Consider the following 110802-nt stretch of genomic DNA (forward strand, 5'->3'; position numbering starts at 1 on the left):
GCGCCTACTCCCACTACAGCACCGAGATCAGCGGTCAGTTCGTCCACTTCCTGCACCTGCGCTCCGTCCGTCCCGACGCGCGTCCGGTGCTGCTCACCCACGCCTGGCCGAGTGGCGTGATGGACGTGCTCGACGCGGCCGGCCGGTTGGAGGCGACGGGCAACTATCACCTGGTGATCCCGTCGATCGCCTGGACAGCTCTGGCCGGGCCTCCCGGTGGGTCACCGAGTGGACGCAGCGCGGCCGGCTGGGACGACCTGATGAGTCGACTCGGGTACGACGAGTACCAGGTCGGCGACGATCGGCACGGCATCGACGCGACCCCGGCGTACACGGAAGTCACCGAGGCGAAGGCCGAGCAACGAGGACTCGATGCGGCCGAGCTCGCCGAGGTGCGCTGGTTCAACGAGAGCCTGACCGCCTTCAATGAGGGCCGGCAGGTCTCGGCTCTGGTGCTCAGTACGGCGCTCCTGGCCTGGAACGCCCAGCTGGTCAACCTCGACGTCGACCGCGACGCGCTGCTGACCGGCCTCACCCTCGCCTGGTTCGCCTCGCAGCTACCGACTGAGTAGCGGATCAGGCGCCGAGCAGACGAGCGCCGTTGTGCCAGCAGACGGCGCGGAGCCAGTCGTCGCCAAGCTCCAGGCGCTCCAGCGATTCCAGCTGGACGGCGTACTCGTACGGGATGTTCGGGAAGTCCGAGCCGAGCACGATCCGGTCCTGGAGCGCCGCCAGTCGCGGCAGTAGGGACGGGTCGAGGGGCATCATCGCCTCCACGAACGGCGTGAACGCCATCGTGGTGTCGAGGTGCGCGTTGGGATAGGTCTCGGCCAGCGCGAGGTGTTCGGCGTACTCCGGCATGCCCAGGTGAGCGATCACCGCGGTCAGCCGAGGGTGTCTCCGCAGTACCTCGCCGAACGGCCCGGGGCCGGTGTGGCGGCCGGGGATCGGCCCCGATCCGCAGTGCGCGACCACCGGTACGCCGGCCTCCGCCAGCTGGCCCCAGACCGCGTCGAGCTCGTCGTCGCGAGGGTCGTAGTCACCGACCTGGACATGCACCTTGAAGATCCGGGTGCCCAGCTCCAGAGCCTCTTTCACGTACTGCGAGGCGCCCGGTTCCGGGTAGAACGTGCCGCTCGGGACGCAGCCAGGCGTCGCTGCGGCGAAGTCGCGGGCCCACTGGTTCAGCCAGGCGGCCATATCCGGCTTGTGCGGATAGACGAGGGCCGGGAACCGCCGTACGCCGAGTGCGCGCAGCGTCTCCAGTCGCTCGGCCACGGGCGTTCGGTAGGTCACCGGCCAGGGCGTGCCGTAGTGCTTCTCGGCCTGGTCGAAGTATCGCCAGACCGCGTCCATCACCCCGTCCGGCAGGAAGTGGACGTGTACATCCATCAGACCGTCCAGCCCGAGCCGCTGCCACCACCCAGGGACCTCTTCGTCTCGCACCCACGCCATGTTAGTGCGCCGTACTTGCAATACATACGTAACTACGTACTATCCACAGTGTGGAAGAAGCTGTGGATAACCGGCTCGCGGAGCTGGAACGGCGGATCGCCGCGCTGGAATCCGGCGCTTCCACCCGCCGTCGTCCACAGGCCGCGGGCTTTCCGCAGACCGACGACTCCGCACCGGTCGGACGCGCTCTACTTGCCTCGAACGGGGTCGAGCCAGCCGTGCTCGACGCGGACTGGACGGAGTGGGCCGGGGCGCTCGCGGCGCTCGGGAACCCGGTGCGACTGACGCTGCTGCAGCAGATCCTGCGCGGAACCAGCACAGTCAATGCGCTCAGTGAGGTCCAGGGTCTTGGCACGAGCGGGCAGATCTACCACCATCTGCGTCAGCTGACTGCGGAAGGCTGGCTGCACACTCCCAGCCGCGGCGTCTTCGCCGTACCCCCGCCTCGCGTGGTCGCGCTGATGACGATCTTGGCGGCTCTGGAGGGGCGAGCATGAAACTCATCGCCGTACTGCTGGCGATAGCGCTGACGGCCGGTGGCTGGCTGGTCCGGCCGCGAGGTCTGGACCTGGATGCGGCCCGGACCGGTGACGACAAACTGCAGGCGTTCATCGACCAGAACTATGAGGGCCCCGGGCACCGATTGGCCGTCGCGGTGATCGGGGACAACTCGATGGTGTTCGCCGGGCGGGGCGCGAACGAGCACGGCCGCTTCGAGGTCGGTTCCATCAGCAAGGCCATGACCGGTCTGTTGCTGGCAGATTCGGTACGCCGTGGCGAGGTGCGGCTGGATCAGCAAGTCGGCTCGCTACTGCCCCTGGACGGCACCGACGTCGCCAACGCCACCCTCGAGGAGCTCGCGACCCACAGCTCGGGTCTGCCCAACACCTCACACAAGCCACTCGTCGTCGCGCGATCGTTCCTCGCCAGTTGGTCCGCAAGCAATCCCTACCCGTACGACGTCAACCAGCTGCTCGGCCAAGCCCGGGCCGCTGGCACCGGCGGTCGAGGCAAACCGGCGTACTCGAATCTCGGCGGTGCGCTGCTCGGTCAGGCTCTCGCCAGCAAGGCCGGCAAGAGCTACCCGGATCTGCTGACCGAACGAGTGCTCACGCCACTGCAGATGAATGAGACCCGGGTCGCCGTCGACCAGGCCGATGCCGCTCCGGACGGTTACAGCTCAGGCGGGCGGAAGGAAGCGCCGTGGGTGCAGGACGGGTACGGGCCGGCCGGCGGCGTCGTGTCCACATCGGGCGATATGGCGCTGATGCTGCAGTCGTTGCTGCGAGGCACCGGCGTCGAGGCGCTGGCGGCCCGGCGGGGCTTCGAGGACGGTGACAGGATCGGGCTGTTCTGGATCACCAGCCCGTTGCCCGGTACGGATCACTCGATGGTGTGGCATGACGGCGGCACCGGCGGCTATCGCGCGTTCGTCGGCGTCGACCTGGAGCGGAAGCGAGCCGTGGTGGTGCTGTCCGATGTAGCTGCCTCCGTCAACGACTTCGGCGCCAAGCTACTGGCGGCGCAGTCGTGAGGACGATCATCGTGCTGGTCCTGGCGATCGGCTATCCGTTGCTCGTCCTCTGGCAGCTCAACGGCCGCAAGCTCCGGGACCGGCTGGACGTCGTCGTGGTCTTCGCGGTCGGATTCCTCTTCCTGCTCTTCGCCCGGACGACCGTCGACTGGCAGGCGGTGCCGCCGTGGCTGTGGCTGATCGGGCTGCTACTGCTGGCGACAAGCGTCGTACGGGCCGGCTGGGCCTGGCCTGACCTGCAGTGGACGAACTCGCGACGAGGCGGACGGCGCGCGACCTCGGCGGCGATCCAGTTGGTGATCGCCACCGCACTCATCGTTGTCCTACTTTGACTTTGATTGGTCCGAGACCCACAGGCCGGTGAGGCCGCGGAAATGGGCGAGGAACTTCTCCTGCTCGTGGGCCGGGTAGGTGGCGGCGACCGTCTCGCGCAGGATGCGGTCGAAGTCGTCGCCGCGGACCCAGTCGACGAGTCGCTCGTCGAAGTCGGGGAGGTTCTCGGCGCACCACTCCTGGTAGCGGGCGGTGTCGAAGTACTCGTCGGCCAGCGCGAGGTAGGCCTCGATCTTCGCGTCGTAGTCGAGCGAGTCGTCGTCGGCGATCGCGAAGTACCGCTCGGTGTGCAGGTCGACCTTGGTCCGCCGGCCGGTCGCGAGCGAGAACATCGACCACTTCACCAGCGCGCTGATCGCCCACGGGAAGTAGTAGTGCAGCGAGGTGATCGCCACGTCCGGGCAGGCGTTCGCGTAGTCGATCGGGTGCACCGAGTCGCCGCTGACCAGCATCTCGCAGGAGTTGAACTCCCAGCCGAAGAACGCGTTCACGATCCGGCTGATCGCGACCGCCTGGTGGCCGGCCGACGGGCTGAGGAAGTCATGGGAGACGGCGTACCGGGTGTGCATCGGCTCGTCCGGCTGGAAGTCCATCACCATCGTCTCGGCGCCGATCGACAGCGCCCGGGCGAACTTCTCGTACTCGACCGTGGCCTGCAGGTGCATCAGCATCTCGCCGGACTCGTCGTAGGCCTTGTGCAGGTCCTCGCGGTTGTTGATCCGCGAGACGCCGCGCCAGCCGCCACCGTCGAACGGCTTCATGTACATCGGGTAGCCGAGGTCGTCCGCGATCGCGTCCAGGTCGAACGACTTGTTGTACTTCGCCGACGTGTACGCCCAGCGCACGTTGTCGACCGGGTTCTTGTACGGCACCAGCACGGTCCGCGGGATCTTCAGGCCGAGCCGGAGCATCGCGCAGTACGCGCTGTGCTTCTCCATCGCCTGGAAGGTGAACGGCGAGTTCAGCAGGTAGGTGCCGTTCATCAGTGCGGCCTTCTTCAGCCACTCGCGCGGGTGGTAGTACCAGTACGCGAGCCGGTCGATCACCAGCTCGACCCGGACCGGATCGTTGAGGTCGAACGGCTCGATCGTCAGCCGCTCGGTGCTGAACTCGTGGGTCGTGCCGCTGTCGGTGACCGGGCCGACCTGTCGCAGCAGCCCCTCGAAGGCCTGCGGCCAGTCCTCCTCGGCGCCGAGCAACAACCCGATCAAGTGCTGAGAGCGGTCAGCCACGGTGAACTCCTAACAAGCAGGGAAAGGAAGGGAAGGGAAGGAAGGAAGGAAGGCGAAGAGGGCGGCCGACAGACGATGGGGGCGGCCAACAGGCGATGGGGGGCGGCTAGCAGAATCGTGGCAGGTGGTGGGCTATCTGCTTGCGCCACCAGGGCCAGTCGTGGGCTACGTCGTGGCCCCACAGGTCCAGCTCGTGGGGGATGCCTTTGGAAGCCAGTACCGCGCTGGTCGCGCGCGCCGACGGCAGGGAGCCGGTCGGGTTGGTTTCCCAGTCGCCCTGGCCGACCGTGAGCACCAGGAACACCCGGTTGCGCAACCAGTCGAGGTGCTCACCGTCCAGGTTGGGCAGGTAGTCCGCCGGGTTGTTGAAGTACAGCGCGTCGCCGCGCTCGCCCCACGGGTGCCAGCTGGACGCGTCGTAGTTGCCGGACTGGCAGATCGCGATCGGGAACAGATCGGCCCGCTTCAGCGCGAAGTTGAGCGCATGGAAGGCGCCAAGGCTGCACCCGGTCGTGATGATGTCCCCCGCGCCCGGAGTATCGCCGCCGATCGCAGGCACCACCTTGTCGAGGATCCATGACTCGTACAGCCCATGGCGGCGAGCCCGCTCCTCCAGCGGCAGACTGCGGTCGGACCAACTGACGTGGTCGTACGAATCAACGCAGTACAGCTTGATCCGGCCGGCCTCGATCAGGTCCGCGACCGCTTCCACCATGCCGTTGCTCTCGTAGTCCCAGGCACGGCCCTGTTCGCTCGGGAACACCAGCACCGGTCGCCCGTAGTGCCCGTACCGGATCAGCGTGCCCGGCCGGTCCAGCCCCGGTGCCTCCAGTTCGACCTGCTCGCGTTCCATGCGGCCTCACTCTCTCGCGATCCGGTCAGGTCAGGTCAGGTCAGGTCAGGATCCAGTACTTGGCGCCTTTTCGGTAACCCTTCCATGTCATGAGCTTCGCTGCTCGGCGACCGCGCGTCCGGCCACCGGTCCGAGTACAGCGACGAACACGGCGAGCACTGAGACACCGCTGAGGGCCACCGGCAACGACCACGCGCTGGAGGCGGCACCTACCGCAGCCGGGCCGAGCAGGAAGCCCAGGTAGGCGATGGTGGTAACGGTGGAGATTGCGCCTGCACGTCGCTCGGGTCCCGCCCAAGCGCCGGCCATGCCGATGATGGTCGGCGCGCAGACCGACGTACCAAGTCCGGCTATCCCGATCCCGACCAGGGCCAGCCAAGCCTGACCGGCCGTAGCGGCTACGACCGTGCCGACGGCGGCCACGGCTCCTCCGACGACCAGTAGCTGAACAGGATGGAATCGCTTGAGCAGAGCGTTGCCACCGATCCGCCCAGTGGCTGCAGCTGCGGCAAAGACAGCTGCAGCGCTGGAGGCGAGTGCAGGAGCGGCGTGCAGTGACGTGTCGAGGTGTACAGCGCCCCAGCTCTGCCAGGCGTTCTCCACTACGTAGGCCAGCGCGCAGAGGCCGCCGAAGACCAGCAAAGCGGGCTCCAGCCTGCGTGGCGCCTTCTCCTCGACGACTCGCGGGGCTGAGTTCCGTGAGCCGGGTGCGAGGACAACTACGACGACCAAGGCGATCAGGACGAAGACACCGCCGAGTACTGGCAGCGCACCGGCGCCGGCCGCGCGTAGACCCGCAGTACCGAGGCTTGCTACGACTACGGCGATCGAGAACAGCCCGTGGGCCAGGTTCATCAGCGGCTTGCCGGTAGTCGCCTCGGCCGTGGAGCCGGTCGCGTTGATAGCTACGTCGGTTGCGCCAGAAGTGGCACCCAGCAGGAACAGTGTCGCACCGAGAGTGACGGCCGAGTTGGCCAGGGCAGGCAGCACTCCGCACAGGCCGAAAAGCAGGACGACAGCGGGCAGCACGACGCCGCCGTACCGATCGATCAGGTAGCCGGTGAACCGCATCGAGACGAGCGCACCGAGACCGACCATGAGCAAAGCGGCTCCCAACTGGCCGTCACTGACCTGCGCCTCCGCCTTGACCGCGGGAAGGCTCGCACCCCACGCACCCCAGAACAGACCGAAGGCACCGAACCCGGCAAGTGTTTTGATCACTCAGTTCCAGGTGCGCTGCAGGAGTTCGGTCAGGGTCGGGTCGAAGACATCGCGCCAGGCGGTGAAGTTGTGCATGTCGGGTGTCTCGTTGAAGTCGACGTCCAGGCCGAGTTCGGTTAGGTGGGCGGCCATCACGCGGTTGTTGTGCACGTTCTCCTCGGGTGTCCCGGCCGTCATCCCGAGCGCCGGGCGAGTCGGGGCCGCGGTTGCCTCGAGCACCTGGTTCACGAATCCGGTGACCTCGGCGTAGTACTCGAACTTGGATTCCTGCGGGTCGGTGCTGAGGGTGAAGAACGACGCCGACTGCAGGAAGAGCCCGTCGAACGTGCCCGGGTGGTGCCACTCGGCGTACAGGGCAGCCAGCCCGCCGAGGCTCGCGCCCATCAGTACGGGCAGCTTGCTCTTGTACTGCGAGGCGATAGCGGGCAGCACGTGGCCGGTCAGGGCTTCGGCGTACTGCGGGTTCGCGGCGTACCAGAGGTTTCGCGAAGTCGGCCGGATCAGCGCCAACCGGAACGGCGGCAAGGTGCCATCAGCAACCATCGCTCCGGCGTAGTGCGTCAGCCCAGCGTACGCGGCGAACTCCGGCCCGTCGTGAGACAGCAGCAACGGCAGCTCGAATCCTGGCGCGATACCCGCCGGAGCCCAGACCTGTACGTCGACCGGTCCTACCGGCGTCGTCTCGACCGCCAGCAGAGTCAGGTCGGCCGCGATCGGCTCGATAGCGATCCAGCGCGGCTCGACGTACCCGGGCAGCGGTAGCCAGGAGTGTTCGCCGAACGCCCCGCCGACCACCCGCGGGTTGGTCGGATCCGTCCGCATCCCGAGGTCCGCGACATCGAACAAGTACTCCATCCGGTGCACCGAGGGCCGCGCGAGCCGCAGCTCCCAGCCGTAGTCCACCGGCTTGAACTCCAGCAGCTCGGCAGCGATCCCGAGCTCCTCCCAGAGCCGTACTCCGGGCAGCGCGTGCTCGGGGTCCGCGAGGCGGAACACCACCTCAGCCCCCTCGACCGCACTCAGCACCGCTGTTTCAGACATCCGCCCACGGTACGACGTCACCCCCATCTCTCCACAAACCGCCCGGCACCTAACTTGTGCGTGGCGCGCCGGATGGGTCCGGCGGCGCCACGGTGGTACGCGGTAGACGCTATCCGCAGTGCTGGCTCTTCTCGTCCGAGGTGCTGAGGCGCCCCCCACAATGCTTTGCCGGAACTGTTCCGGCAAACGCCCGGCAGACTGACGGAAATCAACTGCCGCACCTGGGGATGTAAGGTCGCCGCGATCCGTCTGTGAGGTGCGGAACTGTTTGCGCAAAGGGAGGTCGGTTGCAGTGGTCGATCTGGTGGATATCCGCGCCGCGACCGAAGGATTGCCGCGAAGTTATGAGGTCGTAGTGCGTGACCGGATCAAGTTCCGGGTCGGCCGGATCGTCTATCTCGCGTTGTCCCGGGACGAAACCCAGCTGGGAATCGGTTTCCCGAAGGAGGAGCGGGAGGCCGCCCTCGCGGCGTACCCGGACAAGTTCCTCCCACCGAGCAAGGCCGACGAGCGCTACCAGTGGATCGAGGTCGACCTCGCCGCGATCGACGAGACAGAACTCCGCGAACTCATCCTCGACGCCTGGCGCATGTGCGTCCCGAAGAAGGTCGCCGCCGAGTACTTCGGCGAGTGAAGGCCCCCCGCTTCGCGCCTCCTCCGTCGGCCACTCGCCCCACAACGGCTGGGGAGCCCGGGGGTCCTACTACGGGCTCTCCAGCGCGCCGGGTCCGCCACCCGCACGCCGCCGCCCCTCACCCGCACGCCGCTCCTAATGGGGGTTGGCGAGTCGCCTTCGGGCAGACTCGGGACTGGTAAGCCGCGAGCGGATGAGCACTGGCCGCACTCCGTCGCGGCTGATCCGACGGCGGACGCACCTCGTTCGGCCGCGGCTGGCCGCGTGTACACCCAGCCAGGCAATGGGCAGACCAGCTTTGGCTGATCGGGCTGAACTAGACAGTGGGTCTCGCTCAAGCCACGCGTCGTCGGGGAACTTCGGCATGCACTGGCTGGCGGTTGAAGTGAGCCCGCCCCGGACTCCGTTCGGCCGGTCCCCGTCCCGGACTCCGCTCCCGCCCCGGACTCCGTTCGGCCGGTGCCCGTCCCGCGGTCCGCTCCCGCCCCGGACTCCGTTCGGCCGGTGCCCGTCCCGCGGTCCGCTCCCGCCCCGGACTCCGTTCGGCCGGTCCCCGTCCCGCGGTCCGCTCCCGCCCCGGACTCCGTTCGGCCGGTCCCCGTCCCGCGGTCCGCTCCCGCCCCGGACTCCGTTCGGCTAGGTGCGCTTCGCCGTGTGCTCCCGCACCCAGTCCGCCTAGGTGTGCTTCGCCGTTGGCTTAGGCCGGGACGAAGGCATCCCAGGATCTTGGAGGTCAAGCTGTGGGTACGCAACTACGCCGATCCCGCGGGGAGGTGTGACCCGCCCGGGTCCGCGCCGGCCCTTGGCGAGACCGGCCCGGGTCCGCGCCGGCCTTGGCGAGACCGGCCTCTTGGTCCGGGGTGCCCCGACCGATCGGCCCCGATTCGGCGTCTTTGAGCACCGGTTGTGCAGTCCCCCGCGGTGGCCGTGCTCATCTGGTGCACAAGGGCCCCGGTTTCGCGGTGTGTCAGGTGCTACCGATTGAACGCTGCTGAGGCTGCTCGACGAGGGCGGGTTCGGGAAGTCGAACTGCCGGGTTCTTCGTCCGCTACCGGACTTATCGCGCGCTATCGGCAGAACATCGCGTCAGCGGACCCGATCCCGGGCTCACCCGCACCCCGGGGAACCAGGTGGCGGCGAACCATGTGGGCAGAGCGCCAACCAGCGCCCGACGCAGGAGCCGCGTGGGGGGCCTTTATCAGCCGGCGACGAAGGAGCGACGTACTGGGCCGGGCAGTCGAAGCGGGATCGACGTACGAGCTGGAGCCCTACGTAACCATTCCGGGGCTAAGGGCAACAATATGACGGGTTGTCATCCCTGGGGATGAGGCGAGGTACTTCCAGGGGCGACCTGCGTCACTCCGGAACCGTTCCTCGGGAGGATGGGTGGGGCGGTTTCGCGAGGCAGGCTTGGAATATGACCGGGGACTTCTTGCCACAACGCCGTCAGGCGTCAATTCTTACTCAGCTGTTGACCGTCGTAGTGCTCATCGCCGTAGCCGCAGGTGCGATCTACCTGCTGACCTAACCCTCCCAGCTCACGTCGGCCTCGCCCGGGCGGACCACTCCGGCCTCGTAGGCGACCACCACTGCCTGGACCCGGCTGGAGAGTCCGAGCTTCGAGAGCACATTGCTGACGTGGGTCTTCACCGTCGTCTCGCTGACGAACAGCTTCGCCGCCAGATCACGGTTCGACAGCCCGCGCGCCATCCAGACGAGGATCTCCCGCTCGCGATCACTCAACTGCCCAAGCGCCCCGGCCCACCTCGCGTCGGGTGCAGCAGGAGCCGGCTCGTCGCCACCCACCCGCCGCTCGAGCTCGACGCACCGCTCCAGCAGCACCCGCGTGGACGCCGGATCCACCAGCGAATCACCCCGATGCACCGCCCGTACGGCGGAAACCAGCAGATCCGGATCCGTGTCCTTCAACAGGAACCCAGAAGCCCCGGCCCGTACTGCGCTCAGCACATACGCCTCGTCATCGAACGTCGTCAGCACCAGTACGGCGGGCCGGTTGCGCCCGGACTCCTTGCTCGCCCGAGTGATCCGCTCGGTCGCGACCAGCCCGTCCATCACCGGCATCCGGATGTCCATCAGTACGACGTCCGGGTCGTACTGCTCAATCATCCGGATCGCCTCCTCGCCGTCGCCGGCCCTGCGCGACCGTGGTCAGGTCCGGTTCGTGATCGAGGATCATCGCCAGTCCCATCCGGATCACGCCCTGGTCGTCGGCGACCAGTACCCGGATCTGTTCCGTCACCTCTGCGGCGGCAACCATGCCTGCACTCTCCATCCACCCAGTGGTCCGGCGGCCACGGCGAGGGTGCCGCCGACCGCGTGTGCTCGTTCGCGCATCCCGATCAATCCGTTGCCCCGCCCGCTCTCGCTCCGCCGGGCGGTCTCCAGTGCGTTCACCGGCGGTGGGCCGCCGCTGCCGTTGTCGTCGATGGTCAGTAGATCGCCCTGCGGCCCGCTCTGCCAGCTGACCTGGGCGGCGGTCGCCTTCGCATGCACCATCACGTTGGTGAGCGCCTCCTGAATGATCCGTACTGCGGTGAGGTCGATCGCCGTCGCTAGTTGCCGGCGCGGCGGCAGATTCATCGTCACCTCGACGCCGACCGCCTTCAGCCGATCGCCCATCCGGGCCACGTCCGACAGGTCCGGCACCGGCGACGTCTCGGCGCCGCTGCTGGAGGACGCGGTGTTCAGCACCCGGACGGTCTCCCGCATCGCGGTCAAAGCTTCCTTGCCGCTGGCAATGATCCAGCGGACCGCCTCGCGCAGCGCTTCGGGGTTACGATCCGCCACCCGGTCGGCGGCCTGAGCCCGGATCACCACCGCGCTCATGTGGTGCGAAACCACATCGTGCAGATCCCGCGCGATCCTGGTCCGCTCCGCGGCCGCGGCGCGTTCGGCCTCGATCGTCCGGAGCCTGACCAGGGCGGCGTTGCGCTGCTCGAGAACCCGCATCGTCTTCCGGCGGCGCAACGCGTTCGCGCCGAGCAGCACCATGCCGCAGATCAGCGCCTCGGCGAAGACGAACAGAGAAACGTCTATATAGCCGTACAGACTGGGAATGTCGGTCGGCAGGTTCGCATACCGAGTGCCGTACCGCGTGATGTCCGGCCGGTTGCTCAGCACGATCGCGACGACGGCCGGCAAGCAGATCATCAGGGCGAACAGACTGCCCATCGTGAAGAACAGAGTGGTGAACCGGCGTACGCCGCTCGCCGCAGCCAGATAGCCGACCACCAACAGCGGCACGAGATGCAGCTCGGACTGCAGCGCCGCGTCGCTGATCGCGGGCGCGCGGAAGATGTCGAGCCCGATCTGCTCCGCCAGCCCGGTCTCGGCCGCGGCGTACAGGAGTGGGTAGAAGACGGAGACGAAGAAGAGCGTGATCCGGGGGATCCTCCGGACCAGCGCCACGGTCAGCACCAGGAAGATCCCGGTGACCACGGAGACACTCGGGTTCTTCGGCCGTAACCCGCTGCTGTTGATCAGGGCAAGGCCGGAGAACCAGCCGATGGCAATGACCGCCGCGAGCAGCAGATCCTGCTGCACGGACGGCAACCGCCGCCAGAAGTTCAACACCCAACTGCCTCTCGACGGCTACCTCGATGCACCTACTTGCTCAGAGTAGTCGCGGGTGACAATCTTCGGCTCCTGCGCCCGTACGGCTGACTTCTCCAACTTTCGGAGGACAACGGGCGTCCGACCCCATACCCAGGTCCGACTTAAGGCTGTCCAGGACAGTCCCTGGGGCCGATGTGGCGACCGTGCTGAACCGAGAGGCTGTACCCCATGACCAACGAGCTGCCGCCGCGCCGTCCGACCTCGACGCGAGCCCGGTCGCTGTCTGTGACTGGGGCGGTCGTCGCGGTGCTCGCGGTGGGCTCGCTGCTGATCTGGCACTCCCAGCTGGGCAACCTGCTCGATCTGAACTCGGCCGCGGACAAGCAGCCGGTCGTCGCAGGATCCGGTGCTTCCGGCCGGACACCGCCGATGGAGACGAGCGCGACGCTGCCACCGACCGCGGCCCCCACCAAGCCGCCCAAGCCGAAACCGACCAAGAAGCCCAGCCCGGGGCCGACCAAGCCGACGAAGACCACCGGCCCGGCGTACGACGAGGAGAGCGATCTCGGGCTGACCTCGAAGCTGAGGTCACGCCTGCGCAAGGCGACGGCCGCGGCGAAGGCGGACGGGATCACCATCAGCATCACCTCGGGCCGGCGCAGCGTCGCCAAGCAGAACGCGTTGCTGAAGGCGGCGATCGTGAGATACGGCTCCTACCGGGAGGCGATCCGCTGGGTGCTTCCGCCGGAGAAGTCCGCGCACGTCAAGGGCAAGGCGGTCGACATCGGCCCGCGGCCCGCGATGGCCTGGCTGGAGAAGAACGGCTGGCGCTACGGACTCTGCCGCCGCTACGACAACGAGCCCTGGCACTTCGAGGCACTCACTTCGCCGGGCGGCCGATGCCCCGCCCTCCAAGTAAGCGGCGCAGGCCCCGCCGAAGCCGGCTAACCCACTTCCACACCTCCAAGCAATCCCACGACCAACGCAGCAACGCACCGCCGTACGACATCCCGCCGCACCGCACCGACTTACCGATCAAGACCGCAGACGCCAGCTACGAATCAGGAGCGCAAGCTGATGACGACATATGCCCCAGTGATCACCCGTGGATCCACCCGGTCGCGCCGGCCCGTAGTACCGGCGTTGTGGCGGCAGGTCGTCCGCGGTGCAGCTCTCGACCACACCGTCTCGAGGGGAGACGATCGAGTCGTGCACCCGGGAGTGATCGAGCCCGACCGGTCGGCGTACACGCAGCTGGAGATCTACGAAGGCCTGCTGCGCGCATTCGACCGGCGGACCGAGGTGCTCGAAGCGATCGCGGCGGCGCCCGACCGGGAGTCCGCCGTACGGGATCTGCGCGAGCTGCTCGATGTCACGCACCTGCAGGCGTCGGCAATCCTCGACACCCAGCTGCACCGCTTCGTCGCCGGCTCCCGCGACCGGATCGCGCTCCGCGCCGCCGAACTCCGCACCGCGCTAATCCGCTGACCTCCGGTCCGTCTTTTGCAGGGGCCGGATCCCTCCCGGACCAGGTATCCCGACCGACAAAGCTGGAAGGAGGATGTGCCACCAGGGACGGCCGGCCCGGCAGAGGTCAAGGCTGAGGGGCTCCAACCCTCTACCAGGCCGGCCGTCAAACTGACCTCGTACTACGTAGGCCCACGCAGCTCCTGCGTCGCCGCTCCCAGCCGCCCTGCTCCGCCGCTCCCAGCCGCCCTGCTTCGCCGCTCCCAGCCGCCCTGCTCCGCCGCTCCCAGCCGCCCTGCTCCGCCGCTCTCACCCGCCCTGCTCCGCCGCTTCTACGTCGCGGCTCGTGCGAGTGTGCAGGTTGTGTCTGGCTGATGTTCAGGCGAGGTGGTATCGAGGAAGCGGTGGGCGAGCCCGCGCTGGTCGGGTGGTGGGGAACTCAGCCGTTCAAGAGGTCCAGTAGGGCTTCCGCGTAGGCCTGTTCTGCGTCGGGGGCTGAGTAGGTGGCGTCTGTGGTTCGGACCGCGTAGCCATCCGGCACTGCCTCCAGGTGGCGGAAGCGGGGGCCTAGTAGGGCTCGTAGTTGTTCTTCGCGGGGGAGCCAGATCACCTCGCGCTGTTCGATGCTGTCGATTGCCCATTCGGTGGTGCCGTTGAAGCCGATAACCTTGCCGCCGGGGTAGTCGTGGACCTCGACCGTCATGTCGCTGACCACGAACACGTCGTCGTCCATGTCCCGGTCCGGTACTACGAACCGGTCGCCGGCGCCGGGGACCCAGAGCGCGCCGGCCTTGCGTAAGCGCTTCGCCTGCTCAACGGTGATCACACTTCTATCCTCCCCACCCGCTTCAAGTCCTGCATCAATCGGCGAGTTCGGCCCGGGTTGCCAGGGTGGCGGTGAGGGCGATCAGGACGGCGATCGCGGCGATCGTGCCGGCGAGCGCGTTGCCGGAGCCGTGGAGGGGACCGGTGAGCGACAGGAACACCGTGCCGATCAAGGCAGCGCCGACCGCGAGTGACGCCTGCTGGATCGTCACCATCAGGCCGCTCCCGAGACCCGCGAACTCACCCGGTACGCCGGAAAGCACCACCCGGAACATCACCGGGATCTGCGAGCCGGTGCCGAAGCCGCACAGCGCCATCCCGGGCAGCAGCATGGGCGGTGTGAGGTGTTCCCAATCACGCCACCGCCGCCAAGCTCCCCCTACTGGCCCGCCAACCAACCCCGGCCCTCTGAAAGACCTTCACCCCGCGATCGTCCGCCAGTACTGGTTCTTGTTCTTGTCCCGTACGACGTAACCGAGCTTGCCGATCTCGTCGCGGAGTTCTCGCAGGTCGGCTTTGCCCTTGTCGCCTTCGTCGAACGCCTTCGACCGCGCCCGCAGTACGGCGTTGACCGCCGGCGGCAGCTCGGGATCGTCCTCGACCCAGCGGCGGAACCTGTCCCGATGTGGATCGCCCGACTCCGACCAGCGATAACCGTGGGCCCGGAATGCCGCCGGGATCTGCTTCGCCTCGGACTTCAGCTGATCGTGCCGTTCGCGGGCCAGCTCCCGCGACGACGGATCCTGTACGACGATCTCGCGGCCGTCCATGAACACGACGGTCACCTGGTCGCGCCGTACCTGCAGGGCTTTCTGGTTCTTCAGGAACTCGATACCGCTGTTCGAGATCGTCACCTTGAGGGTGTCCTCCAGCGCGATCGCGGCGAGCAGGACCCCCACGACCAGGCCGGCCGCGGTACAGAGCAGGACGACCCACCAGCTGTCCCACTTCGAGATCAGCTCGAGTGGTCCCTGCAGCGGGACCCATCTCCGGTCGGCCGCCCAGTCGGCGATCCGGGGCAGGAAGTACCCGAGCGCCGCGCCGGTCAGCGGCAGCCCGCCGAACAGCACCAGCTTGTCGGACTTCGAGTGCCCGATCACGGTCGCGGTGTCCATACTCATCGCTGCTTCCTCCTTGCCTGTACGCCCCGTTCGGCGAACGTAACAGCGCCGGAGCGGCCGATCAGCGGTTGCGGCCGAGTGCGATACCGAAGTCGGTGCGGCAGCCGCCGAAAGAGACCAAAGTTGCTGCTGGCACGATGCGGAGGAGACGACAACGGCGGAGGATTGATGGCTGACGGCATCTGGTTGCGGTTCCTGTCCGGCCCGGAGATCGACTCGCTCGGGTTGACCCGGACGGAGCTCGTCGACGCGGTCGAGGAGGCGGTCCGCGACCACGGCGAGGGCCAGACGAGCTTCGAACCGCGGGTCCACCTGCAGCCCGACAACGGCGGTATCGGGCATTTCAACATCCTGCGCGGCCACTTGAACCGGCTCGGCGACCATGGCGTCAGCGGGGTGAAGGTGGTCGGCGACTTCGTCCCGAACTACCAGCTCGGGCTGCCGAGCGAGCTGGCGATGGCGACCCTGTTCGACCCGACCACCGGCATCCCGCTGGCGATCCTCGACGCGACCATGATCACCGCGGCCCGGACCGGCGCGATGACCACGGTCGGCGCCCGGCACCTGGCTCGCCGGGACAGCAAGATTCTCGGCCACGCGGGATCCCGCGGTACGGCGTGGTGGAACATCACCATGCTCGACGACCTGTTCGACCTCGACGAGATCCGGGTGACGTCACGCCGGCCGGAATCGCGGGAGAAGTTCGCGGCCGAGCTCTCCGCCGAGCTGTCCACGCCGGTCCGGGTGGTCGCCACCGCCGAGGAGGCGTTCGACGGCGCCGACGTGATCGTCGAAGCGACCCGGCTGACCGAGCCGGAACCCTTGCTGCGAACGGCTGCCGTCAAGCCCGGCGCCTTCGTGGTTCCGTACGGCACGGTCAGCGCGGTCGAGCTGGACCTGCTCGACGTGATGGACAAGGTCGTCGTGGACGACTGGCGCGAGTCGCAGTCCGGCCGATTCGGCGCGCTCCGCCGGCACGTCGACACCGGCCGGCTGTCACCGCAGACCCTGTACGCCGAACTCGGGCAGATCGTGTCCGGACAGAAGCCCGGCCGCGAGAACGATGCCGAGCGCAACCTCTTCTGGCATCGCGGACTGTCCTTGCTGGACGTGGCGATCGCGCACCTGATCCTGCGCCGGGCGGAGTCCGCCGAGGTCGGCACGATGCTCAGATTCCACTGACATGCTGATCGACAAGCCAGCAGACGTGGTACTCGACCGAGTTCCGCTCGAGCTTTCGCCGGACCTGATCGAGCGGCTGAGAACCACCCGGTACGCCGTACTGTCGGCCTTGCGCGGCGGTGATCCCGTTTACGGGGTCAACACCGGGATGGGGGCCATGAGCAAGGTCCGGTTGAGTGAGCCGGAACAGTCCGTGCATCAGCGAAACCTCTTGCTGGGACGGGCTGTCGGCGGTCCGCCCTGGCTGTCCCGCGATGAGGCGCGAGCGGTTGTCGTTGCCCGCCTGCGCACCTTCCTCAATGGTGACGCCGGCGTCTCGGCCGAGCTCTGTCTCCAGCTTGTCGAACTCCTGAACAGTGAGGTCATTCCGGCGATCCCGCTCGAAGGCGCTGGTTCCGCGGGGGAGATCATCCCGCTGGCGCATGCCTTCGGGCCGTTGGTGGGGATCGGCTCCGTGCTCACGGCAGACGGGACAGTCTCAGCCCCGCCCACCTCCTTCCAGCTCGGCCCGAAGGAGGGAATCGCTTTGCTGGCAGGGATTCCGGGCGCTACCGGCCGAGCATGGTTGCAGGTCTCGCGGGCCAGGACATTGCTGGACTATCAGCGATTGACGGCCGCCGCCGGGATCGCCGTGATCGGCGCCAGCCGAGATCCTTACAGTCCTCTGTGCGGAAGGGGAGATGAGGTCCTCAATGCCGAGCTCGCCAGGCTGCTGGAGCTCGCCGGTGCGGAGGACGAACCGCGGTCATTGCAGGCGCCGGTGTCTTTCCGCGTAGCCGGGCACGCGATCGCCAACGTCGAGCGGGCCGTAGTCCGCCTGGCGGAGGCTGTCGAGCGAGCATTCACCGGCGTGACCGACTCACCGGCGTTCCTGGACGGGGAGTTCGTCGGCACGGCCGGATTCCACGGTATCGACCTGGCCGCCCACTGCGATCAACTGGTGGCTGCGCTCACACATTCGGCTGAGGTGTCGGCCGCGCGACTTCACCGCCTGCTTGACCCCGCGGTGACCGGCCTGCCGGCCCAGTTGGCCCACGAGCCCGGTCCGCAAGCGGGACTGGTCGCGGTACACAAGAAGGCCGTCGCGTTGGTGCACGAGCTGCGCCGTCTCGCGTTGCCATCGGCAATCGGCTCGATCGAGACCTCCAATGGTCAGGAAGATGTCCAGTCGTTCTCGTGGGAGGCCGCCGGCGGGCTGGCCGATGCGGTTCGGCTGGCGCGTGACGTGCTGGCGTGCGAAGTACTGGCGGTGTTTCAGGCGTTCGCGTTGGCGAAGCGGCCGATTCCACCTGCGTTACAAGAGTTTCTCGGTTCCGTGGCGGCTGTCGTGCCACCGATCGAGGCTGACCGTACCTTCGGCGTGGATCTCCAGCGGATAGCTGAAAACTTGAGCTGATCACGCGGTGTTTTCTGGATCGTCACTGCGAGTACACGGCGATGGAGACAGTTGCCGACGACAAGCAGAACGGGGATGACCACTGATGAGTACCGCGCAGGAGCTGGAACGGGCCTCTGGTGCTGTTCAATCGGGTTGTTCCCGGACTCTCGACTCCGTCGATCTCGGTGATCGGCTTCGACGACATCTCACTCGACCGGGTCGCGCATACGAACCTCACGACGGTGGCTGTGTCGCGGGACGAGCTTGGCCGTCGGGCGGGGGAGATCTTGGAGCAGTTGCTGGTGCACGGGTACGAGGCCGGGCCGGTCTATCTGCCGATGCAGTTGCGCGTCCGGGATACCAGCGCCGCTCCTCGCTGATCCGCGGGCGGAGATACTGGCGGTATGTATGTTCCCTCGCATTTCGCGGCCGATGACATAGTCGTGCAGGAGCTGCTGACCAATCACGGCGCGGCCAACCTCATCACCTCCACCGCTGACGGCATGCTGGCGACCCTGCTGCCGCTGATCTACGACGCGGAGGCGGGTGCGTTGCTGGGTCACGTCGCGCGGAACAATCCGCAGTGGAAGACGGCGGCCCTCGGTGAAGCGCTCGCGATCGTGGCCGGCCCGGATGCGTACGTCACGCCGAACTCGTACCCCTCGAAGGCCGAACACGGGCGAGCTGTCCCGACCTGGAACTACGTCACCGCTCACGTCTACGGCGACCTGGTCATCCACGACGACACCGCCTGGCTGGACTCCCTGGTCCGCCGCCTCACGACCAAACACGAGTCCGCGCAGCCGGCCCCGTGGTCAGTGGACGACGCGCCCGCCGCCTACGTCGCCGGTCAACTCCGCGCCATCGTCGGCCTCGAACTCCGCATCACCCGCATCGAAGCCAAAGCCAAGCTCTCCCAGAACCGCTCCGCCGCCGACATCACCGGCGTGATCACCACGCTGGAATCCCACGGCCCCAACCCCACTGCCACGGCCATGCGCCGAACCAGCAACCTTTGAGCTACTTCTCAGGGGTGGTTGGGGTCCTGGGACCAGTTGTCCGGGTCGCAGACCTCTGCGGGCCAGTTGTGCTGGCGGCAGTACTCGGCGAAGAGTTCCTGGCGCGTCGAGGGGCGTGCGGACGGTGTGCTGGTTGTCCTGGTGGGCCTGGGGGTGGTCTTCGTCGGCTTCGGGTCGCGACTCTCGGCGGTTTCCGTCTTCTTCGTCCGCGCCTTCGTCGGCTTGGTCGACGGGGTCAGCGTGGTCTTCTCCGCACTCGGCGGGTTCGACGGGACGGTGGTCGGGGCCGTCGGCGTGGGGGTCAACGTAGGGCTCGGCGTGCTGTCGTCGGCCACTTGCGCGGCCTGGACCGCCGGCGGCTTCCCGTCGAAGACGCCGAGCGTGGAAACCATCCAGACGCCCATCACCAGGAACAGCGCGACCGCGCCGGCGCCGGCGAACACGAGTCGCCGCGAAGGTCCGGCGTACCGGCCGACCGGTCCGCGGATGGGGTGGCCCTTGCCGTCGACCCAGAACTTCCAGTCGTCGGGCGCCGGCGGCCACTCGGGATCCGGACGCCAGGTCTTCGGCGGCATCCAGCTCCGTCGCGGCGGCGTGGGCCAGTTAGGCGGTACCACGAACCGCTTCACGAATCCTCCACGCTTGCCGACGAAACCCGACCCAGGCTAATCGATCGCCAAGGTCTCGAACACTCTGGCCAGGGAAGTCCCGAGCTGACCCGGGCAGCAATCCCTGACACAGCCCTAACGAGCCCCACCCGAGAAAGCTACTTCCCCCGCTCGCCAACCGGCGTGTCGTCGGCACGCGCACCATCACATGCCCTACGGCAACCGCACTCCGTGCAGCGCCGTCAGACGATGTTTTGTTCGGCTCGGGGATTGGCGGATCGGAAGCGGGTGGCGGCCAGGGGAGAGACGTCCACGAAGGGGGTTCTGCCGAGGTAGAGGTCGCGGATGATCTCGCCGATCGCGGGACCCTGGAGGAAACCGTGGCCGGAAAAGCCTGTGGCGTAAAGGAATCGGCTGACGTCCGGCGCCTCGCCGATCAGGGCGTTGTGGTCGGGCGTGTTTTCGTAGAGGCCGGCCCAGCCACTGGCGAGGCCGACGTCCAGCAGAGAAGGCGCACGGTGTTCCATCGCCGCGGTGAGTCGTGGCAGCCAGTCCTCCGTCCGGTCCAGGTGAAAGCCCGGCTCTTCCTCGGGATCGGACATGCCGACCAGCAGGCCAGGTCCTTCGGAGTGGAAGTAGAACGTGCTGCTGAAGTCGATCGTCATCGGCAGGCCGGCCGGCAGTCGAGGAATCGGCTCGGTGACGACGATCTGCCGCCGGAGCGGAGTCACCGGCAGATCGACGCCGACCATCGCGCCGATCCCGGCCGACCAGGCGCCCGCGACGCAGATCACCGTCGAGGCGCGGATGGTGCCGCGAGTGGTCCGGACCGCCGTAATGTTGTTGCCCTGGGCATCGATGTCGGTGACGGCGCAGCCGGTGATCAGTGTTGCGCCGAGCCGGCGGGCGGCGGTGGCATATCCGAGGACGACGGATTCCGGCGTACAGTGCCCGTCGGCCGGCGAGAAGCAGGCGCCGAGGAGACCCTCGGGGGAGATGATCGGCGCCAGCTCGGCTGCCTCGTCGGGGGAGATCATCCGCGTCGGCTGACCGGCCGCGTTCTGCAACCGGGTGCTTTCCTCGAAGAGCGCGATCTGATCCGCGGTGGAGAGCAGGAACAGGTAGCCGACCCGGTGCAGGTCGATCTCCTGCCCCGGCCGCTCGCCGAAGCGGGCGAATGCCTCCAGACTGCGAGCACCGAGGGCGATGTTCAGCTCGTCGGAGAAATTCGCCCGTACTCCGCCGGCGGCCTTCGAGGTCGAGCCGGAGCCGAGTTCGCGCTGCTCGAGGAGAACAACCCGCCGTACGCCGGCCTCGGCCAGGTGGAACGCGATGCTGGTCCCCATCACCCCGCCGCCGACGATCACCACGTCGGCGGCGTCCGGAAGCGAAGGCCGGCCTGGTCGGGCCGGCCCCGCGTCGACGGCGACCATCAGTCAGGGAGCAGGAAGTCGTAGTCGGCCTCGACGGTGATCGTGTCCATCTGGGCCTTCTGGAGCTTGCCGGAGTAGTCCCAGTTCAGCGACTGCCAGCGGGTGAACTGGTCGAGCACCCAGATGCCGCTCTGCCGGGACCCGTTGCCCGACTTGCCGTTGCCGCCGAACGGCAGATGCGCTTCGGCGCCCGAGGTCGAGTTGTTGACACTCACCATCCCGGCCGAGATGCCCTGCGCGAACCGGAACGCCTTGTTCGGGTCGGTGGTGTAGATCGAACTCGACAGCCCATACCCGGGTTTGTTGCCCAGAGCAATCGCTTCGTCCAGGGTCGAGTACGTCGTGATGCCGACGATCGGCCCGAAGGTCTCGTTCAGGAACAGCTCGTCGTCCGACCGCACGCCGTCCACGATCACCGGGTGGTAGAACAGCCCGACCGAAGGATCTCCGACAAACCCCGCTCGCGGGTTGTCCGTGCCGACTCGGCCGGTCGACCCGATCACCTGGTGGTGCGCCGCGATCCAGCCCAGCGACTTCTCGAAGCCGGCCGCGAACTTCTCGTCCAGCAGCGGCCCGAACAGCACGTCCTCGCGAGGATCGCCCATCGCGGCTTCACGCACCGCAGTACTGAATCGCTCGACGAACGAGTCGTGGACCGACTCGTGCACGATCACCGTTCCCAGCGACGTGCACCGCTGGCCCGCAGTACCGAAGCCGGAGAACAATGCGCCTTCGACGGCGAGGTCGAGGTCGGCGTCCTCGGTGATCACCATCGGGTTCTTGCCGCCGAGTTCGAGGCAAGGCGTCTGCAGGTGGCGGCCGCAGAGCTCGCCGATCCGGCTGCCGACCTCGCTCGAACCGGTGAAGCCGACCTTGTCGATCGTCCCGGCGGCGAGCGCCTGCTCGAGCCCGGCGAAGGTGTCGGCGCCATCGGCGTACACGAGGTTGAACACCCCCGCCGGTACGCCGGCGTGGGCGAAGATCTCGTAGAACGCGTTCGAGACGACCGCGGAGTACTCCGCCGGCTTCCAGACCACGGTGTTGCCGCAGAGCAAGGCCGGGACGATGTACCAGGACGGCACCGCGACCGGGAAGTTGCCGGCCGAGATCACCGCGACCGCGCCGACCGGGCGGCGGAAGGTGAACAGCTGCTTGTCCGGCATCTCCGACGGGACGGTCTGCCCGTACAGGCGGCGCCCTTCGCCGATGAAGAAGTCGCAGGTGTCGATGATCTCCTGCACCTCGCCCAGCGACTCCGCGAGCGGCTTGCCGATCTCACGGGTGACCAGGGCGGCCAGGCGGGCCTTGTTCGCGGTCATCAGGCGGCCGACGTTCGCGATCACCTGACCGCGCTGCGGGGCGGGCAGGGCGGCCCATCCGTACTGCGCTGCCTTGGCCGCGGCCGCTGCCCGGGTGAACACGTCGGCGCCGGCCGAGCCGATGGTGCCGACCACGTCGGCGGTGTTCGCCGGGTTGGTGGACGGGGTGGTCCGGACCGGGTCGGGGACCCGTTCTCCGGCGACGACGGACAGGATGACGGACGACACGGGTGGGTCCTCTCGATCAGGGCGTTCGGGTCCGCCCAGCCTCCGTCACCGGCCCGGTCGTTGCCAACCCCCGCCGCCGGCGAATCGCTTGCGTCCGAACAACTGAGGGTTCTGCCCCACGGTGATTCGGACGCAAGGCGCGGGGGTACTGGGGTTCATCGTGGGTGGGCGTGTGAGCATTTGAGAGTGAGTGGTTCCCGGTTGAGCGATGAAGAGATCCAGGCGATGACGCCGTCCGAGCGGCGCGAGCTGGTCCAGCGGCTGGCTCTGACGCCGCGAGGACCGATCCTGAACCCGCAGACCATGCAGCGGATCCGGAAGTGGCGACTTGTACTGATCCTGCTCGCGGTGGCGGTGCTGATCCCGTGGACGGTTTACCTGGGAAACACGCTTCCGGATCATTACGTGGCGCGGAACTGGGTGGCGACCTGGGTGGGCTTCGACAGCCTGCTGCTGGCGATGCTGGTGGCGACGGCGATCGCTGGTTGGCGGCGGCGTCAACTGCTGTTCCCGTTCGCCTTCGCGACCGGTGTCCTGCTGATCTGTGACGCCTGGTTCGACGTGATGACGAGTCAGCGGGGCGACGACCTGCTGCAGGCGATCCTCAGCGCGGCATTTCTGGAACTACCGCTCGCGTTCGTGCTGATCGCCGGCCCGTTGAGGCTGATGCGGTACGTCGCGATCCGGCACGGTCTGATCGACCCTGACGTCAGGATGTGGCGGGTTCCGATCCCGATGCCCGAGCTCTGGCCCGATCGCAACCCGCAGGTGGTCGATCAGGATTCAGGCTTGTGATTGCATTCACAAGCCTCTAGACTCGGGTCAAGGAGCCATGTCGCGAGACACGGGAGGTCCCACCCATGACCGAGCGCAAGCCGCCCTCGATGAAGATGAACGACTGGGTCGAGGCGCAGATCAAGCAGGCCCAGAAGCAGGGCGAGTTCGACGATCTCGCCGGCGCCGGGAAGCCGATCCCGAAGCTCGCCGACGCGCACGACTCCGACTGGTGGGTCAAGGACTTCATCCGCCGGGAGAAGATCGACGCGGAGGTCCTGCTGCCACCGACGATGCTGCTGCGCAAGGAGAAGGCGCGGATCCGCGAGCACGTCCACAAGATGCGGACCGAGACCGAGGTCCGCGACTACCTGGAGGATCTGAACCAGCGGATCCTGGTCCAGGTGCGCGACGCCACCGGCCCGGTCATCCCCGTCGGCCGGACGGACGAGGACGAGGTACTGCGCGACTGGCGCGAGGACCGGGAAGCCCGCAAGACGGCCGGCCCAGAGCCCACTCCCGAGCGTGAGGCCGCACAGAAACGCAGCTTCTGGCAGCGTCTCTTCAGCTGATCGCCGCAAGGAGTTCTCGGGCAGCGGCCTCGATGGTCTCCTCGCTGAGCAGTACCTGACGGGCCGCGTCGCCCAGCGGCACGAACGAGTCTTCGCTGGTGACCCGGGCCAGCCTCCCGGCGTACCCGGAGTCGATCAGCGCGGCCAGCACACCCTCGGACACGCCACCCGATCGGCGGGTCTCGTCCGCGACCAGCACGCTTCCGGTAGCAGTTGCCTCCCGCAACAAATCCTCGATCGGCAACGGTGCGAGCCAGCGCAGATCAAGGACCCGTACGCCGGGCAGTCGCGCGGCCACGCGCAGGCTCATCGGTACGCCGTTGCCGAACGTGACGATGGTGAGCCGATCCCCGTCGCCGTACGTCCGGGCTCTCCCGATCGGCACATACGCGGTCGGGTACTCGGCCAGCCATCGTTCGTCGCCGCCGGTGATCAGATCCCGGCGGTGGTAAAGCGCGATCGGTTCGAGGAAGACGCAGACCGTGCCGTCGCTGCGAGCCGCCGCCGCGCAGGTGTGCAACATGGCCGCCGCGTCATCCGGACGGGACGGCGACGCGATCACGATCCCCGGGATGTCCCGTAGTACGCCGATCGCGTCGTCGTTGTGGAAGTGGCCGCCGAACCCCTTCTGATAGCCGTAGCCCGCGATCCGCAGCACCATCGGGTTGCTGTACTGCCCCTGCGAGAAAAACTTCAGCGACGCCGCTTCACCCCGCAACTGGTCCTCCGCGTTGTGCAGGTAGGCGAGGTACTGCACCTCAGGGATCGGCAGCAGCCCGGACACGCCTGCTCCGAGTGCCAGCCCGAGGATCGACTGCTCGTCCAGCAAGGTGTCGAACACGCGGGCCGCGCCGAACGCCTTCTGCAGCCCGCGGGTGACGCCGTACACCCCGCCCTTGCGGCCGACGTCCTCGCCGAAGACCATCGCCTCCGGGTACGACGCGAGGATGTCCGTCAGGGCCCGGTTGATCGACTGACTCAGCGTGAGTGGGCCGCGCTGTTCGACGTGGTGTCCTGGCAGCGCCTTCGCGACGACCGTGGCATCCGGAAAGTGCAGCGGTGCGGCGACAGCCTCGGCCGACTCGAGTTGCGGCAGACCGGCGACCTCGCGCGCGATCTGCATCACCTCGGACCGCTTGTTCTCGTACAGCTCGATCACGTCGTCCGGAGTGCGGCCCGTGCCCAGCAGCAGCCGGGCCGTTCCGAGCAACGGATCCAGCTCCTCCTCGGCCAGCAACTCGGCCGGGTTCCGATAGGCGGCTTCCACGTCCGAACCGGCATGACCCATCAGGCGGACGGTGCGGAGCCGGAGGAACGCGGGCCGGTGGTTCCGGCGTACGAAGGTGACCGCTTCGGTCGCCATCGTCAGGGTGGCGGCGAGATCGGTGCCGTCGGCATCGAAGTACCGGAGGCCGGGGCGTTGCCCGTAAGCCTGTTTGATCCAGCCTTCCGGGGTACGCACGCTGATCCCGATCCCGTTGTCCTCGCAGACCAGCAGCAGCGGCATCGGCAGACCCTGGTACGACGCGTGCAGAGCCGCGTTGATCGCGCCGGTGGCGGTGGAGTGGTTCGCCGAGGCGTCGCCGAAGCTGGTCACCACGATCGAGTCCGCGGGCCACGGCGACGGTACGCCGAGTTTGGCGGCGCGTGCGATCGAGAAGGCGACGCCCATCGCGCGGGGCAGGTGCGACGCGATCGTCGAGGTCTGCGGGATGATCGCGAGCTCGTGCCGGCCGAACACCTTGTGCCGGCCGCCCGAGATCGGCTCGGTGGTCGCCGCGGCGACGCCGAGAAGGATGTCGCGAATGCCGTCTGTTACACCGTGCTGGGCTGCTCTGGCGAGGTAGAACGCTCCGGATCGGTAGTGCAGCAGGGCCGGATCCGTGGGCTTCAGCGCAGCGGCGACGGCGGCGTTGCCCTCGTGCCCGGCCGACCCGATCGTGTAGAACCCGAGCCCCTTGGACTGCAACCAGCGCGCGGCCAGATCGGCATGCCGGCTACCGAGTTGCGCGTCGTACAGACCACGCAGTACGTCGGCGGGATGATCGCAAGTCGCAGGTTTGAGCGCCGCGACCCGCTCGGCGAACAACTCGTCGACCTGGCTCACTTGTCACAACCGCTCATCGCCATGCCGACGAGCCTAAGACCACCGTGGCCGCGTTGGTATGCCGGTCAGTCGACGGGTGGGGTGAAGTGGATCGCAGCCGACGCGGTGGTGCCGGCCCAGGTAATGGGGCTGCGGTGGGTTTCCCGCCAGCCGGCGCGGTTGTAGAGCGCGATCGCGGCGTGGCAGTTGTCCGCGACCTCGAGTGAGAGGGCCAGATCGTGCTCTGCTGCGACGGTTACGCAGTGGTCGAGGAGGCGGCGGCCCAGTCCGGCGCCGGTTTCGGCAGGGTCGACGAAGAGGCGCTCGACCAGTGCTTCACCCGGTTCTCCGCGGGTGACCACGACATGTCCTGTCACCCGGTCGTCGGTGCTGATCACCCAGCAGCCGAGCGCGTTCGGCGGGGTCAGCCAGTCGCGGGGATCGGCCGGCCAGTTGACCGGATAGGCGGCCTTGTCATGGACCGTGCGCAGGAACTCGATGCAGCGGTCGAGGTCTGCGTCGGTCCTGGGTCTGATCTGTGGCATTGGTCCACCCTCGCACGAGGCTCGAGTGGTTCGTGGATCCGCTCGGGGAAGGGCAGCTGGGCGGGGCGCGTGGACGGGAACCGGCGGGGGTGGTTGTTCGTTCTTGTGGTGTCGAGGGCCGCGTGGGGTGGCAGTTTTCGCGGCGAGGGGCGAGGCTACCCAACAGGGTGTCCCTTCACAACGGATGAGCGAGTCAGGCGCGATGGACGTTTCCCCCAGGGTTCAGCGGTTGGCGATCGCTGCGGGCGTGGGGATCGGCACGGCCGGGCTGCTGGCGGGAGTGCTGCTGCTCGGCCCGCTCGCGGCTTCCCTCCTGCTCGTCGTGGTGTTCGCGCTGATCTGGCCGCTGGCGGCGGTGATCCGGCATGTCGCGGACGACGCGCCCTTCCAGTCGCCTGTCCTGGTCGCTTCCTGCGCGGCCGGGGCCGTGCTGTGTGTTCCCGGGGTGGTTCGCCTGCTGGCGTGGGGAGCCATCGGGCTGGCGATCGCGCTGGTCGCCGCGGCGGTCGGGATCGTGTTCGACCTGGTGGTGCCGCACGGGCGACGAACGAAGCGGCGGCACCGACCGGCGTACAAGGCGCTGTCGGAGCTGAGCCGGACCACCCGGGTCGAGGACGAGCGGTTGATCGCCTCGCTCCAGTGCCCGCTGAGCATCGAGGAACTCTGCGGGGTCTGGTGCGAGACGGCCACCACGCTGGCGGAAGGCGCCGGCGCCCGGGACAGGCAGGCGGTCGCGGAGGTGCGCCGGATCTGCCTGGACGAGTTCGAACGCCGCAACCCGGCCGGCTTCAACCGCTGGATCGCAGCCGGTGCCCCCGCCAACCCCGGCAACTACCTCCTGCCCGAGCCCGAAACCGGCAACTAGTGCCCCGTGTCGGAGACCGGCGCTAGCTGAGCAGAGGCACCGCGCTCGGCGCGTTCGACTCGACCCGGCTCGCCACCTGGCGGATGCTGATCGACGACAGCCGCTGGCTCAGCCGAGAAGGAGTTTGGTCACGGCTTCGGCGGTCGACTCGGCCGAGGCCGGGTTCTGGCCGGTGACGAGTCGGCCGTCGGTGACGACCTTCGGAGCGAAGTCCGGTCCCGGGTGGTGCTTGGCGCCGCGCTTGGTGAGTTCGTCGGCGAGCAGGAACGGCACGACGTCGGTCAGTCCGACCGCGGCCTCTTCGGCGTTGGTGAACCCAGCAACGTCCTTGCCGTCGATCAGGTAGCTGCCATCGGAGAGCTTCAACTCGATCAGCGCGGAAGGGCCATGGCAAACAGCAGCGACCACGCCGCCACCTTCGTAGACAGTGGCGGCCAGCTGAGCCAGGTCCGTGGCGCCTGGGAAGTCCCACATCGTGCCGTGCCCACCGGCATAGAAGATCGCGTCGTAGTCGGCGGCCTTCAGGTCAGTCGCGGTAGGCGTGTTCTTCAAGTCCAGCGCCGCGAAGAACTCCTGCTGTACGGCGTTCTCCTCGTCGCGGCCGTCGACCGGCGGTTCACCACCGGCGACGGAAACAACGTCGACCTCGAAGCCGGCGGCGCGGAAGACGCTCCACGGTTCGGCGGCCTCGGAGGCATAGAAGCCGGTCCGGCGCCCGGTGTCGCCGAGGTCGGAGTGGCTGGTCAGGGCAATCAGTACGCGTGTCATGTCCCCATCATGGACAGACCGACCCATCGGAAACCAATAGCAATATGTCGACGAAGCCATAAGATTCCCGATATGAGCGTCTCGCTGGACCTGCTCCGCAGCTTCCTCGCCGTGCATCGGTCCGGATCCATCACGGCCGGCGCGGAAACCCTCGGGTTGTCCCAGCCGACCGTGACCGCGCATCTCAAGTCCTTGGAGGCGGCGCTCGACCGGCCGCTGTTCGTACGGCAAGCCCGCGGCGTGCACCCCACGGCGGCCGGCGACGAGTTGGCCCGCCGGATCGCCGAGCCGATCGACGCCTTGCATGGCCTGGTCGTCGACGAGGTGGACGATCCCGTCGCGGCCACGGTCCACCTGGGCGGGCCGTCGGACTTCCTGTCCGACCAGGTGCTGCCGGCGTTGGCCGATCGCCTCGCCGCCGGGCTCCAGGTGCGAACCAGGTTCGGATTGCCGGAAGAGTTGCTCGACGGGCTGGTGAGCCGGACGCTGGATGTGGTGGTCAGCTCGATCCGGCCGCGGCGGGCCGGCGTACGGATCACTCCCTTGTACGACGAGTTGTTCGCGCTGGTCGCCGCGCCGCAATGGTCTCCGGGCAAGCCTGTGACTTCACCCGAGCCGCTGCGGAAGATCCCGTTGGTCGCGTACGCCGAGGAGGCGCCGATCATCCGGCGCTATTGGCGCAGCGTGTTCGGTGTACGGCTGACCCGGACGGCGGACCTCGTCGTACCGGATCTGCGCGGCGTACTGGCCGCAGTACGGGCGGGTGCGGGCGCGAGCGTGCTGCCGACGTACTTGTGCGATCAGGCGCTGGCCGTCGGCGAACTTGTGCTGTTGGCCGAGCCTGAGTTGCCACCGTTGAACACCCTGTACGTCGCGACGCGATCGGACGCCGGCCCGAGAGGCCCGGCCGCATCAGTACGCGACGAGCTGCTCCGAGCCTTCAGGCAGCCTTCTTCTTAGCGGCTGTCTTCTTGGCGGTCGCCTTCTTCGCCGGGGCCTTCTTGGCAGCCGCCTTCTTGGCGGTCGCCTTCTTTGCCGTCTTCTTGGCCGGGCCAGCTTCCTTGGCGGCGGTCTTCTTGGCCGTCGCCTTCTTCGCAGCGGTCTTCTTCGTGCCGCCTCCGGCGCGGCGGGAGCGGGCGGCCTCGACGCTGGCGCGGAGAGCGGAGACGAGATCGGTCGACCGGGTCGCCTCGGGCTCCTCCTCGTTGTAGACGACCTCTTCGCCCTTGTGCTTGGTCGCGACGAGCTTCTTCACCCGCTCGGTGTAGGAGTCCTTGAACTCCGCCGGCCGCCACGGACCGCTCATCGCCTCGATCAGGTCGGCCGCCAGCTTGAGCTGCTTACCCGCACCGGACTTGGCCGGGAGCGCGCCCAGCTCGTCGGCCGGATCCCGGATCTCGTCGATGAAGAACATCGTCTCCAGCACCAGCACCTTGCCGTCGGCCCGGATCGCAGCCAGGTACTCCTTGCTGCGCATCACGAACGACGCGATGCCGGCCCGGTTGGTCTTCGCCAGCGCGTCCCGCAGCAGCGCGTACGACGAGTTGTTCTCGCTGTCCTTCGGCGCCAGGTAGTAGCTCTTCTGGAAGTGGATCGGATCGATCTCGTCCAGGTCCACGAAGGTCGAGATCTCCAGCGAGCGGGACTTGCCGGGCGCGATGTCGGCGAGTTCCTCCTGCTCGACGATCACGTACTCGCCGCCGCCGACGTCATGCCCCTTGACGATCTTGTCGTAGTCGACCTCGCGGCCGGTCCGTTCGTTCACCCGCTTGTACCGGATCCGGTCCGAGGTGCCGCGCTGGAACTGGTGGAAGTCGAGCTCGTGCTCCTCGGTCGCGCTGTACAGCCCGACCGGTACCGAGACCAGCCCGAAGGTGATGTATCCACTCCAGATCGCCCGAGCCATGACCCAACCCTTCCCGTACTCCGGTCCGCCTGGCCCTGATCGCCAGCCTCCACGTTGTCCGCCCGGCCGGTACCCAGGTCAGAGCCGGTTGTACCGCTTCCTGGCCTCGCGGCTCTCCTTCTGCGCGTCACGAGCGCTCTTCCGCGCCTCGTCCAGCTCCTCGCCGATCCGGTGGACCGCCTCCTGGGCATCGGCCAGCGCTTCGCGAGCCGCGTCCAGCCGGCCGGCGAGATCGGTGACCGACTCCTCGGCGGACTCCGCGGCGGCTACCGCCTCCTCGAGTTCCTTCTTGGCCGCGGCCTTCTCGGCGGCCTCGCGCTCCTCTTCCTCGCGCTCGGCCCGCTCCCGCTTCGCCTTCTGGGCAGTGGATTCCCCGGTGTCATCCGCGGGCTGCTTCGCTTCGGCGGCCTTCGTCCGGCGGTCCTCGGCCCGTTTGCGGCGCTCGTCGGTCAACGGCGTCACGTTGGACGGCTCGCCGCTCTCGTCGACGACACCGAACCCGACGTGCCGCAACGCGCTGCTCAACCGGCCATCACGAACCGCTTCACCGGCCGCCGGATCGACCAGGGCGGCGTCGAGGGTTTCGCGCAGCTTCTGCCCGACATCCGCGCTGATCTTCTGGCCTTCGCGTTCCGACAGCCCGGCCGCCGACTTCGACAGTTGGTCGAGCAGTTTGTGCCGTCGAGGGGTCAATTCGCGGAGGCGCTCGCCGTCGAGGTCCGCCGTCGCCTGCCGGAACTCGTCACCGAGCGCGAGCAGGTCGTCGATGTCGTCGGGAAGCTCGCGAGCGACCAGATTGGCGAGCCACGCGGCGACGGTCGGCTTGCGTAAGGCCTTCAGCCGGGTCGAGCCGAGCTGATCGCCGGCCGCCTTCAGCTCCTTGGCCAGCTCGTTGCGAGTAGCAATGAAGTCGGCCGAGGGCGCGGCGTACAACCGGCTCGCCGCTTCTTCGAAGTCCACCATGCCGACGCTACAGGAGCCTACCGGTCGCAGGACCAGAGCCCGAGGGCTTGTAATCGTTTACGTAAGCGATTACAAAGAGCTTGATCAGTCAGCTTCCCCTGCCTGGAGCCGTGCAGAATGCGAACGAATCTTCCCGTCCTGGCCGCGACCGCGGCCGCCGCCCTGGTCGTCAACCTGCTGATCCCGTCAGCCGGACCCCCTGCGGCCAGCACTGCGAAAGCCGAGGCAGGCGTGATCACCGAAGCCGCCGTCCGTTCCGCCACCCTCGGCGAGGACATTAAGTACAACGTCTATCTGCCTGGCGGCTACCAAACGTCGTCCCAGCGCTACCCCGTGATCTACCTCCTGCACGGTCGAGGCGACTCGATGAGCGCCTGGACCCAGCTAAAGGGTCGCCTGGACGACCTGATCGCGACCGGCGAGATCCCGCCCACGATCGCGGTGATGCCGGACGCGCCCTGGAGCGATCGGGCGAGCTACTACGTCGACTCGGCGTACAAGGGCGAGGATCCCGGCCGTCCGGTCGAGACGGCGCTGATCCACGATCTGGTCCCGCACGTCGACGCGGCGTACCGGACGATCGCCGATCGCACCGGCCGTGCGATCGCGGGGTACTCGATGGGAGGCTCCGGCGCACTGCGGTATTCGATGGTGCACGCGGACCTGTTCGGCGCCGCGATCGTGCTCAGCCCAGCGGTCTACTCACCGCTTCCGCCGGCCGGCTCCAGCGCCCGCGAATTCGGTGCCTACGGCAAGGGAAAGGCCGCGTTCTCCGAGGCGGTGTACCGGAGGCTGAACTATCCGGCCGCGTTCGAAGCCTTTGCCGGCAAGGGACTCCAGTCGCACCTGTTCATCGCGGTCGGCGACGACGAGTACAAGAACCCGGAGCCGAAGGACTACCAGCACGATCTGGACTTCGAGGCGCACGTGGTGTTCAACCAGGCCGTCCGGGTGCCGAACCTGACGAGCGAGTTCCGGGTGGTCGACGGTGGTCACGACTGGGACGTCTGGGGTCCCACCTTCGTCGAGGGCGCGAAGTACATCTTCCAGTTCATCGGCAAGCCGCCCGCGACGCCGATGAAGGCGGCGCTGTCGGGGACGGCAGGCGAGGATCGGGCCGGTGGGATCGCGGTCGATCCGGCCGGCAACACCTACGAGGCGATCGCCGCCGAGGGATCGATCGACGGTCAGCCGTACGCCGGGGGCAAGGACGTCGCACTCACGAAGTACGGGCCGGACGGCACCAAGCTGTGGTCGCGCGAGCTGGGCACGAGCGGAACCGAGCGCGCGTACGGCGTCGCGCTCGATCCGCAAGGCCGCCCGGTGGTCACGGGCTATACGACGGGCGACCTGGACGGAAATCACCCCGGCAACCCCTCCGACGATGCCTTCGCCACCCGGTACGACGGGAACGGCAATCGCGAGTGGATCACCCAGTTCGGCACCACGGCGGCGGACCGTAGCTACTCGGTGGCGACGGATTCAGCCGGCGGGACCTATCTGGGCGGCTACACGAAAGGCAATCTCGGCGGCACCAATCTGGGCGACAAGGACGCGTTCGTCGCCAAGCTGGACGGCGATGGGAAGCAGGTCTGGTTGCGTCAGGTCGGCAGCGCCGCTGAGGAGAAGGGGATGGCCGTCGTTGCCGGCGGCGAGTCGGTCTACCTGGGTGGGATGACCGCGGGTGCCCTCGGCGAGCCGCTCGGCGGACTCGATGGATTCGTCGCCCGCTACGACCAGGCCGGTACGGCGAATTGGCTGAAGCAACTCGGCACCACCGAGGCGGACGAGGTCTGGGCGCTGGCCGCGGACGGTTCCGGCGGCGCCTTCCTGACCGGCTACACCGCAGGCGACTTCGCCGCGCCTCTCGCGGGGGACAAGGACCTGGTCGTGGCCAGGGTCGACTCGACCGGAGTCGTTGTCTGGAAGGACCAACTCGGTACTGCAGGCAACGACAAGGGCGCGGCCATCACTCCGGACGGAGCCGGTGGAGTCTTCGTCGCCGGCTTCACCGACGGCCAATTGCAGACCGGCCTCGGCAAGTTCGACGTGGTACTGGCTCGCTATGCGCAGGATCAGAGTCGCACCTGGGTTCGCCAGTTCGGCACCACCGAGGACGATGGTGCGGATGCGTTCGCCGAAGCCAACCTTTTCGTCGCCGGACGCGCCGGTACGGCGTACCTCTCGGGTCTGACCGCGGGTGATACCAGCACGCAGCCCCGGTTGGGCAACGGCGACGTCTTCCACACGACCTTCGACGCGGAAGGCTCGGGGCACTAGGTGGGGCGGGGGATGCCCCGGGTGAGTTCGGCGCGGAGGCGGTCGAGGATGGTGCGGAGCAGCCGGGAGACCTGCATCTGGCTGACGCCGAGTTCGTTGCCGATCTCCTCCTGGGTGAAGCCGGAGCAGAACCGGAGTTCGAGGATGCGCCGGTCGCGATCGCCGAGCCCATCGACCGCGGGCGCCAGCGTGTGCACGTTCTCGACCAGCTCGTAACCGTCTTCGGCTGCCGGTACTGCCTCGAGCAAGCTCGTCCCGTTCTCCATCCCGCTCGGTGCATCGAGCGACAGCGTGTTGAAGCAGCCACGAACAGAACTCGCTTCGGCGACCTCCGTGGCGGCCGTTCCGAGCGCCTCGGCGGTCTCCTGATTCGTCGGGAGATGACCGAGCCGCTGCGTCAGTTCGGGCTCGGCCGCGGCGATGTTGCCCTGCATCTCCTGGACCCGCCGCGGCGGACGGACGACCCACGCGCAATCGCGGAAGTACCGCTTCAGCTCGCCCCGGATCGTCGGTATGGCGTACGCGAGGAAGGCGGTCGCCTCGTCGAGCCGGTAACCATTGGCAGCCTTCACCAGCCCGAGGTAGGCCACTTGCTCGAGGTCGTCGGCATCGACGCCCTTACGGCGATATCGGGACGCCATCGAGCGCGCTACCGGGGCATTCAGGACGACCACCTCGTCCAGCAGTTCCTGATGCCGCGGATCGGGCACCCGTTCGGCCTCGGCCAACAGCTCCTGGGTGGTGTCGGCAATCAGCTGCTTCGAGTCGTCGTCGGCGTGGACAGGTGCGATGGTCACGGTGAGAAACCTCGTCGTGGTCGTCCTGCGGTCAGTGGCATCACGGCTGAACCACTTCCCTCCACCAGACCAAACCCAGGCCGCCGAATCAACCCTAGGAGTGTTGCAACCGTTTGAATGTGCTGTGAGGAGGGTCACGGGACCGGCCGGTTGAAGTAAAAAAATCGGCACCGTTTGTGCTCGGTGGAGGGCGGGCACCTGAATGGCCAGAGAACACGGGGAAGTCAGTCGCCGGACCCTTGCCGGTCCGGCGCGTCGAGAAAGGAAACGACCATGGGCTTAGTGCTCTGGATCATCGCGGCAATCCTCGTCATCTCGGGGATCGTCTCCCTCGTCCGCGGCCAGGTTTTGATGGGTGCCGCCCTCATCGTCGTCGGGCTACTGGTCGGCCCTGGTGGCGTCAGCATCTTCACCTGACCTGAACGACTGAAGAGTGGGTGGTGACCGGATCCGGTCACCACCCACTCCCACGTCCGGGCCCTGCGGGCCTCGATTCAGCCAGGGCGGCGGAAGACCTTGAGAGCGGTGGCCATCCGGAGTTCTTCGAGTTCCTCGATCTGGGCGGCGGCATCCTTCAGCAAGGCGTCGAACTCGGCGACGACGAACCGTTCTTCGTCCTCGGCGAGCTTCCGCAGCACCCGCCAGCCGGCGGCCTTCCCCTCGACCGCGATCCGCAGCATCTCCAGTTCGGCCACGTCGCTGAGCGGCGAACGCCGGATCAGCTCGCCGTTCGGCTTGAACCGGCCGAGCTTCTCGGCCACCCAGGCGCCGGCGTTCTTCACCGGATCCGGCTTGGACCCGACCGCGGCGAGGAACCGTTCGAGCGCGACGCGTTCGGCGTCGACCTGCTCGATGATCCTGGTGAGTGCCGTCCGGGTGACCGGATCGCTCTGCTGATCGGCCGCCCGCCGGAACAACTCGATCCCCGCCGACGAGCCGGCGTAGTGGTCCTGCAGATAAGTCCCGAGCCGTCCTTCGTCGATCATCCGTCGCTCCCGCGCGCTGGTCGGTCCCCAGGATTCCCCGGTACCCCATCATCGGCCGCCCAGACCCGATCGACAGAGAAAAGCTGACGGAAGATGTCAGGGTTCGCCGGTTGACTGACGGCGTACCGGCGTACCGGATCGGTGGCTGCGAGGTGGAGGTTCGGAATGACGGAGTGTTGTGCGGTGGTCGATCTGCGGCAGTACACGTTGCGGCCGGGGCGGCGGGACGCCCTGATCGAGGTCTTCGACGAGGCGTTCGTCGAGGGGCAGGAGGCCGAGGGGATGCATATCTGCGGCCAGTTCCGGGATCTCGACGATCCGGACCGGTTCGTCTGGTTGCGGGGGTTCACCGACCTGCCGGCTCGTGCCAAGGCGCTCAACGGGTTCTACTACGGCCCGGTCTGGAAAGCGCGCGGCGGCGAGGCGAACGCCACCATGCTCGACTCGGACAACGCCCTGCTGCTGAAGCCGATCGAACTCGGCTCCGCCTTCCCCGCTCTCGACGCACCCAGGCCCCCGATCGGCGCGACCGAGATCCCCACCTCTGTGATCGCCGGAGCCGTCTACCACCGCAGTACGGCGGACGACGGCTTCGTGGAGTTCTTCGCCGACCAGGTGGCGCCGGCGTTGACCGGATCCGGCGCAGCCCTCACCGCGACCTTCGAGACCCTCGCAGTGGAGAACAACTTCCCCGTACTACCGCTCCGCGACGAGACCGTCTTCGTCTGGCTCGCGACGTTCCCCAGCGACAGCGCCTACGCCGAACACCGCCGCCAGTTGGCCGGATCGCGCGCCTGGCAGACCAAACTCCTTCCCGAACTCACCTGCCGCAGCACCGCCCCCACCCAACTTCTGCACCTCCGCCCCACCGCCCGCTCCCAGCTCCGCTGACGGGCCGAAGTTAATTCAGTTGCGGTGGGTGGGGTGCGGACCGCATTCTGAGGCGACTGAGCAGCTACGACTGCTGCCTGGACTAAGGAGGGTTGACGAATGGCCATCACTGCGCTGCGGCATGCCCGCGTCAGCCTCACTTCTTTCTCCGGGAGCACATCTGATGTCGTCCGACGTCTTTCGCACCAACCCCGAACTAACTGAGCAGAACCACACCGACCGGGAGTTCGCCGACCTCGACTCCCGCTGGGCCGCACTCACCGCCGACGACTCCGAACCGGATGTCGCCGACGCGTTCGTCTTCCGGTTCTCCGAAGTCGACGAACAGCTCGGCCCGGACCAACGCTGGTCGACCTGGCTGGATGTCGAGCGCGGTTCTCGCGGCCCCGATTCGCCGACGCAGCCACGACCCGACTGGGTCGTGACGGAACAGGCGGCGATCGATACCGAGCTCGGCATCCTCAAAACCGGCAAGGAAGCCGACGTCTTTCTGGTCGAACGGGCCGTTCAGGCCATCGGCGCCAGCCCCGCCAAACGGTCGCTGCTGGCCGCCAAACGGTACCGCTCGGAGGAACACCGGTCGTTCCACCGAAGTACGTCGTACGTCGAAGGCCGGCGCACTCGCAACAGCCGTGACACCCGCGCGATGGCGAAGAAGAGCGCGCACGGCCGGAGCGTCGCCGCCGGCCAATGGGCGTACGCCGAATGGGATGCGCTCAACCGGCTCTGGAAAGCCGGCGTCCCGGTGCCCTACCCGGTCCAGGTCGACGGCATCGAACTGCTGATGGAGTTCATCGACGACGGTGAGGGCGGTGCCGCGCCACGCCTTGCCCAGGTGCGACCGTCGAAGGCACTGCTCGACCAGTACTTCGAACAGCTCCGCGACGGGATGCGTGAACTCGCCCGGGCCGGCCTGGCGCACGGCGACCTCTCGCCGTACAACGTGCTGGCGCAGGGCGATCGCATCGTGATGATCGATCTCCCGCAGGTGGTCGACATCGTCGGCAACCCCAAGGGGATGGACTTCCTGCTCCGCGACTGCCACAACATGGCCACCTGGTTCACCAACCGCGGCCTGGAGATCGACGAGCAGGAGCTCTTCGCGGATCTACTGACCATGGTGTTCTGAGGGCGTCGAACGGCGCCGGTCAGGTGCCGAAGGGCTGGTCGAAGGGGTCAGGACACCGCCTTCGCGGCCGCGCGGCCGGCTGTGCGGCCGGTGAAGAGGCAGTTGCCGACGAAGGTTCCTTCGAGCGAGCGGTAGCCGTGGCTGCCGCCGCCGCCGAAGCCGGCGACCTCACCGGCCGCGTAGACGCCCGGCAACGGGGTGCCGTCGGCCCGCAGTACGCGGGAGTCCAGATCGGTCTGCAGGCCGCCGAGGGACTTGCGGGTAAGGATGTTCAGCTTCACCGCGATCAGCGGGCCCGCCTTCGGGTCGAGGATCTTGTGCGGGCTCGCGACCCGGATCAGCTTGTCGCCGCGATAGTTCCGGGCGCCACGGAGCGCGGTGATCTGCAGGTCCTTGGTGAAGGTGTTGTCCATCTCCCGGTCCCGGGCGACGATCTGCCGTTCCAGGTCGGTCAGGTCGATCAGCTTGTCAACGGTCAGCTCGTTCATCCCGCGGACCAGGTCGGCCAGGTTGTCGCGGACGACGAAGTCGGCGCCCTTTTCCATGAAGGCGCGGACGGGCGCGGTGGCGCCGCCGCGAGCCCGGCCGAGGACGGCCTTGATGTCCTTGCCGGTCAGGTCGGGATTCTGCTCCTGACCCGACAGCGCGAACTCCTTCTCGATGATCTTCTGGGTCAGCACGAACCAGCTGTAGTCGTAGCCGGTGGTCATGATGTGCTCGAGCGTGCCGAGGGTGTCGAAGCCGGGGAACAGCGGCACCGGCAGTCGCTTGCCGGTGGCATCGAACCACAGCGACGACGGGCCGGGCAGGATCCGGATGCCGTGCATCGGCCAGATCGGGTCCCAGTTCCGGATGCCCTCGACGTAGTGCCACATCCGGTCGCGGTTCACGTACCGGCCGCCGGCCGCCTCGGTGATGCCGAGCATCCGGCCGTCCACGTGCGCCGGTACACCGGAGATCATGTGCTCCGGTGGCTTCCCCATCCGGGCCGGCCACTGCGCGCGGACCAGGTCGTGGTTGCCGCCGATCCCGCCGGAGGTGACGATCACCGCCTGCGCGGTGAGAGCGAAGTCCTCGACCTCGGTGCGGGAGCTCGCGACGCCACGAGCCACATCGCTCGGCTCCAGCACCTTCCCGCCGACGCCGTCGACGACGCCGGCCGTCACGGTCAGCTCGTCGACGCGGTGCCGGAACCTGAACTCCACCAGGCCTTTCGCCACCGCCTCACGGACGCGGCGCTCGAACGGCTCGACCAAACCCGGCCCGGTGCCCCAGGTGATGTGGAACCGCGGCACCGAGTTGCCGTGCCCATCGGCGTTGTAGCCGCCGCGCTCGGCCCAGCCGACCACCGGGAAGAATCTGACCCCCTGCCCATGCAGCCAGGGGCGCTTCTCGCCGGCCGCGAAGTCGACGTACGCCTCGGCCCACTGCCGGGCCCACTTGTCCTCATCGTCCAGCCGGTCGAAGCCGGCCGAGCCGAGCCAGTCCTGCAGGGCCAGGTCGCGGGAGTCCTTGATGCCGAGCCGGCGCTGTTCGGGTGAGTCGACGAACATCAGCCCGCCGAACGACCAGAAGGCCTGGCCGCCGAGTGACGCCTCCGGTTCCTGGTCGAGCAACAACACCTTCTTGCCCGCATCGGCCAGTTCGGCGGTGGCGGCCAGCCCGGCCAGCCCCGCTCCGACGACGATCACATCAGCGTCCATCTGTTTCCCCTCGCCGCTCGTGGTCGTCCATGTATATCGGACGACGCCCAACCCTGGACTAAGACTGCGCGAAGTTGCGAGAATCGACGCTGTGACGATCCTTTCTGCGCAAGATCTGGTTCTGCCCGCGGCGGCGTTCGGAGCGGAGAACCCGTTGCCGCCGATCCAGCGGAAGGCCGGCCGGGGTCGGCTCGACAACCACGCCGACCTGCCCGCCGAGATGCGGCAGAACCTGGAGTACGGCCAGCTCGGCTACTCGTTGCCGTGTCTCACCCAGGACAACTACGACCGGAGCCTGGTGGACCGGCCGATCCCGACCCTCGTTCTGGAGAACGACCACCTGCGCGCCACCGTCCTGCCGTCGCTCGGCGGACGGCTCTACTCGCTCGTCCACCAGGCGAGCGGCCAAGAGTTGCTCTACCGCAACCCGGTGCTCCAGCCGGCCAACCTCGCCCTCCGCGACGCCTGGTTCGCCGGCGGTGTCGAGTGGAATCTCGGCAGCACCGGCCACTGGACCGGCACCTGCTCGCCGATGCACGCCGCCCGGGTCGAGGGCCCGGACGGCAGCCCGATCCTGCGCCTGTGGGAGTGGGAACGCAGCCGGAACCTCGTCACCCAACTCGACTTCTGGCTCCCGGACGACTCCGAGTTCCTGTACGTCGGGGCGCGGATCCAGAATCCGTCGACCGATCCGGCCCCGGTGTACTGGTGGTCGAACATCGCCGTCGAGCAGGCGCCGGACACCCGGGTCCTGGTGCCCGCGAACCAGGCGTGGCAGCACGGCTACGGCAACCGGCTCGACCTGGTGGACCTACCGGTGCAGGACGAGGTCGACCTCAGCTACCCGATGCGGCATCGGCGGGCGATCGACTTCTTCTTCGAACCCCTGCCGGAGCAGCAGCCGTGGATCGCGGCACTCGATGCTGATGGCAACGGGTTGGTGCAGACCTCGACCGAGCGGCTGCCCGGCCGGAAGATGTTCGTCTGGGGTGAGAGCCGGGGCGGTCACCGCTGGCAGGAGTGGCTCTCGCCCGGCAAGCAGAATGATGGGTACTGCGAGATCCAGGCCGGTCTGGCCAAGACCCAGCTCGAACACCTGAAGTTGCCTGAAGCAACGGAATGGCACTGGCTGGAGGCGTATGGTCGCCTCGACGTCGATCCGGCCGTCGCGCACGCCGAGGAATGGGAGGTGGCGCGGACGGGTGTCGCCGCCACCTTGAAGTCATTGCTCAGTGCAACCGATTTGGCCGGGCGCGAGAAGGATTGGCTGACGGTCGCGGACTCGGCGCCAGGCGAGACCTTGTCGGCCGGCTCGGGATGGGGAGCGCTCGAGCTACGGCGTACGGGCTGGAAGGTCTCGACCGGTACGCCGTTCGGCGACGCCACCATGAGCGATCGGGAACGCGCCTGGTTGCCCGTACTCGAAGGACGAATGCCGGCGAGTGCGGCGGCGCCGGATGGGACCTTGGTGGGCTGGCGTGAGCTGCTCGAAGCGGTCGAGGACGACAACTGGTTGAGTTGGTATCACCGCGGAGTCGCCCGCTGGTACGCCGGCGACGAGCCCGGCGCGATCGAGGCCTGGCACAGATCCCGGACAAGCCAGGACAACCCGTGGGCACTGCGCAACCTGGCGATCGCCACCGGAGACGAGTCGTACTACGAACGCGCGGTGGAACTCAGTTCGCCGCAGCGGGCAGAGTTGCTGGCCGAGGCGATGAACGCCTTCCTTGCCAGCGGTGGAACCGCGCAGGCGCAGCGGGTCTTCGAGCAGGCCGGTCATTTGGCATCGGATCCCAGGATCCGTCATGCCAAGGTTCGATTGCTCCTGCAGTCCGGTGATCCGGAAGGGGCGGAAAGCTTGCTGGACGAGGGGATCGAACTGCCCGGCCTGCGGGAGGGCGAGAACGATCTGGCCGGCCTCTGGCGGGAGATTCAGGAGCAGCTCGGTAAGGATCGAACCGTTCCCACGCAGTACGAATTCAGCATGCTGGGTGACCGGGGGGAGACCGGTTCCTAACGGTTTGGGTTTCGACTGGAAATCTTTTGTCAGAACGTGGGAACCGGCGCATTCTTGGAGGCGTCAGAACCGTTGTGCGGGAAGGCCGCAGCTGTATCGACAAAGACGACCGCCAATGCGGGCGGCGCGTCGGGGGTAGGTGCCATGTTGACTATCGTTGTATTCGGAGGGTTCGGCCTGGTGCTGCTGGTCGCAGCATGCATCGTGGCAGACGTGGTCGCGGGTGGGAGACGTCGCGATCAGGGTGAGGAGAAGACGGCGGGGTTGGTGGTCCGGGTTCGGGGACCGATCCGCGGTCAATTGGTGGGCGGTGCTCCGGCGGAGTACGTCGAGGTCACCGTCGAGTACTACACGCGGCATGGCGAAGGCCCGTTCGAGGTCCTGCGCAAGCTGCCGGTGAACAGCAGGGTCGTCTACGCCAAGAACGACCGCGTGATCGTCAGCTACGACGTACGGGCGCCCCGCCGGGCCCGGGTCACGGGCCGGGTCAGCCATTGGCCGCAGTCCGGTCCGCGGCCATCAACGCCGGTCGCCTGACCGAAGAATTCATCAGCCTGGGGCGATCCCAGGAGCCGGGTCCGGACCGGTGCACCCGAACCCTCGCCTCAGTGGCGGGGGCCTTTTAGTTATTCCCGCTCCAGCCCGATCGCGGCTTCGAGCGGCGCGGCGGCGAGAGCGCCGCCGCGGCCGGGCCGGTCAGGTCTGCCGTACTACGGCAGGTGTGGCTCCAGGAGCCGATGCAGCGCCGGGCGCCCCTGCGACAGCACGTACTCCGCGGCTTCGGCCGGCAGCCGGTCGGCCAGATGGGCCAGCGCCTCGCCCATCGCGATCGTCAGGGTCACCGCGAGCCGGAACTCGCGACCGTCCCGGGCTCCGAACCGCAGAGTCAGCAACTCCGCGAACTCGCCTGCGTGCTGGTCGTCGAACTCGCCGGGGGTCGCCTCCAGGTCTGGATCGCCCAGCCCGCTCAGCACGACCGCACGGAAGCCGGGGTCGTTGCGGTGCATCTCCCGGAAGGTGTCCAGGGTGACATCGACGGCCTGTCGCCAGTCCTCGACGACGGCCAGCCGCCCCCGGACCGCCTCGGTGTAGCGGTGCTGGTTGCGGCGCTCGATGGCCTGGATCAGGGTCCGCTTGTCCGGGAAGTACCGGTAGACGCTGCCGACCGCGATCTCGGCGCGCTTGGCGATGGTGCTGGTGGAGGCCGCGTCGTAGCCGCGCTCGACCACCTCCGCGCAGGCGGCGTCCAGGATCCGCTCGACCTGACGGTTGGCGCGGTCCTGGGTGGGGGTCCGGCGCAGCGGATAGGCCGCGTCGGCGGCGGACCCGTGTTCGGCACCGGTTGACGTGGTGACCATGGGCTCATTGTGCCTCGCGAAAGCGACAACGTTGCCAAAACCCACAGTCATGTCATCAATCTGTGTGACTGATATCCAGTTCAGTGCGGCCGTTGGTTCGTGCCATGACAGCTTTCGGTCAGCCCGATGACACCGGACTGGACGAGACTCATGCTCAGATCGACACCGCCAGGTCCTTCAGAGGAGATCCAATGCAGATCGGCAACAAGATGGTCGCGGGCGTCGCGTCCCTGACCGTCGCCCTGGGAGGTCTGGCCGGCTCGGCCCTGACCCCCGCCAAGCAGACGCCCAGCACGGACAACCTCCGCACCGCGGGCAACTCCGGACTGCGGATGAACCAGATCCAGCAGGTCGGTTCGCACAACTCCTACCATCGTGAGCTGAGCCCGGCGGAGCAGGCCGTGCAGAAGCAGCTGAACCCGGGGTCGGTGGACCTGTGGTACTCGCATGCCCCGATCCAGCAGCAGTTGGAGGACCAGCGCGTCCGGACGCTGGAGCTCGACCTGTTCCCGGACCCGGCCGGAGGTCTCTACACCTACCCGCTGATCCGCAAGCTGACCGGCCAGGGCCCGCTGACCGATCCGGCGCTGGCGCAGCCCGGGATCAAGGTCATGCACGTCCCGGACTTCGACTACAACACCAACTGCCGGACCTTCGTGATCTGCCTGCAGCAGGTCAAGGCCTGGACGGACCAGCACCCCAACGCAGCGCCGATCTCGATCAACCTCGAGCTGAAGCAGTCCGACCCGCAGGTGGTCGCGGCCGGTGGCGTTAAGGCACCGCCGTGGGACCTCACCAACCTGAACAGCGTCGACACCGAGATCCGGTCGGTCTTCCCCGCCAAGCAGCTGCTGACGCCGGACAACGTCCGCAAGCCCGGCCTGACGCTGGAGCAGTCGGTCCTGACGAAGGGCTGGCCGTCGCTCAACAGCGCCAAGGGCAAGGTGATGTTCTACTTCGACAACGGTGGCGAGGGTGAGATCCGGGACCTGTACCGCGAGGGCAAGCCGAACCTGGAAGGCCGGGCCGTCTTCACCCGTGGCCCCGAGGGCCAGCCGGATGCCGCGATCACCGAGGTGAACGACCCGCGGGGTGCGAACCAGGCCGAGATCCAGCGACTGGTGAAGAAGGGCTACCTGATCCGGACCCGGTCGGACGAGCCGCTGGCGACGATCCGGGACAAGGACTTCAGCCGGGTCGGCATCGCGCTGGCCAGCGGTGCGCAGTACGTCACCACGGACTTCCCGGTGGCAGGAATGGCGTCGCGGTACGACAGCGACTTCGTGGCTCAGCTGCCTGGGCACGTCGCCGTACGATGCAACCCGGTGACGGCATCGACCAAGGTGCCGGCCGGTATTTCGGAGGGATGATCGCGACATGTCGGAGCACGTGGTCGATGTCAGCTGGACCCGCGGTGAGCACGAGTTCACCTACGACACCTACAGCCGCGACCACGAGTGGCGCTTCGACGGCGGGATCACCGTGCCCGGGTCCGCCAATCCGGCGTACCTGGGCAGCCCGGGACCGGTCGACCCCGAGGAGGCGTTCGTGGCGGCGCTGTCGTCCTGCCACATGCTCACCTTCCTCTCGATCGCGGCCAAGAAGCGGCTGGTGGTCGACTCGTACGACGATCACGCGGTCGGCGTGATGGCGAAGAACGCGGCCGGCAAGCTGGCGATCACCCAGGTGACCCTGCACCCGAAGATCACCTTCGCCGGGCCGACGCCGGATGCCGGGACGCTGGAGCGGATCCACCATCTGTCCCACGAGGAGTGCTTCATCGCGAACTCGGTGACCACCGAGGTCACGGTCGCCGGCCTTTAGAGCTCTGTCGGCGCTGGACGCCAAAAAACCACCCGCCGGTCGCCCTGAGCCTCGCGCAATCGGCGTCAGGACAACTCGGCGGGTGGTTTTGGGGTGCACCCTCTGTGGTGGGAGCACCGGTGACGGGTGCAGGCGACGCTGCGCACAAGGGCGCCTCTTGCGTCGTGCGACTTCCGTGCGGTCTACCTCGGTGGGGGAGACCGTCCGGGTGCGTCGCCTGCCCGTCCGTCCGGTTAGCGCCTTACTGCTTAGCGGCGGCGTCGTTCCGGTCGTCAGGGGCGGCGTCGGCCGCGGTGGTCTCGCCGGTCTGCCCGGCGGCGAGAACGCTCATCAATCGGTGGATCGTCATGCCAGTGAGACGCACGCGGACCCCGGGTATGACGGAGATCCGGCAAAACTTTTTGGTGTGATCGGTGTCACGCGGTGCAAACCCGGCCGTTGGTCGCACAGGTGATCGCTCAGGTCTCAAGAATCGCCAGGTGCCCCCCGACGAACACCAGCCGCACGTGCGCGGCCTGCGGGCATTGCGCACCCGGGAACCGCGAGAGCCAAGCGGTCTTCGAGTGCCAAGCCTGCAGACACCAAGCGCATGCCGATACCAACGCCGCAGTCGTAATTCTCGGCCGCGCCCTCAACAGCCTCCCGGCCGCAGGACATGCGGTGCCTGGGCGCAGAGGTCCAGCCCTGGCTGGCAGCGCCAACCAATCAGCTTTATAGCGGCTGAGAATCCCCGGGCTTCAGTCCGGGGAGGATGTCAACTACTTCTCATCCAGCCCGTCGGGCCGGAGCGGGACCAGTTCACGCGCTTCCTCGTACGTCGTACCGGTCAGTTCGAGCAGGTCCACGATGGTCGAGCGGATCTGGCCGAGCACCACCACGGCCGAGAGCCCGGCCGGGGTCGGGAGGTCCGCCGTACGCCGGCCGAGCTCGCCGAGGACGCGGTGCGCGGCCACGTCGGCGGCCGGTTCGAACAGGGACTCCGCGATCAGCCGGGTGCCGTCGGCGAGACGTTCGAGCAGCAGCGGGTACTCCGCCGGCATCTGCTCACCACGCCAGACGGCGACTGCCGCCCGGCGTACGAGGACCCGGATGTTGCGGATCGCCCGGTCCAGCGGGACGACCAGGTCGGCGATCTCCTGGACCCGGCCGCGATGGCGCCGCCGGAACGGGGACATCCGGACCACGGCGACTCCCTCGGCGGCGGCGCTGCGGAGGTCGTCGAGGAGGGATTCGCTGGCTCGGGCGCGGCGCAGTGCGTCCGTGAGGTCGGCCTCGTTGTGGTTGCGGAGCCCGTCGGCCGTCTCGGCCAGGAGCGCGGCCAGCTCGTTCAGTACTGCGGTTGCTTGTTGCCGAGGGCGACGAATCGCCGCGGCGGGTGCGATCGTCGCCGCGGCCAGGGCGACGGCACCGCCGAGCGCCGCATCGAGCCAACGGCTGAACCCGGCGCCGGGATCGGGGAGCAGCGTGGTCACCATCGCCGCCTGGACGCCGGCCTGGGAGACCATCAGGGTGCCCGCGCCGAGGAGGACGGCGACGCTCATCGCGAGCGCGACGACGAAGACGATCTGGGCGATGCCGGTGCCGAACATCTTCACGAACAGGTCGCCGACACCGACCCCGACTGCCACGCCGACCATCACCTCGGCGACGCGGCGCAAACGCTGGCCGAAGCTGAAGCCGAGGCAGACCATCGCGGCTACCGGGGCGAAGAACGGCACTTTGTGGCCGACCAGATAGCGGGCCAGGCCCCACGCGACGCCGGCGGCGAGCGCGCACTGGGCGATGAAGAACGCCCGGTCGCGCCAGCGGTCCACCCGGCGGCGGACCGACGCCCTGGACCGGCGAGCGGCCTGCGGGGCGACGTCGTCGCGCAGTTCACGCAACTGCTCCAGAGTCAGCCTGACCGGATCCATCCCACCATGATGCACGGCCCGCTGCCGCGCTCTGCCTTGATTCAACCCTCGCGGACAGTCAGGGTGGGGGCATGACCGAGAACAACCGTGAGGACTACGGCAGCTACAGCGTCGACGACGAGGATCAGTTGCAGGCAGAGGACACGCTGAACGACCGGGGCGTGGACGATCTGCTGGACGAGGGCTACTCGCCGCCGGAGAAGTGGTCCGCGGGTGAAGGCTTCGGCACCACCGCCGACGAGGCGCTGGAGGGCGAGACGCTCGACCAGCGGATCGCGCAGGAGGAGCCGGACGTCGATCCGTACGCCGAGGAAGGCGAGAACGTCGGCGGTCCCGAGGTCGGTCAGGTCCGATCCGGCCGGCTGGTCGCGCCGGATGAAGGTGCGCACTCCGACGACGAGAAGGACCTGGTCGCCGAGGACGTCGGCTTCGACGGCGCCGCCGCGAGCGCCGAGGAGGCCGCGGTCCACGTGGTCAACGACGACGAGCCCTTCGTGCTCGAAGACGAAGACGAAACCGACCTCGAAGACGTCCGCGACGTGGATCTCGGCGACGTCGGCGACCCGGAGAACTGAAAGAGCCGTCAGTGCGCCGCGCCGGGGGGTTCCGTTGCGGCGCGCTAACGTCCGAAGAACTGGAGGGACGTCACCTCCACTTCTTCGGACATTAGCGGGGAGTGGCGATTAGTTCGCAGCCGCGGGATGGGACCAGGGTTACGTTCCGCGGTGTTGCTTTCTCTGGTTCCGGGCGGAGCGCGTGGACGTTGTAGCGGGTTAGGGCGGCTCGGAGGATCTCGGTGGATTCCAGCAGGGTGAAGCCGGCGCCTATGCAGCGGCGGGTGCCGCCACCGAAGGGGATCCAGGTGCCGGGGGCTGGTGGGTTGTCGCCGAGGAAGCGGTCGGGGTGGAACTCGTTCACTTGCGGGTAGTTCTGCTCGTCGCCTTGCACCAGGCCGATCGCGGCCATCAGGGTGGTGCCGCGCGGTAGGCGGTAGCCGGCTATTTCTGTTGTCTCGGTGAGCCGTCGGCCGACCTGGTAGACGACCGGATGCAACCGCAACGCCTCTTTCGCGATCGCTTCCAGGTAGGCGTCGTTGACGTCGTCAGCCGCCTGTTGTCCGGCCTGCAGCTGGTCAGGTATCCGCGCGAGCTCATGGAACGCCCAGGCCAGCGCCGTCGCTGTCGTCTCGTGCCCGGCCAGCAGCAACGTCACCAGCTGGTCGCGCAGTTCGACGTCCGACCAGGTGCCTGCGGCAAGCAGTTTCGAGAGTACGTCGTTGCGCTCGGCAAGCTCAGGATCGTCCCGCCGGCGCGCGATCTCGTCGTACAGGATCTCGTCGACCTGCTCCTGGGCCCGCAGGAAGGTGCGCCACGGCGGAAATTTCAGCAGGGCGGGATAGAAGCCGCCGAGCATGATGATCGGCCGGACCGAGACCACCTTCTCGACCAGCGGTCGCAGCCGGTCCAGCCGGTCGGAGTCCGTCACCCCGAAGACCACTTGCAGGATCACTTCGAGGGTGAGGTTCCGCATCCGGTCGTGCAGCCGGAAGGACTCTCCGATCGGCCAGGCCTCGACCTCGGCGCGCGCCAGCCGGGCGATCATCTCGGCGTACCCGCGTAGCGCCGCGCCGTTGAAGGCCGGCATCAGCTGGCGGCGCATCCGGACATGGTCGTCATCGTCGACCAGCAACAACGAGTGCTTGCCCATGATCGGCTCGAGCGCGGTGTTCCCCTCACCCGCGTGCACGATCGACGGCGGCGTACTGAAGACCTCGCGGATGTGGTCCGGCCGGCTGAGTACCACGACGACCCGACTGCCCGGCACGAGCCGGACGGTGAAGACATCGCCGTACCGCGCCCGTAGCCGGGGGAAGAACGTCTTACGATGCCCGGCGAACAGGACGGTCTGAGCCAGCGTCGGCAATCGCGATCCCGGCGGGAGCGAACGAGCGGTCTCCCGATCCAGCGTGCGGCTTCCCAGTAACGGCGTGGTCATTGCACCTCCCCGGTCTGCAGCAACGCTACGTCAGCAGCATGAACCCCGAGAGACGAGCGAGTGGCGCCACTGCTGAACAACAGCAGACTGGTGGCGCCCGAGGGCTTAGGAGGCGTCATGTGCAGCCAGGGCGGCTACCAGGCGTGGTAGCTGCTCTGCCTGCGCCGGGTCGAGCCCGGTGAGCTTGTCCACTTGGCGAAGGCGATAGTCCACTGTGTTGGCCTGGACGTGCCGCTCGGCGGCTGTGAGTCGCCTGCTCCGCCCGTGGCTCAGGTAGCACCGCAATGTCTGCAGGAGATCCGGCCGCGCGACCAACGGGTTGACCAACTGCGCCAGTTGGTCACGCGCGGGGCTCGGCCGGGTCAGCTGGTACTCGAGCACCAGATCGTCCAGGCGGTGCACTCCGGCCGGAAGGCGATAGATCCGCACCACCTCCAGCAGCTCCCGCACCAAGGTCACCGCGCCCGGTACCTCGCAGTACGTCGATCTGCGGACGCCGAGCATCGGGCACGACGCCTGCGCGCCGGTAGGAAGCCGGTGGCTCGAAGGCTTGATCCCAAGCTCGATCGCAGCACCGCTCCACCCGAGTGCGGCCGGTATGGCGGCCTTCGGCCGGATCGTCGCTGCCAAGGCGGTGCTCTGATGAAGCTGCGGACTCGTGGGATGTCGTTGCTGGTAGCAACAATGCTCGCCGTGCCTCGGGCCGCCTGCGGATTGTGCACGGACGCCGACTGGACCGACGTACGGCGGAACGCCAAAGCGGGCTGAGCCGCCGCGCACCCGCGCGAGTTGACGCGGGTCCGGACAGGAATCGGGGACCTCGGACAGGAAATAACTTGTCCGAGGTCCCCGGTTCCTGGGTGAAGCCCCCTTCTTGGGGGTTTGTCAGGCGCGCGTGAAGCGCAGGGTGAGGATCTGGAACGGGCGGAGGTCCAGCGAGACCGCGCCGTCGACGAGCTCCCGCTCGGCCAGGGTGCGCTCGAGCAGGTCGACCTCGGTCACCGAGGCGGCCTTGAAGCCCGGCGTGACGGCCGCACGCGACCGGCCGCCGGACGACTCGTACAGCCGGACGACGACGTCACCGGACTGGTCGTCGGCCAGCTTGACGGCCTCGACGATCACGTTGCCGTTGTCCACGGCAACGATCGGGTCGGTCCCGGCCGCGCCGCTGACGACGCGCTCCGGCAGGTTGATCCGGTACCCCTCCTCGATCGCCTCGGGGATGCCGGCGCCGACCACCAGTGCGTGGTTGACGACGTGCAAGCCCTGGTCGGTCTGCGGATCGGGGAAGCGCGGCGCCCGGATCAGCGACGTACGGATCGTCGTCGTGGTACCACCGTCCTCGCGGGCGGTCCGGTTGACGTCGTGTCCGTACGTCGAGTCGTTCACCACCGCGACGCCGTAGCCGGGCTCGCCGACGTGCACCCAGCGATGCGCCGCGATCTCGAACTTCGCCGCGTCCCACGAGGTGTTCTGGTGGGTCGGCCGGAAGATGTGCCCGAACTGGGTCTCCGACGCCGACCGGTCGGCGTGTACGTCGACCGGGAAGGCTGCCTTGAGGAACTTCTCCGACTCGTGCCAGTCCATCGCGGTCTCGATGTCGACCCGCTTGGTGCCCGGCCGCAGCCGGAGCGTCTGGGTGACGCTCGACCGGTTGAAGGACCGCTTCACCACGACTGTGGCGACGCCCTCCTCGATCGAGAAGTCGACGGTGTCGACCTCGGTGACATCGCGGACGTTGTTCTTGTAGAACGAGTCGACGTCCCAGGCATCCCACTGGTTCGGGGTGTCCACGTGTAGCTGGAGCAGGTTCGCGGTGCTGCCGGGCGCGATCACCTCGCGCTTGGCGGCCACGTCGTACAGGCTCGTGATCAGGCCGCGTTCGTCGACGGTGACCCGGATCAGGCCGTTGTCGAGCACCTGGCCGTCGATCGTCGCCGCCTGACCCGCGCCGGTGGTGATCCCGGCGCCGAGACCGGCAACGCCTTCGCGGCTGTGCGGAGCCGCGTTGAAGACGATCTGATCCGATCCTTCACCGGCCAGCGCCTGCTGGGCCTTGGCGATGATCGCTTCGAGCTCCCCGGCCAGCCGCGCGTACGTCGCCTCGGCCTCGCGGTGCACCCACGCGATCGAGCTGCCCGGCAGGATGTCGTGGAACTGGTTCAGCAGGACCTCTTTCCAGATCCGGTCCAGCTCGTCGTACGGGTAGCTGTCGAGCTTGCCGGCCACCACGGGCCGCCGCCGACCACAGCTCGGCCTCGCGGAGCAGGTGCTCGCTGCGCCGGTTGCCCTGCTTGGTCTTCGCCTGCGAGGTGTACGTCGCGCGGTGGATCTCCAGGTAGAGCTCGCCCGACCAGACCGGGGCGTTCGGGTACTCCTCCTGCGCGGCGCTGAAGAAGTCGGTCGGCGACTCGATCGTCACCCGCGGGGAGGACTCCAGGTTGGCGACCCGGCGGGCGGTCGCGATGAACTCACGGGTGGGGCCGCCACCGCCGTCGCCGTAGCCGAACGGGACCAGCGAGCGGGTCGCCGAGCCGTTCTCGGCGAAGTTGCGCTGTGCGTGCGCGAGCTCGCGGCCGGACAGGTCGGAGTTGTAGGTGTCGATCGGCGGGAAGTGGGTGAACACCTGGGTCCCGTCGAGGCCCTCCCACAGGAAGGTGTGGTGCGGGAACTTGTTCTTCTGGTTCCAGGAGATCTTCTGGGTCAGGAACCACTTCGAGCCGGACAGCTTCACCAGTTGCGGCAGCGCGGCGGTGTAGCCGAACGAGTCCGGCAGCCAGACCTCCTGGGTGTCGATGCCGTACTCGTCCAGGAAGAATCGCTTGCCGTGCACGAACTGCCTGGCAAGCGCCTCGCCGCCGGGCAGGTTGGTGTCGGACTCGACCCACATGCCACCGACCGGCACGATGGTGCCCTCTGCAACGGCCTTCTTCAGCCGCTCCCAGACCTCGGGGTAGTTGTCCTTCACCCACGCGTGCTGCTGCGCCTGCGAGAAGGCGAAGACGAGCTCCGGGTACTCCTCGGCCAGGGTGGCGACGTTGGAGATCGTGCGGGCCACCTTGCGGCGGGTCTCGCGCAGCGGCCAGAGCCACGCCGAGTCGATGTGCGCGTGGCCGACAGCGGAGAGCTGGTGAGCACTCGCGTGCGCAGGACGACTCAGTACGTCGGTGAGCTCGGCGCGCGCGTCCGTCGCAGTACCGGCGACGTCTTCGTAGTCCAGTACGTCGAGGGCCTTGCTCAGCGCGCGGAGGATCTCGCGGCTGCGAGGCTCCTGCGGCGCCAGTTCCTTCTGCAGGCCGTTCAGCGCCTCGAGGTCGAGGATGAGGTCCCACACCTCGGCGTTGAAGACAGCCAGGTCGGCGCGGGTCAGCTCGTAGATCGGCTTGCCACCCGGCTCCGGCTTGCTGCCGAGGTCGGCGGAGATCGGCGCGAACGCGTTCCAGCCCAGTACCTCGGGGTTGGCGGCCGCCTCGACGTAGAACTCGATGCTGTCGCCGGCCGAGGCCGCGGAACCGTCAGGGCCCAGGATGGACAGCGGCGCGTAGGTCTGGCGCGGGTGCAGGCCCTTCAGCGGGACGCCCTTGGTGGTGTGCACCAGGCCCTCCGCGGAGAAGCCCGGGCCGCCGCTGAAGCCCAGGTCGATCACTGCCTCGATCTCGCTGCCGGCCCACTCGGCCGGCACCTGGCCGCTGAAGTGGAACCAGGCGGTGCCCCAGGCCGGACCCCAGGGCAGGCCGATCTCGGCCGGCTCGTAACTGGCCTCGAGCGCCTCGGCGGGTGACACCGGCTCACCAGGTGTGTGCCACACCTTGATGTCCAGCGGGACGGCCGCGCCGTAGATCGCGGGGCGGATCCGCTCCCGCAGGGCGCGCTTGAGCCGCTCCTCGATGAGTTGACGGTCGTCGTGCACGAAATCATCCTCCGATGACGGGGTCTTGCTGATGGGGTTGGGCGCGGCCTCGCGGCCGGTGCGTTGACAACGCTGTCACACTAGACCGGGGCCCGTCCAGACCTGTTCGTTCCAGCACACCGAGTAGTGGGCTCGATGGCAACTCACCCCGCAGCCCTCTAGGTTGTTCCCATGGATCGTCCCCGCCTGCTGAATCGCCGGAGTCTGCTCGGAATGGGAGCTGCGTCGGCGGCGGCCCTGGTGACGCCGGGATGTTCGCGCGGGCGCTCCCAGGAGCCCGCCCCGGCCGGCCCCGCCCGGTTCGCCACCGGTAACCCCGGCGGCGTCTACCAGAAGTACGGCGATGGGCTCGCCAAACTGGTCACCGAGGTGACCGGGGTCTCGATGACCACGATCCCGACCGCGGGGTCGCTGCAGAACCTGAAGATGCTGTCCAACGGCACCGCCGACATCGGCTTCAGCCTGTCTGACTCGGCCCTGGACGCCTGGGAAGGGCAGGACAGCTTCGCGTCCGGCGTACTGCGCTTCACCGCGCTGGCCCGGACCTATGACAACTATGTGCACGTCGTCGTCCCGACGTCCTCGAACATCTTCAAGATCGAGGACCTGAAGAACAAGGACGTCAGCATCGGCCCGATCAATTCCGGGACGAGCGTGATCGCGGCCCGCATCCTCGATGCCGCCAAGGTCAAGGTCCGGCCGTGGCGGTACGACCTCGAGAACGCGGTGGCGCAACTGACGCAGCGGGCGAAGGAGCCGACCAAGAAGGGCGGCATCGACGCGCTGATCTGGAGCGGCGGCCTGCCGACCGACCCGATCGCGAAACTGCAGTCGACGATCGGCTTCCGGCTGGTCGACATCGGCAAGTACGCCGAACAGATCGCACTCAAGCGCTTCGGCGGGTACATCCTGTCGTCCATCCCGCCGTCGATCTACCAACTGTCGAGCTCTGTCCCGACCCTCGCGGTACCGAACTACCTGCTCGCCCGGCGCGGCCTGTCCGATTCGTGGGCCTGGTGGACGCTGAACACCATGTTCCGCCGCCAGACCGACCTGATGGCCTTCCACGAGGAAGCCGGCTCCCTGGACGCCCGCTCCGCCATCGCCACCATGCCGATCCCGCTACACCCAGCAGCAGAACGCTGGTACCGCAACAACCACATCTGAGTACTGCGTGAGGTGCTCCCGCAGGCAGGCTCGTACGTCGCCGCCCAGCGACGGCGAAGGCGAGCTGCGTCGCGGCCCCGTCCGCTCTGGAGCGCAGTCCGGCCGAGGGTGTCCCGACCGACAGGTAGAGCAGCCCTGTACGGCGTACGCGCGATGCCAGCGTGCGCTTGAGTGCACTAGTTGCCGCCCGCCATTTCCTGTCGGCCGGGACGGCCCTCCCACACAAGACCGCGGCGGCGCACCTTCTTAGGTCTGTCGCTACGCAAGGTCACTAGCTCTCGCGGCACCGAGGAGCTGAGAAGGTCGACCCAGGCTTCCTTTCGAAGGCAGCGGGAAGTCTGTGGGCTTCTCCCAAAGGTTCTTATTTTCGGCCCGATTCGGCCCTTCGGAAGGTAGAATTTGGAGGTGAATCCTGAAGGTAGTGCACGTATTCATACTGTTGATCAGCTACTGAGCATTCTCGACCAGGTGGTCGCGGTGAGTGACCGTGGGGATCGGTCGGATCGGTCTGCTGCTGAGTTCTGGACCGAGATGCTGACGAGGCCGGGACACCCGCTGGCAACCCCGCTGCCGGATGAGCCGTTGGTCGATTGGCACGGGCGTGGGCTGCTGGGAGACCTGTCCGGCGCGCGGGTGCTGGACATCGGATGTGGTTCTGGGCGCAACAGTCGATGGTTCGCGGAGCAGGGCGCCACAGTCGACGGCATCGACCTGGCGGCGCCTTTGCTGGAGAGCGTCCAGTCGACGATGCCCGAGTCGGTGACCCTGACGGCACTGGACGTACTACGGGAGCCGCTTCCGACCGGGCCGTTCGATCTGGTCTACGACTCGGGCTGCTTCCATCACATCGCGCCGCACCGGCGGATCACCTATCTCGAGCGGGTACTGCCGGCTGTGCGTCCCGGCGGACGATTCGGCATCGTCGCGTTCGCGGCCGAGCAGATGGAAACCCCGGCTGATGAGCAGATCGTCATGAGCGGCGACTCCGCCGGCGGGATGGCCTTCTCGCTCGACGACCTCGCGACGATCTTCCAGCCGCTGAAGCCGGTCGAACTCCGCCCGGTCCGCGACGACCGCGAAGGCGCCTTCGGCCTCGACTTCCTCAACGCGGCTCTCTTCACTGCCGAGTAACGCGTGCTGGACGGGTGAGTGCCCCGGAGTGGCAGCTGCTGAGTGGGCAAAGCGCGGGGACGGGCGCCTCAGGAGCAGGCCCGGCAGACGGCTCCACGTCGCTTTCACTGAGCGGGCGACGTCAGGAGCCTCGACCCGGGTGGGTGGCAGCTGCGTGGGGGCAGTTCGCAGTACTACATGTCGTAGTCGTCTATCAGCGGGACTCGGACCTCGATTACCAGGCCGCCGCCGATTGGGGGGCGGGCTACGACCCGGCCGCCTACGCGGGCTGCTTCGGAGCGGACGATTGCCAGGCCCAGGCCGGTGCCGGGCATCTCCCGGTGGTGGGCGCTGCGCCAGAAGCGTTCGCCGACCTTCTTGAGGTCGCGGGAGCCGAGGCCGAGGCCGTGGTCGCGGACCGAGAGGACGACCTCGGTGCCATCGCGCAGTACGGAGACCTCGACCGGGGGTGCGCCGTACTTCGAGGCGTTGTCCAGCAGGACGTCGAGGATGTCGTCGACCTCGAGTTCGGGTGCGACGCCGCCGGGGACCATCTCGCCGATGATGAGCTCCAGGTCGTCGGCGGCGTACACGGCCTTCCAGCCGACCAGGCGCTCCTTGACCGCCTGGGCCAGGTCCAGCGCGTCGTCGCTGCCCTCGACGTCTCCTGGGCGGTCCGAGCCGGCCAGCCGCGACAGGCGCTGGACGATCCGGCCGAGGCGGTCGATGTCGCTGAGGGCGAAGCGGGCGGTGGGGGAGAGCCTGGACAGGCCCTCGATGTGGATCCGGGCCGAGGTGAGCGGCGTCCGCAGCTGGTGCGACGCGTCCGCGACGAACTCACGCTCGCGCTGGCGGGCCTGGTGCAGGCTGAGCGCCATCGAGTTGAAGCTGTCCCCGAGGCGGCGGAGTTCGGGTGCACGACCGTCGGTGGCGACCCGGGTGTCGAGGGCGCCACGGGTGACCTGGTGGGTCGCGTTGTCGAGCTGGTCCAGCGGACGCAGTACCCAGCGGGTGACGGGCCGGACGATGCCGATGACGACTGCGCCGATGCTGATCAGGAGTCCACCGAGCAGCAGCAGGAGTCCGCGCTCAACCTGGTCACGAGCCTTGTCGGTGGGCACCCGCAGTACTGCGGCGCCGAGCACGCGGCCGTTGTTCACGACCGGGCGCGCGACGACCATCTCGCCGGTTTGCCACGGCCACAGCGAGGGCGGCTCGGTCGGGAGCCGACCGGCCAGGGTGCTGTCCAGCGCGGAATCCAGGTCGGACTCTGCCACGTCGACCCCGGACCTCGAGGTGGCGATCACCCGGCGATCGACGTCCACGACGAAGACCGGGGTGTTGTAGAGCTCGTGGTACCGCACTGCCAGCTCGCGCAGGCTGGCGATGTCACCGGTCTGCAGTGGCGACTCGGCCATCGTCGCGAACCAGTCCGCGTCGTTGCTGCGGGACAGGAAGAGCGTGCGCGACGCACTGGTCGCGATGTAGTTGGCCAGCGGGACAGCAGCGACGATGGCGAGGACGACCACCATCGGGACGAGGGACTGCAGCAGGCGACGACGCAACGGTCAGTCCGAACCCAGGCGGTAGCCGACGCCGCGGATGGTCTGGACGAGCTCCGGCCGGCCGAGCTTGGCCCGCAGACTGGCCACGTGCACGTCCATGGTCCGAGAGGACGCCTCGAAGACGGACTGCCAGGCATACAGCGCGACCTGCTCACGCGGCACCACCCGGCCGTGGTGGGCGGCCAGCACAGCTAGCACGTCGAACTCCTTGCGGGTCAGGCTGATGGGCTTGTCCGCGACCTGCACCGTCCGGGCCTCGATGTCCACGGTCAGATCGCCGACGGTCACCCGGGGGCGGGGCTGGAGCAGACCGGTACGACGTAGTACAGCATCGATCCGGGCCAACAGCTCGGAGATCGCGAACGGCTTCACCACATAGTCGTCCGCGCCGCTGCGCAGACCCCGGACCCGGTCGGCCGCCTCGCCGCGCGCGGTGACCGCGATCACCGGCACGTCGGAGACCGTACGGATCTGCCGGCACACGTTGATGCCGTCACCGTCGGGAAGCCCGAGGTCGAGCAGAACGAGGTCGCCGGGGTCGGCCGCGAGCGCGTCGGCAGCCGTCCTGACATGGGTCACCATCAGGCCGTAGCGCCGCAGCGCGGGTATCAAGGCATTGGCGATATCGAGATCGTCTTCGACCAGCAGAATCCTGACGGCGCCACTCATGCCGTGATCGTAGGGCAGGAGAGCTTCATGTGTGTCAGATCTTGGTAAAGACGTAATCACGCGACTCCGTGGAGTGGTCGCCGACACTAGCCTTCGGGCACAGGAGGGAACCGGTCGATGACTGTGGGTGTTGGTTCGGGGGGCGGCACTGCCGCGCTCTCCGAGTCCGAGCTAGCCGAGTACGAGCAGGAAAAGCCTGCCCGGCGGCTGCATCCTGCCCTCGACCAGATGATCTCGGTCTGGTGCGCGGTGGTCAGCGTCGGTGTCCTGCTGCAGGTTTTCTTTCCGTTGTCGCAAGGAACCCAGTTTTATTTAGTGATCTTTCTCGCAGCCGTCCTTCCGATCACGTTGTTGTGCTATCGGGGCTGGCATGTGCCGCCGTTCCTGAATCCCTTCAAGGCGCGCAGCAGCGGCAGTGACAACCCCGGTGTCATCGACTGGGTACTGGCCGTGGTCGCGCTGCTGGTCTGCATCTACCCACTGTTCGACTTCGACGGCTACCTCGAACGACGCCAGACCCCGACCTCCCTCGACGTGCTCGCGGGCGCAGTACTGCTCGTACTACTGCTGGAAGCCTGCCGTCGTACTACGGGGTGGGTGCTGCCGGCGTTCAGTCTCCTGTTCATCGCCTACGCGTACTACGGCGGCTACCTGCCCTACACCTGGTCGCTGGCCCATCAGGGCTTCAACTTCGACGCGATCATCGCCCAGTTCACGATGGGCACCGCCGGCTTCTACGGCACACCACTGGGAGTCGCGGCCAGCTACATCGTGCTGTTCACCATCTACGGAGCAGTGCTCGACTACTCCGGCGCAGGCAAGTTCTTCATCGACCTGTCGTTCGCCGCGTTCAAGCGAAGCCGTACTGCGCCCGGCCGTACCGTCACGCTCGCCGGGTTCCTGCTGGGCAGTGTGTCCGGCTCCGGTACTGCGACGGCCCGTCTCGCTGGGCACTGTCTCCTGGCCGATCCTCCGCCGCGCGGGCTACCCGCCTGAGCCCGCCGGCGGAATGCTCGCGGCTGCCGGCATCGGCGCGATCCTGTCGCCGCCGACGCTGGGAGCGGCCGCGTTCATCATCGCGGAGTTCCTGCAGGTCTCGTACCTGACCGTGCTCGGCTATGCCACGATCCCGACGATCCTGTACTACCTGGGCATCCTGCTCGCGATCGAGATCGACGCCCGCAAGCACGGGACGATCAACGCGGAGACGTCCACCCGCTCCGCGCGGAAGCTGTTGCTGCGGTTCAGCTACCACTTCCTCTCGCTGTTCGTGATCATCGGCTTCATGGCGGTGGACGTGCCGCCGTTCAAGGCCGTGGTCTATGCGGTGATCATCCAGTTCGGGTTGTCGTTCCTCGATCGTGAGCATCGGCTGTCGGCCGGGCCGTTGCTCAAAGCGCTTGCCCAGGGCACCCGTTCGGTTCTGCCGGTCGCGGCCACCTGTGCGACGGCCGGTGTGATCGTCGCGGTCACCACCCAGACCGGTCTCGGGCTGAACCTGGCCGAGATCATCGTGGCGGCGGCGAAGGGGCTGACGGACAACCCGACGGTCGTACTGATCCTGACCGTCGTGCTGTCGGCGTTCGCAGTACTGGTGCTCGGACTGGCGGTGCCGGTGACCGCGTCGTTCATCATCGCGGCGGTCATCATCGCGCCGGCGCTGGTGCAGCTCGGCGTGACGCAGCCCGAGGCGTATATGTTCATCTTCTACTACGCGGTGCTCTCCGAGGTCTCGCCGCCGACCGCGCTGGCCGCGGTGGCGACGTCCGCGATCACCGGCGGCAAGACGATGGCGACGATGTGGCAGGCCTGGAAGTACACGCTGCCCGCCTTCCTGGTGCCGTTCGCCTTCGTACTCACCGACAACGGCGCACACCTGCTGGGACAGGGCAGCTTGATCGGGATGGTCTGGACGCTCGCCGTCTCCATGCTCGCCGTTGCTGCCCTGGCCGTGGTGACCGGCGGCTGGATCGCGATCGCCACCGGCTGGGCCGAGCGGCTGCTCTGTGTCCCGGCCGCGCTGCTGCTGCTCTACCTCGCGCCCGTAACCATCGCGGCCGGAATCGGTTTGCTACTTGTTGCCGTCGTCATCAATCTCCTCCGGCGGCAAAAGCTGGCTGGAGCAACGGAAGGATCCGCCACTTCATGAGAATTCGTCGCCTCCCCATCGCCGTGGTCGCGCTGGCCGCAGCCGTCTCACTGGTCGCCTGTGGCGGACAGCGTGAGCCCGAAGGCGGCAAAGCCGGCACCGACGGCGGCCGGCTGACGATTGCCACCGGCAACACCACTGGCGTCTACTACCAACTCGGTGGTGCGCTCGCCTCGGTGATCTCGTCGAAGGTCGAGGGCTACCGGGCGACCGCGAGTGAGACGGGTGCCTCGGTGCAGAACGTCCAGGGCCTGGTGGCGGGCAACTACGACATCGCCTTCTCCCTCGGAGACACCGCGGCCGATGCGGTGAAAGGCCAGTACAGCTTCAAGTCCCCGCAGGACGTGGTAGCGCTGACCCGCCTCTACTCGAACTACACGCAGGTCGCGGTCCGGGCATCGTCGGGAATCGACAAGATCGCCGATCTGAAGGGCAAGCGGGTCTCCACCGGTTCGCCGAACTCCGGCACCGAGGTGATCGCCCGCCGGCTGCTCGAGGCGGCCGGCCTGAACCCGGCCCAGGACGTGACCGCCCAGCGGCTCGGCCTGCCGGAGTCGGTCGATGCGATGAAGAGCGGCTCGATCGACGCGCTGGTCTGGTCCGGCGGGCTGCCGACCGGTGGCATCACCGACCTGACCACCAGCCTGGGCAAGGGCGTCAAACTGATCCCGATCGCGGACCTGCTGCCGGCCCTGCAGAAGACGTACGGCACGATCTATGCCCAAGGCAACATTCCGTCCGCGACCTACAAGCAGCCGGCGGACGTCGCGACCATCGTCGTGCCGAACGTGCTGCTGGTCCGGAAGAACATGTCCGACGAACTCGCGGAGAAGCTCACCAAGACGATCTTCGAGAACAAGGACGCGCTGGTCCAGGTGAACGCGGCGGCCAAGGGCATCACCTTGGAGAACGCCGCCAAGACCGACCCGGTGCCGTTGCACCCCGGCGCGAAGAAGGCGCTCGACGCACTGAAGTAGCCCCCAGATCCGTCCTCCCCCGCACTCCAGGCGCAGCGGGGGAGGGCGCAAGATCCCACCTCCGCACACCAGGCGCAGCGGAGGCGGGAACAAGGCCCACCCTCACAACCAGGCGCAGTGGGGGAGGGGTCAGGCCGGGCCCGTACCGAGCGGAGGCATCCGCACGGACCACGGGCCCGGCCGCCTTTTGCGTTTGGCCGCCTGACGTCCGAACAAGTGAAGGTGACGTCCCTCCGCTTCTTCGGACGTAAGCGCTCGCTACTGAGGCTTCTTGTCCGGGATAAGGGTGCCGCGCAGGTAGTGCGACAGAGCCGAGTCCCGTTTCGGGTGCACGTGGTACTTCGTCGGGATCACGCGTCCCTCCGCGGTGTCCCAGGCCGAGTCGGCCACCCGCCACATCCGGTGCGCCAGGCGGCCCGCCGTCCCGGTGTGTGGGGAGTATGGATGGGCTCGGGTCGGCGCTACCTCTTCGGCACTGAGCAGCTTCTCGGTCAAGGCGGAGACGTGGTCGGTGTCGAGTTCCTCGCCGATCATCCGGCCGCACTCCGCCTCGAGGTGCTCGTGTTCGGCGAGCAACCGGTCGATGACCTGCCAGACGTGCTCCGGATGCAGATGAAGGACCCGGCTGTCGCCGTACTGGCGGGCCTTGAGGAACCGTAGTGAGCGTTCCAGTTGTTTGGCGTTGCCGACGTACGCGGCGACTCTTTCGCGGCCGTCGGGGAGCCGCCGGACGTGCGGGAGGAGCACGTCCTCGGCGGCGGCGAGATGCTGCGCCGCGATGGCGTAGAACCAGTCGGTCTGGTGTCTGCGATCCGGCCTGCTGCCGCCCGGTTGCTGGGCCGGGGCGGCGAGTTCGCGGATCATGCTGTGTTCGTAGGCCAAGGCCTGCTCGAGGGTCGAAGCGGTCAAGGCAACCACCTCCTGGGGGGCTATCTCCCCAGCCTGCGCCTCGGGCTGTGCAGGCGCAATCGCGCCAGCACAGCCCGTAACCGAATCGTCAGATCCCGCCCGATTTCGCGCTCAGGCGAGCCGCACGCTCAGGCGCCGGAGCTCTTCTTCCACAGGTTGATACCGGCCTCGACGGCGTCGGCGTCGATCGCGTCCAGCTCTTCCTGGCTGAACTTCAGGTTCTTCACCGCGGCCAGGTTGTCCTCCAGCTGAGCGACGCTGGAGGCGCCGATCAGGGCGCTGGTGACCCGGTCGTCCCGCAGCGTCCACGCCAGCGCCAGCTGGGCCACGGACTGGCCGCGCTGCCTGGCGATCTCGTTCAGCGCGCGGACGTGCCCGAGGGTCTCCTCGGTCAGCTGGTCGGTGCCGAGCGAGGTGCCCTTGGAGGCCCGGGAACCCTCCGGGATGCCGTCCAGGTAGCGGTCGGTGAGCAGGCCCTGGGCCAGCGGCGAGAAGGCGATCACGCCGACACCCAGTTCACCGACGGCGTCGAGCAGGTCCTCCTCGATCCACCGGTTCAGCATCGAGTACGAGGGCTGGTGGATGAGCAGCGGCGTACCGAGCTCGTCGAGGATCCGGGCCGCCTCGCGGGTCTTCTCCGCGGAGTACGACGAGATTCCGGCGTAAAGGGCCTTGCCGGAGCGGACGGCGGTGTCGAGCGCGCCCATCGTCTCCTCCAGCGGGGTGTCCGGGTCGAACCGGTGGGAGTAGAAGATGTCGACGTAGTCCAGACCCATCCGCTCCAGCGACTGGTCCAGCGAGGCCAGCAGGTACTTCCGCGTGCCGCCGCCCTGGCCGTACGGGCCCGGCCACATGTCGTACCCGGCCTTGCTGGAGATCAGCAGCTCGTCGCGGTACGGCTTGAAGTCGCGGGCGAAGTGGCCGCCGAAGTTGGTCTCGGCCGAGCCGTACGGCGGGCCGTAGTTGTTCGCCAGGTCGAAGTGGGTGACGCCGAGGTCGAAGGCGCGGCGCAGGATGTCGCGCTGGGTGTCGAGCGGCTTGTCGCCGCCGAAGTTGTGCCAGAGGCCCAGCGAGATCGCCGGCAGCTGAAGTCCGCTGCGGCCACTGCGCCGATAGGTCATCTGGTCGTCGTACCGGTCCTGGGCAGCTACGTAGTCAGTCACGAAACAGCAGTCTGCACCATGTCCGCACAAGTCCGCGAACCCTTGTTTTACGGGCAGAACCCAGGTCGATCACAGTCAGAAGGGGCACCGCTTAGTGCGGCGCTTTCAGTGCAGCCGCGACCACGGCTCCGGAGGGTTCGAAGCGAAGAAGCGCAGTACGCCGAGGAGCCGGCTGGCGGGCGGCGCGGTCCAGTGCCGCTGGTCCTGCCGTGGCGGGCCGGTGAGGTTGGACAAGCCCCAGCTGAGGTGGAACCAGAGCGCCGCGGCTTCCAGCTCACCTTGCCCCGGCTTGCTGCGTCCTGCTGTGTAGTACCCGGGTAGTAGGTCGGCCACCTGTTCCAGGCGGAGCTTGGCGAACTCAGCACCGGGTGGGCCCCAAGCGGCGTCGCCCCAGTCGACCAGGGCACAGTACCGGCCTGCATCGTCGACCATGAGGTTCTGTGGAGCCAGGTCTCCGTGCAGGAGGACCTTGGGTGCATCACGGTCGAACCACGTGGCGAGCCGGTCGAACCAGGTGAGTAACCACTTCGCAGTGCCGGCGTCTATGAGTCCAGCGGTTGCTAGGCGGTCGACTGTGGGGCGGGGGTCGCCTGCCTCGTCTACTGGTACTCCGTCGAGTTGCTGGGGCTCGATGTCGTGGAGGAGGCGCACCTGCTGGCCCAGCTCGGGCCAGAGCTTGGTGTTGGCTGATGGGTTGGCGATGAGGTCGGTGGCGTGGACGCGCTCCATCACCAGGTACGGCGCATCGGTGAGTTTTCGGGTGTCGTCGAAGTCGACGATCGCTGGAGTCCGTACGCCGGCGGCTCGGGCTGTCGGGATGACTGCGGCCTCCTTCAGCAGGTCGGGCTCGAACTCCTGGCTGCGCGGGATTCGCAGGAAGAGCCGGTCGCCGATGGCGAAGGCCTGGTTGGCGACACCGCCCGGTACTTCGAGGATCGCGTCGGGGCGTACGCCGTACCGGGCTGCTATCGCTTCGATCTTTGTCATCGCGCTTATCGTGCTGCGGGTTGGTTGCCGAGGTCCACCGAATTCGGGGCCCGGGGATACTGGGCGGTGTGCGCGTCGACTTCGAACCAGGGTCCGTCAGTGGCAGAGAGTTCTATGCGCTCCTGAACTCGGTGGTGGTGCCGCGGCCGATCGCGTGGGTCTCGACGATGTCGGCGGACGGCGTACTGAACCTGGCGCCGCATTCGTTCTTCACCGTGGCGTGCGTGCGGCCGCCGATGGTCCAGTTCACCTCGGTCGGGCGCAAGGACAGCCTGAACAACGTGGAGGCGACCGGAGAGTTCGTGGTCAACTTCGCCTCCGAGCCGCTGTACGAGCAGGTGAACGCGTCGGCGACGGACTTTCCGCCGGAGATCTCCGAGTTCGCCGCGGTCGGTCTGACCACCGAGCCGGCTGCGACTGTCGCCGTACCGCGAGTCACCGAGTCCCCGGTCGCGATCGAGTGCACCCTGCACACCACCCTCGAATTGGGTGATTGCACGGTGGTGATCGGTCAAGTGCGGCACATCGCCATCGATGCTGCGGTGCTCGATGGTGATCATCCCGAAGTCACCCGGCTGCGGCCGTTGGCGCGCCTCGGTAAGGACGAATGGTCCACGATCGGCGAGATCCGCTCCATTTCCAGGATCCGCTACGCGTCCTGGCCGGACCACTTCACGCCGCCCGCTGCTCCCTAGCTCGGGTCAGGTCGCAGGTTGCTCAGTCGGTGCGTTGGTGAGGTCGTCCGGTGGCAAGGTGAGGTGGCCGCGTTTGGCGGCGACCGCGATCCACGGGACCGCGGACAGGCCTCCGATGCCGAGAACGAGCAGCGCCGGTCTGAGGCCCAATGTCGAGCCGAGCAGCCCGCCGGCGAGAGCACCCACCGGTCCAGGTCCCCACTCCACCAGCCGGATCACCGAACCGACGCGGCCGAGCAGTTCGGGCGCTACCTCGTGCTGGAGCATCGTTGACCGCACGATGATGAGGTAGACGACGCCGAGCCCGAGCAGGAGTTGCCCGGCGCCGATCGTGACGATCACCGTGGGGTCAGGTCCCGTCGCGAGCGGGATCAACAGGTTTCCACCCAGCAGGACGGCCGCGACGATCGAGGTCCAGGTCGTTCCGAAGGTTCGGCAAACTCGCGGCGTGATCAACCCGGCCAGGAGCGGCCCGACCGAGCCCATCACGGCGATGACGCCGATCTCGGCCGCGGACAGGCCGAGCTCGCGTACGGCGTACAGGATGTAGAGGGCGATGGTGCCCCAGTGGAAGAAGTCGAACGTGCCCTTGCCCGCGGTGATGGCGAAGACGCCGCGCTGCTGACGGAACGCGGCGAAGCCTTCGCGCAGGGACAGCCCGAACCTCGTCCGGGTGGCCGGCACGGGATCGGGACCGCGGCCGAGCGCCTGGAGAACGGCTGCGACCAGGAATGAGGCGCTGTCGACCGCAACGGCGACGGGAGCTGTCAGCAGTTGGACCAGAACGCCACCGAGGCCGGGGCCGGCGACGGCGGTGATCGAGTCGGTGAGCGCGATGCTGCTGTTCGCCGCGGTCAGTTGGCGGCGGTCGGTGACCAGTACTGGCACATAGGCGTTGTGCGCCAGGCCGTAGGCGAGTGCGAATCCGCCGACCAGGAAGGTGACCACGTAGAGCTGCGGCAGCGTCAAGAGATCGAAGGCGGCGGCGAGCGGGATGCTGGCGATCAGCAGGCCTTGCGCGAGGTTGCACCAGAACAGCATCCGACCGCGCCGGACCCGGTCGACCAGTACGCCGAGGAACAGCACCAGGAGCAGGCTCGGCAACGCCTCCAACGCCGTCAGCACGCCCATCGCCGTCGGTCCGGCAGACAGCGTGAGGACAGCGATGAGTGGGATGGCGAGCTCGCTGACCTGCGTGCCGGCGTTCGAGAGCAACTGAGCGACCCAGAAGAACGCGAACGGCCGGTTCCGCCGCAGCGGAACCGTGGCTGTCACGTCTGAGCGTCCCAACGTCTTGCCTCCTTGGTGCAGAGCCTGACAGCGAAAGTGGTTGAGGGGTAAGGGTTTTCGCCGGGCCGTCCCGCTGCGACGAAGTTCTTTGAGTTTTCCACCCATCCGGGTCTGCTGCTGGTCCGAAGCACCGGCATGACCAAGACGAGACGACTCCGGCTGCTAGCCTCGCTGGGCGGTGCACTCGCCGCAGGTGCAGGACTTGGCCTCGGTGAGTTGACCGCGGCGCTGGCGGGCGGCACGTCGCCTGTCGTCGGGGTCGCGACTCACCTGGTCGACATGGCTCCCGGGCCGGCCAAGGACTGGGCGGTCAAGAACCTCGGTACCGCGGACAAACCGATCCTGATCGGCGTCGTCCTACTCGGCGTGACCGTCTTCGCCTTGCTGGGTGGGGCGATCGGTGCGTGGAAGCCCAAGGTCGCGGTGGTGATGACGGTCCTGCTCGGGCTGCTGGCGATCCTCGCCGCGGCTACCGGACGTACTCTCGCGGCGAACCATTTCGTCCAGGTCCTGCCCGGCATCGTCACGTTGCTGGCGGCAACGGCCGGCATCATCTGGGTGCTTCGCGCACTCAACCTGAACCCCTTCGGTGGCGGTGAGCGCCGGAAGGCCGCCGTCGCCGGAGGCTCCAAGCAACATGCCTCAGGCAACCAACTGGCAACCGGGCGGAACGCCTCAGGCGACCAGCTCACCGATGGACGGGATGCCTCAGGCAACGAGGTGGCCGACGGGCCGGATGCGTCTGCGCCGGCCGGGTTTGATCGGCGGGGATTCCTCGTCACAACGATGGCGTTGGGGGCCGCTGGCGTCGGTGGCCTGGTCGTGTCGCGGGTACTGCCCAATGGCGTCAGTGAGGCGACCCGGACGGGTATCAAGATCCCGGGCCCGGCGAGCCGTGCGGGCGCCGTACCGGCTGGTGTTTCGGCCGATGTCGCGGGGGCCAGCCGTTTCGTCACCCCGAACAAGCAGTTCTATCGGGTCGACACCCTGCTGACCGTCCCGAAGATCGACCCGCGCAACTGGGAGCTTCGCGTGCACGGCATGGTCGACCACGACCTGCGGCTGAGCTTCGCCGACCTGCTCGGCCGGCGGCTGATCGAACGCGACATCACCCTGACCTGCGTCTCCAACGAGGTCGGCGGACCGTACGTCGGCAACGCCCGCTGGATCGGCGTACCGATCGCCGAGATTCTTCGCGAAGCAGGTGTCCAGGCCGGCGCCGACGCGGTTCGCTCCACGAGCGTCGACGGGCTCACCATCGGTACTCCGCTGAAGGCGCTGACCGACGGTCGGGACGCGATCTTCGCGGTCGCGATGAACGGTGAACCGCTGCCGTTCGAGCACGGCTTCCCGGTACGGATGGTGGTGCCCGGCCTGTACGGGTACGTGTCCGCGACCAAGTGGGTCGTCGACATCGAGGTGACCCGGTTCGAGGACTTCAGCGCCTACTGGACCGACCGTGGCTGGTCGGTCGAGGCACCGATCAAGACCTCGTCGCGGATCGACGTACCGAAGGGCTTCGCGCAGGTCAAGGCCGGCCCGGCCGTCGCGGCCGGAGTCGCGTGGGCCCAGCACCGGGGCATCACGAAGGTCGAGGTCCAGGTCGACGACGGCCCTTGGCAGCCGGCCGAGCTCGCGGCCCAGGACACCATCGACACCTGGCGGCAATGGACGTTCCGCTGGAACGCGACGCCGGGCAACCACAAACTCACCGTCCGGGCAACCGATGCCGACGGACAGGTGCAGACCGCCGATCGTGCGGCTCCTCGCCCCAACGGGTCGAGTGGACTGCACAACACGGTGGTGATGGTCGAGTAGACCACCGCAGTACCCCGGCTGCCTGCATCGCGCATCTTGCCGGCAGAAACACCTACTCAGGCAGCCGAAACCGCCGACCTCGGAAGAGGCGCGGCACTTATCGCACCGCAGAATCCATTGAAGGAGAAGGATCGTCATGTCCAAGAACCTTGTTCGCCTCGGCCTCGCCGCCACCACGCTTTCCCTGTTGTTCGTCACCGCTGCTTGTGGCAGCAATGACGACAAGTCGAGCAGCAGCCCGTCGACGACCACGTCGTCCTCGGCGCCGGCCCCGACCGACACCGCGAGTTCCGCCCCGGCCGACAACACCTCCGGACTGGTCGGCCCGGGTTGCGCCGACTACGCGAAGGCGAACCCGTCCGGTGCTGGTTCGGTTGACGGTATGGCTGCCGCTCCGGTTGCCACTGCTGCTTCGGGTAACCCGTTGCTGAAGACGCTGGTCGCGGCTGTGTCGGGCAAGCTGAACCCGAAGGTCGACCTGGTCTCGACGCTGAACGGTGGTGAGTTCACCGTGTTCGCGCCGGTCGACTCCGCGTTCGCCAAGATCGATGCCAAGACGATCGCCACGCTGAAGACCAACGACGCGCTGCTGTCCAAGATCCTGACCTACCACGTCGTCCCGGGTCAGCTGGACGCGACCGCGGTCGTCGGCAAGCACGCCACGGTCGAGAAGCAGGACGTCACCGTCTCCGGTTCGGGCGACAACCTGATGGTCAACAACGCCAAGGTCATCTGCGGTGGCGTGAAGACGGCCAACGCGACCGTCTACCTGATCGACACCGTCCTGATGCCCCCGGCGGCCTGAAACTAACGGCAACTGAACTGCAGTTGCCACTGAACCGACTGGGCGGCGCCACCTCTGCCGGGGCGTCGCCCAGTCGCATGCCCTCACCACGAATTAGTTGACCTGCAGTGATGGTCTGGCGGAGCGGGCGTTGAGGATGGTCAGGCGGAATGGGCGGTGAGGATGGACTGGATCGAGCGGTCGACGTCGGACTCGGTGGTCAGGTGGTTGGAAACCGAGATGCGCATGTAGCGGCGGTTTCGCCAGGTGGTGCCGCCCATCCAGCAGACGCCTTCATCTTGTACGGCGGCGATCACGCGATCGGTCTCGGCATCGGAGCCGAACGACACCAGCACCTGATTGAGGACCACCTCGTTGCCGATCTCGCAGCCGGCCGCCTCGAGTTGCCCGGCGAACCGCCGGGCCAACGCGCAACAACGGTCCACCACCGCGCTCACGCCGTCGCGGCCGAGCTCTTGCAGACCGGCCCAGACAGCCAGACCGCGAGCCCTTCTGGACGACTCCATCGCGTAGTCACCGGGCTCCCGCTCGCCTGAATCCACCATGTAAGAAGCGGTCAACGCGAGCGCCGCGTAGTGGGACTCGGGATGCGCGGTGAACACGAAACCGCTGTCGTACGGCAGGTTGAGCCACTTGTGACCGTCGCACCCCCACGAGTCCGCCAACTCAACCCCCGCCACCTGATCCCGCACCCCAGCACCAACCGCCGCCCACAACCCAAACGCCCCATCCACATGCACCCACCCGGCACGCCTGCCAGCCGCTGCACCACCAGCGTCGGCCGCACTGCCGGTGGTTGCTGCAGCGTCGGCATCTGCTGCGTGTCCGGCAGTCGCCGCGTTGCCGGCGTCGGCCGCAGTGCCGGTGGTTGCTGCAGCGTCGGCATCTGCTGCGTGTCCGGCAGTCGCCGCGCTGCTGGTATCGCCGTCGACAGTTGCCGTGCCGCCGGCACTCGCGAGGTGGGGAGCTGCGGGGATGCTGTGGTGGCGGACTATTTGGCAGGCTTCGGTCAGGGCGTCCGTTGCGCCGGTGTTCACGTTTCCTGCTTGGAGGCAGACGATCAGTGGGTCTTGGTTACCGGCCAACCGGGCTCGCAGGTCGTCGAGGTCGATCACTCCGTTGGCCTTGGTCCGGACGAGTTCCAGCGAGTTCGTGCCGAACCCGAGCAGGCGCAGCGAGCGATCGATCGTGGCGTGCCGTTCGTCGCCCGCCAGGATCCGGACCTTGGGAGCTCCGTTCAGTCCGTTGGCTTCCACGTCCCAACCGACCTGAGCGAGTACGTGATTGCGAGCAGCGGCAAGCGCGACCGTGTTCGCCGCCTGAGCTCCGGTCACGAACCCGGCCGAGGCGTTCGCCGGCAACCCCAGAAGCTCCTTGAGCCAGTCACCAGCTGCCTGTTCGGCGGCGGCTGACGTCGGGGAGAGCGCACTGTTCCAGGCATTCTGATCCCAGCCGGCGGCCAGCATCTCGGCTGCTGTGGCGGCGGGCAGCGCGCCGCCCACGACGAAGCCGAAGTACCGCGGCCCGGTGCTCGACACCAGCCCGCTGTCGGCGATCCGGACGAGCTCGTCGACCACCTCGACAGCCGGTCGCCCGGCGGATCCAAGCGGACGCAGGAAGCCCGCCAGCACCTCCGCGAATCCCTCGCTCGCCCCGACCCGCCGCTCGCCCACCGACTCCCGATAGTCGGCCGCATGATCCGCCGCCCGCCGGAACAGCCCTCGCACCCATGCATTCGTCTCATCCACCCCCCAACTGTGTCACCAGCCGAGCAGCCTCCCGGCCGTGCTCCGGCTTGAACATCAACTGCAGAAGGTGACAGGTGGCCAAGGCCGGTGGTGTGGCGGCGGAGAGGTTGGCGGGGGTGGCGGTTGTTGGCGCCGCGGTTGGGGTGAGGGGGCGCGGCAGCCTTGCGGTGGCGGTGGCGGTGGCGGTGGCGGTGGCGGTGGTTGTTGTTGTTGTTGTTGGTTGGTGTTGTCGTTTGGTGGCGGGGTGGGGCTTAGTCCGGGGATTGTTCTTGGTGGGCGAGGGTTTGGGTTAGGGCGCGGAGGTGGGGGGTTAGGTGGTAGGGGAGGGGGTGGTTGGGGAGGGCGGTGGTGGCGGGGTGCCAGCCGGTGGGGTCTACGAGGTAGACGGTGGGGGTGAGGGGGCCGGGGGAGGTCTCGTAGGCGGTGTGGGTCAGGCGGAGCATCGCGCTGATGGCCGGGAGGATCGAGAGGTCGCGGATTACGTGGATCAGTAGGAGGTGGCGGGTGGGTAGGGCTACCAGGACGCCGTACGGCGGGTTTTCTACTTGGAGGGATTCGCGGAGGACGGTGTCCAGGACCAGGGCTCGAGAGGCGGCCCAGGTGGTGTCGCTGAGGACGGCGAGTTGGACGCCGTCGTGGTCGATGTAGCTGACGCTGTCGGGGAGCAGGTTGAGATTGGCGAGCGCGATGCGGTGCGCTTCGGTCCAGGTCAGGCCGAAGGTCGACGGGTCGAAGTGCAGGGCGAAGGTGCCGTTGTCGTTGCTCGCGGGCACGGCGACGAGGCCGGGCAGGAACTCCGGTAGGTCGGCCGTCCATTTGGCGGGGACGGAGGAAGTGGCTGCCAGCCGTAGGTACAGCTGGCGCTCGGGGTCGGTCGGACCGGCGGGTGGGCGCAGGATGCTCGCCATCAGACTGTCGAAGTGTTCCTCGACCAGTCGCGACCAGCTCTGCCGTGGATGTCCGTTCACCGTTCTCGCCAGATTTCCCAGCCCGAACAGCGCGCCGCCAAGGTGATCCGGCGGGTGTGACGACTCAGGGTCGGGTGGCGGGATGACCGCGAGACTGCCGGTCGAGGCGTCGTAGCTGGTGCTCAGCCCGCGGCCGATCAGGGCGGCGCGGGCCAGGTGGATCAGGTGGTCGGCTTCGGCATCGGTGAGTGGGAAGAGCCCGGGGTGCTCGCGGTCGGAATGGTTGCCTGCGGCCCGTTCGGCTGGGACGTTGTGCTGGGTGGTCATGATGTCCACCTCCTCGACAGAGAAAGTACGAGCGAAGGCACCCGCATCGAGGAGCCAATTCCGGGCCTGTGGACAACGGACGGATATCCTGCGCCAGCCCAGCGGGACGCCTTCCCCACCCCCGCACGCAGGCTCAAGGAGTGGATCCGATGACCGACACGCCGGCCTCCCGGTCGACCGCGGCAACCCGGTTGGCGGTCTCGCACATCACTGCGCAGAACGAGACCAACCTGCTCGGCACCGTGCATGGTGGTGTGGTGATGACACTGGTCGACTCGGTCGCGGGCGTGGTCGCCGCCCGGCACTCAGGTGGTGCGGCCGTGACCGCCTCGATGGACGAGATGGTGTTCGTTGTCCCGGTCCGGGTCGGCGATGTCGTGCACTTCAGCGCGCAGGTCAACTGGACGGGCCGGAGCTCGATGGAGATCGGCGTACGCATCACTGCCGATCGCTGGGACTCAGTCAGCCCACAGGTGCACGTCGCCACGGCGTACCTGGTGTTCGTGGCGGTGGACGAGGAGGGCAAGCCGCGTCAGGTCCCGCAGGTCGTGCCGGAGACCGACGAGGACCGTAGAAGGCTGCGCGAGGCCGAGATCCGCCGCAGTCATCGGCTGGCCCGGCGGCAGGCGATCATCGCTTCGCGGGAGGCTCCGGAGTGAGCCTGTTCGGCGGCATCCGTCGGCGATCCTGCTCGTCGTCCAGCCACTCGGCGTACTGATCTATCCGGCGATGGAGGGTTCGCGCGGCGGTCGCGTGGCCTTTCGAGATCCTGGGCATCGTCGTACTGGCGCTCGCTGTGTTCTCCGTACGGTCGACGCCCGGTCTCACCTGGGTCAGCATCTGCCTGGGGATCCCCGCTGTGATCGTGTCCCTGGTGGACGCGTTCCGCGCGACAGACGTGATCGTGCCGGTCTCCAATGTGCTCCACGCCGCGTCTATTTCTACGCGGCGTACAGGCTGCTCCGCTACATGCTCTCCGACCACGACGTGAGTGCGACGAGCTGTACGCGACCGATGCCACTTTCACCCTGGTGGCCTGGGGTTTCGCCTACCTGTTCGTCTTCGTCCAGGCACTGGTGCCGGGGAGCTTCACCGCGGCGGTCAACCCGGCCACGGACCGGAGCTGGATGGAGCTGCTGGTCCTGAGCTTCACCACGCTGTCCAGCACAAGCCTGAGCGACATCGTCCCGATCACGTCCTGGGGTCGATCGGTAGTGATGATCGAACAGCTCGCCGGTCTCGGCTACGTGGCGATGGTCGTCTCCCGCCTGGTCGGCCTGACCGTCGCCAAGCGCACCTAGCCACGCGGCCAGGTCGCCAGCAGGTCCGCAGCCGCCCGCCCTGCCACCTCAGGCGCGTGCTCCATCGCTGCGACCCGGTAGCTCACCAGCGCTCCCTCGTGCAGCAGCAACAGCCGGTCTGCCAGCTCGCCCGTACTGCGGAAGCCGGCCAAATCGGCCTGTGCCAGGAACTCCGCTCGCATCCACTGCTTCTGCGCCACGATCACCGGCATCGCGGGGTGATCCGGCGCGGCCAGCTCCACGCTCGCATTGATGAATCCGCAGCCGCGACGCGACTCGGCCATCCATTCGGTGAGCGCCGCGAACAGCGCGAGGATCACCTCTTCGGGCGTCCGCGGTGCGCGCTGCAGCAACTGCTCGTCCAGAAACCGATGCCAGATCCGGTTCCGCTCCTCCAAGTACGCCGCGATCAGCTTGTCCTTGGACCCGAAGCGGTCGTACAGGGTCTTCTTGGTCACCTCGGCCGCATCCGCGATCGCGTCCACGCCGACAGTCCGGATGCCGCGCTCGTAGAAGAGCGCCGACGCCGCGGTCAGGATCCGCTCGCCCGCCGGCGTGAGGGATCTCGGCACCAGCTCGCCGCGATCCACGAGCAGCAGCGGTCTCGCCTCGTGAACAACCATACTGACAGTATACCGACCGGTGTGGTTACGTGGCCTGATGACCGCTCAAGCAGTGGAAACGCCCGCCGTACGCCGAAGCGCTCGGCACCAGGCCCTCCCGTTCTTCGCCGGGGCCGGTTTCGTCGTGTTCTGGAGCTGCGGCTTCATCGGAGCGCGCTGGGGGACGGAGTACAGCTCGGCCTTCGATCTGCTCGCGTGGCGCTACCTCGTGGCCGGCAGCATCGCGGCGGTCGTGCTGCTGAGCCGGAGGCGGCGAGTCAGCAAGAAGGACCTGGTCACCCACACAGTGATGGCCTTCTTCAGCCAGTTTGTCTACCTCGGGCTGGTCTTCATCGGGATCGACCACGGCATCACCGCAGGCGTCACTGCGCTCATTGGGTCGTTGCAGCCGATCCTGATAGCCACAGTGGCAGGCCCCCTGCTGGGAGAGCGGGTCAGCGGTCGTCAGTGGATCGGCCTGCTGCTAGGCGTCGCTGGAGTCGGTCTGGTGGTCGCGGACGATCTCACTGCAGGGAACGCGGCGCTGTTCCTGATCCCGGTGGGCGGTCTGCTCGGCCTGGTGGTCGGCACCGTCTTCGAGAGGCATCGCAAGCCCACAGTGGGCCTACTGGACGCCCTCTGCCTCCAGAGCCTCGTCTCGGCCGTCCTCTTCGTAACCGTGACCACAGCGACCGGGCAGCTGACAGTCCCGCACGAGCCTGGCTTCTACGGTGCCGTCCTGTGGCTGGTTGTTCTCGCTACCGGCGGTGGCTGGGGGCTGTATCTGGTCAACCTGCGACTGTCCGGTGCCACCAGGATCAGCAGCCTGATGTACCTAGTGCCGCCCACGACGATGGTGTTCGCCTTCCTGCTCTTCGACGAGACCATCGGTGTGCTGGCAACGCTGGGAATGATCGTCTGCGCGGTAGCGGTCCTGCTGATCCGGTTGAGAGACCAACGCCGCACCGGTTGACGGCCCGCCAGGGCGGCACGAGCCCTGCGATCTGGCTACGCTGCGGTCATGGCGGAACCACGTTGGCTGAACGACAAAGAGCAGCAGGCATGGCGAGCGTTCATCGCGGCGCAGCGCGTGGTCAACGGCCGGATCGAGCAGCAGTTGCAGCGCGATGCCGGCATGCCGCACACGTACTTCGAGATCCTCGTGCGCCTCGCCGAGGCCACCGACGGCCGGCTGCGGATGAGTGAGCTCGCCGTCTCCACGCTGGGCTCGCGGAGCCGCCTGTCGCACGCCGTGAACCGGCTGGAGAAGGTCGGTTGGGTCCGGCGGGAGGGGATCGAGTCGGACCGGCGCGGCCAGGTCGCGATCCTCACTGACGAGGGCCGGCAGAAGCTCAAGGAGACCGCTCCCGGTCATGTCGAGACGGTCCGGCAGGCGGTGTTCGACGCGCTGACCGAGGAGCAGGTCGACCAGTTGAAGGACATCTGCGCAGCCCTGGCCCGACACTCCGGCGGCACGTACGACAGTGCCATCTGGGAGTCACGTTGATCGGACCGGCCTGGAGGCTCACGTCTGCAGCGGTCGTCGGGGCTCTCCTGCTCGTCGGCTGCAGCGACAGCTCACCGACAGCCGGCCCCAGTGCGCCGCCGTCCTCCTCGGTGCCGATCACGCCGATAAGCGAGCCCACCGAGACCCCGAGCCAAACGCCTGGTCAGACCCCAAGCCAAACTCCCAGCCAGACCCCCACCGCACCACCCGCCAGCTGTCTGGACCAGAAGGCGCTGACACTGCACGAGCAGGCGGCCCAGCTGATCATGACCGGCATCAGTGCCAACGGCATGACCTCGGCAGAGCGATCGGTCGCGCGCGACCAGAAGCCAGGCGGTCTCCTGCTCATGGGCAGTGGCGGCAGTCTCGCGCACACCCGCACTGCGACCGCTGCCGCGAGCACGGCCGCCACGGTGAAGGGCATCCGGCCGCTGATCGCAGCGGATCAGGAAGGCGGCCAGATCCAGCGCCTCAAGGGTGCGGGCTTCGACAGGATCCCGGCGGCCACCGTGCAGGGCACCTGGACCGCCGCCAAGCTGACCAGCCGAGCCACCGGCTGGGGTAGCCAGCTCAAGCAAGCGGGCGTCAACCTGGACCTAGCGCCCGTGGCAGACGTCGTACCGGCATCGCAGCGGAGTACGAACGAGCCGATCGGCAAGCTGGACCGGGGGTTCAGCAGCAGCCCGTCCGTAGTCGGGCAGCACGCCGCCGCGTTCGTCCGCGGGATGGCTGCGGCCGGGGTAGCGACCTCGGTCAAGCACTTTCCGGGACTCGGCAGGGTGCGGGGCAACACGGACTTCTCGTCGGGCGTCGTCGACACTGTCACGGTTCGCGGCGACTCGGATCTGGCCGGTTTCGCGGCTGGGATCCGGGCCGGCTCGGAGCTCGTGATGGTGTCGACCGTGACGTACACCAAGATCGACCCGGCCAACCGGGCGGTGTTCTCGCCCACGATCATCCAGGGCATGCTCCGCACCGACCTCCGGTACTCCGGGGTCGTGATCACCGATGACGTAGGTGCGGCCGCCGAGGTCGCGTCGGTGCCGGCCGGCGACCGGGCGACCCGGTTCGTGGCGGCAGGCGGCGACATCGTGATCACCGCGAAGGCTTCCCTGACGTCGGTGATGGTCAACGCGCTGGCCCGGAAAGCCCAACAGGACAAGCAGTTCGCGGCCCTCCTGCAGGCCAGTGTCCGCCGGGTCCTCACGCTCAAGCAGAAGCACGGCCTGGTGAGCTGCAGTTGACCGAGGAACAGCAACAAGAACCGGACTACCGCTTCACGCTGGCCAACGAGCGGACGTATCTGGCCTATCTCCGGACATCGCTCACCTGCTACGCGGGTGGGCTGTCCGCAGTACAGTTCCTGAACCTCGGCGGCGAGAGATGGCCGGGCCGGGTGATCGGGATCGTGCTGGTGGCCACCGGGATCATCACCACCCTTGGTGCGTTCCGCCGCTGGCAGGTCAACCTGAGCGCGATGCGCCTCGGCGCGCGGCTGCCGGTGACCCGGATACCTTTGATGCTGGCGGCAACGATCGCCGTGGTCGGCCTGATCGGGCTGTTGTTCAGCCTGCTGCGATGACCCAGCCGCCGGCCCCGCCGCCACCAGGTGCGCAGCCCCCGGGGCTGCAGCCCGAACGCACCCTGCTCGCCTGGCGGCGGACCTCTCTCGGGCTGGTCGCGAACGGCCTCCTGCTGCTGACCTCAGGCATCGGTACTTCGGACGTGCGGCTCGGCCTGGGCATCGTGGTCACCGTGCTCGCGCTGTCCTGCTGGGCCACGGTGAGTGCGGTCTACCGCCATCTCCGTCACGATCCAGGCGGTCTCGGCTCAGATCGCGTACTGCGGGTCGCGGCCGGCCTGGTGCTGCTGGTTGGCCTGTTCGACCTCTATGCGGTGGTCACACGCTGAATTTGTTTGGTCACGTTCCGGTAGTTCTGAGTCTACGTGTTCATCATCTCGCGGTACCTTGACCAGGCGGATGCGCCGTCAGCAGTCCGTTGCCCCTAGCATGTTCACGGTTTGTCCCTCGTTCACCCGGAGCTTGAAGTGCCGTTACGTCTGCGTCCGAACGACCCGACGTTCTACGACCTTTTCACCGAATCCGCCAATCATCTGGTCGACGGATCCCGCATCCTCGCCGAACTGCTCGGCAGTACGGCCGGATCCGGCCTGTCCGCCAGCCACCAGATCGCCGCTCAGATGAAGGATGCGGAGCACGCGGCGGACGAGACCACCCACGGGATCATCCGCCGGGTCAACTCGACCTTCGTCACCCCGTTCGACCGCGAAGACATCTACCGGCTGGCGTCCGACCTCGACGACGTCATGGACTACATGGAAGAGGCGGTCGACTCCGTCCACCTCTTCAACCTCGAGACGCTGCCGGCCGAGGTGGCCGAGCAGATCGAGGTGCTGCAGCGGATGGCCACGCTGACCGCGCAGACGATGCCCAAGCTGCGCACCATGAAGGATCTGGCGGAGTACTGGATCGAGATCAACCGACTCGAGAACACCGGCGATGCCGTGCACCGCCGGATCATCGCCAAACTGTTCAGCGGCGAGTACGACGCGCTGACGGTGATGAAATTCAAGACCGTGGTCGACCTGCTGGAGGCCGCCATCGACGCCTTCGAGCACGTCGCCAACACGGTCGAACAGATCGCCGTCAAGGAGAGCTGAGCGTGGAGTTCGCGCTCGTCATCGCCGTCATCGTCATCGCGCTGGCCTTCGACTACACCAACGGCTTCCACGACGCCGCCAACGCGATCGCGACCTCGGTCTCGACCCGGGCGCTGACACCACGGGTCGCGCTGCTGATGGCCGCGGTGATGAACTTCCTCGGCGCGTTCCTCGGTACCGAGGTGGCGGACACGGTCGGCAAGGGGATCATCACCGCGCCGGCCGGCAAACACGGCCTGGTGATCGTGATCGCCGCGCTGGTCGGCGCTATCACCTGGAACCTGATCACCTGGTACTTCGGCCTGCCGAGTTCCTCGTCGCACGCGTTGATCGGCGGCCTGGTCGGCGCCGGGCTGGCGTCGAGCAGCGTGGTGCTGTGGCACGGCATCCTCGACAAGGTCGTCATCCCGATGGTGGTGTCGCCGGCGGTCGGATTCCTCGGCGCCTTCGTGCTGATGACCGCAATCCTGTGGATCTTCCGGCGCAGCAACCCCGGCAAGGTGACCCGGGGCTTCCGGCTCGCTCAGTCGCTGTCGGCCGCCGCGATGGCGCTCGGTCACGGGCTGCAGGACGCTCAGAAGACGATGGGCGTGATCTTCCTGGCGCTGCTCACCACCGGGCACGTGCACGCCGGTCAGGGCATCCCGGTCTGGGTCAAGATCTCCGCCGCCACCGCTATCTCGCTCGGCACCTACTCCGGTGGCTGGCGGATCATGCGCACACTCGGCCGGCGCATCATCCACCTGGACCCGGCCCGCGGCTTCGCCTCCGAGGCGGTCGCCGCGACCGTGCTCTACGTGATGGCGATCGGGCTGCACGCGCCCGTCTCGACCACGCACACGATCACCTCCGCGGTGATGGGCGCGGGCGCGACCAAGCGGCTTTCCGCGGTCCGGTGGGGTGTCGCGAAGGGCATCATCACGGCCTGGGTCCTGACCATCCCGGCCGCCGGACTGGTCGCGGCCGGGGTCTACGGGCTGGTCCACCTGATCCTGGAGTGACCGGCCGGCCCCGCCGATTCGCGGTACGGCGGCCGGCAGTTCGCAGTACGGGCAGTTCAGCTTTTGAGTAGTTCATTTCGAATTAGCCCTGGGACCTTAGCGTCGAGAGCGTTCTCCTGACGCCGCCCAGCTCCGGGATGTGATCGTGATGGATCTGTCGTTCCTCGTCGTCGTGGTGATCATCACCGCGCTCGTGTTCGACTTCACCAACGGGTTCCATGACACCGCCAACGCGATGGCGACGTCCATCGTCACCGGCGCGCTGAGACCAAAGGTCGCCGTCGCCTGTCCGCCGTGCTGAACCTGGTCGGCGCGTTCGTGTCCACCGAGGTGGCCAAGACCATCTCCAGCGGCCTGGTCGACGATGCGAAGGTGACCGTGCCGATCATCTTCGGCGGTCTGGTCGGCGCGATCCTGTGGAACCTGCTGACCTGGTACGTCGGGTTGCCGAGCTCCTCGTCGCACGCGCTCTTCGGCGGCCTGATCGGCGCGACCTGGATCGCGGGCCGGCAGCAGCGCCGTGCACTTCGGCACCGTGGTCCAGAAGATCATCGTCCCGGCCGTGGCGGCGCCGATCGTGGCCGGTGTGGTGGCGACGATCGGCACCTACCTGATCTACACGATCACGGCCCGGGCCAGGAAGAAGACGGTCGACGACGGCTTCCGGGTCGGGCAGATCGCCTCCGCCTCGCTGGTCTCGCTCGCGCACGGCACGGGTGACGCGCAGAAGACGATGGGCATCATCACGCTGGTGCTGATCACGTCCGGCAGCCTGGCCTCCGGTTCGCGGCCGCCGCTGTGGGTCATCTTCGCGGCCGGTCTCGCGATCGCCGCCGGTACGTATCTGGGCGGCTGGCGGATCATCCGCACGATGGGCAAGGGGCTGACCGAGATCGAGGCGCCGCAGGGCTTCGCGGCGGAGAGCAGTTCGACCGCCGTACTGCTGGCGTCGTCGCACCTCGGCTTCCCGCTGTCGACCACGCAGGTCTGCTCGGGCAGCATCCTCGGTGCCGGGCTCGGCAAGCGGCTGGCGGAGGTTCGCTGGACGGTCGCCGGGCGGATGGCGCTGGCGTGGCTCTTCACCCTTCCCGCGGCGGCCCTGGTCGGCGCACTGGCCGGGCGGGTCGCCAACTCCGGCAACCTCGGAGTCGTGATCATCGCGATCGCCGCCGTCGCCGCCGGCCTCGCGATCTACACCGCTTCGAGGCGCAAGCCGGTCACCTCCGACAACGTCAACGAATACCCCGGTACGTCGACCCCGACCCCGGCGCCGGCCGCCACCGCAGCCTGAGGAGACGCAGATGCACATCGACTGGAGCGCACTCGCCCAGGTAGCCCTGACCAGCCTGCTTTTCGGAGTAGGCCTCGTCGTACTGTTCGCGGTCGGCATCACTGCGTGGTCGCGACGGGCGATCGCCGTCGAGGCGAAGAAGGGCAGCGCACCGGCGGACACAGCCGTCGCAGGCCTATGCTTCGCCGCCTGCCTCGCAGCAATTGCTTACGGGCTGTACCTGATCATCCCGCAGTTCCACTAACTGTCAGCGGTTCCAGCGGCGGACGGCTTTGGCTATGTCTTTGGTGCGGAGGGTGCTGACGCCTTCTTCCCAGCTGCGGTAGAGGGACTCGCCGAGCAGGGTGGGGTTGAGGAGCGCCTGTGGGCGTACGGCCATCACCCAGGTCGCGGCGGCCGCGTGGCCCTGCTGGAAGAGCAGGTGGTTCGCGGTGGCCTCGATCCGGGCCTTGTCCGGACCGTGCAGGCCGTTCGAAGCCCAGTTCTGGACCAGCACCGGGTCCTTGGCGGTGATCTGCGCCAGATAGGTCAGCGGACCACGCCAGAAGCCACGTTTGCCGATGTTGTCCAGACTCTCCAGCGGGAACCACCCGTTGGAGCACCGGCGCCCGTTCACGGCCGCCTCGAGCTCGCGGGCCTGCTCCGGCCGCAGATCCTGGGTCGCCCAGGCGATGAAGAACCCACCGACGTCCGGGATTTCCTCTTCGACATGTGGCGGGATCGTCAGTCTTCCCGGCTCGAAAAGGTGCAGTTCCTCGTCAAACTCAAACAAAGTGTTCCCCACCCCGATGACCACCGGCCGACGCAGGAGTGGTCGGTCGGTGCCGAGAGGTCCCCCAGATACCTGCTGCGACAACAAAAGGCCTTCGTACTCCGGCCTCGCCGCCTCGTCAAGGTGTGGGGTGGGCTACTTCCTCCGTCGTCGGCTACTTCTTCCGGCGTTCGGCGCGCAGGCGGAGCTCTTCGGCGTCCATCCGGTCGGCCTCTTCCGGGGTCGGCGCGCCCCCGCCGTACGACGCGGGCAGCCACCAGGCGCCCGGCGGCTGCTCGTGGTACTCCCGAATGGTCCGGTCGAGCATCCCCGCCATCGCCTTGTGCAGGTGTTCCGTCGCCTCGGTCGCGTCGTCCGCGCGGGTGACGCTGATCGGTTCGCCGACCGTGATGGAGACCCGCTGGTGCCGGGAGAAGTCGCGCGGGTGGTCCTTGGTCATCATCCGCTGGGTGCCCCACAGGACCATCGGGATGATCGGTACGCCGGCCCGCGGCGGCCATCCGGACGGTGCCGGACTTGAACTCCTTCAGCTCGAACGACCGGCTGATCGTCGCCTCCGGGAAGACTCCGACGATCTCGCCCTCGCCGAGATAGCGCAACGCCTCCCGGTACGACGTGGAGCCGGCGTCGCGGTCCACCGGGATGTGGTGCATCCCACGCATCAGCGGACCGGAGTACCGGTTCCGGAACAGCACTTCCTTGGCCATGAACCGGACCAGCCGCTTGCTCGGCTGCGCGCCGAACCCGCCGATCACGAAGTCCACGTAGCTGATGTGGTTCAGCGCGAGCACCGCGCCGCCGGTCCGCGGCACGTTCTCGGTGCCGGTCATCCGGAACTTCAGATCGAGCACCTTGAAGGCGGTCTTGGCGAGGCCGATCACTGGCGGGTACAGGATGTCGCGCATGCCCTGACGCTACCGGTTCCACCCCAACGCCACACCGTCCCGGCCCTGGGAGTGATGGGCTTCGGACCGCCACGCCATCAATCGACGGCGATCGGCAGCCTGGCAGGCGTCGCGACGGTCGGCACCTCCCGGCCGGACTGCCCATTGATGGCCTGGCGGTCCGGGCGCCACACGCATCCAGTACGCAGTCCGCAACCATTGGTTAGGGTTGCCGATGACAAGTTGATATCGCGGGAGCTCGTGCTGAAGCGGGCTGAGAGGGCGGCTGGACTGCGCACCCCTGACTCCGATCTGGAGCAGGCTGGGCGAACCGGCGCCGCCGACCGCCGAACCTGTCCGGGTAATTCCGGCGTAGGGAGCAAAATCGTGACCTCGATCGACAATTCTGTTCGTCCGACCGTCACCACCGGGCCGATTTCCGGGTCCGAGAAGATCCACCGCGGCGACCTCGGCGTACCGGCCAGGCGGGTGCATCTCACCAATGGGGAGCACTTCGACCTGTACGACACGTCCGGCCCGTACACCGATGAGAAGGCTCGGATCGACGTCCAGACCGGGCTGCCACTGCTGCGGCAGGAGTGGGTCGCCGGCCGGGAGCCGTTGACCCAGTTGGCGCACGCGCGAGCCGGCACCATCACCGAGGAGATGCGCTACGTCGCAGTACGGGAGGGCGTCGATCCCGAGTTCGTCAGGGCCGAGGTGGCTCGCGGCCGGGCGGTGATCCCGGCGAACCGGCAGCATCCCGAGTCCGAGCCGATGATCATCGGGAAGAAGTTCCTGGTGAAGGTGAATGCGAACATCGGCAACTCGGCCGTCAGCAGCTCGATCGAGGAGGAGGTCGAGAAGCTCGTCTGGGCCACCCGGTGGGGCGCCGACACGGTGATGGATCTTTCCACCGGCAAGAACATCCACGCGACCCGCGAGTGGATCCTACGGAACTCGCCGGTGCCGATCGGGACCGTGCCGCTGTACCAGGCGCTGGAGAAGGTGAACGGCGACCCGACCGAGCTGAGCTGGGAGGTCTACCGCGACACGGTGATCGAGCAGTGTGAGCAGGGCGTCGACTACATGACGGTGCACGCCGGAGTGCTGCTTCGGTACGTGCCGTTGACCGCCCAGCGGATCACGGGGATCGTCTCGCGGGGCGGTTCGATCATGGCCGCGTGGTGTCTCGCGCATCACCAGGAATCCTTCCTGTACACGCATTTCGCCGAACTCTGCGAGATCCTGCGCGCGTACGACGTGACGTTCTCGCTCGGCGACGGACTTCGTCCGGGCTGCATCGCGGACGCCAACGACGCGGCCCAGTTCGCCGAGCTGCGGACACTTGGTGAGCTGACCAAGATCGCTTGGGAGCACGACGTGCAGGTGATGATCGAGGGCCCGGGACACGTGCCGATGAACAAGATCGCGGAGAACGTGCGGCTCGAGGAAGAGCTCTGCGGTGAGGCGCCGTTCTACACATTGGGGCCGTTGGCAACGGATATCGCACCGGCGTACGATCACATCACCAGTGCGATCGGCGCGGCTCAGATCGGCTGGCTCGGTACGGCGATGCTCTGCTACGTCACACCCAAGGAACACCTCGGTCTGCCCGATCGCGATGACGTGAAGACCGGCGTGATCACCTACAAGATCGCTGCCCACGCAGCCGACCTGGCCAAGGGGCACCCCGGCGCGCAGGACTGGGACGACACGTTGTCGAAGGCAAGGTTCGAGTTCCGCTGGGAGGACCAGTTCAACTTGTCGCTGGATCCTGACACGGCCCGCTCGTACCACGACCAGACGCTGCCGGCCGAGCCCGCGAAGACCGCGCACTTCTGCTCGATGTGCGGCCCGAAGTTCTGCTCGATGCGGATCACCGCCGACATCCGCAAGTACGCCGAGGAGAAGGGCCTGACCTCCACCGAGGCGATCGAAGCCGGCTTCGCCGAAATGTCGGAGACCTTCAAGACCAACGACTCGCAGGTCTACCTGCGCGTCGTCGACTGACCCCACCGGCTCCCCGCCCCGGGGTGTGCGCCTCCCCGGGGTGGGTCGGCTAGCGGGTTGTTCGCCCGGTAGCGCGAAATAAGTCCGTCAGCGGACGAATAGCCCGTCATCGCGCCGGCCCGACCTCCCGCCCGGCGCGGAACCGGCCCAAATCCATCACCTTGGGCGCTATTCGGTGCCTCACAACCGCCAAAGTCGCCGGTTCCGGGCCTCCAGCCAGGCAGTGGTGTCGGAAGTCGCGGCGGAGACCCTGCTGCTTAAGGCGAACCCCGCGTGAGCTGAGCGTGATCTGCGGGAGGTCGGTGCGGACTGCCTGGCTGGACGTCCGGATCGGACCTGAACCCGGTCGACCCCAGCGGAGAGGACCTGGCTTACCTCTGATGCCGTATATGCCGACCGGGGAACTAACGGGTCGAGTTGTCAGTCGTTTGTTTTCGAGAATGACCGGTCCGGGCGGCAAACGGGGCGAAAAGATCCTGACTCGGAGTGAAGACCTGCGGAGAGTCGGGGCGCGGGATGGGCCGGATTCAGCGGAAAATAGGGGGATCGGTGGGTCCGCGGGGCGATCACGGGGAGTGATCGGGTGAACCGATTCAGGTTTTTTCCTTCACTCTACGTGAATAAGACTGTAGCCTTAATCATGCGCTGGGAAGGAGGTGCAGGGCGGTGGTCTTCGTTCTCACGGTAGATCAGCGAGCCAGCCGAACGACATCGGATGTGGTTCCCGACCTGCTGAACACGCTCAACCGGCGGCCCCGGCGGGTCGGGCTGCTGCGGAAATTCGAGCGGACGGCAGGTGACGAAGTACAGGGCGTGCTGAGCGAGGCCCGCGCGACCATCGACGTGATCGTCCACCTCATCCGGGCCGACCGCTGGTACGTCGGGCTCGGCATCGGCGAAGTGGACGACCCGCTGCCGCGCAGTACGAGGGCGGGCAGCGGTGCCGCGTTCGTGAACGCGCGGGAGGCGGTCACCCGGGCCAAGGCAAGCCCCCACCACATCAACGTGATCGGGACAGACGCGCACCACGCTGAGCAGGTGGAGAGCGTGCTCTGGCTGATGGCTTCCGTACTGCGGCGTCGCAGCGAGCGTGGCTGGGCTGTGGCCGACCTGCTCGGGGAGAGCCTCAGTCGTCGCGAGATCGGTGTGAAGCTGGGGATCAGCCAGTCCGCGGTGACCCAGCGGGCTCAGGCGGCCGGTGTCGTCGAGGAGCAGCGCGGCCGGGTGCTCGCGGCGGAATTGCTCGACCGTGGTGCCGCTGCATGACGGCAGTGGTCCTGTCGCTGGCGGCGGTCGGCTTCATGCTGGCCGTCCTGGCGTGGGTACTCAAGGCCGGATCCACCCTCGAGATCGTCATCAGCGCGGTGATGCTGGCGTGTCTGGTAGCGGTTGGCATCATCCTGCTCGCCGGCGACGGTGTGACGAACTGGCGCGAGGGCTGGTGGAACGTTCTGCTGCTGCTCGCGGGAGGTCTGGCAGTCACCGGTGGCGGCCCATTGACGACCTCTGTGCTGTCTCTGGTCGACCGGGGCAACACCCGCGCACAGTCGACCCAGAAAGCCGGTGAGGTACTGCGTGGTGGCGCTCTGATCGGAGCGCTCGAGCGCGGCGCCATCTACGCGTCGATGGTGGCCGGATTCCCTGAGGGGCTGGCAATCGTGCTGGCGATCAAAGGGCTGGCCCGGTACCCCGAACTGCGGAGTCCGGACCAGCCGGCGTCGGTGACGCCGCAGGCGGTGGCGGAGCGATTCATCATCGGCACCTTCACCAGCGTGCTGTGGTCCGTGGCCTGCGCGGGTCTGGTGCTGTCCCGCTAGAGCAGTTCGGTCAGAGCTTGAGCACGTGGCTGGCGACGATCTTGTCGTGCCAGGTCTGCTTCTTCTCGTCCCACAGCGGCCAGAGCAGGTCCAGGAAGCAGAGGTTGCTGAGGATGATCCCGGACACCTCGCGGCCCAGGCACCTGCCGACGCCGAGCGGCTGTCCGGTGCGCACGGCAACCAGTTTGAGGCCGAGAACCTTTTTGCCGATGCTCTGACCCTTGCGGCCCTGCCGGATGATCCGGTTCCAGATGACCAAGGCGAAGTAGGCCAGGTACGCGACGACCATCACCGTCCGGGCGGAGTCGCTCATCTTCTCCAGGCTGCCGGACATCGCGATCGCGACGACGGCGCCGATCGGGATCGGGATGAGCGCGAACAAGCTGTCGATGATCGACGCCCCGACCCGGGATCCCCAGCCGGCCAGCTGACCGCCACCGAGCGGCGCGAAGCCGTAACCGCCTTGGTGGTAAGGGTTGTAGCCCGGCCGCGTCGGGTTGTAAGGCTGCAAACCCTGATTGCCACCGGGCTGCCCCGGCGGAAACTGCCCCGGCTGTCCTGGGGCGAACTGCCCCGGCTGGCCTGGTTGTCGCGGCGGGTGGTCGTCGGACTGTCCCGGGATCGGTGGTCCTTGGTTCGACATCAGATCTTCACCACAGAGGTATCGAGCGGCGGGCCGTAGTACGGGCTGTCCTGTGGGCCGGTGGGAGGGGTGCTCACGGGACTCCTTTCTGTCGCGCCGAGTATTTCGTACTGCGCGGGAACGCCGGACGCCGTGACCTGGAAGGCCACGGCGTCCGGACTGCGAGCTAGCTGCTACGTCAGAGCTTGATGACGTAGGTGTTGTTGATCTTGTCCGCGAAGGTCTGCTTCTTCTCGTCCCACAGCGGCCACAGGTAGCCGAGGTAACACGGCAGGCCGTCCAGGATGTGCGTCAGTTCGCGCAGGAACGCCTTGCCTGGGCCGACGTTCTGGCCGGTGTCGGCGGTGACGAGCTTCAGGCCGACAGCCTTCTTGCCCCAGCTCTGGCCGGTCTGGCCCTGCTGGATGATCCGGTTGTAGACCCAGACGCCGATGCCGATCAGCCAGAACAGCAGTCCGATGATGCTGCTGCCGCCCCCGCTGCCACCGTTGCTGATCGCGTTACCGATCCCGATCGGGATGCCGTAGATGATCCCGTCGATCAGGAACGCGCCGACCCGGACCGGCCAGGTCGCGAGGTTGCCGCCGACACCGCCGCCGTACCCGTAAGCGCCGTAGGGCTGCGCGCCGTACGGCTGCTGGCCGTACTGGCCCGGCTGCTGCCCATAAGGCTGCTGGCCGTAGCCGCCCGGCTGACCCGGTGCAGCGCCGCCCTGGCCGTACTGACCAGGCTGGCCCGGGTACTGCCCCGGCTGCTGGCCGTACTGGCCCGGCTGCTGCCCATACTGCCCAGGCTGCTCCCCGTACTGCGGCTGACCGGGCTGGCCGGCCTGCTGCCCGTACTGCCCAGGCTGCTGACCGTACTGGTCAGGCTGCCCGTACTGGCCGGGCTGCTGTCCGTACTGCGGAGGCTGGCCGTCTTGGGGAGACTGTCCGTACTGCGGAGGCTGGCCGTCTTGGGGAGACTGTCCGTACTGCCCCGGCTGCTGACCGTACTGACCCGGCTGCGGGGGCGTCTGGTCGGGCTCGCCCGGCTGGTTCGGGTTCTGCGGGTCGAAACCCGGTGGTGGCGTCGGAGTGCTCACGACGGTCCCTTCTTGATGGTTGAGGAGTCACTGCAGGCTAGCGATGTTGCGGCTCACCGGCTACGCACCGCTCCGGAGAGTCCGGATCACGGGCACCGGCTCGGGTTACCGTGGTCTCATGTATCCGGCACACCCTATGCGTCCCGGCGGCCAGCCGGAACCAGGCGCACTGCGGACCGGACCGGAGCCGCTCGACCGCCGCGTCCTCGGCCTGGCAGGCACCCTTGCCGGTGGAGCGGTACTTGCCGGAGTCAACAGCCTCTCCGGCGGCCGGATCGGGCTACCGTGCCCGTTCCACGCGATCACCGGCCTGAACTGCCCGTTCTGCGGCACCACGCGGATGGCGGCGGCTTTCCTGCAAGGAGATCCGGCCCGAGCGTGGTCCTTCAACCCACCCATGGCAGTGGTTCTCCCCGTCGTCGCCTTGCTGGTCGGGTACATGCTGCTGGCATGGACGCTGGAACGCCTAACTCGGTTCCACCTACCTCGCCCTCGTCCTAGCGCGCGCTTGCAACGCGTCGTACCGATGGTCTTTCTGGTCGTCATGGCTTTGTACGGCGTGCTGCGTAACGTCTTCTGAGATACTGCGTCCCCTCGCGCGTGCTCCTGCATCGCCCGCTCCCACCCACCCCGCGTCGCGGCTCCTTCGTCGCCGCTTCCTCAAATGAAGGCCGGCTGGCTCCGCGAGTACGCGGATCGTGTGGGAGCGAGATTTGAGCGTTGCCCCGGGCATCGATCGCTATTTGGGCGACCCAGCAAGCAATCGCTTGTTGGGTAGAGGTTCACGCGTCGCGACGCAAGGAGCGGCGTATGTGGGTAGGGGAGAGCTGCGACGCAGGAGCAGCGCGGGGATTGTCCCGCGCGAGGCAGGTAGACCGATCGCCTTAATCAGCCGCGACGCAGGAGCAGGCGTCCCCCGCGGGGTGGAGCTGCGACGGAGGAGCAGCGTGGGGCTGCTCCTCCGTAGTACCAAGCAGAAACCTCAGCCGAAGCGGCCGGTGATGTAGTCCTCAGTGGCCTTCTCGTTGGGGTTGGAGAAGATCTGCTTGGTCGGCCCCATCTCGATCAGCCGACCGGGCTTGCCGGTGGCGGCGAGGTTGAAGAAGGCGGTCTGGTCGGAGACGCGGGCCGCTTGCTGCATGTTGTGGGTGACGATGACGACGGTAAAGCGGTCCTTGAGCTTCTCGATCAGGTCCTCGATCGCGAGGGTGGAGATCGGGTCGAGGGCCGAGCAGGGCTCGTCCATCAGGATCACCTCGGGCTCGACCGCGATCGCGCGGGCGATGCACAGTCGCTGCTGCTGGCCGCCGGACAGGCCGGAGCCGGGCTTGTCGAGCCGGTCCTTGACCTCGTTCCAGAGGTTCGCGCTCTTGAGTGAGGCCTCGACGACCTCGGTGAGCTTCTTGCGATCCTTGACCCCGTTGAGCTTCAGCCCGGACGCGACGTTGTCGAAGATCGACATGGTCGGGAACGGGTTCGGCCGCTGGAACACCATGCCGACCACGCGACGGACGGCGACCGGGTCGATCCCCGGGGCGTACAGGTCCTGGTCGTCGAGCACGACCTTGCCCTCGACGCGGGCACCAGGGATCACCTCGTGCATCCGGTTCAGGGTGCGCAGGTAAGTGGACTTGCCGCAGCCGGACGGGCCGATGAAGGCCGTGACGGACCGGGGCTCGATCGTCATGGACACGTCTTCGACGGCCTTGAAGTCCCCGTAGTAGACGTTGAGGCCGCTGACCTCGATGCGTTTCGCCATATCGACTCAGAACCTCTCGACTATTTGGACTTGATGGTGCTGAACCGCGCGATGGTGCGGGCCAGGATGTTGAGCAGAAGGACCAGCAGGATCAACGTGAGCGCCGCCGCCCAGACCCGGTCCGCGGCCGGCTGCAGCGCCAGTTCGGTCCGGTCCTGGTTGATCATCGTCGGCAGTGCGCCCATGAACCCGTCGAACGGGTTGAGGTTGATGTTCTTGGAGTAGCCGACCAGGATCAGCAGCGGCGCGGTCTCACCCATCACCCTGGCCAGGCCGAGCATCACGCCGGTGATGATGCCGCCGAACGCGGTCGGGATGACGACCTTGAGGATCGTCTTCCACTTCGGTACGCCGAGCGCGTACGACGCCTCGCGCAGCTCGTCCGGGACGAGTTTGAGCATCTCCTCGGTGGAGCGCAGGACGACCGGCAACATCAGCAGGACCAGCGCCAGCGAGACCGCGAACCCGACCCGGTTGAAGCCGAGCACGGTGATCCAGACGGCGTAGATGAACAGTGCCGCGACGATCGACGGGACACCGGTGAGGATGTCGATGGTGAAGCTGACCACCTTGGCGGCCTTGGTGCCCTTGCCGTACTCGACCAGGTAGACCGCGCCGAGGATGGCGATCGGTACTGCGATCAGCGTCGTCATCAGCGACATGATCAGCGTGCCCATGATCGCGTGGTACGCGCCGCCGCCGACCCGGCGTACGGTCACGCCTCGCTGCGACTGGCTCCACCAGTTCGGGTCGAGCAGCAGGTGGTAGCCCTTGCTCACCACGGTCCACAGGATCCACACCAACGGGACCAGGGCGACCAGGAAACAAAGGATGATCAGCACGGTGGCCAGGGTGTTCCGGAACGCCCTCGCGCCGGACTTGCCGGTCAGATCGAGAGCCTTGCCGTCGTACGCCGGCCGGTTGGCGGCGAGAATGGTGGTCACGGAGTCGCTCCTTCGAGGGCCCGGTCGGAGTCGCCGACCCGGCGGACCTTGCGTGGGCGCTTACCGCCCGGCGTACTGCGCGCGACGATGATCCGCGCGGCCGAGTTGACCAGGAAGGTCACCACGAACAGCACCAGACCGGCCGCGATGTAGGCACCGGTCTTCTCCGGCGAATCGAACTCGGCGGCATTGTTGGCGATCTTCGAGGCGAACGTCTCGCCGCCGGCGAAGATCGACGAGTTCCACGGATCGTTGCCGTTCGGCACCGACAGGATGATTAGTACGGCGATGGTCTCGCCGAGCGCGCGGCCGAGGCCGAGCATCGAGGCGCTGACCACACCGGAGCGCCCGTACGGCAGCACTGCCATCCGGATCATTTCCCAGCGGGTGGCGCCGAGGGCCAGGGCGCCTTCGCGGTGCGTGACCGGGGTCTGAGCGAAGATCTCCCGGCTGATCGCGGTGACCACCGGCAGGATCATGATCGCCAGCACCACCGACGCGGTGAACACGACGCCGAGGTCCTCGCTGGCCGGCTTCTTGAACAGCGGCAGCCAGCCGAGCGCGTCGGCGAGTCTGTCGATCACCGGCCGCAGGATCGGCGCGAAGAACAGGATGCCCCAAAGGCCGTAGATGATCGACGGGACCGCAGCCAGCAGGTCGACCGCGTGCGCGACCGGTGTGGCCAGCCGCTTCGGCGCGTAGTACGTGGTGAACAAGGCGACGCCGACCGCGATCGGGACTGCGATGAGCATCGCGATCACCGAGCTGATCAGCGTCGTGTAGAAGAGCGCCGCGATACCGAACTTCGACTGCGCGCCACCTGGCTCCCAGATCCGGGAGAATAGGAAGCTGCTCTTGTCGTCGGCCAGCGCCGGGATCGCCAGCGCGAGCAGGAAGATACCGACGAAGGCGACGATCAGGACCACCAGCCCGCCGGATCCGCGCGCGAGCCCGGCGAAGAGTCTGTCGCCGAGATGTCCGACCGGCCCCAGGTCGAGTTTCTTCGCCGGTGGACGATCGGTCGGCCGGTCGGGCGGTGCCGTGCCGTATGTACTACTCATGGGTGCTGCTCCAAGCGCCTGAGTCGATGGCTTACGAGGCGAAGCCCCGGCCGCGTGAACCGGCCGAGGCTTGCCTCACGACGTACTGCGGTATTCAGATCAGCTGATCGACTGGATGGCAGCGTCGACCTTGGTCCGCAGCTCCTCCGGGAGCGGCGCGTAGTGCAGGTCGGTCAGCGCACCCTGGCCGTCGGCGCCGGCGAAGTAGGTCAGGAAGCTCTTCACCAGTGCGGTCTTCTCGGCGGTCAGGCCCTTGCTGCAGGCGATCTCGTAGGTGGCCAGGATGATCGGGTAGGTGCCCGCAGCCTTGGTCGTGTAGTCGAGCTTCAGTGACAGGTCGGTGCCGGTACCGGCGGGCTTGGCCGCGGCGAGCGCCTTCGAGGCGGAGTCGGCGGTCAGCTCGACCGGGGCGCCGGAGCCGTTGTCGATCTGCGCGATGCCGAGCTTGTTGTCGACCGCGTAGGACCACTCGACGTAGGTGATCGAGTTCTTGGTGCTCTTGACGCCCTCGGCCACACCGGCCGACTTCTCCTTGCCGGCACCCGTACCGGTCCACTTCTTGGCCGGCTTACCGGTCCAGGCGCCTTCGCCGGCGGCGGCGAGGTACTTGGTGAAGTTCTCGGTGGTGCCGGACTCGTCCGAGCGGAAGAAGACCGAGATCGGAGTCGACGGCAGCTTCGCGCCGGCGTTCAGCTTGGCGATCGCCGGGTCGTTCCAGGTCTTGACGGTGCCCTGGAAGATCTTGGCGGCGGTCGCGCCGTCGAGGACCAGCTTGTCCAGGCCATCGACGTTGTAGGCGATGCTGATCGGGCCGACCACCATCGGCAGGTTCAGCGCCGGGCTGCCCTGGCAGCGCTTGGCCGCGGCGGCCGCCTCGGTCTCGCCACCGTCGGTGGAAACGGTCTTCAGCGCGGAGTCCGAACCGGCGAAATCGACCTGGCCGGCCTTGAACTGCTTGATGCCCGCGCCCGAACCGGTCGCGTTGTAGTTCACCGAGACATCGGCGCATTTCTCGTTGTACTTGGAGATGACTTCTTCGATGGCGTTCTTCTGCGCCGTGGAGCCCTCGGCGTTCAGGGTGCCCTTCGGGCAGTCGCCGCCTCCGGTGGAGGTCGAGGTGGAGCTCGACGGGTTCGAGGAGCCCGACGGCTCCGGGTCACTGCCACAGGCGCTCAGAGCGAGGACGCCGAGGGATGCCACGGCGACGGTGCCGACGCGGAGCAGGCGATTGACGGACACGAGAGTGTTGCCCTTCTGCGGGATTCAGACTTCTTGAACTTCCACAAAAGGTAGGGAGAGCAAGTGACCGGGTGGTCCGTCGCGGGTGAACGACCGGTGAACGGTTCCGGTAGCCCTGACGACGGCTGGCATGCCGCCAAGCGGCTATCAGATGAACTGAGTTAGGAGCGCTAACTCAGTGTCACCTGAAACACTCGTTGGTCACGTTCCGATGTCGAATCAGCGCACGGTCAGCGCCATCGTTCCCGTGGTGATGCCGCCGATGACCAGGCCGTTGAAGGTCGATGACGGTACTACGAAGCGGCACGCGTAGCTGCCGCGCGGAGGCGAAGGGAAGGTGAATTGGCCGGCGCCGTTCCCGACATAGACCCACTTGACCGAGACCCAGGCCTTGCCGTCCCACTTCTGCAACGTGGTCCGGACGTTGTTGGCCGGGCCGAGCCGGATGCTCGCCACCGCCTGCTTGACGCCCGTGGGGCTCGTCGTACTGACGACCTTCGCCGAGTTCAGCTTGTACTTCGTGGTGAAGTTCGCGGTCGGCGTCGCGCCCTCGAAGGCGCTCCCGGTGTCGGTGCCGGCCAAGGCGTCGTTGGAAACCGACGGCGCCAGCACTCGGTACTGGCGGGCGCCGATCGCGATGAAGGAGGCCTGGAAGGCGCCCGTCGCGTCCGGCCAGATGTTGGTGTCGACGGTGGCCCAGGCAGCACTCGAGCTGTTACGCGTCTGCAGCACGAGAGGCTGCGACCTGGGCGACCGGCGGACCGGCACCGGCTGACCTGCAGTACAGGCTCCTGCCGTGAGTACCTCGGCCTTGCCGCGCACGTGGATCAGGTCACCGAACACGGAAGTGGTCGGGAAGGAAATCAGCCCGGCCGTGAACTGGCCGACCTGGTCGGGCCAGTGGTCCCAGCCCATTCCTCGGTCGTCCGGGTCGACACCCGGTAGGGGAGGGAGTGCGCCGGCAGGGTCGTGGTCACCTTCTGTCCGGGGACCGCCGGGAGTTCTTGCCAATCGCAACCAACTGGCGCGCTGACGAGCGGGCGGGAGTTGTAAGGCAACGGAAGGTCAAGCGGGTCCGCGGGGGTGTCGTCCGAGCTCGTGACGATGTTCCAGCTCATCTTGAGCGTGCCGCCGGTGCTGGGCTGGGTTTGCAGGGTCGGCCGTGGCTTACCTGCCGCGCAGGCGCCGGGGCGGACCAGTTCGAGCTTGCCCTTCAGGGTGAGGGTCTGGTTGAAATTGGCGACGGACGGCAGGCTCAACGGCGTGACCGCCTGGCTGTCGATCTCCCAGGTCTCAACGCTGTCGCTGTTGCCCCACTCCTCGTTCGACCGGAAGCGCAGCTGGTGCGGCCGCGGCCGGTTGGCCATCGTCGTCGCGACGGTCGAGCCGGTCAGGTTGCCGACCTGCTGCCAGTCGCAACCGGTCGGGGTACTGACCAGCGGTCCACCCAGATGAGAGATCGGCAGGTCGAGTGGATCCGTCGCGTCGTCAGGGGTGCCGGTGTAGATCCAGGTCAACCCGAGCGTGCCGTCGGTGTTCGGCCGCAGCTCCTGGATGTAGCCGTCGAAGCGCAGGTCCGTGTCGAAGACTGCCGATGAGCCGACCAAGGTGTTCCAGGGCGAGGTGATCGCCCGCACGTCGATCCGGAGGCGCTCGCTGGTCGGGAAGGCGCTGACAGGGATGTCGACGGTCTCTGGCGCGGCCGCGCCGATCGTCACGGTGTGCGCAGGGCTGCCATGCAGCATCACCTGGAGTCGTTCGCCTTGTCGTCGGCGGGTCAGGCCACCCGGACGGCCTTGTGCGTGGCGTCGGCCCAGGCGATGGTGACCACTCCATCGGCGGCATGGGCCGGTACGGCGGTCAGTGTGGCGGCCAGCAGGCTCAGGGACAGTGCTGCGGCGGACTTGCGCATGGTGAGAACCCCCAGGGAGTAAGGCCTGGCGATCACCCCTGTCGCCAGCGTCGGCTGGAACCTAGCGCACGGGTCCGACAAATCGGTAAATGATTGCAGCTTGTTGCAGCGGACCGGCGGACGCGATCAGCTGGAGAAGTCTTCCGGGGCCACGCCGTCGAGGAACTGGCGGAAGCGTTCCAGCTCGGCCTGCTCTTCTTCCGGGGTGGCCACGCCGGCCTCGAGCAGCACCTTCTCGGTGCAGCGGATCGGCGTACCGAGTCTGACGGCTAGGGCAACGGAGTCGCTGGGGCGGGCGGAGACGCGGACGCCGTTGCCGAGCACGAGCTCGGCGTAGAAGACGGCGTCGCGCAGTTCGACGATCTCGACGGCCTCGATGTGGACGCCGAACGCCTCGATCAGGTCCCGCATCAGATCGTGGGTCAGCGGCCGGGACGGGCGCAGGCCCTGTTCCTCGTACGCGATCGCGGTCGCCTCGACCGAACCGATCGAGATCGGCAGGTACCGGTAGCCCTCGGTCTCGCGCAGCATCATCACAGGCGCCCGGTTGGGCGATTCCATCCGGATCCCGATCAGGGTGAGTTCTCGCATCGTCGTCATGGTGCGCCCGAACCTCTCCGTGAGCCGGCGCCCGGTGGGGCGCCCCTAATGCAGCCTCGGTAGGAACATACCCGCAAGGAACTCGGCTGACTCCGGCCACCGCCCCGCCGTCACCGTGTCTTGACGTAAACATGCTGTCACCAGCCGTGGCCGGCGGCAGTCGCTCAGGGCGCGCCGAAGCGTTCGTGGACGATCCGGCCGTCCGCGATCCGGTGGGCCACGACGAATGCGGCGGGTGCGTACTTGCCGACCGGCAAGCTGAGCTCGCGGGCAAGCGCGGGTAGTACGGGCCGGTGCGAACAGATCGCGGTGACCTTGCCGGGCCGCCACGCCTTGTCGCCGAGACCGCGCATCGCGTCCGGATCGGCCTCGTAGCCGCGCTCGGAGATCTCCCGATGTAGGTGGATCTTCTTGCCGATCGCCCCGGCGTACGGCGCGACCGTGGCCGCGCACCGCTCAGCGTCGCTGCTGAGAACCCGATCGACACCGAGAGCAGCCAGTACCGCGACGAGCCGCTCGGCCGTCGACTCTCCTTCCCCGGTCAGCGGCCGATCGGTGTCCTTGCGGTCCCACTCTTTACGCTTCACGGCCTCGGCATGCCGGATCAGCACCAGCGACGAGGTGACTTCGGCGCGGCCGTCGAGCAGATCGAGGATGTCGACGTCACGGGGATAGCTGAGCCTGCTCCGGGCCTTGTCGATGCCGAGCCAGTCGAGCTTGTCGACCTCGTCGTTCGGCTCGAACTCCCGCGCCTTGCCGTCGATCGCGGCAGACCAGTAGTGCACCATCTTCGGCACGGACCCGCCGTTCTTGCGGACCTCGTACCGCTGGATGCCGAGCGACGGGCCGAGGGTCACCCGCTGACCGGTCTCCTCCTCGATCTCGCGGTGCGCGGCCACCAGCACGTGCTCGTCCGGGACCAGCTTCCCCTTCGGGAGGGACCAGTCGTCGTACCGGGGGCGATGCACCAGCAGGACTTGGCGCTCGCCTCGCTGCTCCCGCCAGACGACGCCACCCGCGGCGATCACAGTCGCCGTACTCACAGACACCAACCCTAGGTAGTCGGATCCGTCTGGCGGCGACGGCCACGCGTGAGGATCAGACGTTCTTGCAGGTCGCGGAGTGGTTCGCCGTCCGCTCCGGTCAGCCGGGCCTGCCAGGTGTCGTCGGGCTGCAGCCACCACGACCCCACGGTGTCGTCGAAGCCGAGGTCGAACAGATCGTCCAGCTCGGTGACGTGGTCGGCCTCCTTCAACTGGACGAGCACCTCGACCCGGCGATCCAGGTTGCGGTGCATCAGGTCGGCCGAGCCGATCCAGACCTCCGGTTCGCCGCCGTTCTCGAACCAGAACACCCGGCTGTGCTCGAGGAACCGGCCGAGGACGCTCCGGACCCGGATGTTGTCGGACAAACCGGGGATGCCGGGCCGGATCGTGCAGATGCCCCGGATCCACAGATCCACCGGTACGCCGGCTTGCGACGCGCGGTACAGGGCGTCCGAGAGGGCCTCGTCGACCAGGCTGTTCACCTTGATCCGCACGCGCGCGGGGCGACCCGCGAGGTGGTGCTGGACCTCGCGCTCGATCCGCTCGAGCAGACCACGCCGTACGGACTGTGGTGCGACCAGGAGCCGCCGGTAGCCGCTGCTGCGGCCGAACCCGGACAGGTGGTTGAACAGGTGCGCGATGTCCTCGGTGACCACCTTGTCGCTGGTCAGCAGGCCGAGGTCCTCGTAGAGCCGCGCGGTCTTCGGGTGGTAGTTGCCGGTGCCGATGTGGACGTAGCGGCGAAGACCGTCCGGCTCCTCGCGGACCACCATCGACAGCTTGCAGTGCGTCTTGAGCCCGATCACGCCGTACACGACGTGGCAGCCGGCATGTTCGAGCTGGCGGGCCCATTTGATGTTCGCCTGCTCGTCGAAGCGCGCCTGGATCTCGACCAGCACCAGCACCTGCTTGCCGGCCTCGGCGGCGTCGATCAGCGCGTCCACGATCGGGGAGTCACCCGACGTCCGGTAGAGCGTCTGCTTGATCGCCAGCACGTGCGGGTCGGCCGCGGCCCTGCTCGATGAAGCGCTGCACGCTCGTGGAGAACGAGTCGTACGGGTGGTGCACGAGTACGTCGCGCTGCTTGAGCGCATGGAACAGATCGGCCGGGTTGGAGGTCTCCACCTCGGCCAGGTGCGGGTGGGTCGACGGGACGAATGCCGGGTACATCAGCTCGGCCCGGTCCAGCGCCGCGATCGCGAACAGCCCGCGCAGATCGAGCGGGCCGGGCAGCTTGAACACCTCGGCGTCGGTGACGCCGAGCTCGGAGACCAGCAGCGACAGCACCTGCGGCTCGATCGACTCCTCGACCTCGAGCCGGACCGGCGGCCCGAACTTGCGCCGCAGCAGCTCCTTCTCGAGCGCGGCGAGCAGGTTCTCGGCGTCGTCCTCCTCGACCTCGAGGTCCTCGTTGCGGGTGACCCGGAAGGTGTGGACCTGGGTCACCTCCATGCCCGGGAAGAGCTGGCCCAGGTGAGTGGCGATGACGTCCTCGAGCGGGACGAACCGGTCGTCGGCGACCCGGACGAACCGGGGCAGCAGCGGCGGCACCTTGACCCGGGCGAAGTGCTCGCCACCGGTGTCCGGGTTCCGGACCACCACGGCCAGGTTGAGCGACAGGCCGGAGATGTACGGGAACGGGTGGGAGGGGTCGACGGCCAGCGGAGTCAGCACGGGGAAGACCCGGTCCTTGAAGAACTTCGTCATCCCCTCCCGCTCCGACGTGTCCAGCTCGTCCCAGCGGAGGATCTCGATACCCTGCTCGGTCAGAGCGGGCTGCACCGTCTTCCGCCACGTCTCCGCCTGCCGGTCCATCAGCTCCCGGCTCCGGGTCAGGCTGCGATCGAGTACCTCGCGAGGCATCAGCCCGCTGGCGGCCTTGACCGCCACCCCGGCCGCGATCCGGCGCTTCAGCCCGGCGATCCGGACCATGTAGAACTCGTCCAGGTTGCTGGCGAAGATGGCCAGGAACTTGGCCCGCTCCAGCAGCGGGACGCGCTCGTCCTCGGCCAGCTCGAGCACGCGCTGGTTGAACGCGAGCCAGCTCAGCTCGCGGTCCGAGAACCGGTCCGGTGGGAGATCGCCGGCCTCCGCGATGTCGTACGGGGGCTCGACGTCGTACTCCCGGTTGTGCGACGCCAACAAGTCTCCAGCCACGTGGACCAGCATCCCATCCTTGGGTGAACAGCAGGTTGCCTAGGCGGCGAGCCGGGACTTGTTGCTAGCGTCACTCCTTGTGAACCGACGAGTGGACACCCTGCTGCGAACCGCGCTGGACACGGTGCAGGGCAACGCCCTGAAGCCGGTGACGGTGCTGCCCCGGGCGCTCCGGCACCGCCTGGCCGGGGCTCCGATCCAGATCGACGGCAACGTCCTGGACCCCGATCTCCAGCTCCTGCTCCGGCTGGAGAACTTGTTGCCGTCATCAATGAAATCGGTCGCCGGCGCGCGGACCAACCTGATCAGGATGTCCAAGCTGGTCGCCGGGAACCCGCGTGAACTACAGCGCGTGACCGAACTCACGGTCCGCGGCGCCGATGGTCAGCTCGGCGCCCGCCTCTACGTGCCCCGTACCGCGGGTCGCGGGTTGCTCGTGTTCTTCCACGGCGGCGGGTGGGTTGTCGGCGACTTGGACAGCCACGACGCCTACTGCCGCGACCTGGCTTCGGAGGCCGGCGTACGCGTGTTGTCGGTCGACTACCGGCTCGCGCCGGAGGCGGAGGCGCCGGTCGCGGCCGAGGACGCCATCGCCGCGTTCAGTTGGGCTGTCGAGCACGCCGAAGACCTCGGCGCGGACCCCGCACTGGTGGCCGTCGGTGGAGACAGTGCCGGAGGCAACCTTTCCGCGGTGGTCGCCCAGCAATGCGTACTGCGCGGTCTCCCGTCGCCGGCACTCCAGTTGCTGCTCTACCCGGCCGTCGACCTGGTCGGCCGCCGCCCGAGCCGGGACCTTTTTGGCGAGGGCTTCTTCCTCACCGAGGAGGACATCATCTGGTACCGCGAGCACTACACACCGGACCCGGCCATCCGTCCGAACCCGCTGGTCTCGCCGATCTTCACCAAGGACCTGTCCGGCCTGGCCCCGGCCCACATCGTCACCGCCGGCTTCGACCCGCTCCGCGACGAAGGCAACGAGTACGCCGAACTGCTGGCCGCGGCAGGAGTCCAGGTCACCCACGTCTGCGAACCCGGCATGGTCCACGGCTTCGCCAGCATCCTCGCCCTGGGCGGCGAAACCCGAGCGGCTCAACTCCGCATAGCCACCCGCCTACGCGAAGCCCTCACCTGACCTTCAGCGCTGCGGATCCACCAACACAGGCACAGCCTCCCGCACCAGCAGCCCCGTAGCAGGCCCGGCAATAGCCACAGTCCCCTCCACGTACTGCCACCCGGTGCCGGCCACGCTGTACCGAGCCGCGTAATTCGTAGTGAGCGTCACGCTGACGTCCCCACGCTTCAAATACTTGTGCGTAATCTCTTTGGCCGGATACGCCTTCCCCGGCGAGGTCGTCGTCACCGACTTCCCATCCCCAAAATTCCAGATATAGCTCATCGGCGTAGCCTCAACCACCACCGCAAACCCCAGCAAACTAACGGTATTCACCGACACCTTGCTCTGATCCGTATAAACAATGGTGTCCAGATTGACCAGCGTCCGCGCCTTGGGCTGCACCTTCACTCCAAGCCCCGGGAACAACACATCCTTGTACTCCGCCAAAAGCTGCTCCCACGTAACATCCTGAGGCCGAGGCAACCGCCGAACCACCCCACCCGGCGGCGGCGTAACCCCCGGCCGATCCGGCGTAAACGGCTGACACCTGGTAGGCCCAGGAACAGTCCCATCAGCCCCCACCCGCCCACAAACCCCAATATTCAACCTGAAGTCGTCTCGGGTCAGTGGCCTGGTCAGGTTTTTAGCATCCACGACGGTGGGGATGTGCTTAGCAACCTTGCCGCGCTGAGGCAGTGCCTTCGGGCGGTTGCCGTTGAGCCGGCCATCGACCTTTGTCCTCCCCTTCACCAATATGCCGTCCTTCGTCGGATCGACGCTGACGTCAGGTGGTCTGGGAGTGGTCACAGCCTGCGGAGCGACCTGTTGATCTGCCGGGCGAGAGGCTCCGGCAGGCTGCACCCAGAATGCGCATGCAGCAACCAACAGACTGGCCACCGGCAACGTGCACCAGATCGATGCCCTCATTGCTCGACTTGCTTCATCTCGTACATCACCCAGCTACCGCTCTGAGGTGACAAGGCGAGCTCTCGCGTGTATGTCCTCGCCTTGCTCGTGAACGGAGTGGCCGTCGGCGTCGGACGGCTGACGTATTGGCCCACGCTGACAACGGCTGAGCCGCCGAGACGACCATTCTGGCCGCGGACGAGCTCGGAGACCTCTTTGAGTCGTTCGTGGTAGTCGCCAGTCAGGAGACCATTGGCCGCATTCGACTTCTGCACGAAGTCGGCATATGCCTTGCAATTCTCGCAGCCGGCCTCGCTTGCGCTGAGCAGTCCGGTGCTGTCGCCGGTGTCAGATGCGTAGTTCATTAAATCGCTGTAGTACCTGACAAAGGCCTCGGCGGACGCGAGGGTCAGGCCCGTGGCACCGGAGGGTCGCTCGGGTGGGCTCGTAGGTGCCGGTGTGGACGGTGTCGAGCTAGTGCCGGGGGCCGACGAAGTCGCTGACCTGTCTGGGCGGCCTGCGTCGGGGCTGCCTCCGGTGCAGGCGGTTAGGGCGAGCGTGGCTAGACAGGCCAGGGTTAGGGCGGTGGGCCTGTTGCGGGTAGTCACGGGGGTCACCTCTCCGTAGTCGACCACGATCGTAACTGAGCGTGGGATCGCTAGGGATGGCCAGAGACGCAGGCTGTGGATAAGTGGTTGGGGGCCAGGAGCCGCCCGGCTGGGGGGTGAGTGGCTCGGGCGGCTCCTGGTTAGTGGTGGGACGGAGGTGGGCACGGGTTATGACGCGATGTGAGCAGATGAATCCGGTGTGAGACCGTTCACAGGCGCGAATTGGACGTCCAGGGCGGCGGTTTCGAAGCCGAGTTTTGTGTACAGAGAGTGCGCAGCGGTATTGGTGCCGTCGACGTACAGGACCACCGACGCGAGTCCGCGGTCCTCCTGGAGGTGGCGGACACCCTCCAGCGTCAGCGCCTTGCCGAGGCCCGTGCCCTGGTGCGAAGGAGCGACGCCCACCACGTACACCTCGCCGAACGGCGCCTCGCCCTCGTCGTCGTGGACCTTTGTCCAGTGGAAGCCAGCCAGTTCGCCCGAGGCGTCGTCCACAGCGAGGAAGAAGCCGGCCGGGTCGAACCACGGTTGGTGTAGCCGGTCCGTCAGGTCCGACTGGTCCCAGCCGCCCTGCTCCGGGTGATGCGCGAAGGCCGCCGCGTTCACGGCGAGCCATGCTGCGTCGTCCTCGCCCGGTATGAACGCCCGTACCGAGACCCCAGCCGGCCAGACAGCAGCCGGCAGGGGAGCGCTCGGCCGCCGGAGGAAGTAGAGCTCCCGAGCGACCTCAAGCCCCAGTTGAGCGGCAAGCTCGTCGGATCCGGGGAGCCTCCCATGGGCCCACACGTGAAGCCGCGAACCACCGTGGTCGAGGAGAATCCGAAGCAGCGAAGTACCGAAGCCCTGGCGTCTGTACTGCGGGGAGACCACCAGTTCGGCGGATCCATCCGCCCCTAGCGCCCCGTATCCGGCGAGGTCGGTCGCGCCCGGATCCCCGGCGTACGCGAGGACGTGGACGTCGCCCCGGTGTTCACCGTCCAGGTGGAGCAGTGTCTGTTCGGACAGCGGATTGACGCCGTCGCTCTGTGCGGCCGAACGAGCGAGTTCGGTGACGGCGGCGGCGGTGGCCGAGGGCAACGGGGAGGGTACGGCTTCGAGTGTCACCTGAATACCGTAAAAGGTCCCGGTCAGTTCACTGTCAGGGCCTTGGTGTGCCGCGCCAGGTCGGGTAATTTTCGGGCACCGCACACCAGCGGCGATCGAAACGACGACGGAGAAGACATGGCCTTCACAGGACGAGACAAGAAGTGGCTGAGGGGACCCCGGGCCGTCGGCCTGGTGGCCGCGGGAGCCGCTGTGGTGCTCGGGCTGGCCACGGGGGGAACCGTGACCCAGGCTGCGCCGGCGAAGCCCAAGCCGACGCACACCCAGATTCAGCTGCTCGCGATCAACGACTTCCACGGCAACCTCGCGCCGAACCCGGCGACCAGCTCGAGCGGCAACGTGAACGGCACGCCCGCGGGTGGCGCGGAGTACCTGTCGACCCAGCTGGACCTGCTGCGACGGTCCGCCCGGGCGCAGGGCCAGGACACCGCCACGGTCGCCGCCGGTGACCTGATCGGCGCTTCGCCGCTGCTCTCGGCCGCGTTCCACGACGAGCCGACCATCGAGGCGATGAACGCGATGGGTCTGGATGCCACCTCGGTCGGCAACCACGAGTTCGACGAGGGGTACAAGGAACTTCTGCGGATGCAGAAAGGCGGCTGTCTGAACGACGGCGACGGCCAGAACAACCAGAACTCCTGCCCGGACCACAAGTTCAAGGGCGCGGACTTCAAGTACCTGTCGGCGAACGTGTTCTACGAGAACACCGCGAAGACCCTGTTCGCGCCGTACACGGTGAAGAAGTTCCGTGACGGCCAGAAGGTCGCCTTCATCGGCATGACGCTGGAGAACACCCCGAACATCGTCACCAAGTCCGGCGTCCAGGGCCTGGCCTTCAAGGACGAGGTGGAGACCGCCAACGCGCTGGTGCCGAAGCTGAAGCAGCAGGGCATCGAGGCGATCGTGGTGCTGCTGCACGAGGGCGGTCTGCCGGCCGACCCGAAGGCATTCAACAGCTGCCCGGGCGTCTCCGGTCCGATCCTCGACATCGCCAAGAACCTCGACCCGGCGATCGACGCGATCCTTTCCGGCCATACCCACCAGTCGTACAACTGCTCGTTCCCCGACCCGGCAGGCAAGCCGCGGCTCGTCACCAGCGCGTCCTCGTTCGGCAAGATCGTCACCGAGGTCCGGCTGAGCATCGACAACACCACGCACGACGTGGACCGGCTGAACACGATGGCGAACAACCACATCGTCACCCAGGACGTGCCGAAGGACCCGCGGCTGACCAAGCTCATCAGCGGCTACCAGACGCTGGTCGCGCCGATCGAGTCCAAGGTCATCGGTCACATCACCACCCCGTCGGTGGTGAAGACGCCGGACGACTCGGGTGAGTCCCCGCTGGGCAACCTGATCGCCGACGGGCAACTGGCCGATCCCTCGACCATCACCAACAACAAGACGCCGGTGGTGGCGTTCATGAACCCGGGCGGGATCCGGGCCGACCTCGCCTCGACCGGAGGCGCCGTCACCTACGGCAGCGCGTTCACCGTGCAGCCGTTCAACAACTACCTGGTCTCGATGGACATGACCGGGACCCAGATCAAGGCGCTGCTGGAACAGCAGTTCTCCGGCGTCAACCAGACCGCGAACAAGGTGCTGCAGATCTCCGGCATCACCTACACCTACAGCCCGGCCGCGACGCCGGGTGCCAAGGTGGTCGCGGGCTCGATCAAGATCGCGGGCCAGCCGTTGGTCGACGCGACGACGTACCGGATCGTCACGAACAACTTCCTCTCCGACGGCGGTGACGGCTTCCCGGCCTTCACCACCGCGACGGACAAGTTCTTCGGCGGCCTCGACATCGACGCCTTCGCCAACTACCTCACCGCCCACGACCCGTACACCCCAGGCCCGACCGACCGCATCAGCATCTCCTGACCCGGAACCGGCGTGCGGGTCAGGACTTCCCGACCCGTACGCCGGTACGCCGGTACGCCGACCGTTCGCCCTGCTCCCATCCAGGAGGCCCGGCCTTCCGGCGCCGCCCCCACCACGAGCCCCGGGGGTCGGACCTGCTCTCACCATGTGCACCGTGCGGTCGAACGCCATGTGCACCGTGCGGTCGAACGCTCTCGCCAGGTGCTCCGGGCGATCCGACCCGCTCCACCCGAGCGCCCGGCGGCCTGCCCGCCTCGCGATCAAGGCCCAGTGCGTCGCCGGTTGCAGTCGCCTGCTTCGGCCGCTACCCAGCGCATTCCTTGTGCGCCGGCTGAGTGTTCTGGGCCGATCACGCGCTCGAGCGGTGCACCAAGGCGCGGAATTCCTGCGTCGGTTGCCGGCTCGTGGGCATCCGGTGCGCTTTTCTGGTGGCGGAATGCCTTAGTTGGTTCCCGAAGACGCCCGTACTGCGAGGGCGGGGCGACGCGTGGTCGACTCAGCGCTGCGTTCGGCGGCCTCCCGCCGGTCGATGCCTCAGCGTGCGCGGCGGGCGACTGGGGTTGAGCTAGATCAGGAATCTGAGGATTACGAAGGTCAGGGCGAGGGCGGTGGAGAGGGCTGCCTTTCCGGAGCCGAGGCCGCGGCGGAGGAGGGCGGCGCCGAACACCGCGAAGGTGAGCGGGACCAGCATGATCAGCAGGGTTACGCCCGCCGCGTGGACGCCGACGTGGGCGCGGCCGATCAGGACCAGGCCGAAGATCAGCGCGAACGTGAGACCGAGCCAGGTCGTGGTCTGGATCGGGCCGTCAGCGGTGCGGTCGCCGCGGTGCGATGCGCGGGTCGCGCGGCGGTGCGAAGTCGGAGCAACGTGCGCCATCGGTCACCTTCCGTGAAAAGACCGAATACGCACGGTAGCAGCAAAAACACACCCTGGTCCAAGGTAGTTTCCCCACCCGCTCCGCAACCCCGCCACCCACCGCGCAGGAGCGGCGCTCCCACCCGACGAACCCCGCAGGGGGAGGCGCCGTGACGCGCCTAACGACCGCGCGGGAGCGGAGTTGGCGCCTGAACCACCCGCGCGTAGGCGTTGCTGCAGACCGATTGGACCGTGCGGGAGCGGCGCCGTGACGCCGTGCTTGCCGCGCGGGAGTGGTGCTGATTCCGTGCTTACCTGCGGCAGCGGCGCCGTGACGCCGTGCTTGCCGCGCGGGAGTGGTTCTGATTCCGTGCCGATCGCGCGGTGCTGACGATCGACCGACAGCGCGGAAGTGCTGCTGACGACCTGCCGGAGCGGCGGGGCGGTGCTCGCGCCTACCTGCCGCGTGGAAGCGCCCGCATGCCGTGCTGGTCGTGGCTGTCGCGCGCGAGGGTGGGAACCGTTCGGCACCGCCTGCCGACCGCGGGGGAGCGGTGTTGGCGACCTGCAAATGGCGGCGGGGGTTAGACGGTGGAGTCGGCTGTTTCTCGTTGGGGGGTGGTGGGGGGGATCACGAAGCGGTAGCCGACGTTGCGGACGGTGCCGATGAGCGATTCGTGCTCGGGGCCGAGCTTGGCGCGGAGGCGGCGGACGTGGACGTCGACCGTCCGGGTGCCGCCGAAGTAGTCGTAGCCCCAGACTTCCTGGAGCAGCTGCTCCCGCGTGAACACCCGTCCCGGGTGCTGTGCGAGGAACTTGAACAGCTCGAACTCCTTGTACGTGAGGTCGAGCGCGCGCCCGTTCAACTTCGCCGTGTACGAGGCCTCGTCGATCACCACGTCACCGCTGCGGATCAGCGAGGTGTCGGGGTCCTCGTTGCGGATGGCGGCAAGGCGGCCGATGACGAGCCGGAGCCGGGCCTCGATCTCGGCCGGGCCGGCCGTGTCGAGCAGGACGTCGTCGGCGCCCCAGTCGGCGTTCACCGCGGTCAGACCGCCTTCGGTGACGACCAGGAACAGCGGTACGTCGATGCCGGTGGTGCGGATCAGCCGGGACACCCCTCGGACCGTGACCAGGTCACGGCGGGCGTCCAGCAACACGGCATCCGCGTCGGGGGCGTCCACCAGGGCGGCGACCTCGGAGGGCAGGATCCGGATCTGGTGGGGCAGCAAAGCGAGCGAGGGCAGCACCTCGGTAGAGGCCTGCAGCGCGTTCGTCAGCAGAAGCAACGTGCTCACGCTGTCTCCTTGTGCGGGTCGTCGGGTCCCTGGTGAGAGATCCGGTCCTTTTGCACGTCAGGCCCCAGCGGCGTCATTGCCGGGGGCCCGAGACACACTGGTGGAACAGCAAGCTGACATAATACCGGAAGACTTAACCGATTAGTGAGGCCCTACTCAAATGCCGGAAGTCACCATCAGGTACTTCGCCGCCGCGCGCGCAGCGGCGGGCGAGTCCACGGCGACCGCGCGAGCGAGTTCGGTGAAGGAACTCGTCGGTGCCGTTTCGGCCGACCGGCCCGAGCTGGCCCGCGTCCTCGGGATCTGCAGCTTTATGGTCGACGGCGAGCGGGTCGACCTTGACACACACCTCCACGAAGGCGCCCTCATCGACGCCCTCCCACCCTTCGCCGGCGGCTGACCCCAGCTCTTCCCGGCCGAACTGCACAGCGGCTGTAACGGCCGTTGGTTTCCGGCCTGGCGCCCTGCGGAAGGGCGGCAGGCTCGGGGAGGCGGGTGACATCGCCGATGCGGTGTTGTTCCTCGCGAGTGCGGGGAGTGCGTACGTCACGGACAGATCCTCGATGTCGCCGGTGGCTGAGCGAGGTGGTGTCCGCGCCACCTGTTCTTCCTTACTGTGTTTATCCGTGGACCTGGTCTGGAGGGCTTGGAATGACCGGCAGGGGTTAGTCGTTCGGGCGGCCGCGGAGGCGTTTGGTCTCGCTGCGGCGGCGCTTGTCGTCGGCGCGGCGGCGCATCGCGTTCTTGCTCGGCCGGGTCGGCCGGCGGGGTCGTGGTGGCGCGGCGATCGCTTCGCGGAGGAGGTTCGCCAGCCGGATCCGGGCGGCTTCGCGGTTGCGCCATTGAGAGCGTTGCTCCGAGGCGGCGATGGTCAGTACGCCGTCGACCAGGCGCGAGGCGAGGCGGTCCAGGGCCCGCTCACGGAACACCTCGTTCAGCGCGTTGCTCGTAGCGACGTCGAAGCTGAGCTCGACCCGGCTGTCGGTGGTGTTGACGGACTGGCCACCGGGCCCACTGGAACGCGAGAAGCGCCATTCCAGTTCCGATTCGGGGATCACCACCCCTGCCCGCACCACCAGCCCGCTGTCCATACCCCTATTCAACCGGAAATCGCGTACCGCCAGCACTCATTAACCAGCGCCGCGAGACATCCCTCACGCCGCCAGCCAAAAGCCGTCAGCAGGTTGATAAGTGCCGGCCGTACGGGGGTTAGTTCGCCGTGGCCGTGTTGCCGATGGTCTCCGGAGGCAGGCGACCAGCGAGCGCAGCGTGGAGCATCGACTGGGCGGACCAGGTCATCGTCTCGACGGCGTCGTCGCGGGACAGGCGGGCGATGTCGGTCAGCCAGCTGAGGGCTTCGATGCCGACGGCGGAACGGATCGCGACCGCGAGCCGACGGATCGCCTCGTCGCCGAGCTCGTCCCGAAGCGGCGCCAGGGCTTCTTCGAACCAGCCGATGGCACGTCCCTGTCGCAGCGGTAGTTCTGCCCGCTCGGCAGGATCGGCCTCGAGGGAGAGCCGGAGCATCGTTCGTTGCTGGGCCTCGGTCTCGAGGATCAGGCCCGTGAAGGTCCGGATCGCCAGGGCCAGTCGGCTCGCGACATCCGGCGGTGGATCGGCCGGGAGCATCGAGGTCGCGCCGGTCTCCGGATGGGCGGCGGCGAGCAGTGTGCGCTGGTTGGGGAAGTAGCGATAGGCGGTGGGGCGGGAGATCCCAGCGGCTGCGGCCGCCTCCTCGATGGTTGGTGCCACTCCGGTGGCGACCAGCGCTTTCGCCGCCTGGACCAGGGCGTCCCGGGTCCGCTGCTTCTGCCTGCTCCGGCCGCCGGCCTCGTACGGTGTTGACACAGCGCTGATGATACCGCAGTCTCGTGGTGAGATCAGAGTCTCACGAACTTGGGAGGCGGGGAGAACGATGGCTGTGAGCAAGCTGCGGGCTGCGATCGTCAGGGCGGCCGATGAAGGGGACAAGCGCTGGTTCTTCGGCGGCGGGGCGCATCGCTGGATGGCCACCGCGACGGAGACCGATGGGGCCTATCTGTTGTTCGAGGACGAGATGGAGCTGGGCAAGACGACGCCGCTGCACCTGCATCCGGAGGCCGACGAGTCCATGTACGTCCTGGACGGCCGGATCCTGATGTACCTGGACGGCGAGCAGCGCGAGGTCGGTCAGGGCGGGCTGGTGCTGGTTCCGCGGGGGATGCCGCATGCGTTCCTGGTGGTCTCGGAGACTGCCCGGGTGCTCTGCCTGCTCACCCCTGGCATCGGTCAGGAGTTCTACTGGGGTGCGAGCGAGCCGTTCGATCCGGATCAGCCCGGGGTGGTCGATTTCGGCCGGATCCAGGCCTCCGCGGCGGCCAACGGCGGCATCGAGATCCTCGGTCCGCCGCCGTTCGGGTCCAAGGGATGAACTGCCGGTTGAGCTGAAAGACCACCGACGTACTCTGGATTGTTGTGAGCCCAGGGATCATCGTTCTCGTCTGTGCGGTCGCCATCGGCGTCGGTCTCAGCGTGTTCAAGTCCCGGTTCGACGGACGCTTCCGGGGGACGCACCCGGTGAGGAAGGCAACAGTGCGAGCTGGTTCTGTCCCTGCTGAAGAGGCCGACGACCAGGTCCGGCTGACCGCGGCGGATCTCGGCGTCGAGCTCGGCCGGCGGGCGACGCTGCTGCAGTTCTCGTCCGCGTTCTGCGCGCCCTGCCGCGCGACCCGGCGGACGCTCGCCGAGATCGAGTCGATGGTTGAGGGCGTCCAGCACATCGAGTTGGACGCGGAATCGCATCTCGACCTGGTCCGCCGGCTGGACATCCTCCGTACGCCGACGGTGCTGGTCCTCGACGCGACCGGCGCCATCGTGACCCGCGCCAGCGGCCAACCGCGCAAGCCCGACGTGATCGCCGCCCTCGGCGCAGCAGTCGACCACCAGCCGCACTGACCCCGCATCCGGTTGGTGATTGTTCAGACGACCTCGGAGTAAGCGATGCTGTGCCGGTGAGCTTTCCGCATGGCTGGTACGACGATCCGAAGGACCTGTCCTCGCAGCGGTACTGGGACGGCAACGCGTGGACGGATCATCGCCGCCCGCGCCCGGGGCCGCCGCCGTACCCGGGTGAGTTCGGCCAGGCCCAGCCGGAACAGCAGCACGGGCAATCGCAGCAGCTAGGCCAGCCGCAGCAGGCAGGTCAGCAGCAATACGGCCAGCCGCAGGGTGCCCCGCAGTACGGGCAGCAGTTCGGGCAGTCTCAGCAGGGCCAGCCGCAATACGGACAGCCGCAATACGGGCAGCAGCAGTACGGGCAGCAGGGGTTCGGGTATGGGCCGCGGGTGCCGGCGACGCCGGACGGCGTGCCGTTGTCGGGCTGGTGGAAGCGGGTCGGCGCGCGGATCCTGGACGGGCTCATCGTGCTCGTCGTGAGCCTGCCGCTCACCGGCTACTTCTGGTACCACTACATGAAGGCCGCGCTCGACTACGAGAGCGACCTGTTCGACCAGGCGCGGGCGGGCCAGTCGCCGAAGTTCAACACGACGCTGCCGTGGGACGTCTACAAGTGGATCCTGCCGGCGACCCTGATCGCGATGGTTCTGTACTTCGTCTACGAGTTCTTCTTCCTCACCCGCAGCGGTTCGACGCCCGGTAAGAAAGCAGTCGGCATCAGCGTCCGGCTCCGCGACGTTCCCGGTCCGCCGCCGGCAGTCGCCGTCTTCAAGCGCTTCGGCCTGTACGCCGCGCTCGGTGTCCTCGGCGCGATCCCGCTGATCGGCAACCTGTTCGGTCTGCTCGGGCTGCTCGACTACCTCTGGCCGCTGTGGGACGACAAGAAGCAAGCGCTGCACGACAAGGTCGCGGGCACCAACGTCGTCGTCGGCCATCAGCCCCGGCACCGCTGACGCACAAGCGGTCACCGAGCGTGGCGCTGTTCACATAATGATCAGTTGTCTCAAAGAATGGGACAAAAGGTTCTCCCCCTGCCGGGTTTCCGTACTCTCGGTGGCGTGGAGTACACGACATGGCTGACCAAGCGCAGGGCAGTGGACAACTGCCGCATGCGCTCGTCCCTGTGTCGTCCTTGCTGACCAGGCGGCGTCTCGAACGCTCTGGAACCGGTCGCTGAGCACGGTTCCCAGTACGTCGCCTTCCGCGTCTTCGGGCGGATTCCGGCTCGTTCCACCTCCCACCGGAGAGTCGTCATGTCCAGTCGGACGGCAGCAAACCCCCAGGTCGATCCGCGCGGACTCCGGTTCGCGGCCGGCGTCACGACCGTGGTGCTCGCGCTGACCTTGGTGCTGAACAGTCCTTGGCCGCTGGCGGTCCAGGCCGTCGTGTTCGCGATCTCGGTCGCGTTCGGCGTCCAGGCATCGCCGTACGGGCGACTCTTCAAGCGGCTGGTCCGGCCCCGGCACCTGACCGGGGTGGCGGGGTGGGGTCAGTATTTGCTGAGTCCGCCGAAGGAGCTGGAAGATGCCGCGCCGCCGCGGTTCGCCCAACTGGTCGGGCTGGTCTTCGCCGTGCTCGGCCTGATCGGATATCTGGCCGGCGCCGACGTGCTCGGAGTGGTCGCCACCGGCTTCGCCCTCGTGGCCGCGTTCGTGAACGCGGCCGTCGGTCTCTGCCTCGGTTGCGAGGCCTATCTGCTGATCCACCGCATTCGTACGCCCAACACCGCTACTACCACCTGAGGAGCAGCACACATGAGCAGGGAATCCGCGCTCGTCTCGGCCGACTGGGTCGAAGAGCACAAGTCCGACGAGAACGTCGTACTGATCGAGGTCGACGAGGACGTCTCGGCGTACGACGCCGGTCACATCGCCGGTGCGATCAAGATCGACTGGCAGGACGACCTCCAGGACCAGGTCCGTCGCGACTTCGTCAACAAGGAGCAGTTCGAGGCGCTGCTGTCGTCGCGTGGTGTCAAGAACGACGACACCGTCGTGCTCTACGGCGGCAACAACAACTGGTTCGCGGCGTACGCGTACTGGTACTTCAAGCTCTACGGTCACGGTGACGTCCGGCTGCTCGACGGCGGTCGCAAGCGCTGGGAGCTGGACAGCCGCGAGCTGACCGACGAGGTCGTCAAGCGCGAGGCCACGGAGTACTCCGCGCAGCCGCAGAACCTCGAGATCCGGGCCTTCCGCGACGAGGTGCTGGACGCCATCGGCGTCAAGAACCTGGTCGACGTGCGCAGCCCCGACGAGTACGCCGGCCGGCTGCTCGCCCCGGCCCACCTGCCGCAGGAGCAGGCGCAGCGCGCGGGTCACATCCCGACCGCGGCCAGCATCCCGTGGAGCAAGGCGGCCAACGACGACGGCACCTTCCGTGCCGACGACGAGCTGAAGACCCTGTACGCCGACGCGGGCGTCGACTTCGGCAAGGACACCATCGCGTACTGCCGGATCGGTGAGCGCTCGGCGCACAGCTGGTTCGTGCTGCACGAGATCCTCGGCCAGGAGAACGTCAAGAACTACGACGGTTCGTGGACCGAGTGGGGTTCGCTGGTCGGCGTACCTGTCGCACTCGGCGACGAGCCCGGGAAGGCCTGACCATGTGCGGAGCCAAGAAGGGCGGCCTCGACCTCAAGGGTGTCGACGTCGACAAGGAAGCCGTGATCCAGGGTCAGGTACTCCGTGGCGAGGAGCCCGTCGGCGGCGCCTACGTGCGGCTGCTCGACTCCACTGGTGAGTTCACGGCCGAGGTGCCGACCTCGGCGACCGGGCACTTCCGGTTCTTCGCGGCGCCGGGTTCGTGGACCCTGCGCACGCTGGCCCCGAAGGCCGACCCGGTGGACCGGCAGGTCGTGGCGCAGTACGGCGAGGTCGCCGAGGTGGCAGTAGCCGTCTGACCTCGTCCCCCAGGTAGCAGTAGCCCGAAGGGCCCGGACCTCGCGCGTCCGGGCCCTTTGCCATTTCTCCAGCACGACCGTTCTTTGATGCACGATCGGCCGTCGGGGACAAGATCTCGATTTTCTCGACTGTGACGACAATGTAACAGTTTGATCTCGTCGGGTGTTCTTCTCGTTACCTACCGCGACCACCTGAGTTGTGTCTGTGTCCTGACCCGCTCGTTAGGGTCACGTCATCACTCAGGGAGGAGGGGTCATGAGACCCCGCATCGGATACAAGAAGCTTGCCGTGGTCGGCGTCGCCGCCGCCGTCGGCGTAGTTTCTACGATTGCGCTGACCTCGGGCTCGGCGTCCGCCGCCGAGGTTTTCGGATACAGCGGTTACTCGATCGGCACCGACGCCAAGAGCGGGCTGGCCAACAGCGGCCCGCAGGTGCTCAGCCAGATCAGCTGCACCACCAACTCGCACGCGTCGTCGAAGAACGACCTCGCGACCGCGAACGTGAACAACCAGGCCATCGCGAAGACGGTCACCACCGACACGCACTCGTTCAACGACGCGCGCGGCAACGGTGTCACCAGCAACGCGACCGCCGCCGACATCCGGCTCGGCAGCCTGCTGCACATCACGGGCGCGAAGACCACGACCACCGCGTGGTACAAGGACGGCAAGCTGCAGTACACGGGTAGCACCACCTTCGCTTCCATCAAGATCGGCAACCTGTCGGTGCCGAGCCTGCTGAACCCGAAGCCGAACACCAAGGTCGCCATCCCGGGCCTCGGGTACGTGGTGCTGAACCGCGTCGGCGGTGTCAAGACGAGCACGGGCATCTACTCGTACGCGCAGGCGATC

The 110802-nt window shown here is 67.6% G+C and carries 112 protein-coding genes and 5 pseudogenes (2 of these 117 running past the window's edge); 59 read left to right on the forward strand and 58 right to left on the reverse strand.

The features are described from left to right. A protein-coding gene (locus tag F1D05_RS24520; protein ID WP_185442764.1) for an epoxide hydrolase N-terminal domain-containing protein crosses the window boundary here: on the forward strand, positions 1-572 show its 3' portion. Its footprint begins 214 nt before the window's first position; the window shows 572 of its 786 coding nt (coding positions 215-786); its start codon lies off the left edge, out of view; its stop codon occupies positions 570-572. A gap of 4 nt (positions 573-576) precedes the next feature. Here F1D05_RS24520 and F1D05_RS24525 read toward each other — a convergent pair whose 3' ends face one another. Beyond that, entirely contained in the window at positions 577-1446 is an 870-nt protein-coding gene (locus F1D05_RS24525; RefSeq protein WP_246485934.1) for an amidohydrolase family protein, read from the reverse strand. Positions 1447-1505: 59 nt separating this feature from the next. Between F1D05_RS24525 and F1D05_RS24530 the strand changes: the two genes are divergently transcribed. The 3 genes from F1D05_RS24530 to F1D05_RS24540 are packed head-to-tail and all read left to right on the forward strand — an operon-like array spanning position 1506 to position 3321. Then, positions 1506-1952, forward strand: a complete 447-nt coding sequence (locus tag F1D05_RS24530; protein ID WP_246485935.1) for an ArsR/SmtB family transcription factor — start codon at positions 1506-1508, stop codon at positions 1950-1952. Further along, positions 1949-2989: a serine hydrolase domain-containing protein gene (locus F1D05_RS24535; RefSeq protein ID WP_185442768.1), complete on the forward strand. Its 1041-nt coding sequence runs from the start codon at positions 1949-1951 to the stop codon at positions 2987-2989. The genes F1D05_RS24530 and F1D05_RS24535 overlap by 4 nt, the downstream gene beginning before the upstream one ends. Further along, a complete protein-coding gene (locus F1D05_RS24540; RefSeq protein WP_246485936.1) occupies positions 2986-3321 on the forward strand; it encodes a hypothetical protein in 336 nt (111 codons plus the stop codon). The genes F1D05_RS24535 and F1D05_RS24540 overlap by 4 nt, the downstream gene beginning before the upstream one ends. On the opposite strand, the gene F1D05_RS24545 is transcribed toward F1D05_RS24540, so the two are convergent. The 4 genes from F1D05_RS24545 to F1D05_RS24560 form a co-directional block, all read right to left on the reverse strand. Next, positions 3313-4554, reverse strand: a complete 1242-nt coding sequence (locus tag F1D05_RS24545; protein ID WP_185442770.1) for an ATP-grasp domain-containing protein — start codon at positions 4552-4554, stop codon at positions 3313-3315. The genes F1D05_RS24540 and F1D05_RS24545 overlap by 9 nt on opposite strands. 106 nt (positions 4555-4660) lie before the next feature. Then, complete coding sequence (locus F1D05_RS24550) at positions 4661-5407, reverse strand: esterase family protein (protein WP_185442772.1); 747 nt, start codon at positions 5405-5407, stop codon at positions 4661-4663. A gap of 87 nt (positions 5408-5494) precedes the next feature. Next, entirely contained in the window at positions 5495-6628 is a 1134-nt protein-coding gene (locus F1D05_RS24555; RefSeq protein ID WP_185442774.1) for an MFS transporter, read from the reverse strand. Further along, on the reverse strand, positions 6629-7669 hold the full coding sequence (locus tag F1D05_RS24560; RefSeq protein ID WP_246485937.1) for an alpha/beta hydrolase: 1041 nt from the start codon (positions 7667-7669) through the stop codon (positions 6629-6631). Between the two features lie 292 nt (positions 7670-7961). Between F1D05_RS24560 and F1D05_RS24565 the strand changes: the two genes are divergently transcribed. Next, a complete protein-coding gene (locus F1D05_RS24565) occupies positions 7962-8303 on the forward strand; it encodes an MmcQ/YjbR family DNA-binding protein (protein ID WP_185442778.1) in 342 nt (113 codons plus the stop codon). Between the two features lie 1524 nt (positions 8304-9827). Here F1D05_RS24565 and F1D05_RS24570 read toward each other — a convergent pair. Together F1D05_RS24570 and F1D05_RS24575 are read right to left on the reverse strand one after the other, a co-directional pair. Further along, positions 9828-10563 (reverse strand): annotated as a pseudogene (locus F1D05_RS24570) (response regulator). Continuing rightward, a complete protein-coding gene (locus F1D05_RS24575) occupies positions 10560-11897 on the reverse strand; it encodes a sensor histidine kinase (protein WP_246485938.1) in 1338 nt (445 codons plus the stop codon). The pseudogene F1D05_RS24570 and the gene F1D05_RS24575 overlap by 4 nt, the downstream one beginning before the upstream one ends. A 210-nt stretch (positions 11898-12107) precedes the next feature. Here F1D05_RS24575 and F1D05_RS24580 point away from each other — a divergent pair, with 210 nt between their 5' ends. Together F1D05_RS24580 and F1D05_RS24585 are read left to right on the forward strand one after the other, a co-directional pair. Next, on the forward strand, positions 12108-12827 hold the full coding sequence (locus F1D05_RS24580) for a M15 family metallopeptidase (protein WP_185442780.1): 720 nt from the start codon (positions 12108-12110) through the stop codon (positions 12825-12827). Between the two features lie 129 nt (positions 12828-12956). Beyond that, complete coding sequence (locus tag F1D05_RS24585) at positions 12957-13367, forward strand: hypothetical protein (RefSeq protein ID WP_185442782.1); 411 nt, start codon at positions 12957-12959, stop codon at positions 13365-13367. A 418-nt stretch (positions 13368-13785) separates the two neighbouring features. Here F1D05_RS24585 and F1D05_RS24590 read toward each other — a convergent pair whose 3' ends face one another. The 3 genes from F1D05_RS24590 to F1D05_RS24600 form a co-directional block, all read right to left on the reverse strand. Continuing rightward, complete coding sequence (locus F1D05_RS24590) at positions 13786-14172, reverse strand: pilus assembly protein CpaE (RefSeq protein ID WP_185442783.1); 387 nt, start codon at positions 14170-14172, stop codon at positions 13786-13788. A gap of 34 nt (positions 14173-14206) precedes the next feature. Further along, complete coding sequence (locus F1D05_RS24595) at positions 14207-14503, reverse strand: hypothetical protein (RefSeq protein WP_185442785.1); 297 nt, start codon at positions 14501-14503, stop codon at positions 14207-14209. Positions 14504-14590: 87 nt separating this feature from the next. After that, the gene (locus F1D05_RS24600) at positions 14591-15292 is read right to left on the reverse strand and encodes a YqeB family protein (RefSeq protein WP_185442787.1); all 702 of its coding nucleotides are present in this window, start codon (positions 15290-15292) and stop codon (positions 14591-14593) included. 168 nt (positions 15293-15460) lie between these two features. Between F1D05_RS24600 and F1D05_RS24605 the strand changes: the two genes are divergently transcribed. The 4 genes from F1D05_RS24605 (at position 15461) to F1D05_RS24620 (ending at position 18871) form a co-directional block, all read left to right on the forward strand. After that, positions 15461-16474 (forward strand): ornithine cyclodeaminase family protein, encoded by a 1014-nt coding sequence (locus tag F1D05_RS24605; RefSeq protein ID WP_185442789.1) that lies wholly within the window; start codon positions 15461-15463, stop codon positions 16472-16474. 1 nt (position 16475) lies between these two features. Continuing rightward, positions 16476-17870, forward strand: a complete 1395-nt coding sequence (locus F1D05_RS24610) for an aromatic amino acid lyase (RefSeq protein WP_185442791.1) — start codon at positions 16476-16478, stop codon at positions 17868-17870. Between the two features lie 119 nt (positions 17871-17989). After that, entirely contained in the window at positions 17990-18232 is a 243-nt protein-coding gene (locus F1D05_RS24615; protein ID WP_185442793.1) for a substrate-binding domain-containing protein, read from the forward strand. A gap of 24 nt (positions 18233-18256) precedes the next feature. Then, positions 18257-18871 (forward strand): FMN-binding negative transcriptional regulator, encoded by a 615-nt coding sequence (locus tag F1D05_RS24620; protein WP_185442795.1) that lies wholly within the window; start codon positions 18257-18259, stop codon positions 18869-18871. An 8-nt stretch (positions 18872-18879) separates the two neighbouring features. On the opposite strand, the gene F1D05_RS24625 is transcribed toward F1D05_RS24620, so the two are convergent. The 3 genes from F1D05_RS24625 to F1D05_RS24635 all read right to left on the reverse strand — a co-directional run bounded on the left by F1D05_RS24625 (position 18880) and on the right by F1D05_RS24635 (position 22459). Continuing rightward, positions 18880-19446 (reverse strand): hypothetical protein, encoded by a 567-nt coding sequence (locus F1D05_RS24625; RefSeq protein WP_185442797.1) that lies wholly within the window; start codon positions 19444-19446, stop codon positions 18880-18882. Between the two features lie 275 nt (positions 19447-19721). After that, positions 19722-20912, reverse strand: coding sequence for an NAD(P)/FAD-dependent oxidoreductase (locus F1D05_RS24630; RefSeq protein ID WP_185442799.1), 1191 nt, complete (start codon positions 20910-20912; stop codon positions 19722-19724). After that, positions 20912-22459: an aldehyde dehydrogenase family protein gene (locus tag F1D05_RS24635; RefSeq protein WP_185442801.1), complete on the reverse strand. Its 1548-nt coding sequence runs from the start codon at positions 22457-22459 to the stop codon at positions 20912-20914. Before F1D05_RS24635 ends, F1D05_RS24630 begins: the two co-directional genes overlap by 1 nt. 201 nt (positions 22460-22660) lie before the next feature. On the opposite strand from F1D05_RS24635, the gene F1D05_RS24640 reads away from it, so the two are divergent. Together F1D05_RS24640 and F1D05_RS24645 are read left to right on the forward strand one after the other, a co-directional pair. Then, positions 22661-23254, forward strand: coding sequence for a hypothetical protein (locus F1D05_RS24640; RefSeq protein ID WP_206685820.1), 594 nt, complete (start codon positions 22661-22663; stop codon positions 23252-23254). Between the two features lie 65 nt (positions 23255-23319). Then, positions 23320-23805, forward strand: coding sequence for a DUF1992 domain-containing protein (locus F1D05_RS24645; RefSeq protein ID WP_185442802.1), 486 nt, complete (start codon positions 23320-23322; stop codon positions 23803-23805). Here F1D05_RS24645 and F1D05_RS24650 read toward each other — a convergent pair. Next, on the reverse strand, positions 23798-25912 hold the full coding sequence (locus F1D05_RS24650) for a thiamine pyrophosphate-dependent enzyme (RefSeq protein ID WP_185442804.1): 2115 nt from the start codon (positions 25910-25912) through the stop codon (positions 23798-23800). The two genes, F1D05_RS24645 and F1D05_RS24650, sit on opposite strands and share 8 nt — an antisense overlap. Positions 25913-25977: 65 nt before the next feature. After that, positions 25978-26436 (reverse strand): GNAT family N-acetyltransferase, encoded by a 459-nt coding sequence (locus F1D05_RS24655; protein ID WP_185442806.1) that lies wholly within the window; start codon positions 26434-26436, stop codon positions 25978-25980. Between the two features lie 184 nt (positions 26437-26620). Here F1D05_RS24655 and F1D05_RS24660 point away from each other — a divergent pair, with 184 nt between their 5' ends. Continuing rightward, positions 26621-27301 (forward strand): hypothetical protein, encoded by a 681-nt coding sequence (locus tag F1D05_RS24660; RefSeq protein WP_246485939.1) that lies wholly within the window; start codon positions 26621-26623, stop codon positions 27299-27301. 108 nt (positions 27302-27409) lie between these two features. Here F1D05_RS24660 and F1D05_RS24665 read toward each other — a convergent pair whose 3' ends face one another. Then, positions 27410-28069, reverse strand: a complete 660-nt coding sequence (locus F1D05_RS24665) for a type 1 glutamine amidotransferase domain-containing protein (RefSeq protein WP_185442807.1) — start codon at positions 28067-28069, stop codon at positions 27410-27412. Between the two features lie 72 nt (positions 28070-28141). Here F1D05_RS24665 and F1D05_RS24670 point away from each other — a divergent pair, with 72 nt between their 5' ends. Beyond that, positions 28142-29029, forward strand: coding sequence for a LysR family transcriptional regulator (locus F1D05_RS24670; protein WP_185442809.1), 888 nt, complete (start codon positions 28142-28144; stop codon positions 29027-29029). On the opposite strand, the gene F1D05_RS24675 is transcribed toward F1D05_RS24670, so the two are convergent. Further along, a complete protein-coding gene (locus tag F1D05_RS24675; RefSeq protein ID WP_185442811.1) occupies positions 29010-29975 on the reverse strand; it encodes a Ku protein in 966 nt (321 codons plus the stop codon). The two genes, F1D05_RS24670 and F1D05_RS24675, sit on opposite strands and share 20 nt — an antisense overlap. Positions 29976-30053: 78 nt before the next feature. Next, a complete protein-coding gene (locus F1D05_RS24680) occupies positions 30054-30935 on the reverse strand; it encodes a hypothetical protein (RefSeq protein ID WP_185442813.1) in 882 nt (293 codons plus the stop codon). Positions 30936-31055: 120 nt separating this feature from the next. Here F1D05_RS24680 and F1D05_RS24685 point away from each other — a divergent pair, with 120 nt between their 5' ends. Next, on the forward strand, positions 31056-33218 hold the full coding sequence (locus tag F1D05_RS24685; RefSeq protein ID WP_185442814.1) for an alpha/beta hydrolase-fold protein: 2163 nt from the start codon (positions 31056-31058) through the stop codon (positions 33216-33218). Here F1D05_RS24685 and F1D05_RS24690 read toward each other — a convergent pair. Continuing rightward, complete coding sequence (locus tag F1D05_RS24690; RefSeq protein WP_246485940.1) at positions 33215-34015, reverse strand: sigma-70 family RNA polymerase sigma factor; 801 nt, start codon at positions 34013-34015, stop codon at positions 33215-33217. The two genes, F1D05_RS24685 and F1D05_RS24690, sit on opposite strands and share 4 nt — an antisense overlap. Positions 34016-34288: 273 nt before the next feature. Here F1D05_RS24690 and F1D05_RS24695 point away from each other — a divergent pair, with 273 nt between their 5' ends. Beyond that, positions 34289-34432, forward strand: a complete 144-nt coding sequence (locus tag F1D05_RS24695) for a GPGG-motif small membrane protein (protein ID WP_185442818.1) — start codon at positions 34289-34291, stop codon at positions 34430-34432. Between the two features lie 77 nt (positions 34433-34509). Here the strand turns inward: F1D05_RS24695 and F1D05_RS24700 are convergent, their stop codons facing one another. Then, positions 34510-35001 (reverse strand): hypothetical protein, encoded by a 492-nt coding sequence (locus F1D05_RS24700; RefSeq protein WP_185442820.1) that lies wholly within the window; start codon positions 34999-35001, stop codon positions 34510-34512. 165 nt (positions 35002-35166) lie between these two features. On the opposite strand from F1D05_RS24700, the gene F1D05_RS24705 reads away from it, so the two are divergent. After that, complete coding sequence (locus F1D05_RS24705; protein WP_246485941.1) at positions 35167-35892, forward strand: putative quinol monooxygenase; 726 nt, start codon at positions 35167-35169, stop codon at positions 35890-35892. A 163-nt stretch (positions 35893-36055) separates the two neighbouring features. Next, positions 36056-37021, forward strand: coding sequence for a serine protein kinase RIO (locus F1D05_RS24710; RefSeq protein WP_185442822.1), 966 nt, complete (start codon positions 36056-36058; stop codon positions 37019-37021). Between the two features lie 47 nt (positions 37022-37068). Here F1D05_RS24710 and F1D05_RS24715 read toward each other — a convergent pair whose 3' ends face one another. Continuing rightward, entirely contained in the window at positions 37069-38724 is a 1656-nt protein-coding gene (locus tag F1D05_RS24715; protein ID WP_185442824.1) for an FAD-binding dehydrogenase, read from the reverse strand. A 91-nt stretch (positions 38725-38815) separates the two neighbouring features. On the opposite strand from F1D05_RS24715, the gene F1D05_RS24720 reads away from it, so the two are divergent. Both F1D05_RS24720 and F1D05_RS24725 read left to right on the forward strand, forming a co-directional pair. Then, positions 38816-40741: a DUF5107 domain-containing protein gene (locus tag F1D05_RS24720; RefSeq protein ID WP_185442826.1), complete on the forward strand. Its 1926-nt coding sequence runs from the start codon at positions 38816-38818 to the stop codon at positions 40739-40741. A gap of 147 nt (positions 40742-40888) precedes the next feature. Beyond that, the gene (locus F1D05_RS24725) at positions 40889-41278 is read left to right on the forward strand and encodes a hypothetical protein (protein ID WP_185442828.1); all 390 of its coding nucleotides are present in this window, start codon (positions 40889-40891) and stop codon (positions 41276-41278) included. Positions 41279-41451: 173 nt separating this feature from the next. Here F1D05_RS24725 and F1D05_RS24730 read toward each other — a convergent pair whose 3' ends face one another. Further along, a complete protein-coding gene (locus F1D05_RS24730) occupies positions 41452-42099 on the reverse strand; it encodes a TetR/AcrR family transcriptional regulator (RefSeq protein ID WP_185442830.1) in 648 nt (215 codons plus the stop codon). Between the two features lie 191 nt (positions 42100-42290). Between F1D05_RS24730 and F1D05_RS24735 the strand changes: the two genes are divergently transcribed. The 3 genes from F1D05_RS24735 (at position 42291) to F1D05_RS40760 (ending at position 44640) form a co-directional block, all read left to right on the forward strand. Next, positions 42291-43469: a phosphatidylinositol-specific phospholipase C1-like protein gene (locus F1D05_RS24735; protein ID WP_185442832.1), complete on the forward strand. Its 1179-nt coding sequence runs from the start codon at positions 42291-42293 to the stop codon at positions 43467-43469. A 7-nt stretch (positions 43470-43476) separates the two neighbouring features. Next, positions 43477-43923: an OsmC family protein gene (locus F1D05_RS24740; RefSeq protein ID WP_185442834.1), complete on the forward strand. Its 447-nt coding sequence runs from the start codon at positions 43477-43479 to the stop codon at positions 43921-43923. 450 nt (positions 43924-44373) lie between these two features. Further along, positions 44374-44640 carry a transposase gene (locus F1D05_RS40760; RefSeq protein WP_246486897.1) on the forward strand — a complete coding sequence of 89 codons (267 nt, stop codon included), beginning with the start codon at positions 44374-44376 and terminating at the stop codon, positions 44638-44640. A gap of 41 nt (positions 44641-44681) precedes the next feature. Here F1D05_RS40760 and F1D05_RS42130 read toward each other — a convergent pair whose 3' ends face one another. Beyond that, on the reverse strand, positions 44682-45836 hold the full coding sequence (locus F1D05_RS42130) for an FUSC family protein (protein ID WP_185442836.1): 1155 nt from the start codon (positions 45834-45836) through the stop codon (positions 44682-44684). A 71-nt stretch (positions 45837-45907) separates the two neighbouring features. Here F1D05_RS42130 and F1D05_RS24755 point away from each other — a divergent pair, with 71 nt between their 5' ends. Next, positions 45908-46411 carry a DUF5709 domain-containing protein gene (locus F1D05_RS24755; protein ID WP_185442838.1) on the forward strand — a complete coding sequence of 168 codons (504 nt, stop codon included), beginning with the start codon at positions 45908-45910 and terminating at the stop codon, positions 46409-46411. A 91-nt stretch (positions 46412-46502) separates the two neighbouring features. Here the strand turns inward: F1D05_RS24755 and F1D05_RS24760 are convergent, their stop codons facing one another. Both F1D05_RS24760 and F1D05_RS24765 read right to left on the reverse strand, forming a co-directional pair. Further along, positions 46503-47831: a cytochrome P450 gene (locus F1D05_RS24760; protein ID WP_185442839.1), complete on the reverse strand. Its 1329-nt coding sequence runs from the start codon at positions 47829-47831 to the stop codon at positions 46503-46505. Positions 47832-47936: 105 nt separating this feature from the next. Continuing rightward, a complete protein-coding gene (locus F1D05_RS24765; RefSeq protein WP_185442841.1) occupies positions 47937-48461 on the reverse strand; it encodes a PucR family transcriptional regulator in 525 nt (174 codons plus the stop codon). Between the two features lie 12 nt (positions 48462-48473). Here F1D05_RS24765 and F1D05_RS42135 point away from each other — a divergent pair, with 12 nt between their 5' ends. After that, positions 48474-48599: a hypothetical protein gene (locus F1D05_RS42135; RefSeq protein WP_281388742.1), complete on the forward strand. Its 126-nt coding sequence runs from the start codon at positions 48474-48476 to the stop codon at positions 48597-48599. A gap of 117 nt (positions 48600-48716) precedes the next feature. Here the strand turns inward: F1D05_RS42135 and F1D05_RS24770 are convergent. Continuing rightward, positions 48717-51741 (reverse strand): annotated as a pseudogene (locus F1D05_RS24770) (alpha-mannosidase). A gap of 171 nt (positions 51742-51912) precedes the next feature. On the opposite strand from F1D05_RS24770, the gene F1D05_RS24775 reads away from it, so the two are divergent. Then, positions 51913-52908, forward strand: coding sequence for a TAXI family TRAP transporter solute-binding subunit (locus tag F1D05_RS24775; RefSeq protein WP_185442843.1), 996 nt, complete (start codon positions 51913-51915; stop codon positions 52906-52908). A 477-nt stretch (positions 52909-53385) separates the two neighbouring features. Further along, positions 53386-54039, forward strand: coding sequence for a class I SAM-dependent methyltransferase (locus F1D05_RS24780; RefSeq protein WP_185442845.1), 654 nt, complete (start codon positions 53386-53388; stop codon positions 54037-54039). A 173-nt stretch (positions 54040-54212) separates the two neighbouring features. Here the strand turns inward: F1D05_RS24780 and F1D05_RS24785 are convergent, their stop codons facing one another. Then, positions 54213-55583: a sensor histidine kinase gene (locus tag F1D05_RS24785; RefSeq protein ID WP_246485942.1), complete on the reverse strand. Its 1371-nt coding sequence runs from the start codon at positions 55581-55583 to the stop codon at positions 54213-54215. A 3-nt stretch (positions 55584-55586) separates the two neighbouring features. Continuing rightward, on the reverse strand, positions 55587-56252 hold the full coding sequence (locus F1D05_RS24790; protein WP_012918592.1) for a response regulator transcription factor: 666 nt from the start codon (positions 56250-56252) through the stop codon (positions 55587-55589). 117 nt (positions 56253-56369) lie between these two features. Here F1D05_RS24790 and F1D05_RS42140 point away from each other — a divergent pair, with 117 nt between their 5' ends. From F1D05_RS42140 to F1D05_RS24800, 3 genes are read left to right on the forward strand one after another with little or no spacing between them, the layout of a single operon-like run. After that, positions 56370-57248: a TRAP transporter large permease subunit gene (locus F1D05_RS42140; RefSeq protein ID WP_281388744.1), complete on the forward strand. Its 879-nt coding sequence runs from the start codon at positions 56370-56372 to the stop codon at positions 57246-57248. After that, a complete protein-coding gene (locus F1D05_RS42145; RefSeq protein ID WP_281388745.1) occupies positions 57163-58401 on the forward strand; it encodes a TRAP transporter permease in 1239 nt (412 codons plus the stop codon). The genes F1D05_RS42140 and F1D05_RS42145 overlap by 86 nt, the downstream gene beginning before the upstream one ends. Continuing rightward, positions 58398-59378: a TAXI family TRAP transporter solute-binding subunit gene (locus F1D05_RS24800; protein ID WP_185442847.1), complete on the forward strand. Its 981-nt coding sequence runs from the start codon at positions 58398-58400 to the stop codon at positions 59376-59378. The genes F1D05_RS42145 and F1D05_RS24800 overlap by 4 nt, the downstream gene beginning before the upstream one ends. A gap of 258 nt (positions 59379-59636) precedes the next feature. Here the strand turns inward: F1D05_RS24800 and F1D05_RS24805 are convergent, their stop codons facing one another. The 3 genes from F1D05_RS24805 to F1D05_RS24815 all read right to left on the reverse strand — a co-directional run bounded on the left by F1D05_RS24805 (position 59637) and on the right by F1D05_RS24815 (position 62437). Further along, positions 59637-60287 (reverse strand): hypothetical protein, encoded by a 651-nt coding sequence (locus F1D05_RS24805; RefSeq protein WP_185442849.1) that lies wholly within the window; start codon positions 60285-60287, stop codon positions 59637-59639. A 128-nt stretch (positions 60288-60415) separates the two neighbouring features. Next, positions 60416-61450 (reverse strand): L-glyceraldehyde 3-phosphate reductase, encoded by a 1035-nt coding sequence (gene mgrA, locus F1D05_RS24810; protein ID WP_185442851.1) that lies wholly within the window; start codon positions 61448-61450, stop codon positions 60416-60418. A 105-nt stretch (positions 61451-61555) separates the two neighbouring features. Further along, positions 61556-62437 carry an aminoglycoside phosphotransferase family protein gene (locus F1D05_RS24815; protein ID WP_185442853.1) on the reverse strand — a complete coding sequence of 294 codons (882 nt, stop codon included), beginning with the start codon at positions 62435-62437 and terminating at the stop codon, positions 61556-61558. Positions 62438-62505: 68 nt separating this feature from the next. Here F1D05_RS24815 and F1D05_RS24820 point away from each other — a divergent pair, with 68 nt between their 5' ends. Beyond that, complete coding sequence (locus tag F1D05_RS24820; RefSeq protein WP_185442855.1) at positions 62506-63132, forward strand: flavin reductase family protein; 627 nt, start codon at positions 62506-62508, stop codon at positions 63130-63132. A 6-nt stretch (positions 63133-63138) separates the two neighbouring features. Here the strand turns inward: F1D05_RS24820 and F1D05_RS24825 are convergent, their stop codons facing one another. Further along, the gene (locus tag F1D05_RS24825) at positions 63139-64422 is read right to left on the reverse strand and encodes an MFS transporter (protein WP_185442857.1); all 1284 of its coding nucleotides are present in this window, start codon (positions 64420-64422) and stop codon (positions 63139-63141) included. A gap of 135 nt (positions 64423-64557) precedes the next feature. On the opposite strand from F1D05_RS24825, the gene F1D05_RS24830 reads away from it, so the two are divergent. Together F1D05_RS24830 and F1D05_RS24835 are read left to right on the forward strand one after the other, a co-directional pair. Beyond that, positions 64558-66240 carry a molybdopterin-dependent oxidoreductase gene (locus tag F1D05_RS24830; protein ID WP_185442859.1) on the forward strand — a complete coding sequence of 561 codons (1683 nt, stop codon included), beginning with the start codon at positions 64558-64560 and terminating at the stop codon, positions 66238-66240. A 136-nt stretch (positions 66241-66376) separates the two neighbouring features. Beyond that, positions 66377-67045, forward strand: a complete 669-nt coding sequence (locus F1D05_RS24835) for a fasciclin domain-containing protein (protein WP_185442861.1) — start codon at positions 66377-66379, stop codon at positions 67043-67045. Between the two features lie 140 nt (positions 67046-67185). On the opposite strand, the gene F1D05_RS40770 is transcribed toward F1D05_RS24835, so the two are convergent. Further along, positions 67186-68793: a pyridoxal phosphate-dependent decarboxylase family protein gene (locus F1D05_RS40770; protein WP_185442863.1), complete on the reverse strand. Its 1608-nt coding sequence runs from the start codon at positions 68791-68793 to the stop codon at positions 67186-67188. A 251-nt stretch (positions 68794-69044) separates the two neighbouring features. Then, positions 69045-70028 (reverse strand): hypothetical protein, encoded by a 984-nt coding sequence (locus F1D05_RS24845; protein WP_185442865.1) that lies wholly within the window; start codon positions 70026-70028, stop codon positions 69045-69047. A 149-nt stretch (positions 70029-70177) separates the two neighbouring features. Here F1D05_RS24845 and F1D05_RS24850 point away from each other — a divergent pair, with 149 nt between their 5' ends. Beyond that, complete coding sequence (locus F1D05_RS24850) at positions 70178-70687, forward strand: acyl-CoA thioesterase (RefSeq protein ID WP_185442867.1); 510 nt, start codon at positions 70178-70180, stop codon at positions 70685-70687. On the opposite strand, the gene F1D05_RS40775 is transcribed toward F1D05_RS24850, so the two are convergent. Beyond that, the gene (locus tag F1D05_RS40775; RefSeq protein WP_246485943.1) at positions 70659-71012 is read right to left on the reverse strand and encodes a hypothetical protein; all 354 of its coding nucleotides are present in this window, start codon (positions 71010-71012) and stop codon (positions 70659-70661) included. The genes F1D05_RS24850 and F1D05_RS40775 overlap by 29 nt on opposite strands. A 47-nt stretch (positions 71013-71059) precedes the next feature. Here F1D05_RS40775 and F1D05_RS40780 point away from each other — a divergent pair, with 47 nt between their 5' ends. Further along, positions 71060-71329 carry an ion channel gene (locus F1D05_RS40780; RefSeq protein ID WP_246485944.1) on the forward strand — a complete coding sequence of 90 codons (270 nt, stop codon included), beginning with the start codon at positions 71060-71062 and terminating at the stop codon, positions 71327-71329. On the opposite strand, the gene F1D05_RS24860 is transcribed toward F1D05_RS40780, so the two are convergent. Further along, entirely contained in the window at positions 71326-71952 is a 627-nt protein-coding gene (locus F1D05_RS24860) for a TetR/AcrR family transcriptional regulator (RefSeq protein WP_206685821.1), read from the reverse strand. The two genes, F1D05_RS40780 and F1D05_RS24860, sit on opposite strands and share 4 nt — an antisense overlap. A 37-nt stretch (positions 71953-71989) precedes the next feature. Here F1D05_RS24860 and F1D05_RS24865 point away from each other — a divergent pair, with 37 nt between their 5' ends. The 9 genes and pseudogenes from F1D05_RS24865 (at position 71990) to F1D05_RS24905 (ending at position 78656) form a co-directional block, all read left to right on the forward strand. Further along, entirely contained in the window at positions 71990-72904 is a 915-nt protein-coding gene (locus tag F1D05_RS24865; RefSeq protein ID WP_185442869.1) for a DMT family transporter, read from the forward strand. A gap of 48 nt (positions 72905-72952) precedes the next feature. Then, positions 72953-73438 (forward strand): MarR family winged helix-turn-helix transcriptional regulator, encoded by a 486-nt coding sequence (locus F1D05_RS24870; RefSeq protein ID WP_185442871.1) that lies wholly within the window; start codon positions 72953-72955, stop codon positions 73436-73438. Further along, positions 73435-74682 carry a glycoside hydrolase family 3 N-terminal domain-containing protein gene (locus F1D05_RS24875; RefSeq protein ID WP_246485945.1) on the forward strand — a complete coding sequence of 416 codons (1248 nt, stop codon included), beginning with the start codon at positions 73435-73437 and terminating at the stop codon, positions 74680-74682. The genes F1D05_RS24870 and F1D05_RS24875 overlap by 4 nt, the downstream gene beginning before the upstream one ends. Then, positions 74679-75020 (forward strand): YidH family protein, encoded by a 342-nt coding sequence (locus F1D05_RS24880; protein WP_246485946.1) that lies wholly within the window; start codon positions 74679-74681, stop codon positions 75018-75020. The genes F1D05_RS24875 and F1D05_RS24880 overlap by 4 nt, the downstream gene beginning before the upstream one ends. Then, on the forward strand, positions 75017-75349 hold the full coding sequence (locus F1D05_RS24885; protein WP_185442873.1) for a DUF202 domain-containing protein: 333 nt from the start codon (positions 75017-75019) through the stop codon (positions 75347-75349). Before F1D05_RS24880 ends, F1D05_RS24885 begins: the two co-directional genes overlap by 4 nt. A 138-nt stretch (positions 75350-75487) precedes the next feature. Further along, positions 75488-76120 (forward strand): DUF47 domain-containing protein, encoded by a 633-nt coding sequence (locus tag F1D05_RS24890; RefSeq protein WP_185442875.1) that lies wholly within the window; start codon positions 75488-75490, stop codon positions 76118-76120. 2 nt (positions 76121-76122) lie between these two features. Continuing rightward, complete coding sequence (locus tag F1D05_RS24895) at positions 76123-77121, forward strand: inorganic phosphate transporter (protein WP_185442877.1); 999 nt, start codon at positions 76123-76125, stop codon at positions 77119-77121. Positions 77122-77269: 148 nt separating this feature from the next. Then, a pseudogene (locus F1D05_RS24900) lies at positions 77270-78412 on the forward strand (inorganic phosphate transporter). A 10-nt stretch (positions 78413-78422) separates the two neighbouring features. Next, a complete protein-coding gene (locus tag F1D05_RS24905) occupies positions 78423-78656 on the forward strand; it encodes a hypothetical protein (RefSeq protein WP_185442878.1) in 234 nt (77 codons plus the stop codon). Positions 78657-78659: 3 nt separating this feature from the next. Here the strand turns inward: F1D05_RS24905 and F1D05_RS24910 are convergent, their stop codons facing one another. From F1D05_RS24910 to F1D05_RS40790, 3 genes and pseudogenes are all read right to left on the reverse strand, one after another. Then, positions 78660-79184, reverse strand: a complete 525-nt coding sequence (locus F1D05_RS24910) for a hypothetical protein (protein WP_185442879.1) — start codon at positions 79182-79184, stop codon at positions 78660-78662. Positions 79185-79338: 154 nt separating this feature from the next. Further along, positions 79339-79650 carry a hypothetical protein gene (locus F1D05_RS40785; RefSeq protein ID WP_246486969.1) on the reverse strand — a complete coding sequence of 104 codons (312 nt, stop codon included), beginning with the start codon at positions 79648-79650 and terminating at the stop codon, positions 79339-79341. 61 nt (positions 79651-79711) lie between these two features. Beyond that, positions 79712-80089: pseudogene (locus F1D05_RS40790) on the reverse strand (lysophospholipid acyltransferase family protein); the annotation flags it as partial. Positions 80090-80236: 147 nt separating this feature from the next. Between F1D05_RS40790 and thiC the strand changes: the two are divergent. The 3 genes from thiC to F1D05_RS24930 all read left to right on the forward strand — a co-directional run bounded on the left by thiC (position 80237) and on the right by F1D05_RS24930 (position 83898). Continuing rightward, positions 80237-82081 carry a phosphomethylpyrimidine synthase ThiC gene (thiC, locus tag F1D05_RS24920; protein WP_428995039.1) on the forward strand — a complete coding sequence of 615 codons (1845 nt, stop codon included), beginning with the start codon at positions 80237-80239 and terminating at the stop codon, positions 82079-82081. A gap of 666 nt (positions 82082-82747) precedes the next feature. Next, the gene (locus F1D05_RS24925; RefSeq protein ID WP_185442883.1) at positions 82748-83347 is read left to right on the forward strand and encodes a transposase; all 600 of its coding nucleotides are present in this window, start codon (positions 82748-82750) and stop codon (positions 83345-83347) included. Then, the gene (locus F1D05_RS24930; RefSeq protein WP_185442885.1) at positions 83344-83898 is read left to right on the forward strand and encodes a hypothetical protein; all 555 of its coding nucleotides are present in this window, start codon (positions 83344-83346) and stop codon (positions 83896-83898) included. The genes F1D05_RS24925 and F1D05_RS24930 overlap by 4 nt, the downstream gene beginning before the upstream one ends. A gap of 10 nt (positions 83899-83908) precedes the next feature. Here the strand turns inward: F1D05_RS24930 and F1D05_RS24935 are convergent, their stop codons facing one another. Both F1D05_RS24935 and F1D05_RS24940 read right to left on the reverse strand, forming a co-directional pair. Further along, complete coding sequence (locus tag F1D05_RS24935) at positions 83909-84541, reverse strand: RDD family protein (protein ID WP_185442887.1); 633 nt, start codon at positions 84539-84541, stop codon at positions 83909-83911. 178 nt (positions 84542-84719) lie between these two features. Beyond that, the gene (locus tag F1D05_RS24940; protein WP_185442889.1) at positions 84720-85625 is read right to left on the reverse strand and encodes an RDD family protein; all 906 of its coding nucleotides are present in this window, start codon (positions 85623-85625) and stop codon (positions 84720-84722) included. Positions 85626-85743: 118 nt separating this feature from the next. Between F1D05_RS24940 and F1D05_RS24945 the strand changes: the two genes are divergently transcribed. Next, positions 85744-86205 carry a DUF2752 domain-containing protein gene (locus tag F1D05_RS24945; protein WP_246485947.1) on the forward strand — a complete coding sequence of 154 codons (462 nt, stop codon included), beginning with the start codon at positions 85744-85746 and terminating at the stop codon, positions 86203-86205. Between the two features lie 402 nt (positions 86206-86607). On the opposite strand, the gene pstB is transcribed toward F1D05_RS24945, so the two are convergent. The 10 genes and pseudogenes from pstB to F1D05_RS24990 form a co-directional block, all read right to left on the reverse strand. Next, positions 86608-87384 carry a phosphate ABC transporter ATP-binding protein PstB gene (gene pstB / locus F1D05_RS24950; protein WP_185442890.1) on the reverse strand — a complete coding sequence of 259 codons (777 nt, stop codon included), beginning with the start codon at positions 87382-87384 and terminating at the stop codon, positions 86608-86610. 20 nt (positions 87385-87404) lie between these two features. Beyond that, entirely contained in the window at positions 87405-88328 is a 924-nt protein-coding gene (gene pstA / locus F1D05_RS24955; RefSeq protein WP_206685822.1) for a phosphate ABC transporter permease PstA, read from the reverse strand. Continuing rightward, a complete protein-coding gene (gene pstC, locus F1D05_RS24960; RefSeq protein ID WP_185442892.1) occupies positions 88325-89389 on the reverse strand; it encodes a phosphate ABC transporter permease subunit PstC in 1065 nt (354 codons plus the stop codon). The genes pstA and pstC overlap by 4 nt, the downstream gene beginning before the upstream one ends. Before the next feature lie 99 nt (positions 89390-89488). After that, on the reverse strand, positions 89489-90628 hold the full coding sequence (gene pstS, locus F1D05_RS24965) for a phosphate ABC transporter substrate-binding protein PstS (RefSeq protein WP_185442894.1): 1140 nt from the start codon (positions 90626-90628) through the stop codon (positions 89489-89491). 219 nt (positions 90629-90847) lie between these two features. Next, complete coding sequence (locus tag F1D05_RS24970) at positions 90848-91543, reverse strand: hypothetical protein (protein ID WP_185442896.1); 696 nt, start codon at positions 91541-91543, stop codon at positions 90848-90850. Then, positions 91492-92373 (reverse strand): hypothetical protein, encoded by an 882-nt coding sequence (locus F1D05_RS24975; RefSeq protein ID WP_185442898.1) that lies wholly within the window; start codon positions 92371-92373, stop codon positions 91492-91494. Before F1D05_RS24975 ends, F1D05_RS24970 begins: the two co-directional genes overlap by 52 nt. Before the next feature lie 32 nt (positions 92374-92405). Then, positions 92406-92540 (reverse strand): hypothetical protein, encoded by a 135-nt coding sequence (locus F1D05_RS42150; RefSeq protein ID WP_281388747.1) that lies wholly within the window; start codon positions 92538-92540, stop codon positions 92406-92408. Between the two features lie 126 nt (positions 92541-92666). Continuing rightward, positions 92667-93140, reverse strand: coding sequence for a bifunctional nuclease family protein (locus F1D05_RS24980; protein ID WP_246485948.1), 474 nt, complete (start codon positions 93138-93140; stop codon positions 92667-92669). Positions 93141-93304: 164 nt separating this feature from the next. After that, entirely contained in the window at positions 93305-94183 is an 879-nt protein-coding gene (locus tag F1D05_RS24985; protein ID WP_246485949.1) for an NUDIX hydrolase, read from the reverse strand. Between the two features lie 11 nt (positions 94184-94194). Then, positions 94195-96355, reverse strand: a pseudogene (locus tag F1D05_RS24990) (RNA degradosome polyphosphate kinase). A 67-nt stretch (positions 96356-96422) separates the two neighbouring features. Here F1D05_RS24990 and F1D05_RS24995 point away from each other — a divergent pair. Then, positions 96423-97475: an alpha/beta hydrolase gene (locus F1D05_RS24995; RefSeq protein ID WP_246485950.1), complete on the forward strand. Its 1053-nt coding sequence runs from the start codon at positions 96423-96425 to the stop codon at positions 97473-97475. A 3-nt stretch (positions 97476-97478) separates the two neighbouring features. Here F1D05_RS24995 and F1D05_RS25000 read toward each other — a convergent pair whose 3' ends face one another. The 3 genes from F1D05_RS25000 to mshD all read right to left on the reverse strand — a co-directional run bounded on the left by F1D05_RS25000 (position 97479) and on the right by mshD (position 100075). Beyond that, positions 97479-97904, reverse strand: coding sequence for a PKD domain-containing protein (locus F1D05_RS25000; protein ID WP_185442900.1), 426 nt, complete (start codon positions 97902-97904; stop codon positions 97479-97481). A gap of 476 nt (positions 97905-98380) precedes the next feature. Further along, positions 98381-99136, reverse strand: a complete 756-nt coding sequence (locus tag F1D05_RS39415) for a DUF6318 family protein (protein ID WP_343066517.1) — start codon at positions 99134-99136, stop codon at positions 98381-98383. Between the two features lie 3 nt (positions 99137-99139). After that, entirely contained in the window at positions 99140-100075 is a 936-nt protein-coding gene (mshD, locus tag F1D05_RS25010) for a mycothiol synthase (RefSeq protein WP_185442903.1), read from the reverse strand. Positions 100076-100192: 117 nt separating this feature from the next. Between mshD and F1D05_RS25015 the strand changes: the two genes are divergently transcribed. Then, positions 100193-101959, forward strand: coding sequence for a bifunctional metallophosphatase/5'-nucleotidase (locus F1D05_RS25015; RefSeq protein ID WP_185442905.1), 1767 nt, complete (start codon positions 100193-100195; stop codon positions 101957-101959). Between the two features lie 565 nt (positions 101960-102524). Here F1D05_RS25015 and F1D05_RS25020 read toward each other — a convergent pair. Both F1D05_RS25020 and F1D05_RS25025 read right to left on the reverse strand, forming a co-directional pair. After that, positions 102525-102836: a hypothetical protein gene (locus tag F1D05_RS25020; protein WP_185442907.1), complete on the reverse strand. Its 312-nt coding sequence runs from the start codon at positions 102834-102836 to the stop codon at positions 102525-102527. Between the two features lie 563 nt (positions 102837-103399). Next, positions 103400-104113, reverse strand: a complete 714-nt coding sequence (locus tag F1D05_RS25025; RefSeq protein WP_185442909.1) for a response regulator transcription factor — start codon at positions 104111-104113, stop codon at positions 103400-103402. 160 nt (positions 104114-104273) lie between these two features. On the opposite strand from F1D05_RS25025, the gene F1D05_RS25030 reads away from it, so the two are divergent. Continuing rightward, positions 104274-104513 (forward strand): MoaD/ThiS family protein, encoded by a 240-nt coding sequence (locus F1D05_RS25030; RefSeq protein ID WP_185442911.1) that lies wholly within the window; start codon positions 104274-104276, stop codon positions 104511-104513. 265 nt (positions 104514-104778) lie between these two features. On the opposite strand, the gene arfB is transcribed toward F1D05_RS25030, so the two are convergent. Both arfB and F1D05_RS25040 read right to left on the reverse strand, forming a co-directional pair. Beyond that, positions 104779-105204 (reverse strand): alternative ribosome rescue aminoacyl-tRNA hydrolase ArfB, encoded by a 426-nt coding sequence (arfB, locus tag F1D05_RS25035; RefSeq protein ID WP_185442913.1) that lies wholly within the window; start codon positions 105202-105204, stop codon positions 104779-104781. Positions 105205-105322: 118 nt separating this feature from the next. Then, on the reverse strand, positions 105323-105961 hold the full coding sequence (locus F1D05_RS25040) for a TetR/AcrR family transcriptional regulator (protein ID WP_185442914.1): 639 nt from the start codon (positions 105959-105961) through the stop codon (positions 105323-105325). A 67-nt stretch (positions 105962-106028) separates the two neighbouring features. On the opposite strand from F1D05_RS25040, the gene F1D05_RS25045 reads away from it, so the two are divergent. From F1D05_RS25045 to F1D05_RS25075, 7 genes are all read left to right on the forward strand, one after another. Then, complete coding sequence (locus tag F1D05_RS25045) at positions 106029-106523, forward strand: cupin domain-containing protein (protein ID WP_185442916.1); 495 nt, start codon at positions 106029-106031, stop codon at positions 106521-106523. Between the two features lie 44 nt (positions 106524-106567). Next, positions 106568-107047 carry a TlpA family protein disulfide reductase gene (locus F1D05_RS25050; RefSeq protein ID WP_185442918.1) on the forward strand — a complete coding sequence of 160 codons (480 nt, stop codon included), beginning with the start codon at positions 106568-106570 and terminating at the stop codon, positions 107045-107047. A gap of 56 nt (positions 107048-107103) precedes the next feature. Continuing rightward, a complete protein-coding gene (locus F1D05_RS25055) occupies positions 107104-108000 on the forward strand; it encodes an RDD family protein (RefSeq protein ID WP_185442920.1) in 897 nt (298 codons plus the stop codon). A 300-nt stretch (positions 108001-108300) separates the two neighbouring features. Next, positions 108301-108789, forward strand: a complete 489-nt coding sequence (locus tag F1D05_RS25060) for a DUF4395 domain-containing protein (protein WP_185442922.1) — start codon at positions 108301-108303, stop codon at positions 108787-108789. A 12-nt stretch (positions 108790-108801) separates the two neighbouring features. Beyond that, positions 108802-109650: a sulfurtransferase gene (locus F1D05_RS25065; RefSeq protein WP_185442924.1), complete on the forward strand. Its 849-nt coding sequence runs from the start codon at positions 108802-108804 to the stop codon at positions 109648-109650. Positions 109651-109652: 2 nt separating this feature from the next. Then, the gene (locus F1D05_RS25070) at positions 109653-109949 is read left to right on the forward strand and encodes a DUF1416 domain-containing protein (protein ID WP_185442926.1); all 297 of its coding nucleotides are present in this window, start codon (positions 109653-109655) and stop codon (positions 109947-109949) included. Between the two features lie 256 nt (positions 109950-110205). Continuing rightward, positions 110206-110802, forward strand: partial view of a choice-of-anchor P family protein gene (locus F1D05_RS25075; protein WP_185442927.1) — the start only. 630 nt of this gene lie beyond the right edge of the window; only the first 597 of its 1227 coding nucleotides appear in the window; its start codon is at positions 110206-110208; its stop codon lies beyond the right edge, outside the window.

The sequence above is a fragment of the Kribbella qitaiheensis genome (assembly GCF_014217565.1).
In the GTDB taxonomy this organism is placed as follows: domain Bacteria; phylum Actinomycetota; class Actinomycetes; order Propionibacteriales; family Kribbellaceae; genus Kribbella; species Kribbella qitaiheensis_A.

What these genes read in the sequence shown, in the direction of transcription:
- F1D05_RS24870 (WP_185442871.1), top strand. Translation starts at nt 72,953, where the DNA reads ATGGCGGAACCACGTTGGCTGAACGACAAAGAGCAGCAGGCATGGCGA.
- F1D05_RS25020 (WP_185442907.1), bottom strand. Translation starts at nt 102,836, where the DNA reads ATGGCGCACGTTGCTCCGACTTCGCACCGCCGCGCGACCCGCGCATCG.
- arfB (WP_185442913.1), bottom strand. Translation starts at nt 105,204, where the DNA reads ATGGACAGCGGGCTGGTGGTGCGGGCAGGGGTGGTGATCCCCGAATCG.
- F1D05_RS24710 (WP_185442822.1), top strand. Translation starts at nt 36,056, where the DNA reads ATGTCGTCCGACGTCTTTCGCACCAACCCCGAACTAACTGAGCAGAAC.
- F1D05_RS24815 (WP_185442853.1), bottom strand. Translation starts at nt 62,437, where the DNA reads ATGACAAAGATCGAAGCGATAGCAGCCCGGTACGGCGTACGCCCCGAC.
- F1D05_RS24850 (WP_185442867.1), top strand. Translation starts at nt 70,178, where the DNA reads ATGACCGACACGCCGGCCTCCCGGTCGACCGCGGCAACCCGGTTGGCG.
- F1D05_RS24610 (WP_185442791.1), top strand. Translation starts at nt 16,476, where the DNA reads ATGCTGATCGACAAGCCAGCAGACGTGGTACTCGACCGAGTTCCGCTC.
- F1D05_RS25015 (WP_185442905.1), top strand. Translation starts at nt 100,193, where the DNA reads ATGGCCTTCACAGGACGAGACAAGAAGTGGCTGAGGGGACCCCGGGCC.
- F1D05_RS24975 (WP_185442898.1), bottom strand. Translation starts at nt 92,373, where the DNA reads ATGCTGCATGGCAGCCCTGCGCACACCGTGACGATCGGCGCGGCCGCG.
- F1D05_RS24705 (WP_246485941.1), top strand. Translation starts at nt 35,167, where the DNA reads ATGACGGAGTGTTGTGCGGTGGTCGATCTGCGGCAGTACACGTTGCGG.
- F1D05_RS25060 (WP_185442922.1), top strand. Translation starts at nt 108,301, where the DNA reads ATGTCCAGTCGGACGGCAGCAAACCCCCAGGTCGATCCGCGCGGACTC.
- F1D05_RS42150 (WP_281388747.1), bottom strand. Translation starts at nt 92,540, where the DNA reads ATGCGCAAGTCCGCCGCAGCACTGTCCCTGAGCCTGCTGGCCGCCACA.
- F1D05_RS25070 (WP_185442926.1), top strand. Translation starts at nt 109,653, where the DNA reads ATGTGCGGAGCCAAGAAGGGCGGCCTCGACCTCAAGGGTGTCGACGTC.
- F1D05_RS24655 (WP_185442806.1), bottom strand. Translation starts at nt 26,436, where the DNA reads ATGCCACAGATCAGACCCAGGACCGACGCAGACCTCGACCGCTGCATC.
- F1D05_RS24675 (WP_185442811.1), bottom strand. Translation starts at nt 29,975, where the DNA reads ATGGCTCGGGCGATCTGGAGTGGATACATCACCTTCGGGCTGGTCTCG.
- F1D05_RS24835 (WP_185442861.1), top strand. Translation starts at nt 66,377, where the DNA reads ATGTCCAAGAACCTTGTTCGCCTCGGCCTCGCCGCCACCACGCTTTCC.
- F1D05_RS24755 (WP_185442838.1), top strand. Translation starts at nt 45,908, where the DNA reads ATGACCGAGAACAACCGTGAGGACTACGGCAGCTACAGCGTCGACGAC.
- F1D05_RS24700 (WP_185442820.1), bottom strand. Translation starts at nt 35,001, where the DNA reads ATGATCGACGAAGGACGGCTCGGGACTTATCTGCAGGACCACTACGCC.
- F1D05_RS24775 (WP_185442843.1), top strand. Translation starts at nt 51,913, where the DNA reads ATGGATCGTCCCCGCCTGCTGAATCGCCGGAGTCTGCTCGGAATGGGA.
- pstC (WP_185442892.1), bottom strand. Translation starts at nt 89,389, where the DNA reads ATGAGTAGTACATACGGCACGGCACCGCCCGACCGGCCGACCGATCGT.
- F1D05_RS24945 (WP_246485947.1), top strand. Translation starts at nt 85,744, where the DNA reads ATGTATCCGGCACACCCTATGCGTCCCGGCGGCCAGCCGGAACCAGGC.
- pstB (WP_185442890.1), bottom strand. Translation starts at nt 87,384, where the DNA reads ATGGCGAAACGCATCGAGGTCAGCGGCCTCAACGTCTACTACGGGGAC.
- F1D05_RS24885 (WP_185442873.1), top strand. Translation starts at nt 75,017, where the DNA reads ATGACCCAGCCGCCGGCCCCGCCGCCACCAGGTGCGCAGCCCCCGGGG.
- F1D05_RS24665 (WP_185442807.1), bottom strand. Translation starts at nt 28,069, where the DNA reads ATGACACGCGTACTGATTGCCCTGACCAGCCACTCCGACCTCGGCGAC.
- F1D05_RS24625 (WP_185442797.1), bottom strand. Translation starts at nt 19,446, where the DNA reads ATGCCGCCGAAGACCTGGCGTCCGGATCCCGAGTGGCCGCCGGCGCCC.
- F1D05_RS24550 (WP_185442772.1), bottom strand. Translation starts at nt 5,407, where the DNA reads ATGGAACGCGAGCAGGTCGAACTGGAGGCACCGGGGCTGGACCGGCCG.
- F1D05_RS24670 (WP_185442809.1), top strand. Translation starts at nt 28,142, where the DNA reads ATGAGCGTCTCGCTGGACCTGCTCCGCAGCTTCCTCGCCGTGCATCGG.
- F1D05_RS25065 (WP_185442924.1), top strand. Translation starts at nt 108,802, where the DNA reads ATGAGCAGGGAATCCGCGCTCGTCTCGGCCGACTGGGTCGAAGAGCAC.
- F1D05_RS24600 (WP_185442787.1), bottom strand. Translation starts at nt 15,292, where the DNA reads ATGAGTATGGACACCGCGACCGTGATCGGGCACTCGAAGTCCGACAAG.
- F1D05_RS24685 (WP_185442814.1), top strand. Translation starts at nt 31,056, where the DNA reads ATGCGAACGAATCTTCCCGTCCTGGCCGCGACCGCGGCCGCCGCCCTG.
- F1D05_RS24860 (WP_206685821.1), bottom strand. Translation starts at nt 71,952, where the DNA reads ATGGTTGTTCACGAGGCGAGACCGCTGCTGCTCGTGGATCGCGGCGAG.
- F1D05_RS24865 (WP_185442869.1), top strand. Translation starts at nt 71,990, where the DNA reads ATGACCGCTCAAGCAGTGGAAACGCCCGCCGTACGCCGAAGCGCTCGG.
- F1D05_RS24790 (WP_012918592.1), bottom strand. Translation starts at nt 56,252, where the DNA reads ATGAGTGGCGCCGTCAGGATTCTGCTGGTCGAAGACGATCTCGATATC.
- F1D05_RS24735 (WP_185442832.1), top strand. Translation starts at nt 42,291, where the DNA reads ATGCAGATCGGCAACAAGATGGTCGCGGGCGTCGCGTCCCTGACCGTC.
- F1D05_RS24535 (WP_185442768.1), top strand. Translation starts at nt 1,949, where the DNA reads ATGAAACTCATCGCCGTACTGCTGGCGATAGCGCTGACGGCCGGTGGC.
- F1D05_RS40785 (WP_246486969.1), bottom strand. Translation starts at nt 79,650, where the DNA reads ATGGTCCTGTGGGGCACCCAGCGGATGATGACCAAGGACCACCCGCGC.
- F1D05_RS24560 (WP_246485937.1), bottom strand. Translation starts at nt 7,669, where the DNA reads ATGTCTGAAACAGCGGTGCTGAGTGCGGTCGAGGGGGCTGAGGTGGTG.
- F1D05_RS24970 (WP_185442896.1), bottom strand. Translation starts at nt 91,543, where the DNA reads ATGGGCTGGGACCACTGGCCCGACCAGGTCGGCCAGTTCACGGCCGGG.
- F1D05_RS25030 (WP_185442911.1), top strand. Translation starts at nt 104,274, where the DNA reads ATGCCGGAAGTCACCATCAGGTACTTCGCCGCCGCGCGCGCAGCGGCG.
- thiC (WP_428995039.1), top strand. Translation starts at nt 80,237, where the DNA reads ATGGCCTGGCGGTCCGGGCGCCACACGCATCCAGTACGCAGTCCGCAA.
- F1D05_RS24645 (WP_185442802.1), top strand. Translation starts at nt 23,320, where the DNA reads ATGACCGAGCGCAAGCCGCCCTCGATGAAGATGAACGACTGGGTCGAG.
- F1D05_RS42135 (WP_281388742.1), top strand. Translation starts at nt 48,474, where the DNA reads ATGAAGCTGCGGACTCGTGGGATGTCGTTGCTGGTAGCAACAATGCTC.
- F1D05_RS24740 (WP_185442834.1), top strand. Translation starts at nt 43,477, where the DNA reads ATGTCGGAGCACGTGGTCGATGTCAGCTGGACCCGCGGTGAGCACGAG.
- F1D05_RS24660 (WP_246485939.1), top strand. Translation starts at nt 26,621, where the DNA reads ATGAGCGAGTCAGGCGCGATGGACGTTTCCCCCAGGGTTCAGCGGTTG.
- F1D05_RS24830 (WP_185442859.1), top strand. Translation starts at nt 64,558, where the DNA reads ATGACCAAGACGAGACGACTCCGGCTGCTAGCCTCGCTGGGCGGTGCA.
- F1D05_RS24980 (WP_246485948.1), bottom strand. Translation starts at nt 93,140, where the DNA reads ATGACGACGATGCGAGAACTCACCCTGATCGGGATCCGGATGGAATCG.
- F1D05_RS24760 (WP_185442839.1), bottom strand. Translation starts at nt 47,831, where the DNA reads ATGACCACGCCGTTACTGGGAAGCCGCACGCTGGATCGGGAGACCGCT.
- F1D05_RS24730 (WP_185442830.1), bottom strand. Translation starts at nt 42,099, where the DNA reads ATGGTCACCACGTCAACCGGTGCCGAACACGGGTCCGCCGCCGACGCG.
- F1D05_RS24715 (WP_185442824.1), bottom strand. Translation starts at nt 38,724, where the DNA reads ATGGACGCTGATGTGATCGTCGTCGGAGCGGGGCTGGCCGGGCTGGCC.
- F1D05_RS24935 (WP_185442887.1), bottom strand. Translation starts at nt 84,541, where the DNA reads ATGTCGAACCAAGGACCACCGATCCCGGGACAGTCCGACGACCACCCG.
- F1D05_RS24930 (WP_185442885.1), top strand. Translation starts at nt 83,344, where the DNA reads ATGACGGCAGTGGTCCTGTCGCTGGCGGCGGTCGGCTTCATGCTGGCC.
- F1D05_RS25045 (WP_185442916.1), top strand. Translation starts at nt 106,029, where the DNA reads ATGGCTGTGAGCAAGCTGCGGGCTGCGATCGTCAGGGCGGCCGATGAA.
- F1D05_RS24630 (WP_185442799.1), bottom strand. Translation starts at nt 20,912, where the DNA reads ATGGTCGCCGTCGACGCGGGGCCGGCCCGACCAGGCCGGCCTTCGCTT.
- F1D05_RS24800 (WP_185442847.1), top strand. Translation starts at nt 58,398, where the DNA reads ATGAGAATTCGTCGCCTCCCCATCGCCGTGGTCGCGCTGGCCGCAGCC.
- F1D05_RS24695 (WP_185442818.1), top strand. Translation starts at nt 34,289, where the DNA reads ATGGGCTTAGTGCTCTGGATCATCGCGGCAATCCTCGTCATCTCGGGG.
- F1D05_RS24905 (WP_185442878.1), top strand. Translation starts at nt 78,423, where the DNA reads ATGCACATCGACTGGAGCGCACTCGCCCAGGTAGCCCTGACCAGCCTG.
- F1D05_RS24620 (WP_185442795.1), top strand. Translation starts at nt 18,257, where the DNA reads ATGTATGTTCCCTCGCATTTCGCGGCCGATGACATAGTCGTGCAGGAG.
- F1D05_RS24595 (WP_185442785.1), bottom strand. Translation starts at nt 14,503, where the DNA reads ATGCTGCTGCCCGGGATGGCGCTGTGCGGCTTCGGCACCGGCTCGCAG.
- F1D05_RS24845 (WP_185442865.1), bottom strand. Translation starts at nt 70,028, where the DNA reads ATGACCACCCAGCACAACGTCCCAGCCGAACGGGCCGCAGGCAACCAT.
- F1D05_RS42140 (WP_281388744.1), top strand. Translation starts at nt 56,370, where the DNA reads ATGACTGTGGGTGTTGGTTCGGGGGGCGGCACTGCCGCGCTCTCCGAG.
- F1D05_RS24605 (WP_185442789.1), top strand. Translation starts at nt 15,461, where the DNA reads ATGGCTGACGGCATCTGGTTGCGGTTCCTGTCCGGCCCGGAGATCGAC.
- F1D05_RS24585 (WP_185442782.1), top strand. Translation starts at nt 12,957, where the DNA reads ATGACGACATATGCCCCAGTGATCACCCGTGGATCCACCCGGTCGCGC.
- F1D05_RS42130 (WP_185442836.1), bottom strand. Translation starts at nt 45,836, where the DNA reads ATGGATCCGGTCAGGCTGACTCTGGAGCAGTTGCGTGAACTGCGCGAC.
- F1D05_RS24580 (WP_185442780.1), top strand. Translation starts at nt 12,108, where the DNA reads ATGACCAACGAGCTGCCGCCGCGCCGTCCGACCTCGACGCGAGCCCGG.